Below are 100,831 nucleotides of genomic sequence, written 5' to 3' on the forward strand. Positions count from 1 at the left end.
GAAAGCCAACCCGGCCCAATAACCATTCATTTGTGAGACAGATTTACCCAGCAACATGCTATAAAACTCTTCGCGGTGCATGGAGGTTTCAGGTAGATCAACTAAGACAATTTTAAAGCTACCTCCGACTTTTTTAGACTTACCTCGATATAACATTCTCGCCTTACTTTTACTTAAAGGCGGCATGTCATCATTAAGGCTAAAAATAGCGAATTCGACCTCAGAGTTTTGGCTAGTGTCAGCCTCTAAAGCCCAAGTTGATGGAGATAAAATTAATGCAGTAAGAAAGATGAGTCGCCTTGTGAAAAATTTACTCAAAAAAAAGTGCTTCAGGTTCAATAAAAAGGCTTTGTGGTTTAATCCATTAATCATATAAAAACCTTCATTCCTAGATAGTTTTTGTACTATGCTAAATATAGTTAAGAGTTTTACTAAGCTAAACTTAGCCAAGAACCCTACGATATACAACTTTATAGCTAACTTTTTTATGGCTAATTTTTACTCAAGGAGCTGAGATGAATTTATTGAATCGTATTTCAATAAAAGCAAGGATGTTGGCACTAGTCTTGTTACCATTGGTTTTTGCAGGTTTTTTATCAGCGTTAGAAATCCAAAAACAAACTGATAATGTGCAAGCTTTAAACAGCCTTAACAACAAAGTGACCTTTTTAGAGTTATTTTCCCAGCTTAATCGGCAAATTACTCAAGCGCAAGACGCGCTCAGCGGCCAAGATGAGCCCTTTGTATTATCCCAATTCACATCTATTACTGAGCAACTGTCTGCGTTATTACCCACAAGCTTTAGCGCGCAACACAGTGAAGATATTCAAGCATGGTTTAACAGCACTGAAGAAGCCTTAGCTGAATCGCCATCCCTTACCAAAGAGGATTTATTTGATTGGTCAATTTGGATGCATGAATTACAAAATCAAGGGCTGATGACGCTAGAAAAAGATAAGCTTGATGTACCAGAAAAAATTAACCAGAACTTGACGATTCTATTTCAATTGCAATGGCTATCACTGTGGTCTGCAGAAGAAAAATGGCTAGTGGAGCAGCTGATGACGAATCGAAACGACGAAGATCTGCTGAGTCAATTGAATATGAGCGCCGAAAGACAACAACTGTATGTCGATCGCTTTATTAATATTAGTGCCAGGCCTGAGCAAGTTGATCTGTTATTAACCACCTTTTCAGATCAAGCATTCCAACAAAGCTATCAGCTGCGCAGCCAAATTCTGCAAGGGAATGAAATTGTCGATAATACAGGTGCTAACTTGGAGGTGTTTAATCAGCGTTTGAACTTAATTCAATATGTTGTCACGACCTTTTCAGAGCAATTATCCACCAATATCCACTCTGAAATAGCAAAGTCTAAACAGCTTATTATTATGTTCTGTGTTGCATTGCTAATATCGCTGGTTACCATTGGCACCATTGGCGCAAACCTATACAGCCGTATTCTAAAGTATCTGCATCATGTGATTAAAACCATGTCAAAAATTGAAAAAACACATGATTACTCAAATAAGATAAACGAAAATGGTAAAGATGAATTAAGCTACTTCTCTAAAAAACTCAATAACCTAATCCATGAACGCTTTTTAAATGATGCCAAAATCTTGCAAGCAAAATCAGATGCAGAAAGAGCTAACCAAGCCAAAAGTTCTTTTTTGGCCAATATGTCCCATGAGATTAGAACACCGTTAAATGGCATTATTGGTATGTCGGAGATTATGTCAGGTACAAGATTAACGCCTTTGCAAAATGAGTACCTGCAAACCATAGAAACATCCTCACATACCTTATTATTATTGATTAACGATATTCTCGATCTTTCTAAAATTGAGTCAGGTAACCTGTCTATTGCTTACAACGACACCAATATTACCGAGGTCATCTATGACACCCTCACTATGGTGTTAGCTAAAGTCGTTGGAAAACAACTCGACCTTAAAATTGAAATTCCAGAACATATACCTCACCTAGTATCACTTGACGAGCATCGAATGCGCCAAGTACTGATGAACCTTCTGTCAAATGCAGTTAAATTTACCAATGAGGGGTTTATTAAAGTCGCTGTGAGCTGCGATTACGACGAAGCTGACTATGCCAATATGCAAATTAAAATATACGATAGCGGCATTGGTATTAAAGAAGAAAATCAACAACAAATCTTTTCACCTTTTATCCAAGAAGATGGCACCATCACTCGTGAATTTGGTGGTACAGGGCTTGGGCTGGCAATTTGTAAACAGCTAGTGGGGTTAATGGGCGGCGATATAAAAGTCAGCTCAGAAAAAGGGAAAGGCAGTTGTTTCAGCGTTGAACTTAAAGCCCGCATCATTGCCAAAGAGCAGCCTAAAAATGGTGAGTTTAAACACCTGACTACGGCAATTATTGCCAGTAATAATGATATTATTGATGCTATTGATGGTGCCTGTAATAAACATGAATTTAGCATAAATTACCGTTACCCATCACCGTTCGACTTGTTACAGGATAAGCAAAAATTTGATCTGTTATTTATTGATAATGCCTCAATGAACCGAGAAGCTTTAAAAGCATTACCCGAATTACTAATGCAGCAAGATAGCTTTTCCATTGCCATTAATAGCCCCTCTGAGCAGCGAACATTAGATAACATCGACGCCTCTATCACCTTGCCTCTGCTTGGCAGACGCTTTAGCGATGCGATTCGTAACGGAATTGAAAGTCGCACTCTGCGTAATAAAGTCACCCCAGCTGAAACAAACGCCGCCAATGATGGTATTGATAAGCAAGAAAAACCACGCACCATTCACGGCATGATTTTGATTGTCGAAGATAACCTCGTTAATCAAAAGGTCGCCTCAGTGCTAGTCAAGCAAGCGGGCTATAACTTCGTGATTGCTAATAATGGACTTGAGGCGTTTGATTTTATTAGTGATGGCAAAATATTTGATGCAATCTTAATGGATTGTATGATGCCCATTATGGATGGTTTTACTGCCACCCAAAAAATCAGAGAGTGGGAGCAAGTCAATCCATCAGTGCAACGACTGCCAATAATTGCACTGACCGCCAGTGTACTGGATCAAGATATTGAGAAATGTTATGAATCAGGAATGGATGACTATTTAGCAAAACCATTTGAAAAGCATATTCTTATTGAGAAAATAAAACAGGTCACTAAACTTGCTAGTTAGCAGTAAGCATATTGGCAGTGATTGAATTGAGGCTAACACTAATAAGCGGATTGTTTAATTGGCTGATTGTATGAAAGCTTGATTGGCTACTCATAGAAATGCCTGATTGCCTGATTGTATAAATGCCTGATTATCTTAAGATGCAGCCCAATGCCAAAAATCAATCACTAATGGCTATCAACTACCTCCACATTGACCATTTTTGCTGCAATATTTTCTTTTGTTTTTTTCTTTTGTTTTTTTCTTTTGTTTTTTATCTGGTGATAAATGTATCGACCTTTCAGGCCGACACATTTATCAGGCTTTAAGCGTCACCAGCAGAGCATTTCATCACTGGCAACGCTATGTTTTTGCGATTAAAATCGCCATTAAGTTATAACCCGAGCTATACCTTAACTTTAGCAGCGCCAAAGCTATCATCAAACTCTTGCTCTAAGCTGGCTACATCCACTTTATTGCCTTTTAAGCGTTCAACCACAAGGTAGTTAACTGGCACCAAAATCAAGGTAATAAAGGTAGCAAAGATAATCCCGAAGCCCAGTGATATCGCCATTGGAATTAAGAACTGCGCCTGAGTCGACTTTTCTAACAATAGCGGCATTAAACCAATAAAGGTGGTTAAGCTGGTGAGCATAACCGGTCTAAAGCGTTTTGCTCCCGCTGTGATTACAGCCTCGGCTAATGCCATACCACTAGCACGTTTTTTGTTAATAAAGTCCACCAGCACTAAGGAGTCGTTTACCACCACACCCACCAGCGCTAGCATGCCTAAGATACTGAAAATAGTCAGTGGCGAGCCCATTAACCAATGACCCAGCACCGCACCAATTAGCCCAAAAGGGATCACGCTCATCACAATTAATGGCTGAATGTAAGACTTAAACGGAATGGCCAGTAGGCTATAAATCATAAACAACACAAAGATTAAGCCCCATTGCAGTGAACCAAAGCTGTCTCGCTGCTCACGGGCTTCACCTTCAAGTGAGTGCCTAACCCCTGGGTATTGCTGCACTAAACCATCAAGAAACACTTTAAGATCGGCTTGTAATACCGTCATATTGGTGTTGTCTTTATCCACATCAGCGGTAACATTTAGCACCCGATAACGGTCAATGCGTTTAATGCTCGATGGACTCTTACCTGAGGTCATTTTCGCCACATGCCCAAGCGGGACTTGCGCGCCCTGACTGGTGGTGATCAGTACCTTTTTAAGATCATCCAATGACTGACGCTCATCTAGCGGCAACCGTAGCATGACCCGCACATCATCACGGCCACGTTGAATACGTTGTACTTCAGAGCCAAAATAGAAACTTCTTACTTGGCTTGATACTTCCTGACGAGTCAGCCCTAGCGCTTTACCTTGCTCGGTTAATTCAATTAACAGTTCTTCTTTACCGTTAGATAAACTATCGGCGATATCAAACACGGTCGGGTAGGTTTTTAAATGCTCCTTTACCTGATCGGCTATTTCACGCAAGGTTTCAAGAGAATTGGCGCTGAGCTGCACATCAATAGGATCAGAACTTCGGCCAATTTCAGCGCGGTAAGTCACTGACTCAGCGCCGGGAATTTCGCCGACGCTTTTACGCCATTCGGTTAATAACTGCCTAGAGCTAATATCTGATTCACGCTTTTCTGCTGGGGTGATTTCAAAACGCACGCCGCCGGCATTTGAAGTACCACCTCGACCACCTGTGGTCGCCAAAATATTGATAATGACACTCTCACCATCTTCATCAGTATACTTTTCTTGTAGCGCCTCAGCTTTGGCAGCAATCGTAATAATATGCGCATTGGTCACCTCAAATGGGGTACCAGCAGGCATGGTTAAGTTAAGTCGCACTGTTTCACTTGGGATACGTGGGAAGAAAGTAAACTTAGTCCACCCCGTTGCTAACAATGCCGCTATCACCAAAAGTACCCCGAGAAATAAACTCAAGGTGGCCGTTTTATGTTTTAGCGCAATACGTAAAAACGGTTGATAAAATTGAATGATTGCTCGCTCAAAACCATCGGCAAACTTTTGCTGAAAAATCTCAAATTTATTAAAGTTGTCCTTCTCGTGACGCAACTTAATATTTTTAAGATGAGCGGGCAGCACAAATTTAGATTCGATTAATGAGAATAACAATACCGGAATAACCACTATGGCAATTTGGCCAAATATCGCCCCGCGGGTGCCTTCGATAAACAACATAGGTAAAAACGCGGTAATGGTAGTTAAGATCCCAAAAGTCACTGGCGCAGCTACTTCTTGGGTACCAAGAATCGCCGCTTGCTCGCCATTGGGGGCGGTCTTAAGGTGGGTATAGATATTCTCGCCGGTGACAATGGCGTCATCGACCACAATCCCCAATACCAAAATAAAACCAAACAGGCTGATAACGTTTAACGACACACCAAAAAAGGGCATAAAGATAAACGCCCCCATAAAGGAAACCGGAATACCAATAAACACCCATATGGCAATTGAAGGACGCAAAAATAGCGTCAGTAGTAGCAAGACTAATATGCCGCCTTGCAGCGCACTGCCTGTTAGTGTCGCAATACGGTTTTTAACGATTTCAGAGTCGTCATCCCAATAGCTAAGGCCATAGCCTTCTGGCAGTGTTGCCTGACGAGAATCGATATAGCCTTTCACTTTATCAGCCACATCAATCGCGCTTTGCTGACCAATGCGATACACATCGATAAATGCTGCCTGCTGGCCGTTAAAGCGAGTTCTTACTGGGGTTTCTTCAAAGCCATCAACCACATTGGCAATATCGCCTAAACGAATAATGGTGCCGTCAGCGGCAGATTTAATGACAATATTGGCAAACTCATCTTTGTAATAAGCTTGGCCTTTAGAGCGCAGTAAAATATCGCCACCTTGGGTTTTTAAATTACCCGCCGAGATATCGGTACTAGAAGCATTAATCGCTCTTGATACTTCGCTAAGGGTTAAGTTGTATTGGCGTAATTTGTTTTGTGATAAGGCTAACGACACTTCATAGTTTCGTACCCCACTTAAATCCAGCTGGGTTACCCCATCAAGGCGCAGCAATTCATCACGCACCACTTCAGCAAACTCAATGGTTTCTTTTTCGCTATATTTGCCAGTTACCGTTACTGCAATCACTTCACGCTTGCGCTGAGCAAGGGCTATGACTGGCTTTTCGGCATCAACTGGGAAGGTATTAATGGCATCGACGCGGCTTTTAATGTCTGCGAGCATTTCGCGGGGGTCATAACCACTGTCAACTTCAATGGTGACCTGGGATGACGACTCTGAAGAACTAGAAGTGATTTTTTCTATGCCTTCTAGATCTTGCACCGCCTCTTCAATACGAATTGTTAGCCCTTTTTCAACATCTTCAGGGGTCGCACCACGAAGCGATACTCTAATTGAGATCCTTTCTGACTCAACCGTCGGAAACACTTCAAGGGGGATCTGGGTTGACAGTGAACCTAAACCCAATACCAGCAGCAACAACATTAATAAATTGGCTGCTACGTGGTTTTTTGCAAACCAAGCAATCATAGCTGTGGCTCCTCTTTAGTGGCAGCTTTAGCCTTACGCGCCTCATCAGGGTGACACTTATTCAGCCCACCTGCACGCTTGCCTTGTTTTGCCTCAGCGTTTGTCGCTGCTGTTGTCGCAGCGCCCACCACAGTGACAGGAGTGCCAGAGCTCACTTGACCAAGGGAGGTAACAACCAATTCATCACCGCTTTTTAAGCCTGATCTTATGACGGAGTCTTGGCTGTTTTGCCATCTTGTGCTGACTTCTCGGCGCAATAACATGCCATCGTTAACCACATACACATAAGTGCCTTGATAAATGGCTTTGGTCGGAATAACCAGCACTTGGCTAAGCTTTTTACCAGCAATATTAGCCGTCAGGTATTGGCCTATTTTAAGCGGCATCTGCTGATTGGTTTGATAATCAAATGGGTCATCAATTTGCGCCACTACATAAAGCTGCTGTGAGTTGCTATCAATAGCACCTTCGGTACGAATTAACTGCCCTTCCCATTTTTGCAGACCAATTAAGTCAGACTCAAAACTCACTTTAGCCACCACAGACTTACCTTGCTCGGGTAATTCAACTAACGCTAAATCGCTGTTATTAATAGGTAAGCGTATTTCCACATAATCGGTGGCGTAAATCGTTGCCAGCTGGGCATTGGTCGATACCACCCGGCCTACATCAACATGTTTTTCTAAAATTCGCCCAGAAAACGGTGCAACAACTTGGGTACGTTCTAAGGCCAAATTGGCTTGTTCAAGTTTCGCTTGGTTAGATAGCATTGCCGCTCGCGCTGCAGCTAATTGCGGCTCACGTAATACCAGTGCGGTCGGCTCACGGCCATTACTCAGGCGCTGCCAATCAGCTAAGGCTTGATTGGTGCGTGCTTGTTCTTCTAATAATTGTTGTCTTGCCAACATTAACCCAGCTTCAGCAATTTTTACTTCAGCTTGATAATCTCTATCATCAAGTTGAACCAATACTTCGCCTTTTTCGAAAAAGCCACCTTCACGAAAGTTAGGGCTAATTGATAGAATTTGCCCTGACGCTTGCGTGACTAACGAGCTTTGGGTGCGCGGTTTTACCACCCCAAAACTGCTCACCTGAATTTGATAATTCTGCGGCGTTAGCCGCTGAGTTTCAACCGACATAGCTGCTACGGCCATGGGTTTGCCACGCTTAGTACTTGGCGGGTTTGAGCTGATCACAAAGATAACGGCAACAGCAACAGCAACAATGCCAACGGGGATAAGGTATTTCTTATTCATGATATTATTCTTCTTCTGTAACACTGGCATCAAGGTCACCACCTAACGCAAGGTGTAAACCAATACGGTTAGCAATGATTTGGTTTTTTAAGCTAATGACCGAACTTTGGGCCACAAAGGCGCGATTTTGGGCATCCAATACCGTGGTATAGCTAACAAGGCCACTTTGGTATTGCTCAAAAGATAAGGTTTCGGCTTGCAGCGCATTGTCTTGGGCTTTTAAGGTAGAGCGATATTGCTGCTGCAAACTAGCGTCAAGGTCAAGGTTGTTTTCAACCTGCTCAAAGGCACTAAACAAAGTATTTAAATACTGCTGCTCTTGCTGCTTTAATTTAAGTTTTTGCTGCTCGGTTTGTGATTTTAAGCGACCGGCGTTAAAAATCGGTGCACTCAGGCCTGCAAACACCGACCATGAGCTGTAATCGCCACTTAATAAGTTAGCAATATCATTGCTCGCGGTGCCAATATCAGCCCCTAAACGCAGTGCGGGGTAACGCTGCTTTTGAGTAAAGGCCACCAGTGCATCTTGCGCTAGCAGTTGATACCAAGCGGCTTGTAGTTGTGGCTTACGTTTAACGAGCTCACTGGGCACGCCAATTTTTATCCCTTGGGGCAGTAATGGCAGCTGTTCATCAACCAATAATTTACCCGCAGGATAACCGCCTAATAGTCGTTCTAAGGTTCTAATGTCTTTATTGCGCTGACTGCGCTGTGCTAACAGGTTTGAGTTTTCACTGTGAAACTCATTTTGCGTTAAATACACATCTAGCGCGGTGTTTAACCCTTGCAGGTACCCCGACTCAATGATGTCAAAATTAAGTTTGGCATTTTCAGTGCGGCGCTCAAATAGCTTAACCAGTTCTGTTGAGGTCACGACCTTGTAGTAGGCAATCACCACATCAGCAACCAGTGCATCCCTTGCTTGCTGATAATTGGCCTCAGCGGTGAGTAAATTCAGTTTTGATGCTTTGGCGCTGTCTGATAATTTGCCCCAAATATCCAGCTCATAACTGAGGTCAAGGCTAAGACTGTTGGAGCTTGATGAGGTATCACTGTCGCCACGGCGGGCACTGTTGGCCGCTAGATTTAACTCAGGCCAAAAGCTTGAATCGCTGATGTTAAGTTGCTGCTTTTTTACCTCAACCTCTAATGCCAACTGGATCAATTGCTGATTAGTGTTTAGGCCGATACTGATAAGTTCTAATAGCTGATCAGTGGCGATTGGGCTAACCCAGCTTTGATTGTCTTGCAATGATTTGGCATCGGTATGCCAAGATGCGGGGAGCTCTGGTTTGACCAAGGGCTCATCAACATAAGATGAACTGCTGCAAGCAGATAAAATGAATAGCGAAGTTGCAACCGCCACTAGCGTATAGCGTGTTTTCATTAACTGGAAATCCATTTTCGATTATTATTATTTAATATGATTTAATATTATTTAGATGTTACGTGATTGATTTTAATTAGATCACTTTATAAAGAAAACCGCCAAAGGGTAACTTTGCACAGCTTTACATAGGTTATGTGAGGAAAAGCAATAGATAGCAGCTAGGGGCGAGTATGTCGGCGGCAGTGTCAGGCATTAAAGCTGACGTTTCAGCCAAAGTGGGCAATTAAGCAGGCTTATTAAATGTAACAAGCCTGCCGATTTTTATTAAAAATTGTAATCAAGTTTTACCCAAGCGGTTCGACCCGGCTCATTAACTTGAAATAACGGTGAACTACCTGGAATGTCATTACCCGCTCCAGAGCGACTAACATGTTCGGCATAGGTAATATCAAATAAGTTCTCAATACCAAAACTCACTAAAATATCATCATGCTTCCAAGCACCATTGATGGCCAATGTGCCAAAACCACTGCTTTCAGCCAGATCTTGCCCTGAGATATTACCTTGACCAATTGCGACTCTATCTTGCGCCGCAACCATCCGCCAAAATAACCCAGCAGTCCAATTTTCAGCTTCATAATTCACTGAAATACGCCCCTCTAAAGGCGATATTTGCCCTAGCGGTGTATTGTCAGTGTCATTCTCACCATGGCTATAACTGACGGTTGTTTGCGCCGACCATTGCTCAGTAAATGGATATAGCAGGCCTAACTCGCCGCCCCAAATCGTTGCATCAATATTGTAAGCCGTTGTCTTGGCAGTATTGGCATCAATTAAGATGTAGTCTGCCACTTTGCCGTAATAAAACGCCGTGGATATTTCAATATCGCCTTGATAAATCCAGCCAACATCAAGCTGGGTGGTTTTTTCAGCATCTAAATCGAATGCTTTAAGTGACAAGTCATTATTGTCTGCCTTCATGAACTCCCAATAGTCAGGAATACGTTGGGCATGGCCGCCGCCAATATAATACTGGCTTTTATCAGTCTCAAACTCGTAGCGAACAAAGCCACTGAATAAGTCATCATCACGGCTGCCTTGCTGGGCCACATATAAAGTGGTTTGCCACTGTTCCATTCTTAGGCCTGTCAAGATTTTACCTTGGTTAAGCTGATAACTTGATTCAACAAATAAGCCGCTATTGATATAAGCCATGTTCTGCATAAAGGGTTTTGCTAATAAATCATCTAGGCCATTATCTTCGGCTTGATTGATGCTGCGACCTTTGTGTTCACTGTCCATGTAGTCAAGCCCGACAATGGTTTCCCATTTTTCATTGGCTGAAATATCAAACCATAAATGACCACCCGCGGTTTTTCGTCTGACATTAGTGCCTGCATTTACGCCGCGATCAAACTGATCCATTACGTGATCGTTTTCATTACTATATAACTGAAAATCAATATTATTTAGCCAGTAAAAATCAACATCCTTTTGCACCAATAAGGTGACATTTTCATTATCGATCACACGGGCTTTATTGGTTCTGTCAGCGTATTCAGCCTCACCGCTTGAGCTGCCATAAGCAAGCTCAACCACGGTTGACTCATCAGGGGTCCAACCTACAGCAAAATTGTAATTATTGCGGTCATATAGGGATTGAATGGTGGTGCCATCACCGTCTTGATAATGATCGCTTTTAGACTTATTAGCATCAAAATCAATGTAATGGGTTTCAGTACCAGCTTTTATTTCGACTAAGTAATCTTCACGACCAAAACTGCCGCCGGTGACGCTGGCGCGACCCTCAAGGCTTTTCTCACTAAAGCTATGGCGATCTTTTTCAAATAATACGGTCCCTGCGGAACCGACAGGGCCATATTTTACTGTTTGCGGGCCTTTAATCACTGTAATGGCATCATAGGCTTCTGGATAAATATAAGCTGTTGGCGGATCCATACGCCCGCCACAGGTGCCATAAACATGCTGGCCATCATCAACAATACTGATGCGTGAACCGCCCATGCCTCTTAAAGAAGGGTCGCCACCTGCGCCGCCTTTTCTGGCGATGCTAAAACCGGGGATGGTTTTTAAGTAGCCTGCACCATCATAGGCCGGCAGCGGTAATCTGGGCTTTTTGGGATCGGTGACAACTTTGGCAGGATCGCGCATTAACTCCCCGGTCACCACAATGTAGTCATCACAGCTTTTATTATCGCAGTGCTGCTTGTGTTTGTTTTCTTGGGTGGTTTCAACAGCCTGAGTGTCTGTGGGACTAGCCTCAGTGGCTTGAACGAAGGAAGTGGGTAAAAAACCTAAAGCGACAGCGATAGAAATCATCAATTTAGAGCGATGCATAAACAGTCCTATGACAAACCTATAATATTTGTGCGGACATTTATAAATTAATCAGAACAAGTTTCAATTTAAAACCAACAAACTGCGACACTATGTCACAGGCTGATTAAAGGGAGGTCAAAAATACTAACTTCTGATGAATAAAAAACCTTTTATTCAAGTAGATAAGTAGGGGTAGCAGCCCATTTGAAATAACATCGTAGCCAAATAATAAACTGAAAAAATGGATTATTGAGCCATGACGCTTAACAATAATAAGGGTTTTACCTTAATTGAGCTGGTAGTCGTTATCATTATTCTTGGCATACTAGCGGTTACTGCTGCAGCTAAATTCATCAATTTATCAATTTATCAATTTATCAATCGATGCCAGAGTTGCGGCATTAAACGGCGCAGCGATAACAAGATGCTGCGATAAATCAGTAACGTCACCTCCTCAGCCAGTTCATTTACCACAACGAATAGGGCAAATGTGCTCCTGCTTACCCAATATTCCAAGCCACAGACAGATAAAATCATCTGACTCAAAACTTGCCACCGACTTATTCAAGTGGTTATTAATTATTTCAAAAAATACCCTTTTTCGGCCTTAACAAGGGTCAAAATTTAAGACACAATGGAGATAACATCCATCTAGACGGCTAAACATGAAAAAATCATTAAAACAGCGTTCATCCGATCATCACCGTGGGATCTATTTTATTGGCACTACCCCACCCAAAATCGATACCGATTTTGAATCGGTCAGTACTATCGCTGATAAATTGTTAGCTCGCCTTGATGAGATAAACTTTGATGGTTTGATCATCTACGATATTCAGGATGAAACCAGCCGCATTGATACCCCAAGGCCATTTCCGTTTAAAGCCACCCATGACTCTGGCACTTACGCTCAGCTAATCAATCAAAAGTCAGGCAAGCCCGTTATTGCTTATAAGAGTGTCGCCGGTCTTGATAAGCAGGGCTTTAATGAATGGTTGTCCCGCGCTTGGTATCAAAATAATGTCAGAGACTTGGTATTAGTGGGCTCGCCATCGACTCAGGTTGAAAGTTCATTACCATTAAATGACGCTTACGGCGTATTAGCGGCGCACTCTCAGGAGTTCTACCTTGGCGGCGTGGCTATTGCCGAGCGCCATTTAAGTAAAAAGAATGAGCATATTCGTTTATTAGGCAAGTCGAACCAAGGCTGTGAATATTACATCACTCAGGCGGTGTATAACGCCCAAGCAACCATTGATATGTTAACTAGCTACGCTGAAGAATGTGCGCTCAATAATATTAAGCCTAATCGCATCATTCTGACATTTTCACCTTGCGGCAGCGCTAAAACCTTAGAGTTTATCAACTGGTTAGGTGTGTCGGTACCCGAAGCCACCAGCGAACGCATTTTGTCGGCAGAAGATCCTCTGTATGAGTCAATTAAGATTAACCACAGTAATCTGCTGAAAATTTTAGCCGCTGTTATTCCGCTAAATATCCCATTAGGGCTGAATATTGAAAGTTTAACTAACCGTAAAACTGAGATTGATGCCTCGATTTTGATGTACAAACTGCTAAAGGGCACCATGGATCAAGCCTTAGCTCAAAATCAAATTGATCAATTTGTCTTAAACAAATAATCCTCAAGCGATAAAAACCTTCCCCTGTGGTGCTAAGCCATAGGGTAACTGGCCCATTAGCCTCTTTCAAAGGCTAGAACAGCCTTAGCTCTCCATAATAAATCAGTCATAAAAATCGGCTAATGGATGCTTGAATATCCAAGCGTCGCACTTGAGTTGGCTCTGCTAAAGAATAACCCTGCTGAATTGAGTATTTAACCACCATAATCAGGTATAAAAAGAGGGCTTCACCCCTGAATAAGGTGCCTTGAGTAGCCTGATTTAAGCGCTATAAAAGCGCATTAACTGCTGTTATTTATCCAAAAACATTGTAAGAAATCAAGCCTGTAAACCCAGTTAGGGCTTGACTACACAAGTTGGAATATCCTCGAAATAATAAAAAAATAACCTGTTTACATTTACTTAGTGTTTAAATTCAAACAATTCATGTTATAAAAGAATGGCAATAGTTAAATTAAGGTTAATAAAATTAGCAAAACCATCGAATTTGCGACTTATGTTAGTTAAGGCGGTTGCATTATTAGTTTGAGCGCTGTGAGCATTTTGGGAGCTTACAACCAACTGAAATTAACGATACAGCGCTTAAAAAGTAGCTAATAAATATTGCACCGATAGGTTTCAGTAAGTGAATTTACAATGAATTGAATTATAAAATACAGGGGTTTTTATGCGAATCATCCAACTCTTAGCGCTATTAATATTCACTATCTCTTTTTCGCAATCTGCCGCCGCTAATGACGCTAAAAATGAAGAACAGCAGGTCCTATCATCTTGCATGTCGTTAAACAAAGCATCTTCGGCCGCTTCAACTAAGCCTTGCGCTTACTATATTCAGGGGTTTCTAGCTGGCTCATTCAACAACACGCATCAGTTTGAGCTTAGAAAAGGCTCAGAAGGATTTGCTGACAGAGCTTACCGCACTCGAGTTGGTAACCTAACATCAAAAATGGTGCCGACAGAGTTATGTATCCCCGCAAGTGTCACTCGTGATCAGCTACTTAACCGAATAGTTGATAGAACGATTAACGAACTATCACCATCGACTAACTCTTTGCAAGGGTTGCAAAGTCAAATTTATCAAGCATTAGTCAAAGAGTCGTCATGTGAGCAAGATGACTAACAGGTTAATCATCCTAAGAGTAACAAAGGTTAGATACGCTGGATTTTAAGCTTTTAACTTAAGCACTCAATAACACAAAGTATTAATCAATATGAAACAAGAAAACAAAAGCCGCGTTGTTCCAAGCCATAGGCTTATCCTGATATTAACACTGGCCTTATTTTGGTGGATTAATTCAAATTACAGTAATCCTCTTTTACTGTCCTTGGGTGTGGGTTCAATCATGCTGGTGCTTTATATTGCCCAGAAAATGGATGTTATCGACCAAGAAACTCACCCTATTCGTCTTAACGCCAATATGCCAAGTTATGCGCTGTGGTTAGTAAAGCAGGTGGTTTTATCTAACATCAGTGTGGTTAAACATATTTGGATGGGTAATAAGAGCATCAAGCCAACACTCACCACTATAGACACTCGCCAGTGCTCAGATATCAATAAAGTCATCTATGCCAACTCTATAACCCTCACCCCAGGAACCGTAGCAATAGACTTAATTGACGATCAACTCACAGTTCATGCTTTACATAAGGATGATATCGAAACACTCAAAACCGGAGAGATGGATCGCCGGGCAAGGGAGCTTGAAGACTAATGTTAACTGCTGCCACAATCGCCATTCTTGTTGTTATGTTACTGGCAATCATTCGCTGTATCGTCGGCCCCACCCTTTACGATCGCATATTAGCTTTCAATTTTTTTGGCACTAAAGCCATATTGCTGATTGCAGTTTTGGGTTTTTTAATGGGACGCCCAGAGTTTCTCGACATTGCCCTCGTCTATGCCCTCATTAACTTTATCAGTGTCATCGGGGTATTACGTTACTCAGACTCAGCAGAGTTCAACATCACCCCTTATAAATCAGATTCAAACAAGGAGAGTAAAAGATGACCTTATTGCTCGAAATAAGCAGTGGTTTATGCCTGCTAATTGGATGCTTTCTTTGTTTTTCTGGTGGCATTGGCATTATACGTTTTCCAGACTTTTACACCCGTATGCATGCTGCAAGCGTTACAGATACCTTAGGTGCCAGCCTAGTGTTGATTGGCTTAATGCTGCAAAGCCCCAATGGTGTGGTACTGATGAAACTGATTTTGATTTTAATGTGTACGCTATTTATCAATCCATCTGCCAGTCACGCATTAGCAAAAGCGGCATTGCATAATGGCCTGTTACCGCTACAGGCTAAGCCCGATGATCAGGGAGGGAACAAGCCATCGAAGCCTTAGTTGATGTAATACTGTTAATATTTTTAGTGATCATTGCCATTGCCATCGTTCGTACCAGCAATCTACTCGCGGTTGTCATGTTAAGCGGCATTTATGGCTTATTATCAGCCTGTTTCTTTGTGGTGCTTGATGCCGTTGACGTGGCCTTTACCGAAGCTTCCGTGGGGGCGGGAATATCTGGTTTACTCATGTTGGCGGCCATTACCATCACAGGTCGAAAAGAAGCGCCAAAGCGTCATAAACCTTTTCTGGCACTCTTTGTGGTGCTAGTCACCGGTAGCATGCTGATTTACGGCACCATGGATATGCCTTATTTTGGCGCCGCTGATGCACCTGTGCATCAACATGTTGCTCCTCGTTATATTCATAAATCAATGCAGGAAGTTGGCGTACCTAATATTGTGACGTCGGTTTTAGGCAGTTACCGTGCATTTGATACTTTAGGTGAAGTCGCAGTTATTTTTACCGCCGGTATTGGTGTGCTGTCATTACTCAGATTGCCACGTCGCCGTAAAAAGCCCCAATCTGATGAAGCCACAGAAGAGCAGATGCATGAGCGCCATATGGTTGTGCGTATCGTCAGTAAAGCCCTTATCCCTTTCATCTTGCTGTTTGCGCTATATGTGCAATTCCATGGTGACTTTGGCCCAGGCGGTGGCTTTCAAGCTGGGGTTATCTTCGCAGCAGCGATTATTCTCTACACCATGCTATTTGGTTTAGATACCGCTCAAAAGGTATTTAACCCAGCGTTAATTCAACTGCTTGCGGCAGTGGGGCTTTTGCTTTACGCCTCTGTGGGGGTTGTTTCGATGATCAATGGCGCAAACTTCTTAGATTATAACGTGTTAGCGGATAATCCTCTTGATGGTCAACATATCGGGATACTGATTATTGAATTAGGGGTCGGTATCACTGTCGCATCGGTCATGTTGAGTATCTTTTTCAATTTTGATGCTCGCAGACAAGCCATTCATAACAGTAGCAAACAAAAAGGGGAGCAGGATGTTTCTCGGACTCTATAACTATTGGATCGCAATTTTGCTGATGATGATTGGTTTTTATATCGTTATCGCCCATGGCAATTTGGTTAAGAAGCTGGTTGGACTGACTATTTTTCAAACCTCAGTGTTTATCTTTTATATCAGCGTCGGCGTGGTTGAACGTGGCAGCGCCCCCATCTTAGCGGAAGGGATCAGCGACTACTCTAATCCTCTGCCTCATGTATTAATTCTTACCGCCATTGTAGTCGGTATTGCAACCACAGCACTGGGTCTTGCACTGGTCATCAGAATTAAAGAGTCCTATGGCAGTGTCGAAGAAGATGAAATACAAAAACTAGATCAGCTAAACGAGGAACAATCATAGTGTTAGCTCACCTGCCTATATTACAAGTCGTGGTGCCGCTAATGGCTGCCCCGCTATGCTGGTTTTTAAATCGTTCAAAACTGGTGTGGGTATTTTCCCTATTGGTCTGTGCTGCGACCTGCGCCAACAGCATACTATTGCTGATAGAAGTCATGAAATCAGGCCCCATCATCTATGAACTTGGGGGCTGGGAAGCACCTTGGGGGATTGAATTTCGCATCGATAAACTCAATGCTTTTTTACTGCTGATTATTTCGAGCATTGCGACAGTGGTGTTGTTTGCCGCAAACACCAGCATTCAAAAAGAATTGAGCGCAGACCGCCACACCCTATTTTACAGCCTCTACCTGTTATCGTTGACAGGCATGTACGGCATAGTGGCGACTGGCGATGCATTTAATGTGTTTGTATTTTTAGAGATTTCCTCGCTTTCTGCCTACGCCTTAATCGCCTTAGGTAATGACAGACGCGCACTTTGGGCCGCTTTCCAATACCTGATTATGGGTACCATTGGTGCCACCTTTATTTTGATTGGTATCGGCATGCTCTATCAAATGACGGGCACGCTAAACATGAGCGATCTCGCCATTCGATTAGTGGACGTTGGCCACACCCGCACGGTGTTTGCTGCATTCGCCTTCTTAATTGTCGGTATCTGCTTAAAGCTAGCACTATTCCCACTTCATCTGTGGTTGCCTAATGCTTATGCCTACGCACCGTCAATAGTAACGGCATTTTTAGCGGCCACCTCGACCAAGGTTGCGGTGTACTTACTGATCCGGTTTACTTTTACCGTATTTGGCATCACTTTCTCGTTTACCTCACTCCCCTTACAAAGCATTTTAATGGTGCTGGGACTTGCGGGTGTTTTTGTTGCTTCTGTCACCGCGATTTATCAGCAAAATGTTAAGCATATCTTAGCCTACTCAAGTATCGCGCAAGTCGGCTATATGATTATCGGTTACTCCATTAATACCAGCACAGGGGTGATGGCCACATTACTGCACCTGTTTAACCATGCCTTAATGAAAAGCGCACTGTTTTTAGCATTAGGCGCCGTAATGTACCGCATTGGCAGCGTCCAATTGAGTCAATTCCAAGGCTTAGGCCGACAAATGCCCTTAACCATGGCAGCTATTGTCATCGGTGGATTAAGTCTTATTGGCGTGCCATTAACCGTCGGCTTTATCAGTAAATGGTATCTGCTTATCGCCAGTGTGGAAGCCGGTATGTGGCCGGTTGCGGTACTTATCTTGCTGGGCTCGTTACTGGCAATTGTCTATATCTGGCGAATTGTGGAAATGGCTTACTTTAGGCCGCCACTGCCCGGGCGAGAAGTCAAAGAGGCACCTTGGACATTCCTTGCGCCTATTTGGGTTCTCGTCATCGCTAATATCTATTTCGGTATCGATACTCGCCTGAGTGTGCAAGTGGCACAGACGGCTTCTCAAAGTTTGTTTGGAATAAACCCATGAATCCATCTTTGGCGCTGATGTTACAGCTCACTATCTTATTGCCTCTGCTAGCAACCTTTGCAATCGCGGTGACAGGCAAAAAACCTAACCTTCGTGAGGCTGTCACCATCAGTATCAGTCTTGCGGTACTTTACTGCGTGATAAACCTCTACCAAGCGCTTAAGGCGGGAGAGAGCATTGCGGTCTCTTGGTGGGAGCTGATGCCAGGCTTAGAGATAAGCTTTGTTGTTGAACCACTAGGGATGTTATTCGCGTTAGTGGCCAGTTTTCTTTGGTTAATTACCACCATTTATGCCATTGGTTATATGCGTGGTCATGGCGAGGAGAACCAAACTCGCTTCTATATCTGCTTCGCTTTAGCCATAAGTGCGGTTATGGGACTGGCCTTTTCAGCTAACCTATTTACCCTATTTATCTTCTATGAAGTAATAACCCTATCAACCTATCCGCTGGTGACTCACGCGGGGACAGACAAAGCGAAACAAGGTGGCCGCGTCTACCTTGGTATTTTACTTAGCACCTCAATCGCCTTCTTCCTGCTAGCCATTGTATTAACTTGGTTGACCAGCGGCACCCTTGAATTTACCGCAGGCGGAGTGTTTGACGACAATGTTGATACCACTGTCGCAGGCGTTATCTTAGTGCTATTTATATTTGGTATTGGTAAAGCAGCCATTATGCCCTTTCATCGCTGGCTACCTGCGGCCATGGTGGCGCCAACACCAGTCAGCGCCCTGTTGCATGCGGTGGCGGTGGTAAAGGCGGGAGTATTTACGGTACTCAAAGTTTGTATTTTTATTTTTGGACTCGACCTGTTACCTAAACTGCCTACCACAGAGTTTTTGCTGTACTTGGCGACTTTCTCAGTATTAGTTGCCTCAATAATAGCGATGCGACAAGACAACTTAAAAGCCAGATTGGCCTACTCTACTGTGAGTCAATTGGGCTATATCACTATCGGTGCACTACTGGCCACCTCAACGGGCGTTATCGGTAGCGCGATGCATATTGCCTCCCACGCCTTTGGCAAAATTACCCTGTTCTTTTGTGCTGGTGCCATTTTGGTGGCTTGTCATAAATCTAAGGTCAGCGAGCTGCGCGGCTTAGGCTATACCATGCCAATCACCATGGCTGCTTTTTTCATTGCTAGCCTTAGTATTATCGGCGTGCCACCAACAGGCGGAACATGGAGTAAATGGTTCCTATTAATGGCCACGGTAGAAACTGGCTATTGGCTGGTCATGGTCACCTTGATGCTCAGCTCGTTGCTCAATATCGCCTACCTACTGCCTATTCCTTATCACGCATTTTTCCCAGGTAAGGGCGAGAAGCCTGAAAATCGCACTATCGAAGAAGCGCCATTGCCCTCTTTGATTGCATTATCTATCACATCATTAGGCTGCTTGATGATGTTCATCCATCCACAGCCCGTTTATGAATTGGCGAAAGCTATCTTGACTGTATCTGGAGTTAGTCATGGACAATAACATCGACAATAATATGGACAATAAAAAGCAGTACATTTTTGATAACCCCAAAAATATCCAGCGAGTGTTATACCTGTTATACGCCTGCTGTGGATTACTTATGGTACTGGATTTTGTCATCCACCGTCATGTGTCCCATAGCTGGGAAAACTTACCGATTTTTTATCCACTCTATGGCTTTGTCGGCTGCGTCATCTTGGTATTGGTCGCCAGCTGGATGCGGACCTTTTTGATGCGTCCAGAAGATTATTATGGACCCGTTGAAGAACTTGATGACAGTAAGATTGAAATAGTCGACGTCAGCGAGGGCCACGCCAAAGAAGCTAACAATAACAATAAAGGTGATCGCAATGTGGATGCTTGAGTTACCGCCCTTTGTGCTGTTTTTAATTGGTGGATTAATTGCTGCTACAACCCGTGGCAAACTCCGCGGCGCCTTGATGATAGCGATTCCAATCGTCAGCGGCTTGCACTTGTGGAGCGTACCTGAGGGTATCCACCTGCAATTTATGTTTTTAGACTATCAATTAGTCCCCTACCGCGCTGACAAATTAAGCCTGATGTTTGGCTATATTTTTCATATTGCCGCCTTGATCAGTATTATCTATTCACTGCACGTTAAAGATACCGTGCAGCAAGTCGCTACTATGTTTTACGCCGGCAGTGCCATTGGCGCTGTATTTGCGGGTGACTTACTGACGTTGTTTGTGTTCTGGGAGCTTTTGGCGTTTACCTCAGTATTTTTGATTTGGGCTCGGCGTACTTCTCGCGCTTATAGTGCGGGTATGCGCTACCTCATCATGCAAGTACTGTCAGGGGTTATTTTGCTGGTCGGCGCACTGTTTTATATCAGCGATACGGGCAGTGTTGCCTTTGAGTATATCGGCATAGATGGCATAGCAGGTTGGCTTATCTTTATCGCCTTTGGCATTAAGTGTGCGTTTCCTTTTGCTCACACTTGGCTTACCGACGCTTACCCTGAAGCGACGCCAACAGGTACCGTTATTCTCAGTGCTTTTACCACCAAGGTGGCGGTATATGCACTGGCTCGAGCCTACCCCGGCACCGAGCTGCTCATTTATATTGGCGCAGCAATGACCTGTTTCCCGATCTTCTTTGCGGTAATTGAAAACGATCTTCGCCGCGTACTGGCTTATAGCTTGATAAACCAAGTGGGCTTTATGGTGGTCGGTATCGGTATCGGTACCTCGCTGGCATTAAATGGCGCAGTATCTCACGCCTTTAACGATGTGATCTTTAAAGGCTTGCTGTTTATGAGCATGGGCGCGGTGTTGCATATGACAGGGCGAATAAACGGCTCCGATCTCGGCGGCCTTTATAAAACCATGCCCAAAACCACCCTACTGTGTATTGTCGGCGCTGCCTCTATTTCAGCATTCCCACTGTTTAGCGGTTTTGTCAGTAAATCTATGGTGATGTCTGCGGCCATTGAAACCGGTCATGACTGGGTGTGGTTAATGCTATTGTTTGCCTCGGCAGGTGTATTCCACCACGCTGGTATCAAGATCCCTTACTTTGCCTTCTTCGCCCATGACTCAGGCATTAGAGCAAACGATCCACCAAACAACATGTTGTTAGCTATGTTTATCTCGGCCTGCCTATGTATAGGCATTGGGATCTACCCAGCAGCGCTTTACTCGCTACTGCCATACGATACTGGCTACAACCCTTATGATGCGACCCACGTACTCGCCCAGACGCAGCTGTTGTTATTCTCTGCACTGGCCTTTGTTTGGTTGAATCTTAAAGGTAAGTATCCACCAGAACTGCGCTCAACTCACCTTGACGTTGATTGGGCATACAGGCGCTTAGTGCCTAATGCTTTGCAGCGAATGTTTGCGGTAATTTGGAAGGTAGATGCTGAGGTACGTCAATCAATACGTGACAAGCTAAACCAATGTCAGGCATTTTTAGCACGCCAATACAAAGGCGGTGGTAGCTTTATTTCTACCGACTACCCTTCTGGCAATATGGTGCTTTGGGTAGCAGTTATTCTAGCAAGCTATCTGTTTATTGGCTTTGTGAGCTAATCGGAGTCATCAAGATAAAAGCTAGCCTGTTTGCTGTTGATAATTGCAACTAGGCTAGCTTCAAAACACGCTTGTCATCTTCAATAAATGAACCTAATGAGCGGTTCTAAACCGTGTATCTTGAGGTAGCTTGGCTATAGGCTAACCTGCCTTAGCTTGGATCCTGTAGGCATGTAGCAAAGGCTCGGTATAACCAGAAGGCTGAGATTTACCTTTGAAGATAAGATCGCAAGCCGCTTTAAAGGCTATGCCGTCAAAGTTAGGTGCCATATTGATATACAGCGGGTCTGCTGCATTTTGAGTATCCACCACCGCAGCCATTTTTTTCAGCGCCGTCATCACCTCTGCTTCACTGCATAAGCCATGCTCAAGCCAATTAGTTAAGTATTGCGATGAGATCCGCAAGGTCGCTCTGTCTTCCATCAACCCAACATTATTAATATCAGGTACTTTCGAGCAACCAACTCCTTGGTCAATCCAGCGCACCACATATCCCAGAATACCCTGAGCATTATTTTCTAGCTCAAAGGTAATTTGTTGTTGGGTTAATGTTGTCGCTTCATCAAGCAATGGAATCGTCAACAAGTCGTCAATGCTGGCACGCTTGCGATGCTTTAGTTGCTGCTGCACGTCGGCAACATTTATTTGATGATAATGGGTCGAATGCAGCACAGCACCATTGGGCGATGGTACCCAGGCCGTATTTGCCCCCGCTTTTGGGTGAGCCACTTTTTGTTCTAGCATAGCCGCCATTTCATCTGGCATCGGCCACATGCCTTTACCTATCTGAGAGCGACCTTGTAAGCCACATTCAAGTCCAATATCAACATTCCAATCTTCATAAGCAGTAATCCATTTTTGCTGCTTCATCACAGATTTAGGAACAAAGGCACCCGCTAACATTGAGGTATGGAGTTCATCACCGGTACGGTCGAGAAAGCCAGTATTAATAAAGACAACCCGCTCTTGCGCGACCCTGATACACTCTTTCAAGTTGAGTGTGGTTCTGCGCTCTTCATCCATGATGCCGACTTTGATGGTATTACGGGGGAGTTTGAGTGCATCTTCTATCTTGGTAAACAAGTCACAGGTAAATTGCACTTCTTCTGGGCCATGCATTTTAGGTTTTACAATATTCACTGAGCCTTGACGACTATTACTGCGCCCATTATTGTGACCTTGAAGGTCATGCATAGCGGCAAGTACAGTGATCATGCCATCGAGTATGCCTTCGGGTACTTCATTGCCATTTTTATCTAGCACGGCATCAATTGTCATCAAGTGACCCACATTACGCACAAATAGCAAACTTCTACCGGGTAAAGTCACTGTCTCAGTCTCAGTCTCTGTGCCAGTGTCTGCGTCTGCATTAACAGCGTTATAAACGCGATCATCATTAAGCTCTCTGAGGACTTCTTTACCATTTTTAGTCAGTGAGGCCGTTAAGTTGCCTTTCATCAACCCTAACCAATTACGGTAAATTTCAACTTTGTCTTCAGCATCAACTGCAGCGACAGAGTCTTCGCAATCCATAATGGTCGTCACTGCGGCTTCAACTAATAGATCTTTAACGCCAGCATTATCGCTACTGCCAATCACACTGTCAGGATCAATTTGGATCTCAATATGCAAACCATTATTGACTAGCAAAATAGCACTCGGCGCAGCTGCACTACCTTGGTAACCAACACACTTTTGTGCTTGGGCTAATGTTGTGGTCGTGCCATCCGTTAACTGCATACGTAATAAGCCAGCATCAATATAATAACGCGTCACATCAGCGTGGCAGCCTTGCACTAATGGCGCTGCGGTATCTAAGTGATGTTTTGCAAACGCGATAACTTTTTCCCCCCTTAAAGGGTTGTACTGTTTAGTGAGCTCTGCACCACCTTGTGGTGATATGGCATCTGTACCATATAACGCATCATATAAACTGCCCCAACGCGCATTGGCTGCGTTAAGTGCAAAACGCGCATTTTTTACTGGCACAACTAATTGTGGCCCAGCTTGCGCTGCTATTTCATGATCCACATTTTCAGTGCTAATTTGAAACGCGTCACCTTCTGGCACTAGGTAGCCTATTTCGGATAGAAAAGCTTTATATTGGGCAGGGTTAAAGGCTTTAGCAGGGTGCTGTGTATGCCATTGATCAATTTGTTGCTGCAGGTGCTGCCTTTTTTCTAAAAGCGCCACATTAACAGCAGAAAACTCGGTAACAATCTCTTCAAATTTTGCCCAAAATTCAGCAGAATTAATGCCAATATCAGGACAAATTTCACTATCAACCAGTTGCCACAGTTCTTGTGCTATTTGTAAACCACCTACTTTAATTCGTGCTGTCATTTTTATCCCTACCCTTAATTCCAGTGCGCTGAAGTTAAAAAACCATTCAAATCTATTATTAATCGTTAATTCGCAGCAAGACTTTACTTTATATCAAAACAGCTTCATCTATCCAATTTATACTTGTTATCACCAGCATTCACCAAATCTATGACAAAGCGCCTTTTTTGGTTAATTTACTACGTTTCAGTAATTAAAATAACAAGGTTAAACATCCCCTCTATTTATTTCATCTGCCGTTTGAGTGATTAATTGACGCATCCATTTATGTGCTGGGTTATGCTGAAGCAAAGGGCTCCAAGCCATCGTCAATGCGATGGGTGGGATAATAAATGGCGGCTCTACTATACTCACACGGTCATTATTCTCGTGCTGACGGGCCATCTTACTTGGTATGGTTGCGATCAAATCTTGTTGTTCAGCCAACAAACACGCTGCTTGGTAATGGCGAGTAAAAACCGTTATTTGCCGTTTTACCCCAATTCGCGTTAATGCTTCATCCACCCAACCTAAGCGCTGAACATCAGCAGGATCCATCCCTACGCCAACGCCCATTCCGGTTTTACTCACCCACACATGTTTGGCTTGCAAATAACTGTCTAAAGAAAACGTATGCAAAACAGGATTAGTCTTACTAATCAAGCAACTGAAGTCATCATTCCACAACACTTTCTGGTGAAATGATTGCGGAATACTGTCGAAACGGTTGATCACCATATCGACTCTTCCTTGTTCTACATCAGGGAAACTGACATCACTTGGGGTCATGATATCTAAAATAATGTTTGGTGCTTGAGTACGAAGTTTTGCAATTAGCGGCGGAAGTAAGGTCGCTTCAGCATAATCACTGGCCATGACACGAAAGACTTTGTCACTTTCTTGTGCATTAAATTTAGCCGGTGGCTGTACGGCTTTTTCCAGTCCGATAATCAACTTGCTGATTATGGGTTGCAGCTCATTCGCTCGCTCGGTCGGCGTCATGCCCTGACTGGTGCGAATAAGTAAGGGATCATCAAACAAGGTTCTTAAGCGTTTTAGGCCGTTACTCATTGCAGGTTGGCTAATTCCAAGTTGGTCAGCTGCTTTAGTCACATTTCTTTCACGTAACAAAACATCTAAATAAACAAGGAGGTTCAAGTCGACACGAGATACATTCACAAGATGAATACCGAGAATAGTAAGTATAAATTAGACTTATTTAACCAAATCTAACTATTATTTTCAACGTAATCATTCGCCGCTTATCTATTTGTTAAAGGAATATACACATGACTAACTACAGAAGTAATATCGATGAAGCTGCTACCTTGATTAAATCAGAAGGTAGTGCATGGAATGCCATCAACCCAGAATCAGTCGCTCGCATGCGTCTACAGAATCGTTTCAAAACTGGGTTAGACATCGCAAAGTACACTGCTAAGATTATGCGTGAAGACATGGATAACTACGATAAAGATTCATCGCAGTACACTCAGTCTCTAGGTTGCTGGCATGGTTTTATCGGCCAACAAAAAATGATCTCTATTAAAAAGCATCTGTTAACCACCAAACGTCGTTACTTATATCTTTCAGGTTGGATGGTTGCAGCACTTCGTAGTGAGTTTGGTCCATTGCCTGACCAATCTATGCATGAAAAGACCTCTGTCGCAGCACTGATTAAAGAACTATACACTTTTCTTCGCCAAGCTGACGCACGTGAGCTGGGTGGCTTGTTCCAAGCACTAGACAATGCTGACGAGTCAGAAAAAGCGGCGATTCAGCATAAAATTGAAAACTTCGAAACCCATGTTGTACCGATTATTGCCGATATTGATGCAGGCTTTGGTAACGAAGAAGCCACTTACTTGATGGCAAAACAGATGATTGAAGCGGGTGCTTGTTGTATTCAATTAGAAAACCAAGTGTCTGATGTAAAACAGTGTGGCCACCAAGATGGTAAAGTGACCGTACCACATGTTGAATTCCTCGCGAAAATTAATGCGGTTCGTTATGCCTTTTTAGAACTAGGCATTGATGACGGTGTGATTGTTGCCCGTACCGATTCATTAGGCGCAGGTCTTACGCAAAAAATTGCCGTAACAGATAAAGCTGGCGATTTAGGTGAGCAGTACAATAGTTTCCTCGAAGTGGAAGCGGCTGATACAGCAACACTTAAAAATGGTGACGTGGTATTCCAACAAGATGGCAAACTGGTAAAACCTGCTCGTCTACCTAATGGTTTATTTAAGTTCCGTGCAGGAACAGGTGAAGCACGTTGTGTACTTGATTGTATTACTTCACTACAAAATGGTGCTGACCTACTGTGGATTGAAACTGAAAAGCCTCATGTATCTCAAATCGGCGGCATGGTTAACGAAATCCGCAAGGTGATACCTAACGCTAAACTTGTGTATAACAACTCACCATCGTTTAACTGGACGCTTAACTTCCGTCAGCAAGTATTTGATGCGATGCAAGCAGCAGGACAAGACGTTTCAGCTTACGACCGCGCACAATTAATGAGTGTTGATTACGATACCACTGAGCTTGCTATACAAGCTGATGAAAAAATTCGTACTTTCCAAGCTGATGCGGCTCGTGAAGCGGGTATTTTCCATCACCTTATTACGCTACCAACTTATCACACTGCAGCGCTATCAACTGATAACTTGGCTAAAGAGTACTTCGGCGACCAAGGCATGTTGGGTTATGTGGCTAATGTTCAACGTAAGGAGATCCGTCAAGGTATCGCCTGTGTTAAACACCAAAACATGGCAGGTTCTGATATGGGCGATGCACATAAAGAGTACTTCTCAGGTGATCAAGCGCTTAAAGCGTCAGGTAAAGACAACACAATGAACCAGTTCTAACCACGCGTTTTACAGGCTTGTTTTACAAACTAAAATGAGCTTTTAAATTCGCGATAACTGACACCCAAAAGCCTGAAGCAAACCTTCAGGCTTTTTTGTATTTAGCTCACCTAAAAAAAAGAACTGGGAACACAAACTGGATTATGTGAGGGCACAGTCTGACCTCACTTATTACAAACATGACTATCAACACCCGCAATCATTAGCCGACTCATCGAACATGGGCCTAAATTGATTTCTTAACAGTATTTAAGTTGTTAATTTTTTAATGCTCTTAATGGAAATTAGTAAAAAATCAGTCTATTGTATAAAAAACAAACGGAACATAGCGCATTAATGAGCAATAAGAGTCAAGGATGATGTAATAGCCGCAGAGTTAACAAGCGCCAACTCACAGCAATACAAGCCCTCCTCATTACTCTTTCAAGCGTTTAAAACCAATAAACGGTAACAATCATGGTGAGCATATTCATATGCTTATTCAATGGTGATGTTGCAAACCCGGTCAAGATGAATCGGTTCAATTGAGGATTAACTATGGATGGCGAAAAACTCAATACGCTACTTACCACGGTCACAGACAATGCAATTAAAGCCTATTCTGAATACGGCGACCAAATGCTATTTGAGCTTAATCGCTGGATTGCAGAGCCTGAGCAAAGTCGGTTTCTTAATGGCAACTCTCTAGACTTATTGATCAATAGTCACCGTAATCACCTCGGGTTTATCAACCAAGTTCTGGAGTCGCGCGATGGAACCGCTTTAGTTAAAGCCCTTCCCTGGTTTTATCATGCTTATCACTCCCAAGGGGTGCCATTTAGCTACTTTGTAGAAAAGTTTGAAAAATGGCAGCAATTAATCTTAAAGACAATTCCAGAAATTGAAGCGCTGCAATTAACTCAAATATACGATTGGATGCTAAGCGCCCATGAAGAATGCTGCAGCTTAATGGAAGCCGGCCAAGAGCAAGGGTTTATTGAAATGAATAACCCTTTTCTGCAATACATTATTGCTGGCAACCACCGCAAAGCCTACAGCTATGCACTCAATAAAGTCACCACATGGCAAGACTTTGAACAGTTTTTCAATCAAGAGGCTCAACCGGCTCTCTACCAAATCGGATTGCTTTGGCAAAATGGTGAGGTATCGGTATCAACAGAACATTTAGCCACAGCCATAACCAACCGCGTACTAATAGGCCTGCTTATGCATCTGGAGCCGCCAGAAATTACCAAAGAGAAAGTACTCGTCACTTGCGCTACATCAGAACACCACCAAATCGGCTCATGGATGGTAGCAACAGCCTTAGAAGCTGATGAATGGGATGCCACTTTTCTTGGCGCTGATGCCCCTAAAAGCGCCATACTTGATTACATAAGCAAAGAGTCACCTAAAGCCGTGATGATTAGTGTGACTATGCCTTATAACATTAAAAAAGCGCGAGAAGTCCTGCAAGAAATCCAAAGCTTATACCCCAATATAAAAACCATCGTCGGCGGTCAGGCACTGTCATTTTTTGATAAACCAGAAGAGGTACTTAACGCTGATTTCACCACCAGTGATTACAAAGCCGCGATTCAACAACTCAACTATTGGTTAGCCCCATGAAGCTGCCACACGAATGTGCCATTGATATCACTAATAACAGCAAAGTCTTAGCTATCGCTGAGTTTGCTTACGATGGCACATTAATCACTCACAATCGGGGCTTTCGCTTACTCTTTGCGCTTTTTCTAGCTGATAACAACTGTTGGCAGGACTTTTTTTTAGAGGACGCCTCTCAAATCATACAAAATGAACAACTCGATTTGGATTCAAATACCCAGTTTTTGAAAACCACAAAAGGCAGCAAACTGCTGTGTTCATTTCGTAAAATGCCATCTTCCTTCTATTGCATTGGCGAGATTTTAGACTTAAAAGAAGAACAACTCATTGAGGAGATTAGTGATCTGAGCAATATAATGGCTAAACTAAATCTTCAGCTTCGAAAAGAAAAACAACAACTTATTCAAGCCAAGAAAAAAATAGAAACCATATCACGTGAAGATCCACTCACTTCGCTGCTCAATCGTAGAGCATTTTTTGACATCATTTATCCGAGAATATCTTTAGCAAAGCGGCAAAAGATGGAGATCACCCTATTTTTTATTGATTTAGATTATTTCAAATCGGTCAATGATAACTGGGGCCATGATGCAGGGGACTTGCTCCTTACCGCGATAGCAAACATGCTGAAAAAAACACTGCGCCTAGAAGATATTATTTGCCGCTTTGGAGGAGAAGAGTTTGTCATTGCCCTAACCGGACAAACCTTAGAATCAGCACTGATATTAGCCAACCGTATTTTAGAAAATTGCAGAGCGACCCATATAGAATCAGTGGATAGAATAAGTACCCTCTCAATCGGAGTGGCGCAGTGGGACAAAACAGAAGATATACACAAACTTATTAAGCGGGCAGATGACGCATGCTATATGGCTAAACATAGCGGTAGAAACAAATACGTAGTTTCGCGCGCCCTACCCAGCATGCAGCGGGTAAAACCAGAAACTGAAAGCTCATCTTAAGCCACGTCAGATACAGGTAAATTAGCCAATAAATATGGGGTCATGTAATTACTAGCGAGAAGCTTATAAACCAAGCAGCAACATAGAGCTGAGTACCGCTTAGCCCTATTATAAAGCCTAAAAACCTCAGCTAAGCCATGGAAAACCTATACAAATCAGGTTATCGTATGCAAAACAAACGGAATGTCGCTGTAAGCCCACAGCAAGAGTCATGGATGAAGCATTAGCCACAGAGTCAGAACAAGGTACTTAGCCATTTAACCCCAAACTAAGCACCGACTCACAGCAATAAAGCCCCTCCCGTTAGATCTCATCAAAGCAAGTCAAACTAACAAGCAGAAATAGTCTTGGGTGGCCATGTTATTTAGTAGAGTTACAAAAGACAGAATTTATGCAAAATATAAACGATAACATTATCAATATTAATGATTTCTTACATCTTAAAAAAACAGCTAAGCCGATTACTCGATATTCTCAATATCAGCAAGAAGAACTTGCATATATCATTATGACACGGGCTACTGGTCTAATAAATTTTTATGAAAAAGCCGATTTTTATCTTAAGTATGCTACTGAGTTTTGTTTTGCACATGGACTAGAAGTCAGAGATATCAATATTGAACGTAGGCTTCGCCAGTCCAATCCAGCATGGCAGATGCCTTATTAACCCTTATGGTTCCAACCCTATAATTTGGAAGTTTTCAGCGTGGAAAAAAAAGAAATAACAAAAGTGATGTCAGTAATTGAAAATGCAAAGATGCCAGATTGGGTTTACGCTATTTATTTGCCTATTTTAGTTTTTGGTTTTTCTTTATCGGTATTTTCGATAGGAATGATTTTAGTTAACACATTCCATTCTGGTGACCCTATTGAGCTTGTACGTTACCTGATACTTTTCATGTCCGGTTTTGCATTGATAATTGCAGATATAAAATTGTGTGAGTTAAGTGTGTACCACGACACAATGCGTTTATTACGCGTTTACCAACCAAGTGTTACGTCTATCGAGTTGGTGATTAAGTCCACACCTTATAGGAAACAAACCATAACATTTGACGCATTAAAGGATTGGGTTGCCAATAGCGAACGTCCACATATATAGACTTAATAGCGTTAGCTTCAATATTAGGGAGCAATCATCAGTTTTTAATTATATAAATTTGATATTGATAGGCTATAAATCTAAGAGCTAAAATTTATGGGTAGCATGTTATTTTCTTCGATAAAAATAAACATGGATCGCCACGATATTTCTATAAAACAAAAATACTGAAACCGTAACAAGCTGATACAAGTCATTATTTTAAATACTAAAAAGATTAAAAAATACACGGTCAGTTATGGAAAAAGTACTCCAAATAAGATATTGTTTCCGAATTGAAAGCAATGTTACTCAGCAGTAAGTAAATGGCTTCTAAAGATGGAATGGCATAGTTTGCATATCTCAGCAAACATGTTTACTAATCATATCTTCCTATCTTTAGAAAAGCTTACAAGAATTATAGTAATCAATAATTAAAATATAACAGCCCCCTTATCGCTCTCAGGGGATCATTTACATCATAAAATTTAAAGAGAAAAAAATGAAAAAAAGGAATATTTTCACATTTTCGGTCATGGCATTGTTTTGCTTTCATGCACCGACTTTTGCAACAGGGCTAGATGCAACCTCTGCATCAAAAAATACTTCAATTGAATCCACTCAAACCTTCTTAAAACGTAAAGTTGCTATTGCACGATTTTCCAATGAAACCCAAGCAGCAAACAGTTTCCTAGTTGACAGTTCAAATAATCGAATAGGTAAGCAAGCGGCCGATATTCTTAGTGCACGCCTTACTGATACAAATAAATTCATCATGTTTGAGCGCCTTGATAATGAAGAGGTCAACTCGGAAAACATATTAAAAGGTATAAGCGACAGCGGTGTTTCTGTTGATTATTTAATCGTTGGCTCAGTCAGTGAATTTGGTCGTTCAGCAGAAAGCACAACGGGTTTATTCTCCCAATCAAAATTACAAAAAGCATATACCAAAGTGAATGTACGCCTGGTTGATGTTGTAACAGGAAGAATTATCAGCTCTGTTGAAGGCGCTGGCGAAGCGACAACAGAAACTAAGAAAACCCTTGGTGCAGGTACTTCAGCTGCATTTGATCAAAGCCTTACAGATAAAGCTTTATCACAAGCCATTTCTCAAATGATAAGTAACCTAGTAGAAAACATGACTTCCAAACCATGGAAATCATTTTTCTTATCAAATGATGATGGCACATTCATTATTTCTGGTGGTGAGGCTCAAGGGCTTACAGCAGGAATGGAATTGGTTATTTACCAAAATGGCAAGCAAGTTAAAAATCCGCAAAGCGGTGGTGTGATTACTTTACCAGGTAAAAAAATTGGCAAGGTAACAGTTTTATCAACCTATGGTAATGATGAATTTGAACAGATCTCTTTTGTCGATATTATTGAAGGTAACATTACTGATGACCTGTCTAAATATTACCTTTCAGATAAATAATTCGAGGCTTTCATGAGAACATTAATATTTATTTTCCTAAGTTTTTTTCTAATGGCATGTGGTTCAAACGTGCAGCGAAGCCAAACTGGACTAGAGCATGAGCAGCAAGTCGTCATTATTGCAGATGTTTTAGTTGGCAATTCAATTACGGTAGCCACGATCAATAATTATATGATTAATGATAGTGATTTAACCCCATATTCGACAGGTGTTGTAGGAGCTGCTGACGCTGAAGATGAAAACCGTGAGATTCTCATTATCAAATTAGATAAAGGCTCACATAAGCTGTTAATTAAAAGCGCTGCTGGAAACGTACTTTACTCTAAAGATATCTACCTCGCAGATGGTCAAGTAAGAACCATCAGACTTTAAAGGAAATTAATAAATGCTAACTAAAACAAAATATTTCTTCATTATTGCCACAACATTTATGTTTGCTGGCTGTGCTTCGGTTACCGAAAGTGGCTACTACTGGGGAAGCTATTCTGAAACTTATTATGAATATATTAAAGCACCCTCAGAGCAAAGTGTCACCGAGCACCTCAATGAGCTAAATGATATTGTTAATGTTTCAGAGAAAAAAGGCTTAAAGGTACCGCCAGGAATATATGCAGAAATTGGCTACATTACAGCTAAGCGAGGAGACAAGGATAGCAGTATCAATTATTACCGCCAAGAAGCTGAATTGTACCCAGAATCCAAAGGCTTTATTGAACGTTTAATTACAGATCAAAAATAGGAATGAACATGCGCATATTAATTTCAATTACTCTTGTTTTTCTCATGTCAGGTTGTGCAGCGACTACGACAACTAAGGAAGCCGCATTTCCTGATATGTATTCAGATGTGAATCGTCAAACCATGCTTATCGTTCCTGTTATCAATGAAACAACAGCCGCAGAAGCGCCAGATTTTCTTAATGCAACAGTTGCCCAACCTCTAGCCGATAAAGGCTATTATGTTTTACCTGTACCTATTGTAAGCAACATCTTCAAGGAAGCTGGGATCATTGATGGCACGCAGCTACAAGGAATCCCTTTTTCTACTTACAAAGATAAGTTTGGCGCTGAGTCAGTACTATTTATTAAGCTGAAAACATGGGAAACCAATTACATGGTCATTGCTGGCAATGTGACTGTTGGTATGGAATACGTACTAGTTTCAGCAGAAACAAATAACGTTTTATGGTCGTACCAAAACACATTCGTGTTAGATACTTCTGGCTCTTCAGGTAATTTAATTGCCGACATAATCGTTACAGCAATCGCCACTGCAGCAACTGATTACGTACCAGTGGCAAGACGAGTTCACGCCAACGCAGTAACAACTCTTCCTGTAGGTAAATACCACCCTAATTACCTAAAAGATGGAAAAGTAAAAAATGTTATCCCAGAACTCGCTACAGCCCCAGTAGAGAGATTCTAATCAATAAAAAAGTGGAGTCAGACTCCCAAACAACAAAAAGCAGCTGATGCAGTATTACTAAGGTTAAGTAGCCAACAAAAAAGCGAACCAATCGGTTCGCTTTTTTACTTTAATAAATATCTAAACTTCAATGAAGTCAACTACCTCGATAATGGCGTCGCTGGCGATGCTGCTCTTTACATGAACAGCTCGGCGACAGGCGAATTGAAAGCTTTCGCGCGGAGTTGACTGGTGTCAATGAGCACGAAAGCTGAAATTCAACGCCGCAGTAGCGAGCCTAAGCAGCCATTATCATCATTCATATTCACCAATGGGTACACAACTACACATTAGATTGCGGTCTCCATAAACATCATCAATACGATTAACCGTTGGCCAGAACTTATTCGCTTTAACCGCTGCACTTGGGAACACGGCTTGTTCACGGCTGTAAGGGCGTGAGTCAAACTCAGGGTCCATAATGTCTGCCATAGTATGCGGTGCATTGTGCAGTGGGTTATTGTCGCTTGGCCACTCGCCTGCTTCGACTTTAGCGATTTCGCCACGAATTGCGATCATCGCTTCAATGAAACGGTCTAGCTCAACTTTTGACTCTGATTCTGTTGGCTCAATCATTAAGGTACCCGCAACAGGGAAGCTCATGGTTGGCGCATGGAAGCCATAGTCGTTTAGACGCTTAGCGATGTCCATTTCAGTGACACCTGAGGTTTCTTTCAGTGGGCGTAAATCAATAATACATTCGTGCGCTACGCGCTCATTACGGCCAGTAAATAATACTGGGTAATGACCTGACAATTTCTTCATCACGTAGTTAGCGTTTAGCAATGCCATTTGAGTTGATTGCTTAACCCCTTTAGTGCCTAACAACTTAATGTACATCCAGCTGATAGGTAGGATGCTGGCACTGCCGTATGGCGCGGCTGATACTGCGCCATTGTGGTCGCTTTCGCGGCCAGGTTTTACTACTTTATGACCTGCAACAAACGGCGCTAAATGCTTTTTAATGCCGATTGGGCCCATACCTGGTCCGCCGCCGCCATGTGGAATAGCAAAGGTTTTATGCAGGTTAAGGTGCGATACGTCAGCGCCGATAAAGCCCGGTGATGTTAAGCCAACTTGTGCGTTCATGTTGGCGCCATCAAGGTACACTTGACCGCCATGTTGATGAACGATTTCACAGATTTCGCTAATTGATTCTTCATACACACCGTGGGTCGATGGGTAGGTGATCATGATGCAAGATAAGTTATCTGCAAGCTCTGCCGCTTTGGCTTTTAAGTCTTCAAGGTCAACGTTACCGTCTTTATCACAAGCGGTAACAACCACTTTCATGCCTGCAAGCTGCGCAGACGCTGGGTTAGTACCGTGAGCAGATTGCGGGATTAAACAGATGTCTCTGTGGCCTTCGCCGCGTGATTCGTGATATTTCTTAATCGCTAACAGGCCAGCGTACTCGCCCTGTGCGCCAGAGTTTGGCTGAATACAGACTTCATCGTAGCCAGTAATGTTAACGAGAAAGTCTGATAGCTCATTGATTAACTGGGTATAACCCTCGGCTTGGTTAAGCGGGCAGAATGGGTGCATGTTAGCAAATTCAGGCCAGCTGACAGGCAGCATTTCAACGGCTGCGTTTAGCTTCATGGTGCAAGAGCCTAGCGAGATCATTGAATGATTTAAGGCTAAATCTTTATTCTCAAGACGCTTGATGTAACGCATCATTTCAGTTTCGCTTTGGTAGCTACTGAATGTTGGGTGAGACAAAATCTTGTCGTGACGGATTAGCTCAACTGGAATTGATTGCACTGCGCCAGCCAGAATGTCAGCATCGAGTGTTGTTACGTCTAGGCCGTGATCTGCACCTAAAATAACATCAAATAACTGGGCGATATCTTCACGGGTGGTGGTTTCGTCAAGACTAACACCAACAATACCGTCGTGGTCGATACGCAGATTGATTTCTGCGGCGGTGGCGCGCGCCGTCACTGCGTCTACATCAAGGCCGGTTAATGAAATAGTGTCAAACCAAGTATTGTTAACTAACTCAACGCCTTTGGTTTTAAGGCCAACGGCTAAAATGTCAGTTAAACGGTTAATGCGTTTAGCGATGTTTTTAAGGCCAACCGCGCCGTGAAATACCGCGTAGAACGACGCCATATTGGCTAATAAGATTTGCGCCGTACAAATGTTTGAGTTGGCTTTTTCGCGGCGGATATGTTGCTCGCGAGTTTGCATTGCCATACGCAGGGCTTTATTACCGCGGGTGTCTTTTGATACCCCAATAATACGACCTGGCATTGAACGCTTGTGGGCGTCACGGGCAACGAAGAATGCCGCATGCGGCCCGCCGTAGCCCATTGGCACGCCAAAACGCTGAGCGCTACCAAAGACGATATCTGCGCCCATCGCCCCGGGTGATTTAAGTAAGACCAGTGACATGATGTCGGCAGCAACTGTGATGATGGCTTTCTTTTCAGTCAGCTTGGCGAACAACTCGGTGTTGTCGTTGATCTCACCAAAACGGTTAGTGTATTGGAATAATGCGCCGAATAACTCGTAGTTAGCAGCCTCGTGTGCTGGGCCAACGATAACTTCAAAACCAAAACATTCTGCGCGGGTTTGCACTACGTCTAATGTTTGTGGGAATACGTCATCGGCAACAAAAAAGATGTTAGCTTTTTTAGCTTTTGATACTCGCTTGGCCATGGCCATTGCTTCAGCGGCGGCGGTTGCTTCATCAAGTAATGAGGCTGAGGCAAGGTCGAGTCCGGTTAAGTCCATAGACACTTGTTGGAAGTTTAAAATGGCTTCTAAACGGCCTTGGGCGATTTCTGGCTGATACGGGGTGTACGCTGTGTACCAACCCGGATTTTCAAACACATTTCGTAAAATGACATTGGGTACTTCTGTACCGTAGTAGCCCATACCGATATAGCTTTTAAAGACTTTGTTTTTGTCTGCTATGCCACGGATGTAAGCGGTGCCTTCTGCTTCGCCACATGAATCACCAATGGTCAATTCTTGCGGTAAACGAATTGAACCCGGCACTGTTTGTGCGGTTAAGTCTTCAAGCGATTCTGCGCCAACAAAATTCAACATTTCTTGCTGTTGAGTTTGGCTTGGGCCGATATGGCGGCTTAAAAACAATTCGTGTTGCTCTAATTGAGTTAGGGTCTGCTTTGTCATGAGAAATCGTGTTCCAAATCTGCCAGTATTTTGCGGTAGGGCATCAATAGCTGGTCTAGGAAAAAAATGTTGTAATGCAATACTGATACGCGGGACGTAAGGATCGCTAATGCCTTTAAATATTTAAAGGTAAAACAAAAGAAGCTCCCAAGGGAGCTTCTAGTAGCGTCGACGATTATTCTTCGTCAATCACTTCTTGGTAACCGTCAGCGTCTAACAAGTTAGCCACTTCAGCTTCGTCTGAAGGCTGAACGCGGAAGAACCAACCTTCGCCAAATGCTTCGCTGTTTACTAGCTCTGGTGAGTCTTCTAATGCTTCGTTTACGGCAATCACTTCACCTGAAATCGGTGCATAGATGTCTGATGCAGCTTTAACTGATTCAGCGACTGCGCAATCTTCACCGGCTGTCACTGTGTCGCCAACTTCTGGTAATTCAACGAATACCATGTCACCTAATAGCTCTTGTGCATGCTCAGTGATACCGACAGTGTAAGTGCCGTCTTCTTCTTTGCGGATCCACTCATGAGATGATGCATATTTAAGTTCAGCTGGAATGTTGCTCATTGTCGTAATTCCTATATCTATAAATTTAAAGCGTAATCGTTAGTGTTATTTAAGTGCTGGCTAACAACCTCATTAGCAACACTTTTTATTATTCAGTGATTTCAATACAAGCATTTATAACGCTTTGGTTAGAATGCTTGTTTACCATTTCTGACAAAGCTTGGCGCTATTACTTTAACAGCTACGCGCTTTTTACGCATTTCCACTTCTGCTATGTCGCTAATGCCTTTTGGAACTCTTGCCATGGCAATTGAGTAACCTAAGGTTGGCGAGAAGGTGCCGCTTGTAATTGAGCCTTCATGCTCTACGCCGTCTGCATCAGTAAAAAATACTGGCATGCCGTGACGCAGTACGCCTTTTTGCTCCATCACTAGGCCAACTAATTTGTCTGGTCCAGCGGCTTTAATGGCAGTTAATGCTTCGCGGCCAATAAAGTCTCGCTCGCTTGGTTCCCATGCGATAGTCCAGCCCATGTTAGCGGCTAATGGATTAACAGTTTCGTCCATGTCTAAACCATAAAGGTTCATGCCGGCTTCTAAACGCAGGGTGTCACGGGCGCCAAGTCCACAAGGCTGTACGCCTGCTTCGAGTAAGGCTTGCCACAAGCTTTCTGCTTCTGCTTCAGGGACGATTATTTCGTAGCCAACTTCACCGGTGTAACCGGTAGTAGCAATAAACAGTGAACCTGCTTGCACACCAAAGAATGGCTTCATGCCTTCAACGGCGGCGTTTTGCTCAGCGCTGAATACCGTGGCGGCTTTGGCTTTAGCGTTAGGGCCTTGAACGGCAATCATCGCAAGTTCAGGGCGCTCAGTAATCGTCACCTCAAAGCCTGCAGATTGTTTTTCCATCCATGCTAAATCTTTTACCCGTGTTGCTGAGTTAACCACAACGCGGTAATGGGTATCGCTAAGATAATAAGTGATAAGGTCGTCAATGACGCCAGCATTGTCATCTAACATGCCGCTGTATAGCGCCTTGCCAGCAACTTTAAGCTTAGCAATATCATTTGCTAATAATTTGCGTAGGAATGCACAAGCATCGGTACCGGTCACATCAACCACTGTCATGTGTGATACATCGAACATACCAGCGTTTTGACGCACGGCGTTATGTTCTTCGATTTGTGAACCGTAGTTAAGTGGCATGTCCCAACCGTGGAAGTCTACCATCTTGCCATTTGATTCTAAGTGCTTGTTAAAGAGTACAGTTTTATTAGCCATTATTATCTCTTTTTTATGAACCTTCTGAGGGTAAAACTAATGAAGGTATTTTATAAATGCGCCAAAATTATACCCACAGGGTTAATTTTGTATAGTAGGAAATTTTCTAATCTGAGACTTTGTCATTAGTTTAGCTAATGCGACTATGGACGTTTTAATATCTTTATTTAGGCTAACTCGGCCCATCCCCTGATATATAAGGAGTTTTAGGCCGAATTTACTAAAAAATTTAATCTCGACACAGCTTAGGAAGTTTCACTTTATTGCCTATAGCCTGTTTGATGAACACTGTTTTTAGTCCTGCGACATTATCAACTAGGTTTAAACCCAGATCTCTGAAGGCTTTTTTGATGGGATTGTTACCAGAAAATAGTCTTTTAAAACCTTCCATTGCGCTGATCATTTCAATGGCGTCGGCTTTTCGCCAGCGCTCAAGGGCGCGAAGGTTGGCGTAATCGCCAAGATCTTTACCGGCATCATGTAACTCACTAATGGTTTCAATAATACTGGCGGCATCTAAAAAGCCTAAATTTACCCCCTGACCTGCTAACGGATGAATAGTATGGGCGGCGTCACCAGCTAAAATCAAACGATGGCGCGCAAAATGGCGGGCATAACGCATCCGCAGTGGGTGAGATTGTCGCTCGCTGACCAGCTCACAAATGCCTAAACGGCCATCTGATGCGGCGGTTAAGGCTTTTGAAAACTCATCGCTTGATAAGGCTAATAATTCTTCAGCTTGCTGGGGCGATACTGACCACACAATTGAGCATAAATTGTCTTCATACAATGGCAATAACGCCAATGGGCCGTCGGCTAAAAACACTTGACGGGCGGTGGCATCGTGGGGCTCAGTGGTGCGAATTGTGGCGACAATGGCGTGATGACCATAATCCCAAAAGGTTAATGGAATTTGGCATTGGCTGCGCACCCAAGAATTAGCGCCATCAGCGGCAACCACCAGTGCGGCGCTTAGGTTGTCGCCGTTATCTAAGGTTAGCCATGATTCACGTTCACCAAAGGCGATACGCTCTAGTCGCTGGCCTTCAAGGTGGGTGATGTTTGAGAGTTCTGCGGCGCGTTTTGCTAAGGCAAAGCTGATGGCTTGGTTTTCAATAATCGCCCCTAGTGAGGGCTCGCTGATACTGGCAGCATCAAAGGCGATTTTACCTAAACCGTCTTTGTCCCACACCGCCATTTTTGAATATGGGGTAGCACGTTCGGTATCGATATATTGCCAAGCACCTAAGTTAGTCAGTAATCGCTCACTGGCTTTGTTAATGGCGCTTACCCGCAGGCGTGGCTCACCTGATACCGCTTCAGTTTGGCCGGCATCAATAACCACCACATTCAGATTTGCTTCAGCTAAACCAATTGCTGTTGCCAAGCCAACCATACCACCGCCAACAATGGCTACATCATAGGTTTGAGTTTGAAACATGTTAATCCTTTATTTTTCTGGTTATCAAGCGCGCTGCGGCATGTGCTATGTGCTATGTGCTAGTCACAGTATAAAAAGCTTAAGCGCTTTTCCAGCCCATGGCTTTATGAGCAATCGGCGCTTTAAGTGGTGGACACCAAGATAATAATCTTAACCCTAAACTGCGCCCTGCCACTAATGGCCAGTACTGATTTGAGAAGCCGCGCACTAAAAATTCAACGTTATTAATGGTGGCCATTCTATCTTGCTGTCTTGATGCAAGATAATGATGGATAAGCGAATTGTGGCCAAGGTCTACATTTTCAATGCCAGCTTTAATACTTGTTTCAACAGCATCAATTAATCCAACCACATCACGTAGACCTAGGTTAAAGCCTTGACCTGCTATGGGGTGTAAGGTTTGCGCCGCATTGCCAATAAACACAGTGCGATGATAAATCGGTCTTGGCATGTAAGATAAGGTTAATGGATAACTCACCCGTGAGCCGACATCCATAAAGCGCCCGGCGCGGTTACCAAAGGCCTGTTGCAGCGCGGCTAAAAAGTCGGCTTTATCACAGTGTTTAAACTGCTGGGCTTGCTCAGCATCTAGCGCCCACACTAATGACAAGCGAGTTTTACCATTTATTGGCGCCATGGGTAATAAGGCTAATGGACCAGTGTCAGTAAAACGCTCATAAGCCCAACTTTCATGGGGCTTGTCCGTTTCTACATTGGCCACCAGCGCCACTTGTTCAAATTCAACTTGAGTCACATCTTGTTTTAACGCTTGGCGCACTTTGGAGTGAGCGCCATCAGCAGCCACTAACAACTTGCTGCGAATTTGCTGACCGTTATCAAGGGTAATCGTGTGACCATCGATATCGGTTTCAAGCTGAGTTAGGCTTGCTGGGCAGTGTAATTTGATATCCGCTTGTTGTAGTTGCTCAAACAAGACTTTACCGACTTTCGCTAGCTCAACCACTTGCCCCATTGATGGCAGGCCAAATTGCTCAGCGTTAAGCTCGGTCATGCCAAAGTGGCCGCGATCTGAGATATGAATATTTTCAATATCGCTGCCAAGGCTGGCGATAGTTGGCCAGATACCCAGTTGAGTTAACTCAAATACTGAGCCGTGGGCAATGGCGATTGAGCGCGAGTCAAACCCTGGGTGATTATCATCAGGTTTTTGCGCTTCAATTAAGGCAATAGATAAAGGACGCTTCAAAAGACTTGCATGCTTGGCTGATAGTTTGGCTAATCCTAGCGCTAAGCTGGCTCCTGCCATAGCGCCGCCAACAATAGTAATATCCACCTGTTGTGGTGGCTGTGGTGATGGGGCACTTGCCTGTTTGCTATCTGTCTTCGCGTTTAACTCAGTCATAAAGCCTGTTCTTATTGTTTTTGTTAATTATGATATGAATTGAATATTGTGATGATGGTATTGCTATTGATACAGCTTTTAGCCATGTTGCTGGCTCGTGTTTGACTCATGTTCTGGCTGAACTCAAGTATCTGTGATGCCAGCTGACCTTTCACCCCGAGCCAACACGGCCCAAGGCGAAAGCTACATTCTAATTAGTGTAGCGGCGCTACTGGCGCTTCTTCATCTAATGGCATTTCTGGGCCAAATTCTGAATAACATAAAATAGCCGCCATTCTGACAAACTCGTGCAGTTCGATAAATGCAGCTTCTGATTCATCATCATCGCTAACATCAAATTCCACTTGTGCAATAGCACCTAAATCTTGGATGATTTCGCGCACATCACTTGATGCGCCGTTAAGCTTTGGCTGAATAAGCGCAATTGCGGTTAAGTAGCTTTGCACCCATAGGGCAAGGCACTCTAAGCGCAAGCTGAGTAGCTCTTCTTCTTCTGGTAATAACGGCGTAAAACCAAATTCAGCATCGCTTAAGCGAGTCGCTGTGTCTTGGAATAATTCATTGATAAGTTGTTGCAGTTCAGTGCTGACTGCTTGACCGTCATTCATCAATTCAAGTAATGGCTTTTGCCAAGCTAATTTTGCTTGATCTACCCCACCACAAATTAAACCAACTAATGCGCCATGCACCTCAACAGGATGCTGACCAATTTCAGCTGAATCTAACGCTTGTTTTAGTTTTTCAATACATAAAGAAGGAGGGGTTGCCATGATATTGTTCCAGTTATATTCGATCAGATGCAATGCTAGCAGAGTTAATAACTGCCACCAAATTGTTCATTGCGATTTGCTAAGTATAATAGCAAATTGACCAAAGCTTCACTAACCCCGCCGCTATAAAGCTAAAGCTGATATTAACAGTCTTGTCTATAACGCAATCAACTAAGCGTTTTGCACTAAAGCGAGTATTCTTAAACGGTAAACTGTTCGATGCCATTAATTTGTATAAATAGAAATGACGATTGTAACGGCTATTGTAACGGCTATTGCAATGACTGCTTGTATCAGCCTAGCGATAACGATCAGCTAGGCGCTTAACGAGTTGTCCAGCCTGACGTGTAGAGAGTTTAGCCATAATTATGTTTTAAGATTAATTATGCTCAGACAACAAGCAAATAATCGTAAAGGCGGCGAGTTACCTTGCACTTTTAATAGTAGCGCTATATAGTCCGCAAACAGACTAATACCGTTATCAACTGTGGTAAAAGCGTAACGCAGAGGCGTTATCGCGAGGTCAGTCGTTAACCTGCTACAATTTTTATTTTTCGACAAATAAGGATCTTCAGCGAAGCATGAGTAATAGTGCTATTGATATCTCCCTGTTAGGGCGCACCTACTCGATTAATTGTCCCAAGGGACAAGAGGATGCTTTACGTGCGATTGCCAAGGGTGTCGAACAGCAGCTTTCTACATTAAAAACACGTACCAACAATTTGAGTCGCGAAGAATTAGCCATTATGGCCGCGTTAAATATTGGTCATGAGTTGTATGAAGAGCAGCAAAAAAATCAGCAGTATATGGCGCAAATGGATGAGCGTATCTCGTTATTACAATCAACGTTAGAAAACTCGTTGCTTGAACGAACCACCAAGAAAGGTTAACAATTTTAGAATTATGTATTGCCGCTAGTAATGGCTAACAGTACCTGATTCAACCCTGTTTTGCTCCCTGGGATATTCGCTTGTAGGTTATGTCCCTGTGCCGATATTTACAAACCCAGGGTGAATGCTTTCATTGACATTGCGTATGCTCGGCTCGTATCGAGAAACCTTAGGATATGAACATTTTCCCGCCTTGAACCTACGGTTCAAGGGCTGCACCGACGGTCGGTATTCTGGGGAGCAATTTAATTTAAAACAAACCACCTCAATGGTGGTTTTTTTATGGCTTAAATTAGCGTTAACCTACTTATCCCCGAGCATTTAATTATCCAAGCACCTTCACAAACTCGGTATTCTGGCAAAGTAACTCATTTTTAAACAACATCTTCATGGTGGTTTTTTATGGCTGAAATTAGCGTTAACCTACTCATTCCCCGAGCACTTAATCGTCCAGCCTCTTCACAAACTTGGTATTCTGGCAAAGTAACTCATTTTTAAACAACATCTTCATGGTGGTTTTTTATGGCTGAAATTAGCGCTTACTTACTCATCTACCAAACACTGAATCATCCACCAAACACTTAATCAACCAGCACCTTCGCAATCCCACGAGCATAGATAAAACCGATACCACCATGTGCTTTGCAGGTACCAAAAATGTGACGCATAATGCCGGTGGCGTATATGATCCCGGGGTGTGGAAAAATGCTAAAAAGTTAGCCGCTGGCGACAAAGACGATGATAAGAAGGCATTAGCTATTCCGGCCATTAAAAACATTATTGAAGCCCATGAAACCAAAACAGATATCCCCTTACTGACTGAAAACTGGGTGTCAAAAGATATCAAAGAGGCAGTAGTCACCAATTACCAAAGCTTGTTATCTCAACTTCAAAAACACAATAGCAAAGGCTTTGCCTGGCAGTTGATCAAAGGCATTGTTAATTGGGGATTAATTTTAGCTATAGTCGCCATGTGTTTTGCCATGCTAGCACCTGAAATGATTTATGATGCAGAGTATCGCTCAGGCCTGCTAAGCCATTATCAATTTTTTATTGATTTTCTGTTAGCTAGATTCAGCCTTTATGGACTTCCCGCTTGGTCAAACTACCCCATCGTCCTAGCATGGTTTTGGGGATTATATGTCGCTATTCCTAAACTGTATTGGAAGCAAATTAGCCAACAAAAACGGCTAGGGTTAACAGTATTTTCTGGCTATGTTTTTTCATACATGTCACTCAAGCTTCTTGCTGTCGTGTTAAGCATTAGTCACTACCCTTTGCTCCCCACCAACATGCTAGTGGGTGGTGCATTACTACTAAGTTTATATCTGGTTTTTGTTGGCTTTTTTGGACCTAAAAAGTGGTACTTTAAAATACTGGCAGGTGTGGCTGCTGTGGCGGGTGTCGCAGTGCTACAAATCGGCTTAGCAAGCTTGAGCGCTCAAGTGCAATTTATGCCAGAGCACTATACTCATTACTCGCAATATTTAGGCGCTATACTGGAACCGGCTATTCAATATATACCGTTTACTTATATTGAGATCGCAGTATTAGCGGTTGCGACAGGGATTATCACCACCCGCAGACGATTCTGGATAAAGGCCAAAACCGCATTCTCTGAATACGACTGCGCCGTATTGCTTAAATCTTTAAAACTGGACCAATAACTATCCAATAAAGCGACTGGCTGGGGGATATTTAGCCAGTCGCCCTTTTAAAATAGCCTCGAACGCAGTACTCTAACCTTAATAGACATGGCAAGTATGGAGTACAGCCAATAATGAGTATGACCCGCTTAATGACCAATGCCATCTCGGTCGAACCTTCACCTTCTCGCACTCCTACTGTCAGTATCACTTATTTCTCTTCCATCAATAAGCCTGCAAACACCATAGCGCAAACCAATAAACACCATATTAGTGCGCATCAAACTCTGAGTATTGTGGCAGATGATAATCAACATCTTGATATTGATAACCTTAGCCATCAAGACCAAGGTTTTGAGCTGAGCGATCAAGAACGTTACGCCTTATTTGATAGCCAAGGTATGAACCGAGACTTTATTCGCCGGCATATTCGTCAAGAACGTAACAGTTACACCCAAGCAGAACAACACCAGCTGTCGTTAATTGCCTGTCGCCATATGCTGGCAGAAATACAGCAAAAAAATGCACAAACAGTGGCTCTGTACATCAGCCATGACGGTGAGCTGGCAACACAAAAATTGATAGAAGCCCTGTGGCACATAGGGGTAAAAACTTACTTACCTCGCATTCACCCGTTTAGCAAAGGTAACTTAGTGTTTTTGCATTACCATGCAAATTCAAAAATGGTTATCAATCAATATGGTATCTCAGAGCCTGCGCTGTCGGTGCAAGATATTATCCCAGTAGATAAACTGGATATGATTGTCACGCCACTGGTTGCGTTTGATGACAAAGGCAATCGCATGGGCATGGGCGGTGGCTATTACGATCGCACCTTATGCCAAGTGGTTGATGGCAAACCATTAGCGGTCGGGTTTGCCCATGACTGCCAGCAAGTGAGCCAACTTCCCATCGAATATTGGGATGTGCCGTTACCGATAATTATCACCCCCACAAGACGTATATCCTGCATCTAAATCATTAATCTGTCGGCGATTTAACCTGCAAAAAGCCCATCACGACAACATCATGATGGGCTTAATATTAGCCTTAGAGGTTATAATAACGCATTAAAGCACTGGCTTTAACTCACCGCTTTATCTAACGCTTGGCTGATATCGGCAATAATGTCATCGATATGTTCTATGCCCACCGAAATACGCACTAAGTCTTCTGACACCCCTGCTTTGGCCAATTCTGCGCTGTCTAACTGACGGTGCGTGGTACTGGCAGGGTGACATGCCAGTGACTTGGCATCGCCAATATTAACTAATCGCAGCACCATTTGCAGTGCATCAATAAATTTACCGCCAGCCACTTTACCCGCCTGTGCATCGGCCGCTTTAATGCCAAAGCTGATGATGCCAGACGCTTTACCGCCAGTGATTTTTTTACATGTCGCGTTAAATGGGCTATCAGCTAATGCCGCATAGTTAACCCAACTAACACTGGGGTGTTGCTGTAAATACTCGGCTAAGGCGAGGGCATTACTGCAATGGCGCTCCATACGCAGGCTTAAAGTTTCTAGCCCTTGGAGTAATAAAAACGCACTTTGCGGCGCTAACGCTGCGCCAGTATTACGAAGTGGCACGACCCGGCAACGGCCAATATAGGCAGCGGGGCCAAAGGCTTCGGTGTACACCACGCCGTGATAAGACGGATCAGGTTGATTTAAAATCCCAAAGCGTTCTTTATTGGCTACCCAGTCAAATTTACCTGAATCAATGATGACCCCGCCTATGGTGGTGCCATGGCCGCCAATGTATTTTGTCAGCGAATGGATGACGATATCTGCGCCATGATCAAAAGCGCGGCACAGCACTGGCGTTGCCACAGTATTATCGACAATTAACGGCACCCCATGTTTATGGGCAATGTCAGCTAAGCGTTGTAAATCGACCACGTTGCCAGCGGGGTTGCCGATGGATTCACAAAACAGCGCTTTGGTGTTGTCATCGATTAAGGCATCAAGGCCGTCAAAATCATCATAGGCCGCCATACGCACATCAACCCCTTGGCGCGGCAAAGTATGGGCAAATAAGTTATAAGTACCGCCATATAACTGGCTAGTACTGACAATGTTATCGCCTACTTGGGTGAGCGCCTGTATCGCATAGGTGATGGCAGCCATGCCTGATGCGACAGCTAAGGCGCCAATACCGCCTTCGATGGCGGCTAAGCGCTGCTCAAGCACGTTAGTGGTTGGGTTCATGATGCGGGTATAGATGTTACCGGCCACTTTTAAATCGAATAGATCGGCCCCATGCTGGGTATCATCAAAGGTATAAGAGGTCGTTTGGTAGATGGGCACGGCAGCGGCTTTGGTGGTGGCCTCTGACTCATAACCGTAATGTAATGCTAATGATTCAAGCTTCATATTTTCTGCAGACATAATACCTTCCTTACCTTATTTTTTGCCTAGATAGATTGTTCGTATCCATTGTTCGACTAGATTGCTCGACTAGGTTGTTCAAATCGATAGATTTTCTAATAGATTGTTTAAATAGTTAAATTATCCAATAACATGCGCAGCCATTAAAAAATCACCCAAAAACAGCTTAATTCCACCCTAACAATAAGACGTCTAGATGTCTATTTAAAATATTCAGCCATCAAAAAAGGGAGCCGCGGCTCCCTTATATAAACTCAATAGCAAAAAAAGTTAGGCTAAGTGCCTGCCACCATCCACCGCAAAGCTGCGACCTGTGACGTATTGGCTGCTTGTGAGGTAATCAACTAATTCAATGATCTCAGGGTTACCGGCCTCTTTAGGCAGTATGGCTTTGGCTAGCGCTTTAACTTTGTAGGCCTCATCATCACCTTCATTAAACAAGATCATCGCAGGGGCAATGGAATTGACTTTCACCATAGGCGCAAGTTTACTCGCAAATGACAGGGTTAAATTGTGCATTGCCGCTTTACTGGCCGCATAAGCGATATGCTTTTTACTGCCCTTTTCTGCCACATAGTCGGTGATATGAATGATATTAACCGCACCAATTTGCTCATTCGCCGAGGCGATTAATTTGTCGGCCAGTGCCAGATTAATTTGATACGGCGCACTCACATGTATGTTCATCATTCGATTCATAATATCGGCAGCGCTCATACCCGGCTTGGTTTTATCGTTATGCCAGTCAGATGCATTATGAATAATGCTGTGAAGCTCGTCATGGGTGGCATTAATGCGCACTAACATATCGTCTATTTCAGCAGGAATGCACAAATCACACTGATAAAGGTCGGCACCTAATTCGGCTAATTCATCAATTGCAGGATAATGGGTTCTAAAGGTGCCAATGACATGCATACCTTTAGCGAGAAAATCCTTTGCCAAGGCGTAACCAATACGTTTGCCGACGCCAGTAATGAAAATAGTTTGCTTCATTGCAGTTCTCTTATGATGATTTTTATTGAAAATAAGCAGTGTTAAAACAGGTCATTAATCCAGTCGTTTATCATTGCAATTAATCATTAGCAATTAATCATAAGCAATTAATAATAGCCTCATTGACTCGAAATTAATGACCTTTAAGTATGGTGTTAGCTACAGCCGCTTAACTCTTAGCAAAGAATTCAGCTCTTGAGGCAGGATTAGCTTTAAAGCAGCCGCCTAGTGCGGAGGTTTTGGTATAGGATTGAGTATCCATAATGCCTCGGGATTTAACGCAGTAATGGGTGGCATTGATACTAATGGCAACATCGTCGGTTTCAAGCAAGGTTTGTAGCGCCACCAGCACTTGCTGGGTAAGTCGCTCTTGTACTTGAGGTCGCTGGGCAAAGAATTTCACAATGCGGTTAATTTTAGATAAACCAATGATTTTTCGCCCCGGTACATAAGCAACATTGGCGACACCATCGATGGTAATAAAGTGATGTTCGCAGGTACTCACCACGCTAATATCACTGACTTTAACCATTTCATCGACGCCCATTTTGTTGTCAATTTGGGTGACTTTGGGGAAGTGGTTGTAATCAAGCCCTGAGAAGATTTCATTAACATACATTTTGGCGATTCGATGAGGGGTTTCACATAAGCTGTCATCGGTTAAATCAAGTCCAAGGGTGGAGATAACTTCTGTCATCAATCCTTGTATACGAGCCACTTTTTGCTCATTAGTCATGTCATTTTCAACGACTGGGGTTTCTAGACCTCGCTCAATCAGTACTTGCTGTACTTTACGTGCTTCTTCAGAAATCATGTGTTTTCCTTATGGCAACTCGTGCCAAATTAAAACTCACTTTATTTTCGCTGCTCTAATGATAATGAAACAGAGTCGGCAAAACGTAATGCGTGTGGTTTGTCGATTGTCACCCGCGACATGGTAATGGAAGGATGTTCACTGCAAATTGCCAGCACATCAGCAACTAATTTTTCCAGTAATAAAAATCGGCCTTCTTCAACATGTTGGATCACTTTCTTGGTGATTATCTTGTAGTTCAGCGCATCAGCAACATCATCTGTTTGAAACGACTTATCGGCTGGGTACTGAATTTCAATATTGATAACAACATCTTGCTGCTTTTCTCGTTCATCAGGGTTAAAGCCGATGAAAGTACGTAAACGTAAATTAGTAACTTTAATAATTGCTTGGCTAATTGACATAGAAAGCCTCATTTTGAATACGCGTTTTTGGATACTGTTTTTGTATACCAATGCGCAATACGTGAATACATCGAATAAAGATCAAATAACAAAGAGCCAAGCTAAACTCTGCTGACTCTCCTATTTATAGCGATAAAAAAACGATTATGCGAACTAAAATGCTTATTAGTTTGTGTAACTTAGCCTAATAATCAAGCTTGTAGTTAAGCCAATATTACACTGTTACTCTGAATCACTTTAAATCGCTTACTCATTAAAACTCTTTGTAATTTCTGTCACTTACCTTAAGGAAAATCAAATACCACATTGGCACTAAGATTAACCTTAAGTAAATTACTCATTAAAACTCTTTGTAATTTCTGTAGCTTACCTTAAAGAAAATAAGATAAAACACCGGCACTATAATTAATGTCAGTATGGTTGCAACCCCAAGACCAAACATCACTACTGCCGCTAATGACTCAAAAAATGCATCGGTTAATAGCGGTAATACCCCTAAAATGGTGGTGATTGCTGCCATACAAACCGGTCTCACACGGCTAACGGTTGAGTTAAATACCGCTTCAAAGGTTTCGACGCCGTCATTAATGTCAGTGTTAATTTGATCCAGCAAGACAATACCGTTTTTAAGTAGCATGCCCGATAAACTTAACATTCCCAGCAGCGCCATAAAGCTAAAGGGTTTATCTAAAATCAATAAGCCTGAGGTAATACCAATAATGGCCAGCGGCACACACGCCCAAATCACTAAAGGTTTTCTCACTGAGTTAAACAAGAATACCGTAATTAAGAACATGAATAAAAAGCCCAATGGCAAGGTGGCAAATAATGACTCTTGGGCATCATTTGATGATTCAAACTCACCGCCCCACTGCAGCTCATAACCCACAGGTAATTCTAGCGCTTCAATTTGTGGCTTAATTTGAGCAAACAATTGCGCCGGTAAAATGTCATATTCAAAATCCGTATCGGCAAATACCGTTAAGGTACGTTTGCGATCACGGCGTTGAATAATGGGATCTTCAAACTTCACCTCAAACCCATCGACCACTTGCTGCAGCGGTACAAAGGCAGACAGCGCAGGGCTCCAAATACGAACACTTTCAAGTGAGTCGATATCAATACGCTCATCTTCTGGTAAACGGCCAATGATAGGCAATAAGGTTGTCCCTTCGCGGTACACCCCTATTTGTAACCCTGTAAACGAAAACTTAATCGCTTCATCCACTTCACTTTTTACGATTCCTAAACGTCTTGCTTGGGTTTCATTAAAGCGAGGCGCAATGTATTTCACCCGTTCACGCCAGTCATGACGCACGTTAACGGTGGCCGGTGTGGCATGGAATATCTCCATCACCTGCGCGGCAATGCTTCTTAATACATCAGGGTCTGCGCCGCTAATACGCGCTTCAATTTTAGCGTCCGTTGAAGGGCCGATTTCTAAGCGCTTAAACTTAAACTGCGTCTGTGGGTATTTGGCTTCTACTTTAGCTCTAAATTCACTCATTACCCCGCTAAGGGATTCAAAATCGGCGGTGCGAATAGCCATTTGCGCATAAGATGCGTAGTTTTTCTCTGGCGAGTAAGTCAGTAGAAAACGCGGAAAGCCCTTACCTATGGTTGAGCCGACAAACTCAACATTATCAAGCTCCATGGCGATGGATTCCATACCTTCAACAATGCCCTGAGTTTCACGAATATCTGTGCCTTCTGGCATCCAGGCATCCACTAAGAAAATCGGCGTGGTAGAAGGTGGGAAAAACGACTGCTTAACGTAAGCAAAGCCATAAATCGAAATACAAAATGCCATCACCACGGCGATAACACTGACCCAGCGATGCTTCATACACCAATCGAGTAACACTTTGTAAAACACAAAGAAGGCGCCACCGTAGGGATCTTTAAGCTCACCTTCCACTTTTTCAGCATCTTTTCCAAAAAATAGCTGTGCAAAAAATGGCGTGATGGTAATGGCGGTAATCCAAGATAAAAACAGTGAAAACAGCAATACCCAGAATAAAGACCCAGCAAATTCACCGGTAGCATCAGGTGATAAACCGATTGGCGCAAAGGCAGTAATAGCAATCACTGTCGCACCAAGTAATGGCCACATGGTTTGTTTTACAATGCCTTGAGCTGCTTCTAAGGTGGTTTGGCCCCGCTGCCTGCCGATTAAAATGCCTTCGACGATCACAATGGCGTTATCCACCAGCATCCCTAAGGCAATAATTAACGCCCCTAAAGATATTCGCTGCAGCTCAATCTCTGCTTGCAGCATCAACATGAAGGTGCCTAAACAGGTTAAAAACAAAATTAACCCAATTAAAATGCCTGACTTAATGCCCATAAAGACCAGTAGCACGCCGATAACGATCACCACAGCGGCAATTAAGTTCCACACAAAGCTGCCCACTGAAGCATCGACTTCATTAGGCTGGTTATACATGGTTTCAATCATCATGCCCGCAGGACGGACACTTTCAATACTGGCAAGCTTGGCGTCAATGGCTTTACCCACTTCAACCACGTTCACGCCAGTTGAAAAGGCGATGCCAATGTTAATCGCATTGTGCTGATTAAAGGTCAGTAGATTAGTGGGAATATTTTGAAAGCCCCGCGATACTGTGGCGACATCTTTTAAGTAAATAAGCTTATCGCCTTGGGTGCCCGGAATAATCAGCCCTTCTAGCTCGCTAACAGACTTAAAGCCCCCACTGGTACGGATTTTTAAGTTGTCACCGGCAACCTGAATGTTACCGGCATCAGACACCATATTTTGTGAGTTAAGCAGGTTACTTACTAAAGATGGGTCGATATTAGAACTGGCAGCTTTGTTCAATGACATTTCAACAAAAACTTGTTCTTGCTGATTGCCAGCCAATGACACTTTACCTACACCTGGCACGAGCTCTAATTCACGTTTAACGTAATCAACATAATCTAAAATATCGCGGTAGCTGTAATCACTACCACTGACCATTAGCATCACCCCGTAAACATCACCAAAGTCATCATTGACCATAGGGGCCTGAACCCCTGGCGGTAAACTGGCCGACATATCATTGACTTTACGGCGCAGCTCATCCCAAATTTGTGGGAGTTCATCAGGACCATAGTTATTTTTCATGGTCACAGTAATTTGCGACATTCCCGATGTACTCAATGACTTGAGGGTATCGATATAAGGCAATTCTTGAATGGCCTTTTCAATAGGATAAGTCACTTCTTCCTCAACTTCCGTTGAGGTCGCCCCCGGATACAGGGTGACCACTACCGCATCTTTAATGGTAAACGGCGGATCTTCTAACTGACCAAGGCCGGTAAATGACATTAAGCCGCCAATCAATAAGATCAGGGTAAACATCCAGCTAATGACGGTGTTTTTGACAAAGTAGCCTGCAATATTCATATGACACTTTCCTTTGTGTTAGCTGGAACGATTGTGAGTAATGGGTTTATTAACAATACAATCATCAGCCTACACTCCCCCTACTACTTGTACTTTTTGACCGGCCACTAAACGTGAAGCGCCCGTTTGAATAATCACTTGGCCATCTTTTAGGCCATCAATAACTTCAATTCTGTCGCCAACAATCACCCCTAAAGTCACGTGCTGATACTGAATGGATTGATCAGTTTTATCAAACAACCAAACACCACTGTCTTGTATTTCGATGTCACTGCCATCTTGCATAATCACAGCTTCAATAGGGACCATGAACTGACGGTTGTAGGTGTAAGTAAGGTGGCTTAAGTCAACTTTTACCTTAGCAGGCATACCTTCAAGTACTTTATATTTAGGGTCTAAATCAACTGCGATAGTGGCAATATAGGTTGAGGTAGCAGGATCTTTTTCGGTGTTAACTTCCAGTAAATGGCCGTCAAATCTGGCATTAGGAAAGGCTTCAAAACTGACCTCTAATAATGCGCCTACACTTCTGTCCTTAGCCTTCTTTGACACCGCTATCAACATGTCAGGGATTTGTACGTCCACTTCGATGCGCTCAATCTTTTGAATACTCACCACTGGTACGCCCGGCTGCACGTTTTCAAAAGACTCTAAAAATACATCACTGATCACCCCTGAGAACGGCGCTCTTAGCTCAGTGTATTGCAGGTTAAGCTCTGCTTGCCTTGCCTCGGCTTTTGCCACTAAGTACTGGGCATTCATTTGATCATAATCAGATTGCGCCATTAACTGCTTAGCCACCAACTGTTTACCGCGTTCAGATTGTTTAAAATTAACCTCCATACGTGCAGTTCGATCGCTTAAAGCAATCTCAAAGTCAGTTTTTTCTAATATCGCCAGTAAATCTCCCTTTTCGACCTGTTTGCCTTTGCTGGCTGGAATTTGCGCGATACGGCCGCCAACACGAAAAGAAAGGTTAGTTAAGTCCTGCGCTCTAGCAACACCATTAAACTCACGGATCACCGAGTTATCTACAATCGGTAAAGCGTAAGTCGTCACTCTGGTAACATTGGGCTCAATATCGGGGCTTTTGTCACAGCCACTCAGTGTCATAACCGCCAGCAGCAGGCCAGCACTTTTAAGCATGCTATAGATAAAATTACTGTTCATATTTATAAGCCTCGCTCTTTAATCCATTGCACCGCAGCTTGGCCATCTTTAAGCTCAGATGCTCCTGCAACGACTAACCAGTCACCATCTTCAAGGCCAGATACTAAGCGATTGCCTTTTAATTTTACTGGCACTTTTTCAAGGGTTAACGCCTTTGGCGACCAGATAAAAACAAAGTCAGTTTCATTTTCAGTAATCACCGCACCAGCAGGAATTTTAGGGTGAGCATCTGCGGTTCTGGCAGGCAGTTTGACTTTTACTTGGGCCGACATCCCCGGTAGCACATTAAGTTGCTCAGGCATTGGCAAGGTTAAAATGATGGTATAACTACCCGTGGTTGAGTCGGCAATGGTATTGAGCTCTTTTAAACTGGCAGCATACCAACGATCGCGACTGTCAAACTTCACCTCAACGTTTTGCATATTATCAAAGCTTGAACCGGCTTTTTGAATCGCGCCAATAAACTGCTCTGGTAACTGAAAACTAATATCAATGGCTGATTCGATCCGAATTCCCATCACTTCTTCTTGGGCTTGAACATATTCAAAAGCACGCTTGCTGCGTTTAGAAATGATGCCTTTATATGGCGCCAATAATTTGGTGTAAGTCACATCCGCTTTGGCTTTATCTAAAGCGGCTTGGGCAATGGTGTAATCGCTTTTGGTTTGGTCGTAATCATTACGCGAAACCACCCCTTGCTCAACCAAAGATGCATTACGCTCAAACAGAACTTTAGCTAATTCAAATTGCGCCTGAGCGACAGCCAATTGCTGTATATAAATAGCGCCATCAAGCTGTGCAAGCAGTTGGCCGGGCTCTACGGCATCGCCGGGGCGCACAAAAATGTCAGCAATTTCACCAGCAACCCGAAAAGATAAAGCGGCTTTTTCAGAGGCTTTTACTTCACCGGGTAAAAAACGTTCACGAAAATCACTGCCCACATCAATTTGCTGGACTTTAACGGGTCTGGGGATTTCAACTGATGCTGCTGTTGTCTCGTCAGCAGCAGTAGAATGCGCGAGAAAGGGACTGGATAAAGCCACCAAGGAGAACACGAGTAAAGAAGAAAATTTACAGGGCTTCTTCATTTTTTGCTCCGAAACATTTTAGTTAACTGGATAATAACATTCAAAAACTTACAATAATAGCGACTATAAGCCACCAACAAAGATCTAAACAAGCACATTTGACGTAAGATTAAGTGTAGTAACTTATTGAGTTAATTTATAACTCAGTAATTAACCATAGAGGTATCGAAATGGAATTACGGATTTTTTACGACAGTGCCTGCCCCTTATGCAGCAATGAAATGCAACAATTAAAGCAACATGACCGCTTGCACAAAATTGAGCTGGCTGATTTAAACCAAGACGGTTTTGCCGAAAAGTATCCCCATATCGACTTAGAAAAAGCCAACAAAATTTTGCATGCAGAAACCAACCATGGCGAAATATTACTGGGACTGGATGTGACCGCAAAAGCTTGGGCACTCACCGGAAAACATCAATGGCTGCAGTTGTTGCGCTTACCTTGCATCAAACCATTAGCCGATGTGGCTTATCTTGGCTTCGCCAAACACCGCTACAAATTATCCTACCTGTTAACCGGTAAGCAGCGCTGTGAAGACGGTAGCTGTAGCATCAAATAGTGAGTTAATAGCTTATAGCTATGGCTACAATCAGCCGTCAATCTAAGGAGATTTACTTGAGCCAATCATTCACTGCACATTCAGGCTCAGTTGCATTAATCATTGGCGCATCTTCTGGGATTGCAAAAGCCATTATTGCTGCGCTGATTCAGCAAGATGCAGCAACGGCCACTGACATAAAGCACATTATCAGTATCAGCCAATCAGCAATAACCCCGCCAATCACAACTTCTGAGACGAAATTGGCAAATGACAGTGATAAAGCCATAATTCATCAACACATTAGCTGCGATTATTCAGCAGGCGCCATTGCCACACTGTGCCAGCAATTGCAGCCGTTGAAAGGTCAAATTACTCGGGTATTTATTTGTAATGGCAGATTACACAATCAGCATCAAATGAGTGACACTGCAACCACAATAACCCCTGAAAAGCGTTTAGAAGATGTTGACCCTGAGGCTATGCAGGCTTTGTTTGAATCAAATACCATTACCCCGATGTTGTGGCTGCAGCATTTAGTTAAACTGGTGGCAGGTAAACAGGGCTGTATTATTAATCTGCTTAGCGCCCGAGTCGGCAGTATTAGCGATAACCGCTTGGGAGGATGGTATAGCTATCGCGCCTCAAAAGCGGCGCTAAACATGCTGATTAAAACCGCGGCGATTGAATATGCTCGGCGAGCCAACAACGTAAAGCTCATTGCTTTTCATCCCGGCACCACTGACACCCCATTATCAAAACCGTTTCAGGCCAATGTCGCAGAAGGAAAATTATTCACTCCAGCGTTTGTTGCAGCGCAATTACTGCAAATCAATAACGCCATTGTGCTAGCCGATACAGCGACAAACCCAGTAGAGAGCCCTGAAATGACTGCGCCCATCAGCTTTGATGGCCAAGCAAGCTTTATTGATTGGCAAGGTAAACAGATTAGTTGGTAAAGCTTAGCTCTTTTAGGCTGTGTGCAACTTTAGCTTGTCAGCAACAAAAATGCGAAGCCCAAGGCTTCGCATTTTTAGCGGTAAATCAAGTTATCAAAAATTGATAAGCTTAAATTTACTTAACGAATTCAACACCAAGTTTGATGTCGCCGTTTAATGTATCAAGCATTGCATCACGGGCATTAGCTTCAAATGCACTAACTTCGCCGTATGGTAAAACTTGCTCTACACCGTTTTTACCCAGTAACACAGGTTGTGCGAAGAAGTCAGCATGTTCACTGCCGCCATCAACATAAGCACATTCAACCACGTTAGCTTCGCCTTGTAGGCCGCGAACTAAAGATAGACCAAAGCGACATGCCGCTTGACCCATAGACAGAGTCGCACTACCGCCACCCGCTTTAGCTTCAACAACTTCAGTACCCGCATTCTGGATACGTGTCGTTAGCGCTGCAACTTCTTCATCAGTAAAGCTTACGCCTTCAACTTGTGAAAGTAGTGGCAGAATAGTCACACCACTGTGGCCACCAATAACGTTGATGTTTACATCAGCAACGTTTAGACCTTTAAGGTCAGCGATGAAGGTTTCAGAGCGGATAACATCAAGTGTCGTCACACCGAATAAACGGTTCTTATCGTAAACACCTGCTTTTTTAAGTACTTCAGCTGCAATAGCAACGGTAGTATTTACTGGGTTAGTGATAACGCCAATTAATGCTTTAGGGCAAGTTGCCGCCACTTTTTCAATAAGGTTTCTTACGATACCCGCATTGATGTTAAATAGATCTGAGCGATCCATACCAGGCTTACGCGCAACACCCGCAGAGATAAGAACAACATCAGCGCCAACTAGCGCAGGAGTTGGGTCTTCACCAGCAAAACCAGCCACTTTTACATCTGTAGGGATGTGGCTTAAGTCAACAGCAACACCTGGAGTAACAGGAGCGATGTCATATAGAGACAACTCTGAACCTGCAGGAAGTTGAGTTTTTAATAGTAAAGCTAAGGCCTGGCCGATACCGCCAGCAGCACCAAGTACAGCTACTTTCATGATGATCTCCAATTACGTTCTAGTGATTGACTTCAGTCTGGTCTGTGACACAGATCATGTTTTCTTGTGGCGTCACATTACTGGATCACAGCGAGGATTTCAATTATCCCTTAGTAGATCACACTAATTTACTTATTCTATGATATGTATATAAATAATGACTAATTTAGCCAACAACAGCTAAAATGAATTTTTATTCACCAATTTAGCTTATTTCTTGACTTGATGCGTTTATCTATTCAGAATAAGCTACTTTTTTGAATAAAATCTATTCTTTTTAAAAATTACTATAAGACGAAAAAAATATGCCAGCGACTAAGAATCAGGATGAACTCGTAAAGACGTTTAAGTCGATATTAAAGGAAGAGCGCTTTGGTAGCCAAAGTGAAATCGTAATCGCATTGCAAGCAGAAGGTTTTGGCAATATTAACCAGTCAAAAGTTTCCCGTATGCTAAGTAAGTTTGGTGCTGTACGTACCCGTAATGCTAAGCAAGAAATGGTATATTGCTTACCCGCTGAGTTAGGTGTGCCAACGGCAGGTAGCCCAGTTAAAAATCTGGTATTGGATGTGGATCATAACCAAGCGATGATCGTAGTCAGAACCAGCCCCGGTGCAGCGCAGCTTATTGCGCGATTATTAGACTCGATAGGCAAGCCTGAAGGGATTTTGGGAACCATTGCTGGTGATGACACTATCTTTATTTGTCCTTCAAGTATCAAAACCATTGATGATACCTTAGAAACAGTAAAGTCACTGTTTGGTTATAGTGAATAGCATATTCAAGCTTCATTGAGCCATAAAAAAGCAGCCTTAGGCTGCTTTTTTGGGTTTTAACAGTGTGTAAGCGTTAAATTGAGGCGATTTCAGCATCAGTGAGAAAACGCCATTCACCTTCTTCTAAATCAGCATCAAGTTCAATTTCACCCACAGCTTCACGATGTAAATTCACCACCCGATTACCAACTGCAGCAAACATACGCTTCACTTGATGATACTTACCTTCGCTGATGGTTAATCTGGCATGGTATTCATCAATGATCTCTAGCAGCGCCGGTTTAGTTAAGCCATCTTCACTTTTTAATTGGATCCCTTCGGCAAAGGTTTCCACCAATGCAGGATCAAGTGATGCAGCAGCTTCGATAAGGTAACGTTTACCGCAATCTTTTTTAGGCGAGGTGATTTTATGTGACCATTGACCATCGCTGGTGATCAGCACCAAACCTGTGGTGTCCACATCTAAACGCCCGGCAATATGCAGCGTATCGACTTTTTCAATATCCATTAATCCCAACACCGATTGATATTCTTCATCAATGGTTGAGCAAATGGTGTCTACTGGTTTATGCAGCATGATATAGCGCTCGCCCACTATCTTAATTTGACGACCTTCGATACACACTTCAGTATCATCTTTCACTTTAAAGCTCGCGTCTTTAACCACCACACCATTACAGGTCACTTCACCTGACTTGATAACTCTTTTTGCTAATGAACGAGTCAGCTCAGTGCTCTCGCAGATAAATTTGTCTAAACGCATATATAAAACCAAGTGAAAACTAATTGGTCGCTATTATGAGCTGTTGGCCAGCAAATAGAAAACGATAAATGGCGCTGGTAACATCTTGGTAATTTTTAGTTACACAAGACTGCTAGTTTTTGAAGCATTTATCGCTAAATGCCTAGCCATAGCCCTTGTTAAACGCCCCCATTAAGACTTAACATGTTTGTCACATAAAACTGCCTTAAGGCAGTCGAATAATAATAACAACTCAAAACTAAGGCCGATAAAAAGGCTTCATTCTTCAATGCATAGGGAAACAACATGAAAAAGCTAGTTATCGGTGGGCTTTGCGCCTCACTTATCGCAGGCCTTAGTGCCTGTAACTCAGATCAAGCCGTCACTGAATCCGCAGCACCAGAAGTCGCTAAAACAGAAACCGCAGTAGCCGTTGAAAAAGCCCTTACCTCAGGTATTAGCTTTGACAATATGGACAAGTCAGTTCGCCCACAAGATGATTTTTACCTCTACGTAAATGGCGGCTGGTTAAAGACAGCGGAAATCCCTGGTGATCGCACCAATATTGGCGCATTTTACGACTTGCGCGAAAATGCCCGTGACGACGTTAAAGCCATCATCGAAGATGTCAGTGCAAACCCAGATCTTAAAATGGGTACTGATGAGCAAAAAGTGGCCGACCTTTACCGTTCATTTATGGACGTTGAAACCCTAAATAAACTCGGTGTTAGCCCAATCCAAGCTGAATTTGCCCAAATTGCTGCACTGAAAGATAAGAATGAATTAACCGCTTATTTTGGCGAGAGCCAAGTTAATGGTGGCGGCACGCCATTAGCGTTTTATGTCAATGTTGATGCTAAAGACTCTAGCCGTTACGCCACCCATATTTGGCAATATGGTCTAAGCCTTCCTGAAAAAGATTACTACTTCAATGAAGAAGAACGCTTCGTTAATATCCGTAGCAAGTACGTTGAGCATATCGAAAAAATGTTTGACCTTGCCGGCCTTGAAAATGGCAAGCAAGCAGCGCAAACCGTTTTAGCATTAGAAACCGCTATCGCTGAGCAACATTGGGATGTGGTTGAAACCCGCGACAGCACTAAAACCTATAACCTTTATCAAGTTAAAGATTTAGCCACCTTAGCACCAGACATTAACTGGGATGGCTATTTAGCAGCCCTTGGCGGTAATGCTCAAGCTGACATCATCATTAACCAACCAAGCTTTATTGAAGGCATCAACCAAGTGATTAAAGACAATGATCTTAATACTTGGAAAACCTACATGACTTGGATGGCGCTGACCCATAATGCCAGTCATTTATCTGAAGCCCTTGATAATGAAAACTTCGAGTTTTTCTCGAAAACACTCAATGGCCAAGAAGAGCAACAACCTCGCTGGAAGCGCGGCGTTAGCACAGTCAGTGGCACCTTAGGTGAAGTTGTCGGTAAAGTGTATGTGAAACGTCACTTTGTACCTGAAGCGAAAACCCGTATGAGCCAATTGGTTGAAAATTTACGTGGCGCTTACGGCACTAGCATTGAATCATTGGATTGGATGAGCGAAGACACTAAAGTGGCCGCTAAAGACAAGTTAGCTAAATTTAACCCTAAAATCGGTTACCCAGATAAGTGGGAAGACTACAGCAAGCTCACCATTGCTGCCGATGATTTACACGGCAACATTAAACGTGCCGCGGTTGTTTCCCATAACAAAGATATCGCTAAACTCGGTCAGCCCATTGATAAAGGCGAGTGGCACATGACGCCGCAAACCGTTAATGCTTATTACAATCCAACCATGAACGAGATTGTCTTCCCTGCAGCTATTTTACAGCCACCATTTTTCAATCTTGAAGCGGATGACGCGGTAAACTACGGCGGCATTGGCGCAGTCATTGGCCACGAAATGGGCCACGGATTTGATGATCAAGGCGCTAAATTTGATGGCGAAGGTAACATGCGTGATTGGTGGACTGAGGCTGATTTAAAAGCCTTTACCGCTAAGGGTAAAGCATTAATAACTCAGTACAATGGTTATCAAGTATTTGATGATTTACACGTTAATGGCGAGCTAACTTTAGGTGAGAACATCGGTGACTTATCTGGTGTAACCATCGCTTATAAAGCCTACAAAATGTCATTGAACGGTGAAGAAGCACCGATCATTGACGGCTTAACCGGTGACGAGCGCTTCTTTATGGGCTTTAGCCAAATTTGGCGCGTAAAAATGAAAGAAGAAGCACTGCGTAACCGCGTTGCGACTGATCCGCATTCACCAGGTCACTTCCGTGCATTAGGCGCATTGTCTAATATGCCTGAGTTTTACCAAACTTATGGCGTAAAAGAAGGTGACAAGATGTTTATCGCCACTGACGAGCGGGTAAAAATCTGGTAATCACTAGCTTAACGTCATTAGCTTGAGTGAATGACTTAAGTTACTAGCTTGAGTAAATGGCTTAAATCACTAGCTTGAGTGAAAAATCAATAAGGGCATCATTTGATGCCCTTTTTATTTTGCTGGATAAAGTACATATTTGCGCCTTAAAAGCATTAGCTTCAACAATCTGCCCATTCCTATCCCATTGCCTCCTTGAGCGCAGCGTTAAGACATAACCTTTAACCGCACCATAAACAGCCATGGTATTCAGGTGTTATTCAGCTAATTCACGCTAATCTAGCCCCATCAATTTCACGCAGATGTTGAACTAAGGTGAATGCTCAATGAGTCGAATTTTTAGAACCTTTATTATCTTTTTATTATTGCTGACAAGCCGTAATGCCATGGCCTTAACGGTGGACACCAAGCCCGTTAAACCCAGTTACGACTTTAGGCAAATTGTTAGTAACGATCTCGACAGCCTATTAGCATTACAAAATACTCTCGGAGCAGCGCCGCAACAATTTAGCCATGATTTAGATGCCTTGTTTGAACGTGCCCCAAACGCACAGTCGGAGCTAAGCAATTTAGTGACTAAAATTAGCCAGCAAAATCAGGCTTACACGATTATTCCTAAAATCAAAAGCTACCAAAGAGCCCAGCAAAAAATGGCGCTCAAATTTGACGGTGATGCCAGCTACCTCACCGATATTGCCAGAGCAACCATTGTCACGAATGATGTTGCCAGCTTAATGAGCGCTTATAAAGCCATTGTCGCACACGCTGAAGTCGTACAAGTTAAGAACCGCTTTGCCACACCTAAAGCATCTGGTTACCGCGATTTAAACCTGCTGGTTAAACTGCCTCAAAGCCAAATGGTTGCTGAAGTGCAATTACACCTTAACAAGATTGCTGAGATTAAAAGCGGCCCAGAGCATCAGGTCTACGAGCAAATTCAACACATCGAATTAGAAGCTCAACGCCAACATAGACCCGTCAGTGAGCTTGAATTAATGCAAATTGTGAAACTGCGTCAAGAGTCACACAAGCTGTATCACAAAGCGTGGCTAAGCTATAAACGTCAGAGTTTGGCTGAACTGCAAGCGGCATAAGCGCCCACTGAAGCACTCACTCGTCTAACCTTTGCACTGGTAACGCCTTGTTGTTTGCCTACCTTTGACACCTTTTTTAAAGGTGTCTTTTTTTGCCTAAAATAAAATCTGAATTGGTTAAAAGCGCCATTCAGGCTATACTGCCGCCATTATTGCCCGATGACTGGATACACTGATGAATGACATCATTGAAATGCTACAAGACTTGAGTGAAACGGTACCAGTACCACTCGAATTACCGACATTCGAGCAACTGGTAGAAGTGGAAGAACAAATTTTAATTTCACTGCCAAATGATTTAAAAGAATACCTATTATTTGCCAGTGATGTCATTTATGGCTCCATTGAAATGGTCACGGCATCAGATCCGTATTCACACACTTATTTACCTGAAGTGACCAGCTATGCCTGGTCTATCGGCATGCCAAGAGAATATATTGCTATCTGCCAGCAAGGCGATAACTTTTATTGTATCGACCAAGAAGGCAATGTGCGTCACTTCTATAAAGGCCGCATGGTCGACATTATGTGGGAATCATTGTGGGACTGGATCCAAGACATTTGGCTGAAACGAAAATAGCCTAAGCTTGAACCACTGACATCATCAACGTACACAGTAAACGCATACCGTTACAGTATTAGAAAATTAGGAAACATCATGGCTAAATCAAACAACTTAAACGCAATTGAAATGCAGTGTTTACGGTTATCTTTAGGGTTAACGGTTGAGCAAATTGCTGAGTTAACTAAAAGCACCCCTGAAGCGGTCATCGCTTGGGAAGCCGGCGAAACTGAAGCGCCAGTGGTTGCACAAAAGAAATTGCTTGAAATTGAAGACACCATTGAAATGCAAGTGCTTAACACCACTGACGGTATCGAAGCGCTATTTAAAACTGAGCCTAAGCGCCGTTTAGCCTTTGTGGTTTACCCAACTCAAGCTATTTACACTCAGTACAATCCTGAGTTTTTAAGCTCACTGCCTTACACTGAGCTTTATAATACTGCGGCGTGGCGCATCAAAAAAGAATGCCAAATCGTACTTGATGTTGAAGTCAGCTTAGTGGCCTTAGAAGTGGAAAGTTACAAATCATTCCGTGCTGACAAAGGCATGAGTGAAAGCCGTGAGAGCCGCGCAAAATGGGCAGCAGCTCAACTTTAAGTGCTTATTCGAGCACTTTATCTGCATTAAAATGGGAAGCCTCTGGCTTCCCTTTTTATTGGTGACTTTTAGCGCCCGTTTTATCGGTGTTGCGATAGTGACATCAAGCTAATTAAATAAAACTATTCAACCAAGCTCACTCAATCAACTCACTCAATCAACTCGCTCAATCAACACGCTCAAGTGTTACTCACTTTGGGCCGCCGCTTTGGCCGCTGCTGACTTTTTAAGTGCTGCTGCTAAACTCGGGCTTTGTTGTAAACGATCACGATAAGCGGCGAGTTTAGGCGGAATGGTTTGCTCAAACATAGTGGCCCACAATAACGTTTGCGCCAATAAAATATCGGCAATGGTTAACTCGCTGCCACAAAGGTAGCCTGATCCTGGTACCCATAATTCAGCAATAGCGGCAGCACGATTAAACTCAAACTTTGCCACTGGCAACATGGCACCTAAACGCTGATCTTCTGGTAAAGCAAAGCGGTGCTTACCCATACTCCATAAAGGCTGCTCTAATTCACATATGATAAAGCTAACCCATTGATGGTGTTTTGCTGACGCAGCGCTGCCAGGCACAGGTAAAAATCGGCCATTACCGTACTTTTCAGCCAAATATTGTAAAATAGCGGCTGACTCAGTTAATACCAACTCGCCATCGGTAATCACGGGCATTTTGCCACTGGGATTTAAGGCCAAATAGGCTTCAGCGCGGTTATCGCCTTTTGAAAAATCCACAAAGGAAAACTGCCACTCAATGGCTAATTCTTCCAATAGCCATGAAACCCGCAGTGCCCTGCTTTGGGGCGTGCCATACAAAGTAATCATAATCTGTCCCTGCTTGATAAAGTAAGCTAATAACTGCCATAAAAAAGCGGCTTGCGCCGCTTGCTATTTATGCTGTAAACATTAGCCTAGTTTTATTAAAACTGGTAGCTAACTTTACCGTACCATAAGGCGCCAATGGCTGAATGAGTTGCTTGATCGTAACCCATGAAATCAGCAGCACTAAATGGTGGCTCTTCATTAAACACGTTATTAGCACCCACAGTCAGTGACCAATGGTCAAAGCCAATATAAGTGACATTTAAATCCAAGGTAAGCATTGAATCAATTTGACCTGTGGCACCTGCATCAACATTATCAGTGTACTCACCAATGTAGTTTAAGCGCGCGCTGGTTTGCCAGTCGGTATAACCCCAATCCATACCACCAATCCAGCGATATTCAGGATGTTGATACTCGCCCGCTAACTCACGCGTTGAACCGTCTTCACGAACTTGATCAAAGCTATTAACCCAAGTCAGGTTATAGCTAAAGCCAAACTCACCAGCAGAGTCGGTATTCAATACATATTTGACATCAAAATCGACACCGTCTGTAGATTGACTACCTAAGTTGCCAAATTGGTCATAAATTTCAATGATGCGCCCAGGGACATTCGTCGATGAAGGTTCACGCTTAACCACACTGGCATTATCACCTTGGGTATCGACTAAGTATTGGGTATCAGAGGTGATCAAACCATCTTGATCGTAATTCCAGTAATCCACCCCGACACTTAAGCCATCAGTGATCTCCCAAACACCGCCCACGTTATATGAAGTCGACTCTTCAGGTTGTAAATTAGGGTTACCAGAAAATATCACCGTACGCTCTTGGGCGGTACAATCTTCTTCTAAGCCTGTTAATGGACAACGTGTTGTATCCACTAAACCCGGTGACTCCTGAGAAGGACCCAAACCTAATTGCACCAATGATGGCGCTCTAAACGCTTCGCCCCAACTGGCGCGTAGTGTGAGGTTATCTAACGGCGTATAACGCAGCGCTATTTTAGGGTTAGTGGTATCACCAAAGTCGCTGTAATCTTCATAACGCAGCGCTAATTGCGCTTCTAAACGCTCAAAAATCGGTACGGCTAACTCAATGAACAATGAAGTTTGATCGCGCTCGCCTGCCGCTTCTGTGGCTTCAGTACCAAAAATTTCACCACGCTTAAACAGCTCATCAGGGTTATCTGACAATGACTCTTCACGGTACTCAAAACCGACCGCCATGGCTAAACTGCCCGCAGGCATCTCCATTAAGTCGCCACTGATTTTACCGTCAAAAGCATTGGTGGTTGATTTACCACTACGAGTAGTATTAACACTGATATCATCAATCACAGTGCCTTGCTGAGTCGTCGCTAACGGGTTAAACGCGCCTGAGTTAATGGCCTCTTGTAAACGCGGCGTCCACACAAAACCTTGCTCACCAAACTCAAGGTTACGGTTATAAGAATAGGTATAAGCTAATTCCCATTCCCAGTCTGACAACATACCATTTAAGCCTAACACCACACGGGCGCTATCTGATTCTGATGATTTTTGTCGCGGCCCAGTTTCAGTTAAACGGCGGCGCATAGTTAAGTCTTCACCGGGGAATGGATTAATAGCAGCGCCACTGGTAAACAGTGGGTTATCGTTGAGCATGTAAAACTCACCAAAAGATGGGCTAGCGGCGCCTTTAATCACACTTTCATTATGCTGATACATAAGCTCAGCAAATAGACTTAAATCATCATTAAATTCATAGTTTTGAAATACTGATAAGCCCATGCGGCTCGACTCTGGCACTGAGGTCATTTCTGGCGCGTAATCATAGCGGCAGTAACTGCCTTTAACGCTATCAGCAGGACAATTTACATCTGGGGTCCAGCCAAACAAGTCTGATTTAGGGGTGATTGAGCCGTCCATGCCTATGGTCGCAGGAATGTATGAACCTGGGTTACCCGCAGACGATCTAAAATCACTGCCGCCATTAGCGGTTTGATCTGCTGAACGTGAATAATCACGATCGGCAAATAAGGTTTCACGCTCTTTAAAATAATCAAAAATTACTGTGGTATGAGACTTACCATTAGCCGCTTCTGTGCCCCACAAAATGGAGCCTGCTTGCTGACCGCCGCCATCTTCAACGGTTTCAGCAATCTTGCCGTTAACCTCAAAGCCTTCGAAGTCTTTTTTCATGATGATGTTAATCACACCAGCAATCGCGTCAGAGCCATAGGTTGCAGAAGCGCCATCTTTAACAATATCAATTCGCTTAACTGCTGAAATCGGGATTGAGTTAATATCAACAAAGGCAGTATCAATGGATTTTGCAAATGACGATACCGCAATACGGCGGCCATTTAACAATACCAAGGTGGCATCAGCGCCTAAACCGCGCAGTGATACTGCAGCGCCACCATTGGCAGTATCATCTGAGTTATTACCTTGGGTTGAGAAAGTACCACTACCGGATACCGGTAATTTACTCAGTAGCTGAGAAATATCTTGCGCCCCAGAACGGGCAATATCTTCAGCACTTAACACCGTCATCGGTGAGGCGCCTTCAAGATCGGTGCGTTTAATATGGGTACCAGTGACTTCAATGCGTTCGACTTCGGGTTCGGCTGCAAAAGCGGTCTGGGTTAAAAGCGTTGGGGTGAGCATAAGTGATACAGCAGTAGCGCAAGCGCTCCGCCAGAATTGAGGTCGTGACATAATTATCCCTAATTTAAAATATTTAATTGGTTAGACTCAACATCATTTTTAAGTCTGGTTTAGCTGAACTCTTTCGATTGAGTTTCTAATAACGCGCCGTACATTAGTACTTCGCAATACACTAACCTATGTAATTCCCACAGGATGTCAACGATTGTTTTTTGGACAAATGTAACAAATCGTACCAGCAAGCCATTAATTTGCTATATTCAAATATTGATAAAATGTGCCATAGTCATTATCAATTTAAACAATGAGATAGTGTGCTAAGCAGCTATTTCATGTCAGTGCTACTGCACAAAAAATAACGAGATAAATGATGACAACAGCCCCTCCTGCAGCAAGCAGCACTAGTCGATTTACTACCCTCTTTGCGAGCCTAGGGCCGGGGATTTTAATGGCTGCGGCGGCCATCGGCGCATCTCACTTAGTGGCGTCAACTCGTGCGGGCGCCGAGTTTGGTTGGCAATTAGCTTGGGTTGTGTTGGCAGTTAACTTGCTCAAATATCCTTTTTTTGCCGCAGGCGCTCGTTATACCGCCGCCACCAACGAAAGTTTACTTCATGGCTATTTAAAACAAGGCCGTGGCTACCTGCTGATGTTTACCAGTTTAAATACCATTGCCGCTATCGCCAGTACTGCCGGTGTGTGCATGTTAACCGCAGCAATGCTAACCCAGTTTGTGCCACTGCCCATTGATGTACTGGCTTTTTTGGTATTAGTCAGCTCGCTGGCATTATTGACCCTCGGTCATTATCAGTTACTCGATAAGTTCACTAAAGTCATCATGCTAGCCCTGACCTTAACCACGCTAATTGCTGTGACATTAGCTTTTAAACACTCTGCGGCAACAGTTGCAACTGTGACCAGTGAATCACCTTGGCAATGGGCTTATGTGGGTTTTTTAGTGGCAATGATGGGCTGGATGCCTGCGCCAATTGAAGTCAGTGCGTGGAATTCATTATGGTTAATCGAGAAGAAAAAAACACAAACCGTTACCAGTAAACAAGCCATTTTTGACTTTAACTTAGGCTTTATTGTCACCGCTATTTTAGCGATTGTGTTTCTTGCGCTAGGGGCGCTGGTCATGCATGGCAGTGGTGAGCAGTTTGCCAGCTCTGGGGCTAAATTTGCCAGCCAGCTAATCGATTTATACAGCGATGTTATGGGCCAAGAAAGTCGTTATCTGATTGCCCTTGTCGCTTTTTTATGTATTTTCAGTACCACAGTAACCGTGATTGATGGTTACAGTAGAACCTTAGATATTGGCTGGCAGCTTTTAACCCATAAACAAGACTGCTCGGCACGATTAACCCGAGTGATGTTGCTGGTTTCCGGCTTCGCAATGGCATTAATTTGGTTCTTTAAAGGCGCCCTATTACCACTGCTTGAGTTTGTTATGACCCTAGCGTTTATGACTACGGTTATTTTTGCTTGGCTTAATTATCGCTTGATGACCAGTGACTCCTTAGCCCCAAAGCACCGCTATGGAATAAAAATGAAGATTTTATCTTGGTTTGGCCTAGCCTATTTGCTTAGCTTTGCCGCAGTATTTATCTACTGGAAGTTATTCATGTCGTGATTTTTAACAGCTAATATAATCACTTAGAATAATAAGCTTTTAGGTTATTAGCCGATAGCTGACAATAGCCACTCGGGCAGAATATATTTATCAGTAGATAAACTGACCTAATCGCCCTCAGTCAGGTATAATCACGGTTCAAATTTGTTTTAGTTGTTGCTGTAAGCTGTTTTCTAATAGCCTAAGCGACCCTCTTACATAAGCATTTACTATACAGCGCAGCCGCGCCCAGAGACCTTTATGATTAACAATGACATCCTTCGCCGCCTTCGTTTTGTGTTTGATTACTCAAATGCCAAAATGACTAAAATCTTCGCTCAAGCAAATGTTGAAGTCAGCAATGACGAAATCATTAGCTTATTAAAGAAAGAAGAGGAAGAAGGTTATAAAGCTTGTAATGACAAATTAATGTGTCAGTTTTTAGATGGCTTTATCATCGAAAAACGTGGTTTACGTGAAGGTAGTGAAGTGCCTGCACCGCTTAAAGATCTAACCAACAACTTAATTTTCAAAAAATTACGTATCGCATTAGAACTTCGTGAAGATGACATTATTGAGCTGATTGGTTCTGCTGACTTGGCCATTGGTAAGTCTGAATTAGGCGCGTTATTCCGTAATCCTAGCCATAAAAACTACAAAACCTGTGGCGATCAGATTTTACGTAACTTCCTTAAAGGTTTATCACTTAAACATCGCGGAATGTAATATTTCCCTGAGCGTTTAAGCTTCCTTATTAATGCACAGCTCAGGCTGTGCATTTTTATGCCTGCTAGTAAGGTTTATCTGGCAACGCCAGCTCATCCCAATAAATAGCTTGCTTAAAATGCTCAGCTAAACGCTGATTAAGCTTATCAAAGTTTGAAATCGGCAATTCTTGACCGCTAATACAAGACCATACAAACCGATGACAGTTATTATTAAATAGCTCATAGTTTCGGTATTGAAATAAAGATTGCTGCGCCCTTGCTAGCGCCTCAGGAGCAACAAGGGGTTGATGAAGATGATTACAGGCTTGAAAAATCCGGCTGCCGCTGCGGCTTTTTAAAAAGCGCGCCGACGAAATAGGTCTCACGAGGCCGCTGCCATGTAACTCCACCAAACTATTATCCCCAAGCCACACACCTGTATGTTCGATAACCCCAAATACAAAGCAGCACACAATGGCACCAGGAGCGGGGCTGACCTTGACCTTATTATGATGCAATATACTAGGCTGTAATGGGCTGATATTGTTGTCATCAGGCACAGCTGGCGCACGGCCTAAATAGCGTTGTCTATGGAGCGATTGTCGCTTTTTATGCTCGTCAGCCACCAGCATTGCAGTGATTGCTGCGCTGCCTATCAAGATAAAAGGAACTGCCATAACACCTCAGTATGTAAAACACCCTAAAATCATCATGGCAGAACCGCGCTAAATTACGCCGCTAAAAATGTAACCAACTTTATCAAAATCACAGCTGATAGTGTGGATTATCTAAAACCTCGTAAACCCACCCACATGACTTTTAAGCCTTTACCATAAAGGCCAATAGCCAATGGCTAAAAAAACATCAACAAAAATCTGTGATTAGCCTCACTTAACAGACCACAAAAAAATCAAGATGTGATAACCTGCACCGATAACAAGATACGTCTACGATTAACAATAAAATTCTATTTATTAGATATAAATTAACTAACTGTAGATAAAAAATAACTGCATTACGTCACTGACAATAAGGTTTCCAATGGACGAGAATAAACGCCCTCTCTATCTTCCTTTCGCAGGTCCAGCGATTCTTGAATCTCCTATGCTCAATAAAGGCACTGCTTTTAGCGAAGAAGAACGCATTTACTTTAACCTTGAAGGGCTTATCCCTTGGGTGGTTGAAACTATCGATGAGCAAGCATCGCGCGCTTATGATCAATATAAAAACTTTACTAACGATCTCGATAAGCATATTTACCTGCGTAATATTCAAGATACCAACGAAACCCTTTTTTATCGTTTAGTACGTAATCACATCAGCGAAATGATGCCGATCATCTACACCCCAACGGTAGGCTTAGCTTGTGAGCGTTTTTCTAAAAACTATCGCCGTAATCGTGGTCTGTTTATCTCGTATTCCAATAAAGACCGTATTGATGACATCCTCAATAACTCGACCCGTCATAAAGTAAAAGTCATTGTGGTAACCGATGGCGAGCGCATTTTAGGCTTAGGCGATCAAGGTATTGGTGGCATGGGGATCCCCATTGGTAAATTATCTTTATATACCAGTTGTGGCGGGATCAGTCCGGCGTACTGCTTGGCGATCACCTTAGATGTTGGTACCGACAACCCTCATTTACTAGAAGACCCTATGTATATGGGCTGGCGTCACCAGCGTATTGGGGGTGAAGAATACGCTGAATTTGTCGAAGAATTTATGCAAGCGGTTAATCGCCGCTGGCCTGAAGCATTAATCCAGTTTGAAGATTTTGCGCAAAAAAATGCCATGCCATTACTTGAGCGCTATAAAGATAGATTCTGTACCTTTAATGATGATATTCAAGGTACTGCTGCAGTGACTGTGGGTTCATTACTGGCCGCTTCTAAAGCCGCCAATACGCAATTAAGTCAGCAACGAGTGGCCTTTTTAGGCGCTGGTAGTGCCGGCTGTGGTATTGCTGAAGCGATTGTGGCGCAAATGGTTGCTGAAGGTATTAGTGATGAGCAAGCCCGCTCACAAGTGTTTATGGTCGACCGCTGGGGACTGTTACTTGATAACATGCCAACCCTGTTAGGCTTCCAGCAAAAGCTGGCACAAAAAACCGCTAACATCGAAAGCTGGGACGGATTTAGCGATCACATTTCATTATTGAATGTGGTTAATAATGCCAAGCCAACTGTGCTTATTGGTGTATCTGGTGCGCCGGGCTTATTTACCGAAGAAATTATCAAAGCCATGCACAGCCATTGCAAGCGCCCGATTGTATTCCCGCTATCGAATCCAACTAGCCGCGTTGAAGTAACGCCTAAAGACGTGCTGCATTGGACTAATGGTCAAGCACTTGTGGCCACCGGCAGTCCATTCGAACCGGTAGTGATTGACGAGCAAACCTTTGAAATTGCTCAATGTAATAATAGCTTTATCTTCCCCGGGATTGGTTTAGGGGTCTTAGCCTGTGGCGCCACCCGCGTATCTGATGAAATGCTGATGGCATCAAGTCGTGCGCTGGCAGAGTGCTCGCCCCTTGGGCAAAATGGCACCGGCTCATTACTGCCTAGACTGGAAGACATTCAGCAAGTGAGCAAATATATTGCTTTTGCAGTGGCTAAAAAAGCAATCGAGCAAGAATTAGCCCTACCTTGCCCAGATGAATTACTGCAACAGCAAATTGAAAGTAATTTCTGGGAGCCTGAGTATCGCCGTTACAAACGCACCGCGTTCTAAGCGCAGCTGAAAAAAAAAGCAATGCCATGGCATTGCTTTTTTTATTAGTCATTAACCTGCTGCTACAGCGGGTTAATTTGCTATTAGCCTTTAATCATTAGCAAACTTGGCTAAAAAATCTAACGAAGGCGCAAAGAATGACGAGCCGGTTAATGCTTTGGTAAATTGCATCAAATGATCATGATTACCATGGCCGTCACCATGCACCATACTGCGAAGCATTTCTTCAAAGTTGGTCGGCGTGCGACAGGTTGAAATAAACATTAACCCCTGCTCTTTAAGCGACCCAAATGGCATGCTCTGACGCAATATCTCCATTGAGTTACCTTGGGCATCTTTTAAATTAACTCGCTTAATATGACTGGTTAGCGGCTTATCTTCAGAAGCGTATTCGATATCATCTTGCTTGGTACGGCCGATAATATCTTCTTGTTTTTTATTAGGTAAACGATTCCATTTACTTAAGTTATGGGCATATTTCTGCACATGAACATAACTGCCGCCTTTAAAGCTAATATCATCATCAGCCACTAAAGCCACTTGCTGACGATTACGCCCTTTCGGGTTTTCGGTGCCATCAACAAAACCAGTTAAGTCACGGCTATCCATAAAGCGGAAACCACGCTCTTCTTCAATCAGCTCAACTAAGCCTTCAAACATTTGGTTGATTTCATTGGCCACTAAATGAAGGATGTCATAACGATCGCAACGAATATGCACAAATAAATCATATTCAATGGCTGGCGCATCACGATTGCCTTCATGCATTGCAGGGAAAGGACGCAAATGCTTAGGACGTTGTTCACTATACAGTGCATCCCAATAGTTAGCGCCAATAGCGACAAAGCCATTAAAAGCACTATCTGCATATTGATCAGTGAGCTCATAGATATACTGAGCAACATTGGCTAAACAAGGGCGTAGTTGAGCTTCAACAGCGTCATTTGCATTAAACATCAAATAGACGCTATGCAAATTACCTTCGGCACAAACCCCTAACTGTTCGCGAGGCATATTCTGATTTTCCATGTTGGAATCAATCACCTTTATCAAATATAAGAGAGCATAATTGTAAGGTAATTGAGCAATTAATTCCTTGTGCTCAAGCTCAATTTTTTAACAACTTTGATACGCATCACTAAAAAATAACCAGTGAATGTGGCGAGATTGATAAATTGACTTTCAGACCTAAGGTCAGTTCAGTTAATTGGCTTCTAACTTCGAGCGTTTGTTGTCCTACCTTAACCCAATAATGACAAATTGTACCTAGAAAACGACGCTCAATAATTTCACCATGGCCTTGAGAAGCTGGTTGTAGATCAATCTGTTGCGGTCTAAGTAGCAACTGGCCTTGATAGTTAGCAGCTTGAGATAACTCTGAGGTACTTTCAATTAATCCCAGAATAGATGACACTTGCTGCTGATTTTTCACCATCACAGATAAATAATTACCCGCACCAAGAAAATCAGCAACATAAGGCTCTTTGGGGTGAGCATAGAGGGTTTCAGCTAAGCCGTGTTGTACAATGGCGCCATCTTTAAATAATGCCAACTTGTCAGCAAATACAAAGGCCTCATCTTTACTGTGGGTCACAAACACCGCACTGACATTACGCTGTTTTAATATTTGCCTGATCTCTAACATCATTTCATTTCGCACTTGGGCATCAATGTTAGAAAACGGCTCATCTAATAATAATAATTCAGGCTCATAGGCTAATGCGCGAGCAATGGATACCCGCTGCTGTTGCCCACCTGATAACTCATGGGGATAACGCGACTCTAGCCCTTCCAGCTTGACCAGTTGCAGCATTTCTTCAAGCCGCGCTTTACGTTGAGTGTTATCCAGCCCTTTTACCCCAAATAGCACATTGTCACTGACGGTTAAGTGAGGAAATAAAGCATAGTCTTGGAAAATCATCCCAATGCCGCGATGCTCGCTGGCAACAAAAGTGTTGTCACCACTTAAACACTCACCATTAATGGAAATACTGCCCTGACTGATGGCCTGTAACCCTGCAATTGCGCGCAATAAGGTGGTTTTACCGCAGCCACTTGGGCCAAGCAATGCAACAATTTCACCTTGCTCTAAAGTGAGATCAAGCCCCTTAAGGATCACCTGTCCTTGGTAGTCGCTTTTTACATTTTGAATGGTCAATGTGGACATATTAGCTCTCTTGCTCCAATGAACGGTTTAGATAAATCAATGGCACTAACCCAACTAACACAATCACGATAGCAGCCAAAGCGCCCTGTTCGAGTTGTTCATCGGAGACAAACTGGAATACATAAGTGGCGAGGTTTTCAAAACCAATGGGTCTTAACAATAGCGCAGCGGGTAGCTCTTTCATGCTTTCAATAAACACTAATAATGCCCCAGCAAAAATCCCTTTACGTAGCAGCGGTAAATGCACCCGCCACAATAGCTTAGTGGGCTTTTGCCCCATGGTGATACTGGCCATATCCAATGACGGTGAAATGCGTTTATAACTGTTTTCAATGCTGCCGATAGATATCGCTACAAAGCGAACACAAAAGGCAAAAATTAGCGCGATAACGCTACCGGTAAATAACAATCCAGGGCCGCGAGCACCAAAATAGTCGTAGACATCATTAATAGCAAAATCTAAATACGTTAATGGCACTAACACGCCAATGGCCATTACTGTGCCCGGGATGGCATAGCCAGTGCTACTTAATCGTGAAGGTAATACATCAGCCCGGCGAGGGCTTACGCGCCTTACAAACATCAATACTAATGCCAGTAGCACACATATAAAGCTCACCACTAAGGCAATATACAAACTGTTGAAACTGTATTGCCAAAACTGGCTGTTCCAGCTCTGGTCAAAATAATCGATGGCGTAGCCGCTTAATACCATAAAAGGTAATAAAAACGCGAGGCCAATCAGCAGGCTACAATAGCCAAAGGCGAGCCAAGCTTTAACACCTTTTAGCTGGTATCTGTCTGATTCAGTTAACCTAGACTGCTTTTGATATAATTCTTGTTTGCGTCTGGCGAATCGCTCAAAACCCACCATGGCAAAAATCACCAGCAGCATAATGGCGGATAATTTTGCCGCAGCCGATAAGCTGCCATAGCCCAGCCAAGTATCATAAACAGCGGTCGTTAAAGTCGGCACCGCAAAATAACTAACAGTAGCAAAATCGGCGGCGGTTTCCATGGCCACTAATGCCATACCCACTGCTAGCGCCGGCCTTGCCATTGGCAGCCCTAAACGCCAAAAGCTTTTCCACGGGCTACAGCCCATAATTCTTGAGGCATGCAACAGACTGGAAGATTGCTCCATAAATGCAGTTCTGGCCAATAAATAGATATAAGGAAATAACACCAATGACAGCATAATTGCTGCACCCGTTAAACTGCGAATATCAGGGAAATAGTAATCTTGCGGGGACGTCCAGCCAAAGACTTGCCTTAACAACTTTTGCACTGGGCCGGCGTAATCAAGCATGTCGGTATACACATACGCCACAATATAAGCAGGCATTGCCAATGGCAATAGCAGCGCCCATTGGAAGTATCGTCTGGCAGGGAAATGACAGCGGGCTACCAACCAAGCGGCTGGCACTGCAATCACTAAAGAACCGATACACACCTTTAGCATCAGCAACAGGCTGTTACTAATATAGGTCGGTAACACGGTTGCCATTAAGTGACTAAAAACAGCTTTGTCAGGGAGTGTAGCTTGTACTAAAAGTGCAAAAAGCGGCAAAATTAATATTACCGCAATTGCATAACCAGCGAACGACCAGCCTCTGGTTAAGCCTAAGATCATAAATACTTTCCAGTCTATGCCGCGTTATCGGTTAACGCGGCGAAATAAAGCATCCTTACAGATCAAATTTTACTTCATCAATTAGCTTCACTGCCGCTTGATGGTTTTCTGCTAGCTTAAAGATTGGAAGACTATCTGCATTGAAGTCCCCCCAAGAGGCTACCATGTCAGAAGGGGCAACATCGGCTTTTACCGGATATTCCATGTTGACTTCTGCGTAAAGACTTTGAGCTACATTAGATGACAAAAATTCCATCAATTTTATAGCATTATCTTTGTTTGGAGCAAACCTAGCTAGTGCCATACCAGAAACATTTATATGGGCACCGCGGTTATCTTGGTTAGGGAAGTTGATTTCAACAGATTCTGCCCAGCTTTTTTGCTTAGGGTCCTTAATCATCTTACCAAAGTAATAGCTGTTGCCTAAGGCGATATCACATAAACCTTCGTTTACCGCTTTAACTTGCGCGCGATCATTGCCTTGCGGTTTACGGGCTAAATTGGCTTTAACCCCTTCTAACCACGTTTTGGTTTCAGCTTCACCATGATGGGCAATCATTGAAGCAACCAGGGCTATGTTATAAGGGTGCTTGAAACTGCGAGTACAGATTTTGCCTTTATATTGCTCAGAGGCTAAATCTTCATAATTAATATCTAGCTTACCTAAACGGTCTTTTGAAGAATAAACATTACGTACGCGCATGGTTAATGCATACCAATCGTTACTCGGTGAGCGATATTGGGCTGGGATATTGTTGTGTAAAGTCTCGCTATTCACATCAACAACTAAGTTTTTATCAACGAGTTCCATTAAGCGAGAAAAGTCAGAGGTTAACACGAGATCAGCAGGAGATAAGCGCCCTTCACGAGCAATACGCTCAGCGATGCCATCTTTGGCAAAAACCACATTCACCTTAATGCCAGTATCTTCGGTAAATTGCGCTAAAATCGGCTCAACTAGAAAAGCTTGACGATAAGAGTAGATAGTAAGATCTTCAGCTGCAGTTGCTGAAATTGAACTTAGTGACGATACTGCTGCTAATCCTAACAATGCCAGACGCTTAAACGACTTCATTCCAAATATCTCCTTGAGGTTGCGTTACCTCTGTATTAACGCCATAACTGCCCATATAAGGACTGTTTTCATGATGCTAACAAGTAACTGCTTATGGAAATGATAACAATTATCAATTGCGATAAGGATAATAGATCACTATCTAAGGAGCAAGTATTGTTTAAGGATATAAGCTAACTAAGGTTAAAATATGTTTTTTTAATGTACTGGATTAGTTACAGCATCAGCGCTTTTCGCAGCAAGCGAATAAACAGTTTAGCCATTGATAATGCGCGTATTAGCAATGTTACTACCGAAATACTAGCCAGTTACAGCCCGCTAGTTACTGGCTAACTAAAGTCTATTTAACAGCTGGCTACCAATATTTTTCGACGGTAATTTGCCCAGGCGCTCGACGTAGATTTTTCACTAAGCCCTTTTCTGTTAGTACCGTTTGCGCATCAGAAATCATTCCTGGATTACCACAAATAAGCACTTGTGAGTTATCTTGCGACAAGGTAACGCCAGCCGCTTGTTCAATGAGACCGCTACTTAGCCCATCAGGAATACGACAGGATAAGCCGTCTTTATATTCTTCACGGGTGACCATAACTATCAGTACAAATTGCTCGGGATATTGTTGCTGCAGCGCTTGTAATTGGGGTAAATAAGCCAAGTCTGCAATCATCCGCACACCGTACACCAGCACCACTTTTTCAAACCGTTGCCACGGCTCAGCTGTTTCCATAATCGAAATAAACGGCCCCACGGCAGTGCCCGTTGCCAAAAACCATAGATCAGGGCCTTGAAGTGCCCCAGAGGGGATTTCATCTAAGGTCATAAAGCCTGATGCCTTGGTGGTTACTTCGATGTTATCGCCAATTTTAAGAGCCTGTAGATCTGGAGATAACTGACCATCTTCAACGGCGACTGCCAGCACTTCGACATAATCTTTACCCGGTGGGTTAACGATAGAGTAGGCTCTAGCAATGCGCTTATCGTCACGCATCTGACTCAGTTTAATAAACTGACCAGCAATAAATGGCTCAACATCAGCGCGAATACGCAGCGAAAACAACTTGTCATTCCAATCTATACGTTCAATTACAGTACCAGTTGTCCACATAGGGTAATTCCTTGAGTTTAGGTCAGTTATTTGTCTACTGGCAGGGTCTTTAAATAACATTTGACCAGACCTTACTGTATTAAACTATAGGTTTGATCAACGCCTTCGGCAATAGCTAGGTGAAACTGTTTTAATAGCAATCAAACTCTATCGCTTACTTATATTTAGCCAGAATAAGGTCAAAATTTTTGTCATAAATATCACCCATCAGCCATACTGAGGATAGTCATAAATCTGCATATCTGGTTAAAATAAATGCAGATAATCACAGGCTAGCGTCGAATTAGTATCAGACAGATCATTTTTAAGGAACAAAAATGCAGAAGAATTGGTTTATTTGGGGATTAGAAGTTTTTACGGGATTATTTATTGCGTTTATCGCACTGTTTTTTATCGCGATAATTTATATGTATCTCGCAGATAAATTACAAACCAAGCAAGCGATTAGGCATAACTATCCAGTGATTGGCAGATTTAGATACTTATTTGAAAAACAGGGTGAATTTTTCAGGCAGTATTTCTTTGCTCAAGATCGAGAAGAGTTGCCCTTTAATCGCGCCGAGCGCAGTTGGATTTATCGCGCCGCCAAAGGCATAAACCGCACCATTGCCTTTGGCTCAACCCAAAGCCACGATAAAACTGGCAACATTATGTTTTTAAATGCGGCCTTTCCTAAATACGATTCTGATAAACATAATGACGCTGTCATCACCATTGGGACAAACTGCACTTATCCATATGCGACAACCAAAGTGTGTCATATATCTGCGATGAGTTTTGGTGCGCTCTCGCGCCCAGCGATTACTGCGCTATCCCATGGGGCGGCCCAAGCCGGTTGCTGGTTAAATACTGGCGAAGGTGGATTAAGTGAACATCACCTTAAAGGTAACTGTGACTTAGTATTTCAAATTGGTACCGCCAAATATGGTGTGCGTAATGAGCAAGGGCAATTAGATGATCAAAAGCTTGCCGAAATCGCTGCCCATGATCAGGTAAAAATGTTTGAGATTAAATTAAGCCAAGGTGCAAAACCCGGTAAAGGCGGCATTCTTCCTGGCGTTAAAGTCACCAGCGAGATCGCCGCTATTAGGGGCATTCCTGTAGGGGAAGACTCCATAAGCCCCAATGGCCATGCTGAATTTAATCAGGTCGGCGATATTGTGGATATGGTCGCCCATATTCGTAATGTCACCGGTAAGCCCACAGGCATTAAAGCCGTCGTTGGAGACGAGCAATGGCTCATCGATTTATGTGACGAAATACTGCTACGAGGCATTGAACATGCGCCGGATTTTTTTACCTTAGATAGCTCAGAAGGCGGGACTGGCGCTGCGCCACAGGCGTTAATGGATCATGTGGGTTTACCGCTTAAAGAAAGCCTGCCAATTTTAGTTAACCTGTTAAAGCAAAAAGGCCTTCAACAACGCATAAAAATTATTGCTAGCGGAAAAATGGTGCTGCCCTCGCAAGTCGCATGGGCACTAGCAACAGGGGCAGACTTTATTGCCTCAGCGAGAGGTAATATGTTTGCTTTAGGCTGCATTCAAGCATTGCAATGCAATAAAGACACCTGCCCGACGGGCATCACTACCCATAACAAAAAATTACAGCAAGGCTTAGATCCGCGCAATAAGTCGGCAAGAGTGGCAAGCTACAATCGCTCACTGCATTATGATTTAAAGGTTATTGCTCATTCTTGTGGAGTGAGTGAGCCAAGACAATTAACCCGCCACCATGCCAGGATAGTTACAGAAAGTGGCGTATCTATCTCATTAGATAAGTTTTATCGGCAATACTGATTTTGACGCACATGTTTCGTAGCACTTATACCATTAGCCGCATTATCGCTATTAGACTTATCGCTAATTAATTAGCCACATCTAATTTTGAACTATGCTGCATTTAGGTGTAAAATCGTGACCTAGAGCAAGCTTTTATCAAAAGGGTTTACATTTGAAAGTATCACATTCATTAATGACGCCAATGATGTCTGCCAAGACAATATCATTAACCTGTAATAACTGCGAAAGGATGTCGGAAATTGAAGGTGAGAAAATCTGTTTTAACCAAGGCGAAATCAGTCGATTAACCTTTGATACTAGCGCAGAGTCTATCATTAAAATGGTTTGTAATAGTTGGTCTAAAAACGCTTAGTCAGACGCTAATACATTGCACTGTAAAAGTCTTGGCTATAACTGTGGTGAGCGCTAAAAGCATTCCTTTAAAACGGCAAATCTATTACCAAAGGCCAATAACAGATTATAGATAGCAGAAAAAAGCAATTAGATTGCTTTTTTCAGGGAAGGAAACTTGTGGCAATTTAAGCTTGATGGCTATTTAGCTACTAGATCCAGCAACTAAGCATGGCTAGTCGGTGATTTAAATAAAAATATCTTCGGCGCTATCATCGGCTTTTAGTAAACTATCTTCACTGTTATTGTCATTGATTTTAGCCAAGGTTAAACCGCGAGTGGTAACAATCAATCCTGCACACAACTCATCATAAACAGTTTGTAGTTCATCTTGATTCATTTCTCGATTTTCAAGCGTTGCCATAATTGCAAACCAATCAGTAGTCACTTTATGTTGTGTACCTTCTAAGGCTGCTATTAAAGAAATGTTTTGCACCAACGACCTCCATACCTAGATTTAATTACCCACTAACTTCCTACTTACCTAAACGATCTCAATCCTTTCAAGGCAATTATTACTAATTATACACAAAAACGCCCCTATCAAAGAGATAAAACTGCTACCAGCCACTTATCAGAGGGTGAGCGCCTGCTCATTTTGAATTTTCCATAGTTTGGCATAGACCCCATTTAGCGCTAACAAGGTGTTATGGGTTCCTTGTTCAGCCACCATTCCATCTTTGAGTACCACAATTTTATCCGCATCAATAATGGTGGATAATCGATGTGCCACCACCAAACTCGTATGACCTTTAGCAGCATCTTTTAACGCCGTTAATATTGCTTGCTCTGATTTACTGTCCAAAGATGATGTCGCTTCATCAAAGACCAGTATCGGCGCCGCTTTTAATATTGCTCTGGCAATTGAAACGCGCTGCTTTTCTCCACCAGACAGTTTAAGACCACGCTCGCCGACTTTAGTATCCCAGCGCTGTGGTAATGACTCAATAAACTCAGTTAAATTCGCCAGCGCTACCGCACTTTTAACTTCAGCTTCAGTGGCATCAGGGCGACCATATTGGATATTTTGAAAAATGGTGTCGTTAAACAGCACAGTATCTTGAGGCACAATTGCAATAGATTGCCGCAGCGCTTGTTGCGAGAGGCCTCTAACATCAGTGCCATCAATACTAATAGCGCCTGAGTTTACATCATAAAAGCGAAACAACAGTTTTATTAAAGTGGATTTTCCGGCGCCACTTTCACCTACCACCGCGACCTTTTGTCCCGCTGGTACAGTAAAGCTCACCCCTTTAAGAATGGGCCTTTGATCGTAATTAAAGTTCACCTCATTAAATGACAGCGCGCCAATCGTTGGCGAGATATCTGTGGCATTCGCTTTATCATTAATGCTTGGCACTTTATCCAATAAATCAAACATCCGCTCAATATTAGCCAGTGCCCCGCGTATTTCACGATACACAAAACCCAAGAAATTTAACGGAATAAACAGCTGCATCATAAAAGCATTAATTAATACAAAGTCACCTAAGCTCATATTACCTGTGGTAACTTCTGAAGCGGCTAGCCACATCATCGCCGTCATCGCCACCGCGATGATTAGCGCTTGGCCGGCATTTAAAGCAAATAATGATAGGCGGTTTTTACGTTTTGCGATTTCCCACTGCTCGAGTGCGGAATCATAGCGATTTGACTCATATTGCTCATTATTAAAATATTTAACCGTTTCATAATTTAATAAGCTGTCGATGGCGCGAGTATTCGATAAAGAGTCAGCCCTTGCAGCATCCCTAACATAGCCAGTGCGCCACTCTGTGGCCACGATTGAATAACCAATATAAGCAACTACGGCAACCAAGGTAATAAGCGCAAAGCCAACACCGTAGTTATAGAGAAAAATGCCAACCACTAAAGCAATTTCTAGTAATGTCGGCACAATATTGAACACCATAAAGCGCATCAGAAAACTCACGCCACTGGTGCCGCGCTCGATATCCCTTGATAATCCGCCGGTTCGTCTGTCTAAATGAAAATCAAGATCCAGGCGGTGCAAATGCTCAAATACGCTTAAGCCTAACCGGCGAATGGCTCTTTCGGTCACCCGACCAAACAAGGTGTCACGAATTTCGCCAATGACGACATTTAAAAAGCGCACCCCGCCATAGGCAAGTACTAATGCAATAGGCACAGCAACAATAGCGGCTGTGCGTTGGCCATCTAAACTGTCGACTAAGTCTTTTAAAATAAATGGCAAACCAACACTAGCAAGTTTGGCAATGACCAAACACAACATCGCCAAAAAGATGCGACCTTTAAACTCAAATAAATAAGGCAGTAATAAGCCAACGACTTTCCAATTAAGCTTACCTACCGGTCCATCAAAATACGCCGACGGTCTCATTTATTACCACCAATTATAAAATTTAAAGATGCTTGTTTCACAAATAAAGCTAACTTTTGCTACCACAATAAGTTAACACTTAACCAAAAATGTAGTGCGAGTTAATTTAACTAAGGCAGAAAACGGCTTTAGGCTAACAAAATTTAATCATTATAGCGTTTTACATCGACACTAGTAGCACTTAAGGCTGACAAAACTTGCCGATTGCTAGTATCAAAGGTTATTTTTTAGCAAAAAAACACAAAAAAATGCAAAATCAGCTTGGTTTACAGTTCTGCAACGAAAAAGAATTTGCTACTCTTTACTCGGTACTTGTTGGCGATTTCCATTAATCATTCACCTTTATTCCCAGTTCAAAGGAAGCAATATGTTAGACGCAGCAAAAACGCAGGCTCCACCAATGCAATTAATTCAAACTTGGGTGTGGATGATGATTGAGTCTGGTAACCCTGAGCTTCAGGATAAGGGAAGAAATAATCTTATTTCTGCTTTTGGTAGCCTTGCAAAAGCCAATGAATATTTAGCTAATAGCAATAATTAAGGCGCCTAATAGCGCCTTAATTATATGTAACAAGCAGTACTGTTAGCCGCGGCGATTTAATACGCTTTGATTTAACGTGGCTAATAGCTTTTCAGTATCACTCCAGCCAATACATGCATCAGTTATGCTTTGGCCGTAACACAGCTCCTTGCCGACCACGAGATCTTGGCGGCCTTCTTCAAGGTTGCTTTCAACCATCACCCCAAAGATATTGTGATTGCCTTGGCTAATTTGCCCAGCAACATCTTCAGCCACTAGCATCTGTTTATTAAAGTCTTTACTGCTGTTAGCGTGGCTAAAATCAATCATAATGTTAGCAGGTAATTTGGCATTCTCTAATTGGGTTTCAATAGCGCTAACATGAGGTTGGCTATAATTAGGCTCTTTACCGCCGCGCAGAATAATATGGCAGTCTGGATTACCTTTAGTCGATACAATAGCTGAGTGACCAAACTTTGTAACCGACAAAAAGTGGTGCGGAGCACTTGCTGCGCCAATGGCATCAATCGCCACTTTAATGGTGCCATCAGTACCATTTTTAAAGCCTACCGGACTCGATAAACCTGAAGCAAGCTCACGGTGCACTTGTGACTCTGTAGTACGGGCACCGATGGCTCCCCAACACATCATATCTGCCACATATTGCGGCGTGATCATATCAAGAAACTCACCCGCGGCTGGGATGCCAGATTCATTCAAATCGACCAGTAATTTACGCGCTGTGCGCAGGCCGTCATTAAGCTTAAAGCTATTGTCCATGTAAGGGTCGTTAATCAAGCCTTTCCAGCCCACGGTCGTGCGAGGTTTCTCAAAATACACTCGCATCACAATTTCTAGTTGATCTTTAAATTGCTCACGTAGGGCAATTAAACGCTTGCCGTAGTCTAACGCGGCAACGGGATCGTGGATCGAGCATGGACCGATAACAACCAATAAACGGTCATCTTGTTTATTTAAAATTCGGTGAATACTGTCTCGAGCATTAAACACTGTTGCTGATGCCGCTTCTGACGCCGGAAATCGCTCTAAAATAGCGATAGGAGGCAATAGTTCTTTTATCTTATCAATTCTAACGTCATCATTTTTGTAATACATAGTTTATACAACTCCAGCAAACAGTTATTTATGCCAACTTTAAACGTTGAGCAGTAAAGCATTACGGACAGCTTTATATTTCAAACACTAGCATACAATAAAACATCCAATCTACGGTTTTATCAAATTATTCAATTTAAATTACTGTTATTAAATAGCTTTCATATTCAAAATAAAAAATATCTAATAAATTCATTAATTTCTAAGATTATCTTCAATTGCATTCGTTTTAATCTTGGGTCTGTTCGTTTGATTATTGCGATAATATACCAAGCAATAAAAAGCCACTTGCAGCTAACACGCTGTAAGTGGCTAAAGTAACTTGGGCTTATAATATTAATGGCGCATCATAGCTTGCAACTTGCCTTTGTAACGATCTTGATTGGTTTCATCATGGCTAAGATCTAGCGCCTTTTTCATGGTTTTCTTGGCTCGTCTTTGATCGCCTGTGGCCCAGTAGGCACGGGACAAACCAAAATAAAACTCATGGCGGTAATCCGCCCGTTCAACCGCACGTTTGTACCACACTAAAGCTTCTTGATATTGCTTTTCAAAATACGCCTCTTGGGCCATATCAAAGTAATAGAACGGGTTATTAATACGGGCTAATTCAAGAATTTTATGAACCTGTTTCCACTCTTCAAGTCGATCTTGCTCACCTAATATTAATGCAAGATTAAACAGGGTAGTGATATTTTTAGGCTCTAAATGAAGCACATAGCGATAGGCTTTTTCTGCCGGCTCATCTAATCCTTTATGACGATAAATCACCGCCAGAGTGTTAATACTGTTGACGTAATACGGGTCTAATTCAATGGCCCGTTTTACCAATGCATAGGCTAAGTCGTAGTCACCGCGCACTAATGCTTCTGCTGCAACATTATTAAAGTACATTCCCGATAAGGTTTGTTTATTAATTTGCTTAACACGGTATGAGCGTATTGAGCGCTCAGGTAAAAAGTCCACTAATATGTCCGAACCGCGAAGGCTAATACTATTGGGAGCGTCACGGTGCAGTAGTTTCATATTTACGTGACCATTTACGAGGTAAAAACCTCCCCTTCTATCCCATATGGGTTCTACATCAATCTCTTGAAACTTTACAGGTACATCAAGTACCTGTGCGATAGCCGTTGTCAGTACCACTAGCGACATGCAGTTACCTGCCCGCTCAAGGGCTGTCACACTGGCCATTCGGGTATAATGATCTCGATACTCAAAGCCCCCCTCTTGGGCATTGATGTATTCAGCAAGCCAAAGGTTCACCGGTATTTTAAGGCCGTTAACGCCACCTGAGCGAGCAAAATCACGCTGTATTTCCGTAACTATCTCATCAGGTAAATTGTAAATCTCTGCTGTAGCAGGAATATCGACCTCATTAAAATAGCTATCGTTAAATAAGCCACTGACATTAACCTTGGCTTTATTGATACTCGGCGCGCTTGAGCAGCCTGAAATAAAAATCAATATTAGTAAATAAAAACAGAGATTAAGGCGTAAAAAACCAAAAGATTGAATTATTAATGAATTTTTCGAAGAAACGTCATCATGATGCAACATAATTCTACCCCACATAAAAGCCTATCATTAAGCATAGAAGTTAGTGGCAGAATTGCGATTTTGAAAAAGTTACAAAAGATGAATGCAAAAAGCTTAAGCCAGTGGCGAATATTTGAATTTCATTATTGCTTGGCAACTGGCGGGTCAATTTGAATAAACACCTCTTGATTTTGATAGCTGTATGGTCGGTAGGAATTACCGGCGCAATTAAAATAACGGTATGGCGCAGCGAATAGCAAACAGCCATTCGGCAGAGCTTGTAAAATATTAATTTGCTGCTGCATTTTGAGCATTTGCTGCCATTGATGGTCCTGCTGGACTTGATCTCGTATTGCAAAAGCGTCAAATGGTTCAGATGTCTTTCTCACAACCACTTTTCCTGCAGTGGCGAAAAAGCTGATACTGATAAGTAAAGCAATCATCAATACTTGAAAGCAGTTAACCATGTTAAACCTCATTACAATTATTCACTTGTCACACTTGTTCGCTTTTTAAAAGTAACAAAAAAGCAGAACCCTAAGGTTCTGCTTTTAGTTTTAACATGCTCAGTGTTTAAAGCAATCTATTATCCAGCTGATTTGATTGATACAAACTCTGGGTAAGCATCAACACCACAGTCAGATGCATCCATACCGTTGTACTCTTCTTCTTCAGTAACACGGATACCCACTGTCGCTTTAAGGATAAACCATACTACGAATGAAGCTGAGAATACCCAAGCAAAGATAACTGCTGCGCCATATAACTGAGCACCAAAGTTTGCATCAGCATTTGATAATGGTACTAGCATAAGACCTAAGAAACCGGCAACACCATGTACTGAGATAGCACCTACTGGATCATCAATTTTAATGCGGTCAAAGGCAACAATTGAGAAGATAACCACACCACCAGCGACGATACCAATGACACCTGACATTAATAGTGAAGGTGATAATGGGTCTGCTGTAATAGCCACTAAGCCCGCTAATGCACCATTTAAAATCATGGTTAAGTCAGCTTTACCCCAGACAATTTTACAAACTAATAATGCTGAAACTGCACCGAAAGCGGCTGCTGAGTTAGTGTTTACAAAAATCTTAGCCACTGCTGAAGCATTTTCAGCGTCTGAGACTAATAATTGTGAACCACCGTTAAAGCCAAACCAACCCATCCATAAGATAAACATACCTAATGTCGCCATTGGCAAGTTAGAACCTGGGATAGGATGAACTTCACCATTTGCACCATACTTACCTTTACGAGCACCCAGTAATAGTACTCCTGAGATAGCGGCTGCAGCACCGGCCATATGTACAATACCACTACCAGCGAAGTCAACGAAACCAGCAGCAGAAAGGAAGCCGCCGCCCCAAGTCCAGTAACCTTCAATTGGGTAGATAACTGCGGTTAATACCACTGCAAAGATTAAGAAAGACCAAAGCTTCATTCGCTCTGCAACAGCACCTGACACAATTGACATTGCCGTTGCAACAAACACAACTTGGAAGAAGAAGTCAGACTCAAGCGCATGATCTGCATCAGCGGCTTGTGAGCCAATTAATGAACCAAATGATGGTAACCAGCCACCTTCAGTGTTATCGACATACATGATGTTGTAACCCACTAACAGGAACATCACACAGGCGATTGAATATAAACATACATTTTTAGTTAAAATTTCTGTGGTATTTTTTGAGCGAACTAAGCCCGCCTCAAGCATTGCAAAACCTGCTGCCATCCACATGACAAACGCACCTGATATTAGAAAGTAAAACGTATCTAATGCGAAACGTAATTCAGTGACTGTTGTGCCTAACGTTGCTAACTCTTCCATTACATTCCCCTTATAGTGCTTCGTTATCTAGCTCACCCGTACGGATACGGATAGCTTGCTCAAGATCAGTAACAAAGATTTTGCCATCGCCAATCTTGCCGGTATGAGCCGCTGTCGTAATGGCTTCAATTAACATATCTAAGTTTTCTGCTTTAGTAGCAATTTCCAACTTCACTTTAGGAAGAAAGTCGACTTGGTATTCTGCGCCACGATATAGCTCAGTGTGACCTTTTTGACGACCGAAACCTTTTACTTCGGTAACAGTCATTCCTTCAATGCCCATGCTTGCAATAGCTTCACGGACATCATCCAATTTAAATGGCTTGATGATAGCGCTGACGAGTTTCATCTCGACCTCCAAAAGTGTGATTGTTATAAAATTGTTTACAAATACAATTCAATCATCAGGCCAACCACGTAAGGTGTTGATAGTAAAGATATTTTAAAATATAAGTTAAATAAAAAAGTCTTTTTATGCACCAATAAGGTGCAGCTTTAGTTTAGCGCGCACAACATTAGAGCGAAGCGTTTATAACTATTTAAATACTTGATAATTAGAATTACGCAGTTAAAAAAGTGTCAAAGCGAACCAAAAAAAGCTGCGCGAAAGGGGGATGTTACTGATAGAAAAATAAACATATTAAGAAAGCATAAATAAAAAAAGGCCTTCTAATGAAGGCCTTAATTGTATTGTTTGCAGATTAGCTTTTAAAAATTTATAAGCTGCCAACTGTGTCAGTTGCTTCTGCTGAACTTGCAACCTCATCAGTCGCCTCTTCAGCCAGTAGATCTGCCATTAAGCTATCAACTTGAGGCTGACTGACCTCTTCATCTTCAACTGTTACTAAAGCCTCATTCGCGCTGGCAAGCAAGTCTTCAGTTTCATCAGCTAAAGCTGTTTCTGTCACTTCAAGTACTGCTTCTGTTTCAGCTGATGCAGTTGCTTGCATTTCAATTGCCGAGTCAGCAGCATCATTTGCAGCAGCCACAACTTCAGACTCGTCAATATCAGCGGTAAGCGCAACACTCGCTGAAGGCTCAAGTACTTCATCAGCCTTAGCAAGTTCAATTTGATTATCTGCTGGCTGTATTTGCTGTGGCTTAATATCAGTAACCGTCGTTGCTGGTTTCACCACAGCAGCCGTAACAGGCTTTGATTCAATCAACTGAGTCAATTCATCTTTTTTATAAACCGCGCCAGCAATTGCAGCAAAAGCGATAGCCGCTACAAATAGCTTAGCACCAGAACCTGATGATTTTTCTTGAGCTTTTCTCGCCGCTTCTGCAGCAGCAAGTTGAGCTTGAGGGTTAGGTTGCGGCTTGATCTCAAGCTTTGACTTAGGCTTAGATTCTGCAACTGGCTTCGGGTTATTATGAGCATCTGTATTTACTTGAGGCTCCACTCGAGAGTTTACCGTTGCAGCGCTGCTAGCACTGGTCTGTGAATTAATTTCAGCAAGAGTCTGTGGTTTGATCTGAGTCATGGCAGCTACAGCTTCAGCCTTAACATCGACTTTGTTAGGTTCGGCTGTATTAACATCTGCTTTAATAACATCTGCTTTCACCTGAACCGCTTCGGTAGTTTTTACTACAGGCTCTGGCTTAAGATTGTTAAAATGTCCCTTGTTTGCAGCTTGAGCTATCGGCGCCTCTGCAACAGGCGCTTCAGTCTTTGGGAAAGCATAGGCTTCTGTGACTTGTGCTTCTGGCTTATCTTCAACAGTTGCTTGGGGTAATACGCCTTCTTCAGGGCCCTTAGTTCTGGCACCTAAAAATTGACCACCATCATAAATTTCCATTTTATGGCTAGATACATCACCTTCAACTACACCAGAGCTTACAATCACTAAACTGTTGCAATGTAAAGTACCTTTAAATACACCACAAACTCTTAATTCTTGACAAAAAAGCTCACCGTCAATCTCGCCACCAACTTCAATTTTAACTTGGTCTGTTGAACGAATAACACCTTTAACTTTACCGGCAACCAAAGCTGGTCCCTGTACAGCCATATCTCCATCCAATGAAGTATCGGGACCAATAAAAGTAACCCCATTTCCTTTGTTATTCATACCAATCAGTTTCCTTTATTATTAATTTTCGACATATACTAAACTAACTTTATTGAAACAACAAATAACATTCCATTTACATAAATTACAGGTTAATTTCGAGCTATTCGCTTTAAAAGTAAAACTTAATAGTTTAATGTATCGATTATTAGCCAAAGCGCCTGTCATTAATATATAAATTAGCTATTGAACGGATTTTCAATAGTCGCTTAAATAACAAGGATGTAGCCGAAATGATTTTTTCAGATGTGATTTTTAAACAACTTCCAGAGCCGCTGGCCCAGCAAGTATCTAAAATCGCTGGATTACTCAATATTGAAACCGCCTTTAATGACCCACTAAACTTCGCCTGCAAAGCTGCCGATAATAGGCCTAAAATTCTTATACACTATTTAGAAGACCCTCATAAACACGCCTATTTAATTTCAGCGGATATTCTTACTACAGGTAAGCATTTAGTTTTTTGCCCTAATCTTGATATTGAATGTGAAACCTTATTGATATCCAATGGTTTTCATGGCGTACTCACCTTAGATGCCTGCGAAATAGAAATCATTGAAGCACTTAAAAGTGTCAACAATAACAGGCTATATTTCAGCCATGATGCCATGTCACGTTATATTCAATCGAGAAAACGCCAACCTAATACCCAGCGTCAAATAGAGTTATTGTCATTAACTACCAAAAAAGAACAGCGAGTATTAACGTTAGTTTGCCAAGGGTTAACCAATGATGAAATAGCTACTAATTTAGGGATCTCTGTCAATACAGTGAAAATGCATATGCAGAATATTTTCAAAAAAACCAAAATATCCAGCCGTGGGCAGCTTTCTTACGCCTTTGCACAAGTTTAAAAATTTAAATGTATATGATTAGGTCAATGTTGATTTGTAACGCTAGCTATTAAATTCTGCGAGTTAACAGCTGTGCTAATTAACTACTGAAAATAACATTAACTGCAATTAGGTAAGCTTTAGCGTGCTGTAAACCTGTAAAGCGCAACTAAATCTGAAAAATTTTTGATGGCATAGTGCTGTTATGCTGAGTACTTCATTACCTCAGCAAAACGCGCCATAAAATTATCAAACGCAGCGTTATCAGGGTAATCAAATTGATATTTATTGTGGAAATAAATCGTTAAAGAGGTTCGGCCGTCACTAAGAATAATAGTGTAGCCATCAAAGCCTGTTTGCGCATTTAAGCCACATAGTTCATAGCTTGAGTTGTCACCATCTGCAGCGGTCAGCTTTTGCCCCATGTCGGTTATCTTATTAAATACTTTTAGCGCTTCATATATATCAATGGCATTTTTCATCACTACATCCCTACAAAGAAAACCTGTTCACTAAACACCTAATAGACAAAGCAATCAATACGAATGCGCGCTTAAGATGGTTCAAAACAATCAGTGTAAAATAATGCAGTAACAAGACCGTGAGTTAGCGCAGAGAAAGGCAAATTTTATATGATGATGGTGTATCAAATTGAATCGGTGAGTGCTGTGCTGCACCGCTTTTATTTATATAAAGCGGTGCAGGTAACTATTTACCCGCACCGTTAGCTAACAAAACCCAAAATATACGACTTTAAATAAGAGCTTATTACTCTTCAGCTAAAATGTGCTGATAAATATTAATAATTTCGCTGACCTTGTTATTGGCTTTATCCACATCGATTTCGCCTTTAGCGCGCTGTAGAGTCAGGCGATGACTTTCATCCCTTAGCCAACAGTAGGTTTGAGTCAGATATTGAGCCGTCATCACAGGTAAAATCTCCAGCTCAGCTAATAGCTGAAAAATACGCACATTATCAGACCATATCGACAACTCTTTATTAGCGTGAGCGTAAGCTAACACTAAGTATTGAGCCATAAACTCAATATCGGCAATGCCACCCGCACTTTGTTTTAAATCGAATTTACCGCTTGATGCTTTCAATAAATGCTCGCGCATTTTAGTGCGCATATCGCGAACTTGTTTCGCAAGCTCAGGTAACTGACGCTGATGGGATAAAACCTCGGTGCGAATTTCACTAAAACGTGCCGCTAAACGATGATCGCCATAAACAAAACGTGAGCGCACCAAAGCTTGATGTTCCCATGTCCAGGCCTCATCTCGCTGGTATTGACGATATTGTTCAATCTCGCTAACCAGCAAACCTGAAGCACCTGAGGGTCTTAAGCGCATATCCACTTCATAGAGTTCACCAGAGGTGGTGCGAGTCGCAAATAAATGCACAATCCGCTGGGCAAGTTTTAAATAAAAATGGCCATTATCAATCGGTCTTTTACCATCTGTAGCGCCTGCACCTTGATGATTATGTAAAAAAACCAGATCTAAGTCAGAGCCATACCCCAGCTCAATGCCACCTAATTTGCCATAACCAATAATCGCAAAGCCCATTTTCTCAGCACTGGTGCCTGCAGGTATGCCGTGCCTTGAGGCAACTTGATGCCAGGCTTGAAATACCACTTGCTCAATGATGGCTTCTGCAAGGTAGCTTAAGTGATCGCTCACCTCCATCACAGGTAGCACGCCTGTGATATCCGCAGCGGCAATTTTTAACTGTTGTGACAGCTTAAATTGGCGCAGCGCCTCCATTTGTTGTTCCATGTCATCTTCTGGAACGCGCAATAGGTACTGCCTTAACTCACTTGGGTAGTCATCCAGTGGGGTTGTATCGTACAGCTGAGCCGGATCGATAAGCTCATCCAGTAGCATAGGAAAATTAGCTAGCTCTTCGGCAATCCAAGGGCTAGCACAACAAAGACTAATGAGCTGCTGACGGGCGCCGGGATTCTCACACAATAATTCAAGATAAGTGGTACGGGTTAAAATTTTATCTAACACCCCAGATACCGCTTTTAATGCCACGCTCGGAACTGGTTGCTCTAATAATTCATCCAACAATTTAGGCATTAATTTTTCAAGAGTTTCACGTCCCCTTGGGCCTATTGAGCGTTTTAATACATTGCTGCGCCAGTCATCTAAGCTTGGCCATAAACTATCATCTTCAACATCGTGCTCTTCAAGTAACGCTAAGGCATTTTCCTGATCATGAATGTGCCATAACTGGCAAGTCCAATGCTCGCTTGAGTCCTGTGCATCTTCGCCACCGACAGTATCTTTAAAGTGGCGATGAATGTTGCCCATGGCATTGGCAATTTTTTCCCGTAAGCTTTGCTCATCGCTCTCGCCCATGGCATAACATAGTCGCTGCCAATCAGTAGCATTGTCGGGCAATGTTTGGGTTTGTTTATCATCAAGGGCTTGAAGTAGGTTTTCAACTCGGCGCAGTAAAATGTAGCTGTGCTTTAGCTCATCAACGGCCAAGTACTCTAACTGACCGAGGTTATATAAGGTATCAATTGCGCCAAACAAACTTTGCTGCCGCAGTGACGGTTCTCGTCCGCCGCGTATCAGCTGAAAACTTTGCACTACGAATTCAACTTCGCGGATCCCGCCTGCCCCTAATTTGATATTGTCTGTGAGTTGTCTGCGTCTAACTTCTTGGGCAATCAGTCGTTTCATTTTCCGCAGTGAATCAATGGCTGAAAAATCGATATAACGCCGATAAATAAATGGCCTTAATAAATCATGTAAGTCATCACTATATTGGGTCCAAGGCCCAAGCACTCGCGCCTTAACCATGGCGTAACGCTCCCAATCACGGCCTTGCTCTTGGTAGTAATCTTCAAGCCCACTGAAACTGACCACTAACGGACCACTTTCACCGTATGGCCGCAGGCGCATATCGACCCGAAACACAAAGCCATCAACGGTGATTTGATCTAATAAACTGATCAGTCGCTGGCCCATTTTGATAAAAAATTGCTGGTTAGCTTGAGCGCGGCGACCGCCGACGGTTTCACCATGTTCAGGAAAGGTAAAAATCAGATCGATATCAGAGGAAAAGTTCAGTTCACGGCCACCAAGCTTACCCATACCCAAAATAAGTAACGGCTGTGGATTGCCCTCTTCATCTGTTGGGGTGCCGATTTGCTGGCACATTTCAGTGTAGAGCCAATCGCGAGCACCTATTACCAAAGCTTCGGCTAAGCTAGACAAATCCAGTAGTGACTCTTCAATATCGCAATAATTTAAAAAATCTCGCCAGGCGATACGTACCATTTGGAAGTTTCGAAATTGCCGTAGCTGCTTTTTAACCTGCTCTTCTGAGGTTGATGAGGCTAAATTGGTGTGTAATTCACCAGTAAAAGATTGTCTATCAAGCTGAGTTAACTGACCATCAAACAATAATTCAATCCACTGAGGATTACGGCACAATTGCTCGGCAATATAATCACTCAAGCCTAATACCAATTTTAATTCTGCTTGTTGTGGCTGGATTAGTTTTTCAGTGACTTCAGGCCATGTTTCACAGAGCCTTAACCAGTAACGTGCTGCGATTTCATTAAGCTCTGCAGACAAGGCGTTGTTACTTTGGTTTCGCATGTTTATCCGATCCCTTTGGCAAATTACTAAGACTTACACATTTCAATTCGACATATTATGTCAAGGTGTGTTATACAATAAAATCAACGATCGCATAAATAGGTAGTCGACATTGTATCTTCGATTAAGACTACTATATCCTTTGCAACAGTAATACCGAACCATGTAAATATTTAGTCAGTTTCAAGCATATAATTATGCGATTTGATACTATATTTATATATGTATTTTATACTATTTGGAGAACACATGGCTGGCATGCTTCCTCGTGTCCTTGCAGTATTTTCAGCGCTGATTTTGTGCGTAACCTTAGCAGGTTGTGGTGATGACAGACCTGAAAAAATTACGCAATATCAACAGTTGTCACAGCAACGATTGACTCAACTCGATTCAATGCTAAAAGCGGGTGAGCTGCGTAATGCCACCTTACTGACACAATACACCAGCTTACTTAAAAACAGTAAGCCTGATCTGGTGCCACTACTTGATGAACTCGCGCGCGATGCGACCTCAAGTGGCCCTATGTACCAGTCATTAAAGCGCAGAACCAGTGAACTAAATGATTCTGCTAACTTCGTTGATTTAGATCAGCAGCTCGAAGAAGCGCAAAATATTTATCAAGCAGCTGATCCGAGTTTGTTTAATGATATGCTTTCCGATCCGGTTAATGTGGTGGCTGATTTATCAGCTGGACAACTGGCAAGGGTGAACGCCATCAGCCGTGAAGCCGCAGCAATGGCCAACGGTAGTGAAGATTTTGGCGCAGGCAGCCAGTTAGTGGGTAACCCCGCTTATGGTGGCTGGCAAACTAACTCAAGCGGTATGTCATTTTGGGCCTGGTACGGCATGTATTCTATGTTCTCAAATATCATGAACCCGGTACGCTATGACCGCTGGTCAAACAACCGTGGATACAGCTACTACAATGATGTCGGCCGCTACCGCTATACCTCGCCTAAGCAAGCTAGCGCGCAAAATCGTACCTATGAAAACACCAAGAAAACCTTTAATTCTCAAGGTAAGCAATTTAATAGTCCGTATGCTAAATCGCGTACAGGCTCAACCAGCTTATCAAGACAAAGTACTGCAACACCTAAAGCCAGTACCGCCGGAACTAAAACAGCACGTAGCACAAGTAAGTTCCGCTCAAATTATTCCAAAGACAGCAGTTTCCGTAATTCAACTAGCCGCACCACACGCGGTGTACGCCGAGGCAAATAAGGACTAACCATGACATTTTTAAATGACTTCGGACTCACCCAAGATTTAGCAATCATTTTAGCGATTGACCTGACTATCGCGGTGATCTTACTGGCGCTAATGCGCTACTTACAAGGCTGGAGCGTGAGAGTAAATAGCCGCGCTGAACTCGCAGAGCGTGATAACTTTGCGTTTGGGGTTAGTACCGCGGGCGCCGTTCTGGCATTAGGGATTGTGCTTTCAGGGGCAATTACGGGTGAAGCGGCTGATTCGTATATTGTTGAAGCCATTGGCATGACAGCTTATGGGTTATTTGGCTTACTTTTAATCAAGTTTGGCCGCATTCTCCACGACAAAATTGCCTTAAATGAAATCGACAAAAACAGCCAAATTATCAATGGTAATATGTCAGTTGCCATCGTTGATGCTGCCGCAGCTGTTGCCACAGCCATTATCATTCGCTCGGTATTAATGTGGGCAGAAGATATTACCTTAGATACTTTCATTGCTATCTTTACCGCCTTCTTAATCTCGCAATTAATGTTAGTGTTATTAACTCGCTTTCGTGAGCACCAATACGCTAAACGTAATCAAGATGCCTCAATGCAAAAAGCACTAGAGCAAGGCCAAATAGCCGTTGCGATTCGTCACAGCGGTTACATGATTGCCATGGCATTTACCTTTAAAGCGGCCAGTCACTTTATTATTTACGACCCAACAGCGTACTTTATGAATATCGTCGGCTGGTTAACCTTCTCGATAATCATGCTGGTAGTGTTATCGCTATTACTTGCAGTGGTTAAAAAGCTGGTCTTAGCTCAAATCAACCTTACTGACGAAGTTGAGAAGCAACACAACGTCGGTGTGGCTGCAGTTGAACTAGCAATTAGTGTTGCTGTTGCACTCATTTTAGCGGCGTTAATGGCATAAATAGATGAATAATACTTTGCTTGAACAGAGCCAGGAGGGCTGCGACAAGCAAAGTAGCCCTTCTCAAACAGGCACCTTGCCTCCAGCTAATAAACGCAGCCTTGCTTGGTTTGATGATGCCCTACTATTGGGCATTATGGCCTTACTCGCGGGCTGTGGTCTTATTTACGAATACCTGCTGTCTCATTATGCAGGCCGCATTCTTGGCGCCTTAGAGGCTGCTATTTACACCATGATAGGCATTATGATTGTGTCTATGGGCATTGGCGCCTTTGCTGCCCGTAAAATTCGCTGCGCCTTCACCGGCTTTGCGATGCTTGAACTTATCGTGGCATTTTGTGGTTCATTAGCTATTTTAATTACTGCCGCCGTGATTGGATTTGGCCAGCAATTACCGTTAATTATTGCCAACACCTTAGGCCTACCACCAGATCATTTACCTGACGGCGGTTTTATTGGCGCATTACAAAATCTTAGTGAATATTTACCCTATGTCTGGGGTGTTATTCTAGGTTTGATGATCGGCATGGAGATCCCGCTGATTGCCCGCGTACGTCAATCCCTATCTGAAGAGCACTTACTGCATAATGCAGGCACCATTTATGGCGCTGATTATGTCGGTGCGGGAGCTGGCGCGGCTATTTGGGTGCTATTTATGCTGTCGTTAGATATTCAGCTAGCTGCCGCGCTCACCGCCAGTGTGAACTTACTCGCAGGCTTTGTGTTTATCTGGCGCTTTTGGCAGCAAATTCGCTGGGCTAAACTGATCCTCGCAGGACACTTCATCGCCACAGGGGTATTGGTACTGCTGGCACTGCACGGCCCCAGTTGGGAGCAAAACTTCAATAATCTACTGTATAAAGACAAAGTGGTGTATTCAGAAGCCACCCGCTTTCAACAGTTAACCTTTACAGAGCGGCTGCGAGGCAAAGGTCAAGCACCAGTGTATTCGTTATACATTAATGGTCGATTACAGTTCTCCAGTATTGATGAACACATCTATCATAGTTTTTTAGTTCACCCGACACTTGCTGCCAGTGCAAGGCAGAATAATGTGCTAATTATTGGCGGCGGCGATGGCTTAGGCCTGAAGCAAGTTTTCAAGTGGGATCCTAAATCAGTCACCTTGATGGATTTAGATGAACAGCTCGTCGATTTATTTAGAGAGCCCCATGAGAACATGCCTGAGCATGTTAGCAATGCCATGTTAGCCCTTAATGGCGATGCACTAAATGATCCTCGAGTTAAGCTTATTTATGATGACGCCTTTAATGGCATAGATAAACTGATTGCTGACAACCAAAAGTTTGATGCCATTATTGTGGATTTGCCAGATCCGAGCCACCCTGATTTAAATAAGCTTTATTCTGATTTATTTTATAGAAAACTGGTCGAGCTATTGAGCGCTGATGGGGCAATGACGGTACAGTCGACTTCGCCTTATCATGCCCAAAATGCCTTTATTTCTGTGGGTAAAACCATTGAATCTGCAGGTTTTTATGTTAAGCAATATCATCATAATGTACCAAGCTTTGGTGAATGGGGTTGGTCTATTGCCACCTTATCGGGACAAAATGCCAAGCAACGCCTAGCCCATAATGAGAAATTACCTATTGATGAGCAATGGCTAACGCCTGGGCTTATTCATGGCGCATTTGAGTTTCCTGGCACATTTTATAATGATGCTGACACTATCAAAGTGAATCGAATTGGCTCATTACAGCTGTACCATTACCACTTAGCATCTTGGTCTGACAACCAAGGGATGAATCTTTTTTAACCGACTCAAAAATAGTCTTGACATAATATGTCGAAGTGCTATCTTTGAAACCTAAGACATAATATGTCAATAAGGACAAATATGAATATCCATAAGATTGCTAACCATTTGACAGAACTTGGCGACCTTAGCCATACCGGTTTGAAGTTTGATTGTTTTCCAATTGATGGTGATGTTGAAGTATTACAAGTCAACGTTGCTGGCCGTGAAGAATTACCGGTATTTGTATCGGTAACTGACAATCAAATCTTATGTATCAGTTATTTATGGGATGAGAGCGAAGTAAAAACTGAAACTCGCACCCAAATGTTTGAAACCATGCTTGAACTAAACATTCCAATGCCTTTGTCATCTTTTGCAAAAATTGATGATAAATATGTGGTTTACGGGGCGTTATCAGTCACCTCAAGCATGGAAGAGATCGAACAGGAATTATCAGTATTGTCTGATAACTGTTTAGAAGTCATCGACGAACTTGTCGAATTTTTGAAGTAAGGAGCCATATCATGGGCATTTTAAATAAAATTTTAACGGCATTTCGTGGCGGCGCAAATGAAGTCGGCCAAACGATTGTTGATGCAAACTCTACTCGTATTTTTGAACAAGAAATCCGTGACGCAGAAAAGCATTTAACTAAAGCAAAACGTGAGTTAACTGACGTTATGGCGAAAGAAATGCAAGCAAGCCGCGAAATCGATCGCCTGAAACGCAGCATCACTGAACACGAAGGTTATGCGACTCAAGCACTTGAAAAAGATAACGAAGCGTTAGCAATTGAAGTTGCTGAAAAAATCGCTCAGTTAGATCAAGAGCTAGCAGAACACGAAACAGCGAACAGCAGCTATTCTGCACATGCTTTACGCTTAAAAGAATTAGTGAAGAAAACCGAGCGTCAATTAACTGATTATCAACGTCAGTTAAGCATGGTTAAAACCACTGAAAGCGTACAAAAAGCCACCGCGACTATTACCGATTCATTTGCATCAAGTAACTCAAAGTTAATGAATGCAAAAGATTCACTAGAGCGTATTAAAGCTCGCCAGCAACAGTTTGATGATCGCCTACAAGCATCAGAAACCTTAGCTGAAGAGAATAGCGACAAGTCTTTACACGCTAAACTGGCAGAAGCCGGTATTGGTGAGCAAAAGTCTAGTGCGAATGCCGTTTTAGAGCGTCTTAAAGCGAAAAAAGGTTAATTGACTATGGGATTTCTGCGTGGCCTATTTGGCAAGAAAGAAGCCCCTAAACGTCAGCTTGACCATGTGAACAAGCTACTCAAGGGAGATATGATCTCCCTTGATGATAGTTTTGCCTTACCTGAGCAACTACGTGGGCAGCAACTTAAAGTTGAAGCGATTCATACTTATGAATATGAACGTTCACAACAATGTGAGTGGTTACTTCGCGGTCACAGTGGCACCGCTATTTTCATGTCTTACATTGAAGAAGATGAAGCTTACTTAAGTTTCTCTCTCAAGATCAATCGCTCTATCGTTGAGCAAATTTTTGATCTCGATGAATTCTCACAGTTATTTGAAGAGCCCGGTAATGCAGAGCTCAAAACACTACCGCTTTCAAATGAATTAGACAGTGAATATGCTCGCTGGTTAAGTGATGCTTATCATCAAGTCGAGTTTGCCGCTTTTGGCTATTTTCATCGTCAAGATTACCGCGGCCAGAAGCCACCTCAAGATGATAATAATCAGCAACGAGGCGATGGCTTTGAAAGCTACTCTTTAGTTGATAGCGATGAAAGCCACGCTGTGGATATTGAAGTTTATGAAGGCGGTGATACTGAAGTCATGTTGACGCTATATCGTCCATTAACGGATATTCGCGAGTTTTGGCCGGCAAGCTAAGTCATAGCGGTTTTAGGGAGTTAAACCAACCATGAGTAAAGGTAAATCGTTACCAGAAACCTGGATAAAGAATCAGCAAGCGGCCAAAGCAACCCAAGTCGCGTTTGATTTAGATGAAAAGTTTCAGTACCAGATCCGAAAAGCCGCCCTTGATGCAGGGGTCAGCCCTTCAGATCAAATACGCTCAATACTTGGTTTAAGCGTCACTAAGCGCCCTAAAAGACCCAGATTAACCGTGTCGTTAAGCCAAGATGATTACGTCTTATTAGCCCAGCGATACGGGTTAGATTCAGATGCACAACTTGAAATTAAAAAGCGCGTTTTAGATGATTTAGTGCAATTTGTAGACGAATAGTTGATGTTTGGATTTTGAAAAACACGCCTTGTTTAAGGTAATGCCGATCGGTTAAGAACACTTGAACGATCCTGCAGATGAATGATAATCCCTACCAGTATTCTGGTAGGGATTTTTTTATGTTTGCGCAAGAGCTTGAGTTAGTTCATGAGTCAGTAGAAGAAAGTGGAGATTATGCTTCTGTAATGGAGGCTATCGATTCACAGTGGATAGAACAATCATTACTTTCAGCCAACAAGGCAAGTATCCGTAATCGTCGTTTGCCTGCGCAGCAAGCCGTCTGGCTCGTGCTGTGGATGGGATTAATCCGTAATCAATCCATAAAAGAAGTCTGC

At 42.9% G+C, this 100,831-nt stretch carries 86 protein-coding genes, 1 other RNA gene and 1 pseudogene (1 of these 88 running past the window's edge); 48 read left to right on the plus strand and 40 right to left on the minus strand.

Annotation, left to right across the window (positions count from 1 at the left end):
* Window positions 1–318, minus strand: partial view of a hypothetical protein gene (locus tag BM739_RS08445; protein ID WP_083698108.1) — the 5' portion only. The gene continues 156 nt to the left of window position 1, outside the view; only the first 318 of its 474 coding nucleotides appear in the window; it begins with the start codon at window positions 316–318; the stop codon falls past the left edge of the window.
* Window positions 319–515: 197 nt separating this feature from the next.
* Between BM739_RS08445 and BM739_RS08450 the strand changes: the two genes are divergently transcribed.
* Entirely contained in the window at window positions 516–3,188 is a 2,673-nt protein-coding gene (locus BM739_RS08450; protein ID WP_076539583.1) for an ATP-binding protein, read from the plus strand.
* A 385-nt stretch (window positions 3,189–3,573) separates the two neighbouring features.
* Here the strand turns inward: BM739_RS08450 and BM739_RS08455 are convergent, their stop codons facing one another.
* From BM739_RS08455 to BM739_RS08470, 4 genes are all read right to left on the minus strand, one after another.
* The gene (locus tag BM739_RS08455) at window positions 3,574–6,714 is read right to left on the minus strand and encodes an efflux RND transporter permease subunit (RefSeq protein WP_083698101.1); all 3,141 of its coding nucleotides are present in this window, start codon (window positions 6,712–6,714) and stop codon (window positions 3,574–3,576) included.
* Window positions 6,711–7,970: an efflux RND transporter periplasmic adaptor subunit gene (locus tag BM739_RS08460; RefSeq protein ID WP_083698109.1), complete on the minus strand. Its 1,260-nt coding sequence runs from the start codon at window positions 7,968–7,970 to the stop codon at window positions 6,711–6,713. The genes BM739_RS08455 and BM739_RS08460 overlap by 4 nt, the downstream gene beginning before the upstream one ends.
* 4 nt (window positions 7,971–7,974) lie before the next feature.
* Complete coding sequence (locus tag BM739_RS08465) at window positions 7,975–9,357, minus strand: TolC family protein (protein WP_076539587.1); 1,383 nt, start codon at window positions 9,355–9,357, stop codon at window positions 7,975–7,977.
* A 267-nt stretch (window positions 9,358–9,624) separates the two neighbouring features.
* Window positions 9,625–11,658 carry a TonB-dependent copper receptor gene (locus BM739_RS08470; protein WP_254843509.1) on the minus strand — a complete coding sequence of 678 codons (2,034 nt, stop codon included), beginning with the start codon at window positions 11,656–11,658 and terminating at the stop codon, window positions 9,625–9,627.
* A 238-nt stretch (window positions 11,659–11,896) separates the two neighbouring features.
* On the opposite strand from BM739_RS08470, the pseudogene BM739_RS08475 reads away from it, so the two are divergent.
* The 12 genes and pseudogenes from BM739_RS08475 to BM739_RS08530 form a co-directional block, all read left to right on the plus strand.
* Window positions 11,897–12,001 (plus strand): annotated as a pseudogene (locus BM739_RS08475) (type IV pilin protein); the annotation flags it as partial.
* A gap of 304 nt (window positions 12,002–12,305) precedes the next feature.
* Entirely contained in the window at window positions 12,306–13,280 is a 975-nt protein-coding gene (locus BM739_RS08480; RefSeq protein WP_076539590.1) for a methylenetetrahydrofolate reductase, read from the plus strand.
* Window positions 13,281–13,947: 667 nt separating this feature from the next.
* Window positions 13,948–14,400 carry a hypothetical protein gene (locus tag BM739_RS08485; RefSeq protein ID WP_076539592.1) on the plus strand — a complete coding sequence of 151 codons (453 nt, stop codon included), beginning with the start codon at window positions 13,948–13,950 and terminating at the stop codon, window positions 14,398–14,400.
* A gap of 91 nt (window positions 14,401–14,491) precedes the next feature.
* On the plus strand, window positions 14,492–14,992 hold the full coding sequence (locus tag BM739_RS08490) for a Na+/H+ antiporter subunit E (RefSeq protein WP_076539593.1): 501 nt from the start codon (window positions 14,492–14,494) through the stop codon (window positions 14,990–14,992).
* A complete protein-coding gene (locus BM739_RS08495; RefSeq protein WP_076539594.1) occupies window positions 14,992–15,288 on the plus strand; it encodes a monovalent cation/H+ antiporter complex subunit F in 297 nt (98 codons plus the stop codon). The genes BM739_RS08490 and BM739_RS08495 overlap by 1 nt, the downstream gene beginning before the upstream one ends.
* Window positions 15,285–15,626, plus strand: a complete 342-nt coding sequence (gene mnhG, locus BM739_RS08500) for a monovalent cation/H(+) antiporter subunit G (RefSeq protein ID WP_076539595.1) — start codon at window positions 15,285–15,287, stop codon at window positions 15,624–15,626. Before BM739_RS08495 ends, mnhG begins: the two co-directional genes overlap by 4 nt.
* A 26-nt stretch (window positions 15,627–15,652) precedes the next feature.
* Window positions 15,653–16,648 (plus strand): Na(+)/H(+) antiporter subunit B, encoded by a 996-nt coding sequence (locus BM739_RS08505; RefSeq protein ID WP_254843510.1) that lies wholly within the window; start codon window positions 15,653–15,655, stop codon window positions 16,646–16,648.
* On the plus strand, window positions 16,629–16,991 hold the full coding sequence (locus BM739_RS08510; RefSeq protein WP_076539602.1) for a cation:proton antiporter subunit C: 363 nt from the start codon (window positions 16,629–16,631) through the stop codon (window positions 16,989–16,991). The genes BM739_RS08505 and BM739_RS08510 overlap by 20 nt, the downstream gene beginning before the upstream one ends.
* Complete coding sequence (locus BM739_RS08515; RefSeq protein WP_076539604.1) at window positions 16,991–18,466, plus strand: monovalent cation/H+ antiporter subunit D family protein; 1,476 nt, start codon at window positions 16,991–16,993, stop codon at window positions 18,464–18,466. The genes BM739_RS08510 and BM739_RS08515 overlap by 1 nt, the downstream gene beginning before the upstream one ends.
* Window positions 18,463–19,953 carry a monovalent cation/H+ antiporter subunit D family protein gene (locus BM739_RS08520; RefSeq protein ID WP_076539606.1) on the plus strand — a complete coding sequence of 497 codons (1,491 nt, stop codon included), beginning with the start codon at window positions 18,463–18,465 and terminating at the stop codon, window positions 19,951–19,953. Before BM739_RS08515 ends, BM739_RS08520 begins: the two co-directional genes overlap by 4 nt.
* Window positions 19,943–20,317 (plus strand): hypothetical protein, encoded by a 375-nt coding sequence (locus BM739_RS08525; RefSeq protein ID WP_254843511.1) that lies wholly within the window; start codon window positions 19,943–19,945, stop codon window positions 20,315–20,317. The genes BM739_RS08520 and BM739_RS08525 overlap by 11 nt, the downstream gene beginning before the upstream one ends.
* Window positions 20,304–22,004, plus strand: a complete 1,701-nt coding sequence (locus BM739_RS08530; RefSeq protein ID WP_076539608.1) for a Na(+)/H(+) antiporter subunit D — start codon at window positions 20,304–20,306, stop codon at window positions 22,002–22,004. The genes BM739_RS08525 and BM739_RS08530 overlap by 14 nt, the downstream gene beginning before the upstream one ends.
* A 141-nt stretch (window positions 22,005–22,145) precedes the next feature.
* On the opposite strand, the gene BM739_RS08535 is transcribed toward BM739_RS08530, so the two are convergent.
* Window positions 22,146–24,347: a malate synthase G gene (locus BM739_RS08535; RefSeq protein ID WP_076539611.1), complete on the minus strand. Its 2,202-nt coding sequence runs from the start codon at window positions 24,345–24,347 to the stop codon at window positions 22,146–22,148.
* Window positions 24,348–24,554: 207 nt separating this feature from the next.
* On the minus strand, window positions 24,555–25,505 hold the full coding sequence (locus tag BM739_RS08540; RefSeq protein WP_076539614.1) for a LysR family transcriptional regulator: 951 nt from the start codon (window positions 25,503–25,505) through the stop codon (window positions 24,555–24,557).
* Between the two features lie 110 nt (window positions 25,506–25,615).
* On the opposite strand from BM739_RS08540, the gene BM739_RS08545 reads away from it, so the two are divergent.
* The 9 genes from BM739_RS08545 (at window position 25,616) to BM739_RS08585 (ending at window position 33,704) form a co-directional block, all read left to right on the plus strand.
* Window positions 25,616–27,196: an isocitrate lyase gene (locus BM739_RS08545; RefSeq protein ID WP_076539617.1), complete on the plus strand. Its 1,581-nt coding sequence runs from the start codon at window positions 25,616–25,618 to the stop codon at window positions 27,194–27,196.
* Window positions 27,197–27,733: 537 nt separating this feature from the next.
* Complete coding sequence (locus tag BM739_RS08550; protein ID WP_076539619.1) at window positions 27,734–28,804, plus strand: B12-binding domain-containing protein; 1,071 nt, start codon at window positions 27,734–27,736, stop codon at window positions 28,802–28,804.
* Complete coding sequence (locus BM739_RS08555; RefSeq protein WP_076539622.1) at window positions 28,801–29,763, plus strand: GGDEF domain-containing protein; 963 nt, start codon at window positions 28,801–28,803, stop codon at window positions 29,761–29,763. The genes BM739_RS08550 and BM739_RS08555 overlap by 4 nt, the downstream gene beginning before the upstream one ends.
* A 391-nt stretch (window positions 29,764–30,154) precedes the next feature.
* On the plus strand, window positions 30,155–30,430 hold the full coding sequence (locus BM739_RS08560; RefSeq protein ID WP_076539625.1) for a hypothetical protein: 276 nt from the start codon (window positions 30,155–30,157) through the stop codon (window positions 30,428–30,430).
* A 39-nt stretch (window positions 30,431–30,469) separates the two neighbouring features.
* The gene (locus BM739_RS08565) at window positions 30,470–30,865 is read left to right on the plus strand and encodes a hypothetical protein (protein WP_076539628.1); all 396 of its coding nucleotides are present in this window, start codon (window positions 30,470–30,472) and stop codon (window positions 30,863–30,865) included.
* Between the two features lie 481 nt (window positions 30,866–31,346).
* Window positions 31,347–32,279 (plus strand): CsgG/HfaB family protein, encoded by a 933-nt coding sequence (locus BM739_RS08570; protein WP_076539631.1) that lies wholly within the window; start codon window positions 31,347–31,349, stop codon window positions 32,277–32,279.
* 12 nt (window positions 32,280–32,291) lie between these two features.
* Window positions 32,292–32,651 carry a hypothetical protein gene (locus BM739_RS08575; RefSeq protein WP_139326853.1) on the plus strand — a complete coding sequence of 120 codons (360 nt, stop codon included), beginning with the start codon at window positions 32,292–32,294 and terminating at the stop codon, window positions 32,649–32,651.
* A gap of 13 nt (window positions 32,652–32,664) precedes the next feature.
* Entirely contained in the window at window positions 32,665–33,018 is a 354-nt protein-coding gene (locus BM739_RS08580; RefSeq protein ID WP_076539636.1) for a DUF4810 domain-containing protein, read from the plus strand.
* 8 nt (window positions 33,019–33,026) lie between these two features.
* The gene (locus tag BM739_RS08585) at window positions 33,027–33,704 is read left to right on the plus strand and encodes a GNA1162 family protein (protein WP_217697833.1); all 678 of its coding nucleotides are present in this window, start codon (window positions 33,027–33,029) and stop codon (window positions 33,702–33,704) included.
* Window positions 33,705–33,998: 294 nt separating this feature from the next.
* On the opposite strand, the gene gcvP is transcribed toward BM739_RS08585, so the two are convergent.
* The 6 genes from gcvP to BM739_RS08615 form a co-directional block, all read right to left on the minus strand.
* On the minus strand, window positions 33,999–36,887 hold the full coding sequence (gene gcvP / locus BM739_RS08590) for an aminomethyl-transferring glycine dehydrogenase (protein WP_076539641.1): 2,889 nt from the start codon (window positions 36,885–36,887) through the stop codon (window positions 33,999–34,001).
* 175 nt (window positions 36,888–37,062) lie between these two features.
* Entirely contained in the window at window positions 37,063–37,452 is a 390-nt protein-coding gene (gcvH, locus tag BM739_RS08595; RefSeq protein WP_076539644.1) for a glycine cleavage system protein GcvH, read from the minus strand.
* A gap of 128 nt (window positions 37,453–37,580) precedes the next feature.
* On the minus strand, window positions 37,581–38,675 hold the full coding sequence (gcvT, locus tag BM739_RS08600) for a glycine cleavage system aminomethyltransferase GcvT (protein ID WP_076539646.1): 1,095 nt from the start codon (window positions 38,673–38,675) through the stop codon (window positions 37,581–37,583).
* A gap of 229 nt (window positions 38,676–38,904) precedes the next feature.
* Window positions 38,905–40,116 carry an FAD-dependent oxidoreductase gene (locus BM739_RS08605; protein ID WP_076539648.1) on the minus strand — a complete coding sequence of 404 codons (1,212 nt, stop codon included), beginning with the start codon at window positions 40,114–40,116 and terminating at the stop codon, window positions 38,905–38,907.
* A gap of 79 nt (window positions 40,117–40,195) precedes the next feature.
* Complete coding sequence (gene ubiH, locus BM739_RS08610) at window positions 40,196–41,479, minus strand: 2-octaprenyl-6-methoxyphenyl hydroxylase (RefSeq protein WP_083698104.1); 1,284 nt, start codon at window positions 41,477–41,479, stop codon at window positions 40,196–40,198.
* 194 nt (window positions 41,480–41,673) lie between these two features.
* Window positions 41,674–42,249, minus strand: a complete 576-nt coding sequence (locus tag BM739_RS08615) for a UPF0149 family protein (protein ID WP_076539651.1) — start codon at window positions 42,247–42,249, stop codon at window positions 41,674–41,676.
* 581 nt (window positions 42,250–42,830) lie between these two features.
* Between BM739_RS08615 and zapA the strand changes: the two genes are divergently transcribed.
* The 4 genes from zapA to BM739_RS08635 all read left to right on the plus strand — a co-directional run bounded on the left by zapA (window position 42,831) and on the right by BM739_RS08635 (window position 45,762).
* On the plus strand, window positions 42,831–43,139 hold the full coding sequence (zapA, locus tag BM739_RS08620; RefSeq protein WP_076539654.1) for a cell division protein ZapA: 309 nt from the start codon (window positions 42,831–42,833) through the stop codon (window positions 43,137–43,139).
* Window positions 43,140–43,200: 61 nt separating this feature from the next.
* Window positions 43,201–43,383, plus strand: a non-coding RNA gene (ssrS, locus tag BM739_RS08625) — 6S RNA.
* A 415-nt stretch (window positions 43,384–43,798) separates the two neighbouring features.
* Window positions 43,799–44,806, plus strand: coding sequence for a hypothetical protein (locus BM739_RS08630; RefSeq protein WP_139326854.1), 1,008 nt, complete (start codon window positions 43,799–43,801; stop codon window positions 44,804–44,806).
* Window positions 44,807–44,919: 113 nt separating this feature from the next.
* Window positions 44,920–45,762, plus strand: coding sequence for a 5-formyltetrahydrofolate cyclo-ligase (locus tag BM739_RS08635; protein WP_254843512.1), 843 nt, complete (start codon window positions 44,920–44,922; stop codon window positions 45,760–45,762).
* Between the two features lie 107 nt (window positions 45,763–45,869).
* Here BM739_RS08635 and BM739_RS08640 read toward each other — a convergent pair whose 3' ends face one another.
* From BM739_RS08640 to BM739_RS08670, 7 genes are all read right to left on the minus strand, one after another.
* Window positions 45,870–47,162, minus strand: a complete 1,293-nt coding sequence (locus BM739_RS08640; protein WP_076539767.1) for an O-acetylhomoserine aminocarboxypropyltransferase/cysteine synthase family protein — start codon at window positions 47,160–47,162, stop codon at window positions 45,870–45,872.
* 285 nt (window positions 47,163–47,447) lie between these two features.
* A complete protein-coding gene (folM, locus tag BM739_RS08645) occupies window positions 47,448–48,173 on the minus strand; it encodes a dihydromonapterin reductase (RefSeq protein WP_076539659.1) in 726 nt (241 codons plus the stop codon).
* A gap of 169 nt (window positions 48,174–48,342) precedes the next feature.
* Window positions 48,343–48,987 (minus strand): GTP cyclohydrolase I FolE, encoded by a 645-nt coding sequence (gene folE, locus BM739_RS08650; protein ID WP_076539661.1) that lies wholly within the window; start codon window positions 48,985–48,987, stop codon window positions 48,343–48,345.
* Between the two features lie 41 nt (window positions 48,988–49,028).
* A complete protein-coding gene (gene folX / locus BM739_RS08655) occupies window positions 49,029–49,385 on the minus strand; it encodes a dihydroneopterin triphosphate 2'-epimerase (RefSeq protein ID WP_076539769.1) in 357 nt (118 codons plus the stop codon).
* A gap of 346 nt (window positions 49,386–49,731) precedes the next feature.
* Window positions 49,732–52,800, minus strand: a complete 3,069-nt coding sequence (locus tag BM739_RS08660; RefSeq protein WP_076539663.1) for an efflux RND transporter permease subunit — start codon at window positions 52,798–52,800, stop codon at window positions 49,732–49,734.
* 69 nt (window positions 52,801–52,869) lie between these two features.
* Window positions 52,870–53,970 carry an efflux RND transporter periplasmic adaptor subunit gene (locus tag BM739_RS08665; protein WP_076539665.1) on the minus strand — a complete coding sequence of 367 codons (1,101 nt, stop codon included), beginning with the start codon at window positions 53,968–53,970 and terminating at the stop codon, window positions 52,870–52,872.
* A gap of 2 nt (window positions 53,971–53,972) precedes the next feature.
* Entirely contained in the window at window positions 53,973–55,058 is a 1,086-nt protein-coding gene (locus BM739_RS08670; RefSeq protein WP_083698105.1) for an efflux RND transporter periplasmic adaptor subunit, read from the minus strand.
* 170 nt (window positions 55,059–55,228) lie between these two features.
* Here BM739_RS08670 and BM739_RS08675 point away from each other — a divergent pair, with 170 nt between their 5' ends.
* Both BM739_RS08675 and BM739_RS08680 read left to right on the plus strand, forming a co-directional pair.
* Window positions 55,229–55,618, plus strand: a complete 390-nt coding sequence (locus BM739_RS08675) for a thiol-disulfide oxidoreductase DCC family protein (RefSeq protein ID WP_076539668.1) — start codon at window positions 55,229–55,231, stop codon at window positions 55,616–55,618.
* 56 nt (window positions 55,619–55,674) lie between these two features.
* A complete protein-coding gene (locus tag BM739_RS08680) occupies window positions 55,675–56,556 on the plus strand; it encodes an SDR family NAD(P)-dependent oxidoreductase (RefSeq protein WP_076539671.1) in 882 nt (293 codons plus the stop codon).
* Window positions 56,557–56,671: 115 nt separating this feature from the next.
* On the opposite strand, the gene mdh is transcribed toward BM739_RS08680, so the two are convergent.
* Window positions 56,672–57,607, minus strand: coding sequence for a malate dehydrogenase (gene mdh / locus BM739_RS08685; RefSeq protein ID WP_076539674.1), 936 nt, complete (start codon window positions 57,605–57,607; stop codon window positions 56,672–56,674).
* A gap of 305 nt (window positions 57,608–57,912) precedes the next feature.
* Here mdh and argR point away from each other — a divergent pair, with 305 nt between their 5' ends.
* The gene (argR, locus tag BM739_RS08690; RefSeq protein WP_076539676.1) at window positions 57,913–58,383 is read left to right on the plus strand and encodes a transcriptional regulator ArgR; all 471 of its coding nucleotides are present in this window, start codon (window positions 57,913–57,915) and stop codon (window positions 58,381–58,383) included.
* 73 nt (window positions 58,384–58,456) lie between these two features.
* Here argR and rsuA read toward each other — a convergent pair whose 3' ends face one another.
* Window positions 58,457–59,146, minus strand: a complete 690-nt coding sequence (rsuA, locus tag BM739_RS08695; protein ID WP_076539678.1) for a 16S rRNA pseudouridine(516) synthase RsuA — start codon at window positions 59,144–59,146, stop codon at window positions 58,457–58,459.
* 285 nt (window positions 59,147–59,431) lie between these two features.
* Here rsuA and BM739_RS08700 point away from each other — a divergent pair, with 285 nt between their 5' ends.
* From BM739_RS08700 to BM739_RS08715, 4 genes are all read left to right on the plus strand, one after another.
* Complete coding sequence (locus tag BM739_RS08700) at window positions 59,432–61,522, plus strand: M13 family metallopeptidase (RefSeq protein ID WP_076539680.1); 2,091 nt, start codon at window positions 59,432–59,434, stop codon at window positions 61,520–61,522.
* Between the two features lie 326 nt (window positions 61,523–61,848).
* Window positions 61,849–62,616 (plus strand): RelA/SpoT domain-containing protein, encoded by a 768-nt coding sequence (locus BM739_RS08705; protein WP_076539683.1) that lies wholly within the window; start codon window positions 61,849–61,851, stop codon window positions 62,614–62,616.
* 175 nt (window positions 62,617–62,791) lie between these two features.
* Window positions 62,792–63,196, plus strand: a complete 405-nt coding sequence (locus BM739_RS08710; protein WP_076539686.1) for an SMI1/KNR4 family protein — start codon at window positions 62,792–62,794, stop codon at window positions 63,194–63,196.
* A 78-nt stretch (window positions 63,197–63,274) separates the two neighbouring features.
* Window positions 63,275–63,775, plus strand: coding sequence for a DUF4447 family protein (locus tag BM739_RS08715; RefSeq protein WP_076539688.1), 501 nt, complete (start codon window positions 63,275–63,277; stop codon window positions 63,773–63,775).
* A gap of 186 nt (window positions 63,776–63,961) precedes the next feature.
* Here BM739_RS08715 and BM739_RS08720 read toward each other — a convergent pair whose 3' ends face one another.
* Window positions 63,962–64,600, minus strand: coding sequence for a glutathione S-transferase family protein (locus BM739_RS08720; RefSeq protein ID WP_076539690.1), 639 nt, complete (start codon window positions 64,598–64,600; stop codon window positions 63,962–63,964).
* 95 nt (window positions 64,601–64,695) lie between these two features.
* Entirely contained in the window at window positions 64,696–67,302 is a 2,607-nt protein-coding gene (locus BM739_RS08725) for a TonB-dependent siderophore receptor (RefSeq protein WP_076539692.1), read from the minus strand.
* 319 nt (window positions 67,303–67,621) lie between these two features.
* Here BM739_RS08725 and BM739_RS08730 point away from each other — a divergent pair, with 319 nt between their 5' ends.
* Together BM739_RS08730 and BM739_RS08735 are read left to right on the plus strand one after the other, a co-directional pair.
* Window positions 67,622–68,884, plus strand: a complete 1,263-nt coding sequence (locus tag BM739_RS08730; protein WP_076539693.1) for an NRAMP family divalent metal transporter — start codon at window positions 67,622–67,624, stop codon at window positions 68,882–68,884.
* Window positions 68,885–69,124: 240 nt separating this feature from the next.
* A complete protein-coding gene (locus BM739_RS08735) occupies window positions 69,125–69,589 on the plus strand; it encodes a DUF1456 family protein (protein ID WP_076539695.1) in 465 nt (154 codons plus the stop codon).
* Between the two features lie 64 nt (window positions 69,590–69,653).
* Here the strand turns inward: BM739_RS08735 and BM739_RS08740 are convergent, their stop codons facing one another.
* On the minus strand, window positions 69,654–70,247 hold the full coding sequence (locus BM739_RS08740) for a hypothetical protein (RefSeq protein WP_076539697.1): 594 nt from the start codon (window positions 70,245–70,247) through the stop codon (window positions 69,654–69,656).
* Between the two features lie 364 nt (window positions 70,248–70,611).
* Here BM739_RS08740 and BM739_RS08745 point away from each other — a divergent pair, with 364 nt between their 5' ends.
* Window positions 70,612–72,300, plus strand: a complete 1,689-nt coding sequence (locus BM739_RS08745; protein WP_076539699.1) for an NAD-dependent malic enzyme — start codon at window positions 70,612–70,614, stop codon at window positions 72,298–72,300.
* Window positions 72,301–72,390: 90 nt separating this feature from the next.
* Here BM739_RS08745 and BM739_RS08750 read toward each other — a convergent pair whose 3' ends face one another.
* The 5 genes from BM739_RS08750 to BM739_RS08770 form a co-directional block, all read right to left on the minus strand.
* Window positions 72,391–73,329, minus strand: a complete 939-nt coding sequence (locus tag BM739_RS08750; protein WP_076539700.1) for a Dyp-type peroxidase — start codon at window positions 73,327–73,329, stop codon at window positions 72,391–72,393.
* Between the two features lie 109 nt (window positions 73,330–73,438).
* Window positions 73,439–74,467 (minus strand): ABC transporter ATP-binding protein, encoded by a 1,029-nt coding sequence (locus BM739_RS08755; RefSeq protein ID WP_076539702.1) that lies wholly within the window; start codon window positions 74,465–74,467, stop codon window positions 73,439–73,441.
* A 1-nt stretch (window position 74,468) separates the two neighbouring features.
* The gene (locus BM739_RS08760; protein ID WP_076539704.1) at window positions 74,469–76,100 is read right to left on the minus strand and encodes an iron ABC transporter permease; all 1,632 of its coding nucleotides are present in this window, start codon (window positions 76,098–76,100) and stop codon (window positions 74,469–74,471) included.
* A gap of 55 nt (window positions 76,101–76,155) precedes the next feature.
* A complete protein-coding gene (locus tag BM739_RS08765; RefSeq protein ID WP_076539706.1) occupies window positions 76,156–77,175 on the minus strand; it encodes an extracellular solute-binding protein in 1,020 nt (339 codons plus the stop codon).
* A 355-nt stretch (window positions 77,176–77,530) separates the two neighbouring features.
* Window positions 77,531–78,280 carry a ferredoxin--NADP reductase gene (locus tag BM739_RS08770; protein WP_076539708.1) on the minus strand — a complete coding sequence of 250 codons (750 nt, stop codon included), beginning with the start codon at window positions 78,278–78,280 and terminating at the stop codon, window positions 77,531–77,533.
* A 317-nt stretch (window positions 78,281–78,597) separates the two neighbouring features.
* Between BM739_RS08770 and BM739_RS08775 the strand changes: the two genes are divergently transcribed.
* Together BM739_RS08775 and BM739_RS08780 are read left to right on the plus strand one after the other, a co-directional pair.
* On the plus strand, window positions 78,598–80,079 hold the full coding sequence (locus BM739_RS08775; RefSeq protein ID WP_076539710.1) for an FMN-binding glutamate synthase family protein: 1,482 nt from the start codon (window positions 78,598–78,600) through the stop codon (window positions 80,077–80,079).
* 154 nt (window positions 80,080–80,233) lie between these two features.
* The gene (locus BM739_RS08780; RefSeq protein ID WP_254843513.1) at window positions 80,234–80,434 is read left to right on the plus strand and encodes a hypothetical protein; all 201 of its coding nucleotides are present in this window, start codon (window positions 80,234–80,236) and stop codon (window positions 80,432–80,434) included.
* Between the two features lie 225 nt (window positions 80,435–80,659).
* Here BM739_RS08780 and BM739_RS08785 read toward each other — a convergent pair whose 3' ends face one another.
* Together BM739_RS08785 and BM739_RS08790 are read right to left on the minus strand one after the other, a co-directional pair.
* On the minus strand, window positions 80,660–80,908 hold the full coding sequence (locus tag BM739_RS08785; RefSeq protein WP_076539712.1) for a hypothetical protein: 249 nt from the start codon (window positions 80,906–80,908) through the stop codon (window positions 80,660–80,662).
* Window positions 80,909–81,046: 138 nt separating this feature from the next.
* Window positions 81,047–82,834, minus strand: coding sequence for an ABC transporter ATP-binding protein/permease (locus BM739_RS08790; protein ID WP_076539714.1), 1,788 nt, complete (start codon window positions 82,832–82,834; stop codon window positions 81,047–81,049).
* 367 nt (window positions 82,835–83,201) lie between these two features.
* Between BM739_RS08790 and BM739_RS20105 the strand changes: the two genes are divergently transcribed.
* Window positions 83,202–83,375: a hypothetical protein gene (locus tag BM739_RS20105; RefSeq protein ID WP_102438537.1), complete on the plus strand. Its 174-nt coding sequence runs from the start codon at window positions 83,202–83,204 to the stop codon at window positions 83,373–83,375.
* A 42-nt stretch (window positions 83,376–83,417) separates the two neighbouring features.
* On the opposite strand, the gene aroG is transcribed toward BM739_RS20105, so the two are convergent.
* From aroG to BM739_RS20720, 6 genes are all read right to left on the minus strand, one after another.
* Window positions 83,418–84,470: a 3-deoxy-7-phosphoheptulonate synthase AroG gene (gene aroG, locus BM739_RS08795; RefSeq protein WP_076539715.1), complete on the minus strand. Its 1,053-nt coding sequence runs from the start codon at window positions 84,468–84,470 to the stop codon at window positions 83,418–83,420.
* A 336-nt stretch (window positions 84,471–84,806) separates the two neighbouring features.
* Complete coding sequence (locus tag BM739_RS08800; RefSeq protein WP_254843514.1) at window positions 84,807–86,045, minus strand: lipopolysaccharide assembly protein LapB; 1,239 nt, start codon at window positions 86,043–86,045, stop codon at window positions 84,807–84,809.
* Window positions 86,046–86,152: 107 nt separating this feature from the next.
* Window positions 86,153–86,476, minus strand: coding sequence for a hypothetical protein (locus tag BM739_RS08805; RefSeq protein ID WP_254843515.1), 324 nt, complete (start codon window positions 86,474–86,476; stop codon window positions 86,153–86,155).
* Window positions 86,477–86,595: 119 nt separating this feature from the next.
* Window positions 86,596–87,846 (minus strand): ammonium transporter, encoded by a 1,251-nt coding sequence (locus tag BM739_RS08810; RefSeq protein ID WP_076539718.1) that lies wholly within the window; start codon window positions 87,844–87,846, stop codon window positions 86,596–86,598.
* A gap of 10 nt (window positions 87,847–87,856) precedes the next feature.
* The gene (locus tag BM739_RS08815; protein ID WP_076539720.1) at window positions 87,857–88,195 is read right to left on the minus strand and encodes a P-II family nitrogen regulator; all 339 of its coding nucleotides are present in this window, start codon (window positions 88,193–88,195) and stop codon (window positions 87,857–87,859) included.
* 367 nt (window positions 88,196–88,562) lie between these two features.
* A complete protein-coding gene (locus BM739_RS20720; protein WP_076539721.1) occupies window positions 88,563–89,918 on the minus strand; it encodes a polymer-forming cytoskeletal protein in 1,356 nt (451 codons plus the stop codon).
* Window positions 89,919–90,151: 233 nt separating this feature from the next.
* Here BM739_RS20720 and BM739_RS08825 point away from each other — a divergent pair, with 233 nt between their 5' ends.
* The gene (locus tag BM739_RS08825; protein ID WP_076539723.1) at window positions 90,152–90,772 is read left to right on the plus strand and encodes a response regulator transcription factor; all 621 of its coding nucleotides are present in this window, start codon (window positions 90,152–90,154) and stop codon (window positions 90,770–90,772) included.
* A 182-nt stretch (window positions 90,773–90,954) separates the two neighbouring features.
* Here the strand turns inward: BM739_RS08825 and BM739_RS08830 are convergent, their stop codons facing one another.
* Together BM739_RS08830 and glnE are read right to left on the minus strand one after the other, a co-directional pair.
* A complete protein-coding gene (locus BM739_RS08830) occupies window positions 90,955–91,233 on the minus strand; it encodes a DUF3081 family protein (RefSeq protein ID WP_076539725.1) in 279 nt (92 codons plus the stop codon).
* Between the two features lie 286 nt (window positions 91,234–91,519).
* Window positions 91,520–94,372, minus strand: a complete 2,853-nt coding sequence (glnE, locus tag BM739_RS08835; RefSeq protein WP_139326855.1) for a bifunctional [glutamate--ammonia ligase]-adenylyl-L-tyrosine phosphorylase/[glutamate--ammonia-ligase] adenylyltransferase — start codon at window positions 94,370–94,372, stop codon at window positions 91,520–91,522.
* A gap of 249 nt (window positions 94,373–94,621) precedes the next feature.
* Here glnE and BM739_RS08840 point away from each other — a divergent pair, with 249 nt between their 5' ends.
* The 8 genes from BM739_RS08840 to BM739_RS08875 all read left to right on the plus strand — a co-directional run.
* Window positions 94,622–95,593, plus strand: coding sequence for a hypothetical protein (locus BM739_RS08840; RefSeq protein ID WP_076539729.1), 972 nt, complete (start codon window positions 94,622–94,624; stop codon window positions 95,591–95,593).
* Between the two features lie 9 nt (window positions 95,594–95,602).
* On the plus strand, window positions 95,603–96,502 hold the full coding sequence (locus BM739_RS08845; RefSeq protein ID WP_076539731.1) for a DUF350 domain-containing protein: 900 nt from the start codon (window positions 95,603–95,605) through the stop codon (window positions 96,500–96,502).
* A gap of 4 nt (window positions 96,503–96,506) precedes the next feature.
* Window positions 96,507–98,282, plus strand: a complete 1,776-nt coding sequence (locus BM739_RS08850) for a polyamine aminopropyltransferase (protein WP_083698107.1) — start codon at window positions 96,507–96,509, stop codon at window positions 98,280–98,282.
* Window positions 98,283–98,363: 81 nt separating this feature from the next.
* Window positions 98,364–98,777, plus strand: coding sequence for a YjfI family protein (locus BM739_RS08855; protein WP_076539733.1), 414 nt, complete (start codon window positions 98,364–98,366; stop codon window positions 98,775–98,777).
* 11 nt (window positions 98,778–98,788) lie between these two features.
* Entirely contained in the window at window positions 98,789–99,478 is a 690-nt protein-coding gene (locus BM739_RS08860; protein ID WP_076539734.1) for a PspA/IM30 family protein, read from the plus strand.
* A 6-nt stretch (window positions 99,479–99,484) separates the two neighbouring features.
* Window positions 99,485–100,141 carry a hypothetical protein gene (locus BM739_RS08865; RefSeq protein WP_076539736.1) on the plus strand — a complete coding sequence of 219 codons (657 nt, stop codon included), beginning with the start codon at window positions 99,485–99,487 and terminating at the stop codon, window positions 100,139–100,141.
* A 31-nt stretch (window positions 100,142–100,172) separates the two neighbouring features.
* Window positions 100,173–100,496 (plus strand): hypothetical protein, encoded by a 324-nt coding sequence (locus BM739_RS08870; RefSeq protein WP_076539738.1) that lies wholly within the window; start codon window positions 100,173–100,175, stop codon window positions 100,494–100,496.
* 119 nt (window positions 100,497–100,615) lie between these two features.
* On the plus strand, window positions 100,616–100,831 hold a 216-nt coding region (locus BM739_RS08875; protein WP_175609480.1), incomplete at its 3' end, for a transposase domain-containing protein.

The sequence above is a fragment of the Shewanella sp. UCD-KL21 genome, assembly GCF_001957135.1.
GTDB lineage: Bacteria > Pseudomonadota > Gammaproteobacteria > Enterobacterales > Shewanellaceae > Shewanella.

What these genes read in the sequence shown, in the direction of transcription:
- BM739_RS08735 (WP_076539695.1), top strand. Translation starts at nt 69,125, where the DNA reads ATGATTAACAATGACATCCTTCGCCGCCTTCGTTTTGTGTTTGATTAC.
- BM739_RS08700 (WP_076539680.1), top strand. Translation starts at nt 59,432, where the DNA reads ATGAAAAAGCTAGTTATCGGTGGGCTTTGCGCCTCACTTATCGCAGGC.
- BM739_RS08615 (WP_076539651.1), bottom strand. Translation starts at nt 42,249, where the DNA reads ATGGCAACCCCTCCTTCTTTATGTATTGAAAAACTAAAACAAGCGTTA.
- BM739_RS08465 (WP_076539587.1), bottom strand. Translation starts at nt 9,357, where the DNA reads ATGAAAACACGCTATACGCTAGTGGCGGTTGCAACTTCGCTATTCATT.
- BM739_RS08815 (WP_076539720.1), bottom strand. Translation starts at nt 88,195, where the DNA reads ATGAAACTCGTCAGCGCTATCATCAAGCCATTTAAATTGGATGATGTC.
- BM739_RS08560 (WP_076539625.1), top strand. Translation starts at nt 30,155, where the DNA reads ATGCAAAATATAAACGATAACATTATCAATATTAATGATTTCTTACAT.
- BM739_RS08575 (WP_139326853.1), top strand. Translation starts at nt 32,292, where the DNA reads ATGAGAACATTAATATTTATTTTCCTAAGTTTTTTTCTAATGGCATGT.
- BM739_RS08605 (WP_076539648.1), bottom strand. Translation starts at nt 40,116, where the DNA reads ATGTTTCAAACTCAAACCTATGATGTAGCCATTGTTGGCGGTGGTATG.
- BM739_RS08770 (WP_076539708.1), bottom strand. Translation starts at nt 78,280, where the DNA reads ATGTGGACAACTGGTACTGTAATTGAACGTATAGATTGGAATGACAAG.
- BM739_RS08825 (WP_076539723.1), top strand. Translation starts at nt 90,152, where the DNA reads ATGATTTTTTCAGATGTGATTTTTAAACAACTTCCAGAGCCGCTGGCC.
- BM739_RS08850 (WP_083698107.1), top strand. Translation starts at nt 96,507, where the DNA reads ATGAATAATACTTTGCTTGAACAGAGCCAGGAGGGCTGCGACAAGCAA.
- BM739_RS08745 (WP_076539699.1), top strand. Translation starts at nt 70,612, where the DNA reads ATGGACGAGAATAAACGCCCTCTCTATCTTCCTTTCGCAGGTCCAGCG.
- BM739_RS08760 (WP_076539704.1), bottom strand. Translation starts at nt 76,100, where the DNA reads ATGATCTTAGGCTTAACCAGAGGCTGGTCGTTCGCTGGTTATGCAATT.
- BM739_RS08855 (WP_076539733.1), top strand. Translation starts at nt 98,364, where the DNA reads ATGAATATCCATAAGATTGCTAACCATTTGACAGAACTTGGCGACCTT.
- BM739_RS08800 (WP_254843514.1), bottom strand. Translation starts at nt 86,045, where the DNA reads ATGTGGGGTAGAATTATGTTGCATCATGATGACGTTTCTTCGAAAAAT.
- BM739_RS08810 (WP_076539718.1), bottom strand. Translation starts at nt 87,846, where the DNA reads ATGGAAGAGTTAGCAACGTTAGGCACAACAGTCACTGAATTACGTTTC.
- BM739_RS08660 (WP_076539663.1), bottom strand. Translation starts at nt 52,800, where the DNA reads ATGAATATTGCAGGCTACTTTGTCAAAAACACCGTCATTAGCTGGATG.
- BM739_RS08570 (WP_076539631.1), top strand. Translation starts at nt 31,347, where the DNA reads ATGAAAAAAAGGAATATTTTCACATTTTCGGTCATGGCATTGTTTTGC.
- BM739_RS08510 (WP_076539602.1), top strand. Translation starts at nt 16,629, where the DNA reads ATGTTTCTCGGACTCTATAACTATTGGATCGCAATTTTGCTGATGATG.
- BM739_RS08635 (WP_254843512.1), top strand. Translation starts at nt 44,920, where the DNA reads ATGAGTATGACCCGCTTAATGACCAATGCCATCTCGGTCGAACCTTCA.
- BM739_RS08470 (WP_254843509.1), bottom strand. Translation starts at nt 11,658, where the DNA reads ATGCATCGCTCTAAATTGATGATTTCTATCGCTGTCGCTTTAGGTTTT.
- folE (WP_076539661.1), bottom strand. Translation starts at nt 48,987, where the DNA reads ATGATTTCTGAAGAAGCACGTAAAGTACAGCAAGTACTGATTGAGCGA.
- BM739_RS08640 (WP_076539767.1), bottom strand. Translation starts at nt 47,162, where the DNA reads ATGAAGCTTGAATCATTAGCATTACATTACGGTTATGAGTCAGAGGCC.
- BM739_RS08790 (WP_076539714.1), bottom strand. Translation starts at nt 82,834, where the DNA reads ATGAGACCGTCGGCGTATTTTGATGGACCGGTAGGTAAGCTTAATTGG.
- BM739_RS08550 (WP_076539619.1), top strand. Translation starts at nt 27,734, where the DNA reads ATGGATGGCGAAAAACTCAATACGCTACTTACCACGGTCACAGACAAT.
- BM739_RS08755 (WP_076539702.1), bottom strand. Translation starts at nt 74,467, where the DNA reads ATGTCCACATTGACCATTCAAAATGTAAAAAGCGACTACCAAGGACAG.
- BM739_RS20105 (WP_102438537.1), top strand. Translation starts at nt 83,202, where the DNA reads ATGTTAGACGCAGCAAAAACGCAGGCTCCACCAATGCAATTAATTCAA.
- BM739_RS08480 (WP_076539590.1), top strand. Translation starts at nt 12,306, where the DNA reads ATGAAAAAATCATTAAAACAGCGTTCATCCGATCATCACCGTGGGATC.
- BM739_RS08765 (WP_076539706.1), bottom strand. Translation starts at nt 77,175, where the DNA reads ATGAAGTCGTTTAAGCGTCTGGCATTGTTAGGATTAGCAGCAGTATCG.
- folM (WP_076539659.1), bottom strand. Translation starts at nt 48,173, where the DNA reads ATGAAGCAAACTATTTTCATTACTGGCGTCGGCAAACGTATTGGTTAC.
- BM739_RS08670 (WP_083698105.1), bottom strand. Translation starts at nt 55,058, where the DNA reads ATGAAGAAGCCCTGTAAATTTTCTTCTTTACTCGTGTTCTCCTTGGTG.
- BM739_RS08740 (WP_076539697.1), bottom strand. Translation starts at nt 70,247, where the DNA reads ATGGCAGTTCCTTTTATCTTGATAGGCAGCGCAGCAATCACTGCAATG.
- BM739_RS08830 (WP_076539725.1), bottom strand. Translation starts at nt 91,233, where the DNA reads ATGAAAAATGCCATTGATATATATGAAGCGCTAAAAGTATTTAATAAG.
- BM739_RS08860 (WP_076539734.1), top strand. Translation starts at nt 98,789, where the DNA reads ATGGGCATTTTAAATAAAATTTTAACGGCATTTCGTGGCGGCGCAAAT.
- BM739_RS08450 (WP_076539583.1), top strand. Translation starts at nt 516, where the DNA reads ATGAATTTATTGAATCGTATTTCAATAAAAGCAAGGATGTTGGCACTA.
- BM739_RS08545 (WP_076539617.1), top strand. Translation starts at nt 25,616, where the DNA reads ATGACTAACTACAGAAGTAATATCGATGAAGCTGCTACCTTGATTAAA.
- gcvT (WP_076539646.1), bottom strand. Translation starts at nt 38,675, where the DNA reads ATGGCTAATAAAACTGTACTCTTTAACAAGCACTTAGAATCAAATGGC.
- argR (WP_076539676.1), top strand. Translation starts at nt 57,913, where the DNA reads ATGCCAGCGACTAAGAATCAGGATGAACTCGTAAAGACGTTTAAGTCG.
- BM739_RS08460 (WP_083698109.1), bottom strand. Translation starts at nt 7,970, where the DNA reads ATGAATAAGAAATACCTTATCCCCGTTGGCATTGTTGCTGTTGCTGTT.
- BM739_RS08665 (WP_076539665.1), bottom strand. Translation starts at nt 53,970, where the DNA reads ATGAACAGTAATTTTATCTATAGCATGCTTAAAAGTGCTGGCCTGCTG.
- ubiH (WP_083698104.1), bottom strand. Translation starts at nt 41,479, where the DNA reads ATGACTGAGTTAAACGCGAAGACAGATAGCAAACAGGCAAGTGCCCCA.
- BM739_RS08870 (WP_076539738.1), top strand. Translation starts at nt 100,173, where the DNA reads ATGAGTAAAGGTAAATCGTTACCAGAAACCTGGATAAAGAATCAGCAA.
- BM739_RS08840 (WP_076539729.1), top strand. Translation starts at nt 94,622, where the DNA reads ATGGCTGGCATGCTTCCTCGTGTCCTTGCAGTATTTTCAGCGCTGATT.
- BM739_RS08580 (WP_076539636.1), top strand. Translation starts at nt 32,665, where the DNA reads ATGCTAACTAAAACAAAATATTTCTTCATTATTGCCACAACATTTATG.
- BM739_RS08705 (WP_076539683.1), top strand. Translation starts at nt 61,849, where the DNA reads ATGAGTCGAATTTTTAGAACCTTTATTATCTTTTTATTATTGCTGACA.
- BM739_RS20720 (WP_076539721.1), bottom strand. Translation starts at nt 89,918, where the DNA reads ATGAATAACAAAGGAAATGGGGTTACTTTTATTGGTCCCGATACTTCA.
- BM739_RS08490 (WP_076539593.1), top strand. Translation starts at nt 14,492, where the DNA reads ATGAAACAAGAAAACAAAAGCCGCGTTGTTCCAAGCCATAGGCTTATC.
- BM739_RS08535 (WP_076539611.1), bottom strand. Translation starts at nt 24,347, where the DNA reads ATGACAGCACGAATTAAAGTAGGTGGTTTACAAATAGCACAAGAACTG.
- BM739_RS08455 (WP_083698101.1), bottom strand. Translation starts at nt 6,714, where the DNA reads ATGATTGCTTGGTTTGCAAAAAACCACGTAGCAGCCAATTTATTAATG.
- BM739_RS08865 (WP_076539736.1), top strand. Translation starts at nt 99,485, where the DNA reads ATGGGATTTCTGCGTGGCCTATTTGGCAAGAAAGAAGCCCCTAAACGT.
- rsuA (WP_076539678.1), bottom strand. Translation starts at nt 59,146, where the DNA reads ATGCGTTTAGACAAATTTATCTGCGAGAGCACTGAGCTGACTCGTTCA.
- BM739_RS08495 (WP_076539594.1), top strand. Translation starts at nt 14,992, where the DNA reads ATGTTAACTGCTGCCACAATCGCCATTCTTGTTGTTATGTTACTGGCA.
- zapA (WP_076539654.1), top strand. Translation starts at nt 42,831, where the DNA reads ATGAGTAATAGTGCTATTGATATCTCCCTGTTAGGGCGCACCTACTCG.
- BM739_RS08845 (WP_076539731.1), top strand. Translation starts at nt 95,603, where the DNA reads ATGACATTTTTAAATGACTTCGGACTCACCCAAGATTTAGCAATCATT.
- mdh (WP_076539674.1), bottom strand. Translation starts at nt 57,607, where the DNA reads ATGAAAGTAGCTGTACTTGGTGCTGCTGGCGGTATCGGCCAGGCCTTA.
- BM739_RS08730 (WP_076539693.1), top strand. Translation starts at nt 67,622, where the DNA reads ATGACAACAGCCCCTCCTGCAGCAAGCAGCACTAGTCGATTTACTACC.
- BM739_RS08720 (WP_076539690.1), bottom strand. Translation starts at nt 64,600, where the DNA reads ATGATTACTTTGTATGGCACGCCCCAAAGCAGGGCACTGCGGGTTTCA.
- BM739_RS08675 (WP_076539668.1), top strand. Translation starts at nt 55,229, where the DNA reads ATGGAATTACGGATTTTTTACGACAGTGCCTGCCCCTTATGCAGCAAT.
- BM739_RS08530 (WP_076539608.1), top strand. Translation starts at nt 20,304, where the DNA reads ATGTGGATGCTTGAGTTACCGCCCTTTGTGCTGTTTTTAATTGGTGGA.
- BM739_RS08725 (WP_076539692.1), bottom strand. Translation starts at nt 67,302, where the DNA reads ATGTCACGACCTCAATTCTGGCGGAGCGCTTGCGCTACTGCTGTATCA.
- mnhG (WP_076539595.1), top strand. Translation starts at nt 15,285, where the DNA reads ATGACCTTATTGCTCGAAATAAGCAGTGGTTTATGCCTGCTAATTGGA.
- BM739_RS08750 (WP_076539700.1), bottom strand. Translation starts at nt 73,329, where the DNA reads ATGGAAAATCAGAATATGCCTCGCGAACAGTTAGGGGTTTGTGCCGAA.
- gcvP (WP_076539641.1), bottom strand. Translation starts at nt 36,887, where the DNA reads ATGACAAAGCAGACCCTAACTCAATTAGAGCAACACGAATTGTTTTTA.
- BM739_RS08525 (WP_254843511.1), top strand. Translation starts at nt 19,943, where the DNA reads ATGGACAATAACATCGACAATAATATGGACAATAAAAAGCAGTACATT.
- BM739_RS08775 (WP_076539710.1), top strand. Translation starts at nt 78,598, where the DNA reads ATGCAGAAGAATTGGTTTATTTGGGGATTAGAAGTTTTTACGGGATTA.
- BM739_RS08555 (WP_076539622.1), top strand. Translation starts at nt 28,801, where the DNA reads ATGAAGCTGCCACACGAATGTGCCATTGATATCACTAATAACAGCAAA.
- BM739_RS08520 (WP_076539606.1), top strand. Translation starts at nt 18,463, where the DNA reads ATGAATCCATCTTTGGCGCTGATGTTACAGCTCACTATCTTATTGCCT.
- BM739_RS08585 (WP_217697833.1), top strand. Translation starts at nt 33,027, where the DNA reads ATGCGCATATTAATTTCAATTACTCTTGTTTTTCTCATGTCAGGTTGT.
- glnE (WP_139326855.1), bottom strand. Translation starts at nt 94,372, where the DNA reads ATGCGAAACCAAAGTAACAACGCCTTGTCTGCAGAGCTTAATGAAATC.
- BM739_RS08710 (WP_076539686.1), top strand. Translation starts at nt 62,792, where the DNA reads ATGAATGACATCATTGAAATGCTACAAGACTTGAGTGAAACGGTACCA.
- BM739_RS08805 (WP_254843515.1), bottom strand. Translation starts at nt 86,476, where the DNA reads ATGGTTAACTGCTTTCAAGTATTGATGATTGCTTTACTTATCAGTATC.
- BM739_RS08715 (WP_076539688.1), top strand. Translation starts at nt 63,275, where the DNA reads ATGGCTAAATCAAACAACTTAAACGCAATTGAAATGCAGTGTTTACGG.
- aroG (WP_076539715.1), bottom strand. Translation starts at nt 84,470, where the DNA reads ATGTATTACAAAAATGATGACGTTAGAATTGATAAGATAAAAGAACTA.
- BM739_RS08485 (WP_076539592.1), top strand. Translation starts at nt 13,948, where the DNA reads ATGCGAATCATCCAACTCTTAGCGCTATTAATATTCACTATCTCTTTT.
- gcvH (WP_076539644.1), bottom strand. Translation starts at nt 37,452, where the DNA reads ATGAGCAACATTCCAGCTGAACTTAAATATGCATCATCTCATGAGTGG.